Origin of the sequence: Kitasatospora sp. NPDC058162 (assembly GCF_042884005.1) — a bacterium.
Lineage (GTDB): Bacteria > Actinomycetota > Actinomycetes > Streptomycetales > Streptomycetaceae > Kitasatospora.
Map to the genome: position 1 here is coordinate 57,672 of NZ_JBHVUS010000007.1, position 113,728 is coordinate 171,399.

Here is a 113,728-nt window from a genome sequence, read left to right on the forward strand (position 1 = left end):
CCGCGCAGGGTGACTCCCCCGCGCGCACACTGGTGTACGTCCGGAGCAAGCAGGTGCGGGGGCTGAGCTGGTTCTGGCGCTACGAGTACGACGAGGCGGCCTCCACGGGGTCCACCAGGCCTACCGAGCTCTCCGGGCCCGCAGAGCCCACCGGGCCCTCGGACTGACCGGCCGCCCGTTCCCCTTCGCCCTCCCCGGGAGGTCGGCATGGCCAGGACGGTTCGGCGCCCCGTACGGCACGGCAGGAGCCGCGCGCAGGCGGCCGCGCACCACAACCGGCAGGTCGCCTGGGTGACGGGTGCCCTGCTGCTGGTGGTCTGCCTCTACAGCGTGACGATCGGCCCCGACGGCTGGCTCTGGTTCGGCTGGGCGGTGCTGCTGCTCGCCTGTGCGGGCCTGTTCGTGGTCCGTCCCTGAGCAGCGGCACCGCCCGTGTCACCGGCCGTGTCACCGGCTGTCGCCGTGACCGGTCCCCCGCACCGGTCAGTCATCCTCGGCGAGGATGAGGTAGAGCTTCTTGCGGGTCTCGGTCAGCACCGCCAGGCCCTTGGCGCGCTGCGCCTCGGTGCCCGTCCGCATGACCTGCTGGACCGCCTGGTCGACGGCGGCGAGCGCCTGGCCGACCTCCTGGACGGCCTCCCAGTCGACCTCCCGGCCGGCTTCGGCCCACGGCTCCGCGGGACCGGCCTCGGCCTCGGCGCGGCCCTTCTCGGTGAGCGAGACCAGCCGCTTGCCGCCGACCTCCTCCGCCGTGATCAGGCCCTCCTCCTCCAGCAGTTGGAGGTTCGGGTAGATCGAGCCGGGGCTGGGCCGCCAGGCCCCGTTGGTCCGTTCGGTGATCTCGGCGATCATCTCGTAGCCGTGCATCGGCCGCTCCTTGAGCAGGGCCAGCAGCGAGGCCCGGACGTCGCCGCGCCGGGCCCGGCCGCCGCGCCGCCCGTGCGGCCCGCCGCGCCGGCCGCCGTGGCCGCCGAAGCCGTGCCCGAACGGGCTGCCCGGCGACCGGCCGGGGCCGCCGCCGCCGAACGGCGGGCCGAAGCCGCCGAAGGCCGCCCGACCGTCGAACTCCTCCCCGGGCATCCCCCGGAACTCCGGACCCGGCCCGCGGCGGCGTCCACCGCCGCGCGGGCCCTCCGCGCGAAATCGCATTCCTGAGCGCATGGCGCCCACCTCCTTGAGGTTTCACCTCGTTTCCGAGACAGTCGAGTCACTGTCTCGATAGTTCGACGATATATCGGTGACTGTCGCTCGTCAACGGATCCCGATACGGTTCCGACACGGTTGCGACAGACCGCACGGGCCCGGGGCGAACGGATACGGTGACGGGCATGTCCGGTGAACGAGACCTTGCGACCCTGCTGCGCGGGATGCGCCCGCAGCTCAACCCGGGGCGGTACGTCTACTGCACGCTCCCCGCGAAGGTGCCCGCCGGGATGCGGCCGGTGGTGACGGTCGCCGAGCCCGAAGGGGTGACGGTGGTGGTCACCCAGGACGAGGCCGACGCGCTCGGACTGCGCTACGAGTACGTGGCCGCCTGGATCACCCTGCAGATCCACTCCGCGCTGGAGGCCGTCGGACTGACCGCGGCCGTCGCCGGGCGGCTCGCCGAACAGGGCATCAGCTGCAACGTGGTGGCCGGCTTCCACCACGACCACCTGTTCGTCGCCGCCGACGACGCCGACCGCGCCGTCCAGGCCCTGGAGCAGCTCTCGGCCGACTCCGCCGACTCCGCCGACTCCTCCGGCTCGGCCTGACCGCCCCGCCGGACGGGCCCGCCGGGTGGCCGCCGTCGAGCGGCCCTTCGACACTGGTGGGAGCCGCCCCGCCAGGGCCGGCCCCGACCGGAAGGAGACGGCCGCCATGGCCATCTGCGTCACCTGCGGCAACGACTACTGGCTCGCCTTCGAGATCAAGACGGTCACCGGCGACACCTACACCTTCGACAGCTTCGAGTGCGCGATGGAGAAGCTCGCCCCCCGCTGCGAACAGTGCAACGTGCGCATCGTCGGCCACGGCGTCGAGGTGGCCGGCATGTTCTTCTGCTGCGCCAACTGCGCCCGGGTCAACGGCGGCCTCGGCGAACAGATCCGCGACGCCGTCGGCGCCCACCCGGCGTAGGAGGACGTTCCCCATGCCTCGCCTGACCCGCACGGAGCAGGACTCGTTCGAGGTCGAGACCTACCGGCTCGACCTCACTGACGACGAGCAGACAGATCTCCACGCCGACCCCGGGGCCTACCTGCGCTCCTTCCTGGAGGCCGAGGGCCACACGGTCAACGCCGTCGTGTACGACCCCCTCATCGTGAGCGGGGCCGCCCGGCCCATGTATGTGATCCACGCCCTCAAACCGCAGTACGTCAGCTCCAGATGGGTGTTCATCCCCGTCGAGCTTTCGTGACCGAGGGCGGAGCCGCCTGTCGCACACCCGTCCGACCCACCAACGCACGAAGGCCCCCCGGCCCGCGCTTCTCGCGCGGCCCGGGGGGCCTTCGGCTGTTCAGGGGGCGGAAGAGTCGGCCTGTACGCCGGGTTCTGTCACCCGGGTTGCTTGCGCGGCCCGGGGAGACGGCCATCCATCTAGGGCTGCCGTTGCCGACAGCCTCGTGCGGTCTACCCGCGAGCTCGGGCGAGCAGCCCTCGAACACTCGCGCACGGTGCCCGAGGGCACCGATCTTGACCTTGCTCCAGGTGGGGTTTACCTAGCCGGCCGGGTCACCCCGGTCGCTGGTGGTCTCTTACACCACCGTTTCACCCTTACCCACGCGCCTGAGCGGTGGGCGGTCTGTTTTCTGTGGCACTGTCCCGCGGGTCACCCCGGGTGGGCGTTACCCACCACCCTGCTCTGTGGAGCCCGGACGTTCCTCGGCGGGTCAGGGACCCGTCGCGACCGCCCGGCCGGCTCTTCCGCCGTAGTGGTCATCGTAGCCGCTCGGGCGGAGCCTCCCGAACACCGGACCGGGCCTCCGGGACCTCGGCGCCCAGGCGGGCGGCCACCCGGGCGGCGGTGGCGGTGGCCCAGGTGCCGGTGGTGAGCACGCCGAGGACCAGGATCGCGCCGCCGAGGCCGACCAGGATCCACCAGCCGGCGTGGCTGGCCGGGGCGAAGCCGGTGGCCACCGGGCCCACCACGGCCGAGGTGACGACCGTACCGATCACCGCCACGCCCAGCGACTGGCCCACCTGGCGGCTGGTCGAGGCGACGGCGGCGGCCACCCCCGCTTGGGAGCGCGGCATCCCGGAGACGGCCGCGTTGGTGATCGGCGCGTTGACCAGGCCGAAGCCGAAGCCGAACAGCGCGTACGCGGCCAGCAGCAGCGCGGCCGGGGAGTCCGCGGTCAGCCGGGTGAGCAGCAGGCCGCTCGCGGCCAGGCCCAGCCCGGCCACCACCAGCGGCAGGCGCGGGCCCCGGCTGCCGACGATCCGTCCGGACAGCGGCGCGCAGACCAGCATCAGCCCGGCCATCGGCAGCGTCCACAGGCCCGCCTCGACCGGGCTGTAGTGCCGGACGTCCTGGAGGTAGAGGGTGTTGAGGAAGAGGAAGCCGCCGAGCGCCGAGAACGCGCAGACCGCGGTGACGGTGGCCCCGGCGAACGGCGCGCTGGCGAAGAACCGCGGGTCCACCAGCGGCTCGGCGACCCGCCGCTCCCAGAGCGGGAAGGCGATCAGCGCGGCCACCGCGGCCGCGGCGAGGGCCAGGATCAGCGGGGAGGTCCAGCCGTTGGCCGGGCCCTCGATGATCGCGGCGGTGCCGCAGCCGAGCAGGACGACCATCAGCGCCTGCCCGACCGGGTCCAGTCGGCGCGGTCGCGGCGAGCGCGACTCGGGGACGTAACGGACGGTCAGCAGTATGGCGAGCAGCGCCACCGGAACGTTGATCAGGAAGATCGACGGCCAGCCGGCGCCGTCCACCAGGAAGCCGCCGAGCAGCGGGCCCAGCGCCATCGAGATGCCGACCACACCGCCCCAGACCCCGATCGCCCGGGCCCGTTCCTTCGGGTCGGTGAAGGTGTTGGTGATGATCGACATCGCCACCGGGTTGAGCATCGAGCCGCCCACCGCCTGCAGCGCCCGGAAGGCCACCAGCCACTCCAGGCTCGGTGCCAGGCTGCAGAGCAGCGAACCCAGCGCGAAGCAGGCCAGCCCGATCTGGAACACCCGGCGGCGGCCGAAGCGGTCGGCCACCGAGCCGAACAGCATCAGCAGCGAGGCCAGCACCAGGGTGTAGGCGTCGATGATCCACTGGAGGCCGGAGGCCGGGGCGTCCAGGTCCTTCTGGATCGCCGGCAGCGCGATGTTCACCACGGTGTTGTCCAGGCCGACGATGAACAGGCTCAGGCAGCAGATCGCGAGGACCAGCAGCCGGCGGCGGCGCCCGGGGTCCGCGGCGGGGGACGGGGCGGTGGGGGGTGTGGCGGCGGGGGCGGGGGGCTGAGGATCGGGCACGGACCGATCCTCCCACCCCCGGAGCGGGGCGGGCGGTTCAGACCGCGGCGAAGCGGACCGTCCGGGTGGCCGGGTCGGCCGTGGTGAGGCGGACGTCGATCACCCGGCCCAGCGGGAGCGCGGGCCCGCCCCCGTTGCCGTCGGCGGCGTCGCAGCGGGCCCGGACGGCGGGCTCGCGCAGTTGGACGACGCCCGAGCCGGGCCGCTTGCCGTCCACCTCGATGACCACCGCGGGGAACTCCTCACCCTCCCGGCCCACCAGCAACTCGGCCTCCACCAGGTCCACGCAGGCCCGTTCGACCTCGGCCGCCCGCCGGTCCCCGCCCGCCATCAGCGCCGGCACGGTCGGCAGCGCCGCACGCGCCCAGTCCGGCACGTCCTCCCCCGCCGCCACCGCCGCGCACACCTCCTGCGCGAAGCGGTCGCCGAGCCGGCGCAGCGGCGCGGTGCAGTGCGCGTACGGGGCGGCCAGCGCGGCGTGCCCCGGCTCGGCGGGGGCGGGCAGGCCGCGGGACTCGTCGAAGGCGTGGTAGCCGGCGCCGCGCAGCAGCCCGGTGCAGGCGTTCAGGAAGGCGGCGTTCAGCGGCGCGTCCGGGTCCAGCGAGCGGATCAGCTCCGGGTAGGGGACGGCCTGCGGCCAGTCGACGTCCAGCGCGGCGGCGATCCGGCGCAGCCGTTCGTACGCGGCGGCGGGCGCAGCGGGCAGGGTGCGCAGCAGGCCGACGCCGGCGTCCAGCATCAGCTCGGCCGCGGCCATGCCGGTGAGCAGCGAGATCTGGGCGTTCCAGCCGTCGGCCGGGCTCAGCGCGCGGTAGCCGAGGACGTAGCCGTGCAGGGTCTCCTCGACCTCCTGCTCGGGCACCGGCAGGCTGATCCCGCCCCGGGCGCGCTCCTGCTCCTCGCGCAGCCGGCCGACGGTGGCGAGCAGGGCGAGCTGTTCGTCGGCGCCGCCGAGGTCCACGGCGCGCTGGACGGCGGCGTAGTCCAGGCGGCGGTGGGAGCGGACCAGGGCGCGGCGCAGGTCGGCCAGCACGACGGCGCCGTCGGCGTCCAGGTCCAACTGCCAGAGCAGGGCCGGGCGGGGCTCGCCGGGCAGCAGGCTGGCGGCGTCCTCGGAGATCCGGGCGGGGTGCAGCGGGACGCGGTGGTCCGGGAAGTAGAGGGTCTCGACCCGGCGCCGGGCCTCGGTGTCGACGGCGCCGCCGGGGCGGACGAAGGCGGCGACGTCGGCGATCGCGTAGTGCACCCGGTAGCCGCCGCCCGGACGGTGGGTGAGGTGCATGGCCTGGTCGAGGTCGCGGGAGCCTGGCGGGTCGACGGTGAACAGCGGCAGGTCGGTGGCGTCGTACTCCGGCAACCGGGGGTGCCCGGCCGCCTCCTCCGCCTCGGCGAGCACCGCCTCCGGCCACTCGGTGTGGATCTCCAGGCGGGTGCGGAGTTCGGTCAGCTCGGTGTTGATCCGGGCGGAGTCGACGGCCTTGACGCGCAGTTTTCGGCGAGGCATGCAGGCCAGCGTAGGGCGAACCGGGTGATTCCGGGCGCAGGCCCCCGGCGCGTCCGCCGAGGGCCTGTGCCGGGGGCCTCCGCCGGTCAGGCCTCAGCCCGTCGGGACGACGGGGCGGCGCCCGGGGTGGGGTGTAAGGGCTCGTACGGTGGGGGGAGGCGGAGCTTCACGGAGGGGGTGCGGGCGATGGACGGGGTCAAGGCGGCCGGGGTCGTGGTGTCGGCGGGGTTGGCGGTGACGGGGGCGCTGCACGCGGTGTGGGTGGTGACGCCGTGGCCGTTGCGGACTCCGGAGGAGTTCGCGGACACCGTGGTGGGGACGGGCGAGGGGGTGCCGCCGGCGGCGGCCTGTCTGGCGGTGGCGGGGCTGCTGGGGACGGCCTCGTACCTGGTGGCGGCGGAGGCCGGGGTGCTGCCGGCGCTGGGACCGCGGCAGTTGCGGCGGGCGGGAGTGCGGACGGTGGCCGGGGGGCTGTTGGCGCGCGGGCTCGGCGGGCCGGTGGTGTTCGGGCGGCTGAGCGAGCGCTCGGCGCGGTTCCGGCGGCTGAACGTGCGGTACTACTCGCCCCTGTGCGTGGCGTTGGGAGCCGGGGCGGCCGCAGTAGGGTGGCGGGGTTCGTCCGCCACAAACTGTTGAGGAGTCCGCTGTGCTGGTGCTGTTGCCGCCCTCGGAGGGCAAGGCCGCGTCCGGGGACGGCGAGCCGGTCGCGCTCGACGGGCTGTCGCTGCCGGGGCTGACGGCGGCGCGCGGCGCGGTGCTGGACGCACTGGTCGGCCTCTGCCGGGGCGACGAGGACACCGCCGCCGAGGTGCTCGGCCTCACCCCCGGGCTGCGCGGCGAGATCGGCAAGAACGCCGGCCTGCCCACCGCCGGGGCCCGTCCGGCGGCCGAGGTGTACACCGGGGTGCTGTTCGACAACCTGGGCCTGGCCACCCTGGACGCCGCCGCGTACGACCGCGCCGAGCGGGCGCTGCTGGTGTTCTCCGGCCTGTGGGGCGCGGTGCGGATCTCCGACCGGATCCCGTCCTACCGCTGCTCGATGGGCGTGAAGCTCCCCGGGCTGGGGGCGCTCGGCGCGTACTGGCGGAGCGCGACGGCCGCTGTGCTCCCGGAGGTGGCGGACGGGCTGGTGCTGGACCTGCGCAGCTCCGCGTACGCCGCGGCCTGGAAGCCGGCCGGCGAGGTGGCCTCCCGGACGGCGACCGTGCGGGTGCTGCAGGAGCGCGACGGCAAGCGCAGCGTGGTCAGCCACTTCAACAAGGCGACCAAGGGCCGGCTGGTCCGGGACCTGCTGGTCGCCGGGGCCGAGCCGAAGACGCCGTCCGAGCTGATGGACGCACTGCTGGAGCTGGGCCACCGGGTCGAGCTGGCGGCGGAGGGCACGGCGCGCAAGCCGTGGCAGCTGGACGTTGTGGTCACCGAGGTGCACTGAGGCCAGTGCACCCCGGTGGGGAGGGTCAGCGCAGGTGGGAGCTGTCGTTGAGCAGCCGCAGCGAGGCGTTGCCGTCCGCGTAGTACTGGACGGCGCAGATCGAGGCGGCGGACAGCTCCATCCGGTACATCGAGTCCGGCGGGGCGCCGAGCGCCAGCCGGACCAGGGTCTTGATCGGGCTGACGTGCGAGACCACCAGCACCGTCTTCCCCGCGTACCGGGCGAGGATCTTGTCCCGGGCGACGCCCGCCCGGTGGGTGAGGGTGGTGAAGCTCTCGGCGCTGCCGGTCGGCTTGGCCTTGGCCGAGCCCAGCCAGGCCGACAGGTCGTCCGGGTACCGCTCCTGCACCTCGGCGAAGGTCAGGCCCTCCCAGTCGCCGAAGTCGACCTCGCGCAGCCCGTCCTCGTACCGGACCTCCAGGCCGAGCCGGGCGGCGACGATCTCGGCGGTCTGCCGGGTGCGGCGCATCGGGGAGGCGACGACCGCCTGGATGCTGCCGCGCGCGGCCAGCGCCTCGGCGGCCCGCTCGGCCTGCCAGCGGCCCTTCTCGGACAGCTCGGGGTCGGTGCCGCCGCTGCCGGAGAAGCGCTTCTCCGGGGTGAGCGGGGTCTCGCCGTGGCGCAGCAGGACGAAGGTGGTCGGGGTGCCGAGGTCGGCGGGGGCGGCCCAGCCGGCCTTGGGGGCGGGGGGCTTCGGCAGCGGCTCCTCGACCGCGGCCGCGGCCGCGGCTACGGGCCTGGGCTCCCACTGGCGGCCGTCGCGGCCGGCGTCCATCGCCTCGTTGGCCAGCTTGTCGGCGTCCTTGTTCTTCTCGCGCGGGATCCAGGTGTAGCTGACCCGGCCGCGCGGGAAGACCGTGCGCGCCTCGGCGGCGAGCGGCTGCATGTCGGGGTGCTTGATCTTCCAGCGCCCGGACATCTGCTCGACGACCAGCTTGGAGTCCATCCGGACGTCCACGGAGGCGTCCGGGTCGAGCTCGCGGGCCGCCTTGAGCCCGGCGATCAGGCCCCTGTACTCGGCCACGTTGTTGGTGGCGTGGCCGATGAACTCGGCGGCCTCGGCGACGAGCTGCCCGGTGTCGGCGTCCCGGACCACCGCGCCGTAGCCGGCCGGCCCCGGGTTGCCCCGGGACCCGCCGTCCGCTTCGACGATGAAGCGCGCCGCCACCGGATCAGACGCCCGAGTCGGCGGTGCGGACCAGGATCCGCCCGCAGTTCTCGCAGCGGACCACCTTGTCGGCCGGCTCGGCCTTGATGGCGTTCACCTCGGTGATCGAGAACTCGGTGCGGCAGCCCTCGCAGCGGCGCTGGTAGAGCCGGGCCGCGCCGACGCCGCCCTGGGTCTCGCGCAGCTTGGCGTACACCTTCAGCAGGTCGGCCGGGATGACGGCGGCGACGGTCTCGCGGTCGCGCTTGACCTTGTCGGCCTCGCCGTCGATCTCGGCGAAGGCGGCGTCGCGGCGGCCCTCGGCCTCGGTGAGGACGACGGTGGAGTGCTCCAGGCGGGCAGACAGCTCCTCGACCCGGGTGTTGGCGCTCTCCTGGCGCTCCATGATCTCCAGCACGACCTCCTCGAGGTCGGCCTGGCGCTTGGCCAGCGAGCCGATCTCGTGCTGGAGGTTCTCCAGGTCCTTCGGCGAGGTGATCGCGCCGGAGTCCAGGCGCTGCTGGTTGCGGGCGGCCCGGGCGCGGACCTGCTCGACGTCCTGCTCGGCCTTGGTCAGCTCGCGGGCGGTGTCGCCCTTCTGGGCCTCGGCGGCGACGACGAGGTCCTTGAGCGCGGTGTGGTCGGCGGTGGCCTTGTCGATCTCGGCGTGCTCGGGCAGGCTCCGACGCCGGTGGGCCAGCTGGTCGAGCTTCGAGTCGAAGGCCTGGAGGTCGAGCAGGCGGATCTGGTCGGCGGGCGCGGCGTTCAAGGGGAAAGCTCCTGTGAATCGGGTCAGGCGGTGAAGGACATGGGGGCGTGCGCGGTCCACGGGTCGGTGACCCGGTCGGAGACCTTGGTCTCCACGGCCCAGCCGTGCTGGTCGGCGACGGCCCGCAGGGCGCGCTCGGCCAGGCCGAGCCAGGGCCACTCGGTGGCCCAGTGGGCGGCGTCGACCAGCGCGACCGGCGCGGCCTCGGTGGCCTCGGAGGCCGGGTGGTGGCGCAGGTCGGCGGTCACGTAGGCGTCCACGCCGGCCGCCCGTACGTCGGCGAAGAAGCTGTCGCCCGAGCCGCCGCACACCGCCACCCGGCTGATCAGCCGGTCCGGGTCGCCGGAGACGCGCACGCCGGTGGCGGTCGCGGGCAGGCCGGCGGCGACCTGCGCGGCGAAGGCCGACAGCGTCAGCGGGGGCTCCAGCTCGCCGATCCGGCCGGTGCCGCGACGGCCCAGCGGGTCGGTCCGGTCCGGCACCAGCGGGCCGGTGACCCGCAGGCCGACGGCCTCGGCCAGCGCGTCCGAGACACCGGGGTCGGCGTGGTCGGCGTTGGTGTGGGCGACGTGCAGCGCGATGCCGTTGGTGATCAGGCTGTGCACCACCCGGCCCTTGAAGGTGGTCGCGGCGACGCTGGTGGTGCCGCGCAGGTACAGGGGGTGGTGGGTGACCACCAGGTCGGCGCCCCACTCCACGGCCTCGTCGACGACCGCCTGGACGGGGTCGACGGCGAAGAGCACGCGGCGGACCTCGGTCTGAGGGTCCCCGCAGACCAGGCCGACGGCGTCCCAGGACTCCGCCCACTGCGGGGGGTAGACCTCTTCGAGCGCGGTGATGACGTCGGACAGTTTCGGCACCTGTCGAGACTACCGTGCGCGCGGGGCCGCCCGGGCCTCGGCCGTTCGGGGGACGGGGGCGGGCGTTGCCGTGGGCGGCGGCGGCAGGCGTTCGGACGTGGGTGCCGTCGGCGTACGGATGCGCGTCAACCTGCAGCTGGGGCGCGTGTCGGCGCCCACGCGCGGCGCACGCGCCCGCACGCCGTGCGCCCGTTACTCACAGCAGTGTTCTCGTACGAATTCGAAACCGCCCCCTGATCACCCTTACGAGTGAAGTGACCGGCTCTGCGTTGAGGGTTCGGTTTTCTCGAAACTAACTTCAGTCCTGCGAACGGGAGTTGCCCCGGCTGCCCCGACCGAACGGTCCTCGACCGAACGGACGGAGGCCCGATTGAGGACTCCCGTCCCGGAGCGGGACTCCCGCTCCTCCCGAGGAAACCGATCAGGCCGGGCCGTCGCGCCGCGGATGCCGAGCAGGGGCATCCGCGGCCCGGGCGGCCACGACGAAGGGGTGTGGCGACGGATGAGGGCGAACACATCCCTTCGTACGGCCGGGGGCCGGGGATCGGCGGGCCACGGACCGGATGCGGCCGGTGCGTGGCCGGAGGCGACGCGGACGGCCCTGACCGAGGCCGGGGGCCGGGGAGACGACGGCGACTGGGACGTCACCGTCGGGGGCTTCTGGTGCACGGCCAGGCCGTCCGCGTCCGCACCGTTACCGGCGCAGGGGTGGAAGCTCCACGTCAGCGCCGCCTCGATGGTCGGCGGGGAGGTGCTCGCGGCGGTGGCCCGGGTGCTCGCCGCGGACCCGTGCAGCTTCAAGTTCGCCGCCGCCGAGGAACGGCTGCGCGAACTCAACTCCCGCAACAGCGACCGCGGTTCAGCGGGCAAGTTCATCACCGTCTACCCGGCGGACGACGCGCAGTTCCAGCGGCTGGCGGCCGCACTGGACCGGGTGACGGCCGGGCTGCCCGGGCCGGTGGTGCTCTCCGACCGGCCGTACCGGCCCGGCAGCCGGGTGCACTACCGCTACGGCGTGTTCGCGGCCCGGGCGGAGCTCGGCAACGACGGGGAGTACCGCTCGGTGCTGCGCGGGCCCGGCGGGGAACGGGCCGAGGACGTGCGCGGGGGGTCGTACCGGGCGCCGGGGTGGGCGCGGGATCCGTTCGCCGCGCCCGCTGTGCCTGTCGTTCCCTCTGAGCCCGGCGCTCCCGTCGCCCCGGGGCGGCACAAGGGCGGGGTGCTGCTGGCCGGGCGGTACGCGGTGACCGCCGCCGTCCGGCACGGAGCCAAGGGCGGGGTGTTCCTCGGGCGCGAGGCGGCGAGCGGCGCTGAGGTCGTGGTCAAGCAGGCCCGCGCACACATCGAGGTCGACCGCGCCGGAACCGACGCCCGCGACGCGCTGCGCCACGAAGCCGCCCTGCTGGCCCGGCTGGACGGGCAGGGGCTGGTGCCGCGCGCCGTCGAACTGATCGAACAGGACGACTCCGTCTTCCTGGTGCAGGAACGAATCGCCGGGCAGCCGCTCGGCTCCTGGGTCGCCGCCCGGCTACGGCGCGACGGCAGCCCGGACGTCGACTGGGCCGAGGCCGGACCCGTGGTGCACGGGCTGCTCGACCTGGTCGAGCGGGTGCACGGCCAGGGGCTGGTGCTGCGCGACCTCTCCCCCGGCAACGTGATGGTCCGGCCGGACGGCAGCCTGCGGCTGATCGACCTCGAACTCGCCGCCGAGACCGGCCGCCGGGCCGGCAGCGCCGGCACCCCCGGCTACCGCGCCCCCGAACAAGGACGACTCGCCCTCGCGGGCTCCTGCACCGCCGACCCGGCCGTCGACCTGTACGCCCTCGGCGGGCTGCTCTTCCTGCTCGCCACCGGGCACGACCCGCTGCTGCCGGAGGACCTCCCGCGGGCCCGCCCGGTCGCCGAGCGCCTCGGCCGCTGGCTCGCCCTCGCGGCCCGCTCCGGGGCGACGGCGCGGCGGCTGGCACCGGTGGTGCTGGGGCTGCGGGCGGAGGAACCGGAGCTGCGCTGGAGCGTGGCGCGGGCCCGGGAGGCGCTGGGCGGCTCTGCCCGTCGGCCGGAGTCCGAGCCGGCCGTGGTGGTCGCTCCGCTGTGGCAGGCCGCTGTTGCGCCGGGCGCGGGCACCGGCCGGACCGAGGCGGGCACCGACGGCCCGCTCCTCGATCGGCTGCTGCACGACGGCCTGCGGCACCTTGCCGCCACCGCGACGCCGGAGCGGTCCGACCGGCTGTGGCCCGTGGTGCCCGCCGGGGAGCGGACGGATCCCTGCAATGTGCAGCACGGCGCCGCGGGCGTGCTCGCCGTACTGGCGCGGGCGGTTACGACGGAGGGGCTGCCGGCCGAGGTGCGGGCGGAGGCCGCGCGGACCGCCCGTACCGCCGCGGCCTGGATCGAGCGGCGGGTCGCCGTCGAACCGGTGGTGCTGCCCGGGCTGCACTTCGGACGGTCGGGGACGGCGTGGGCGCTGCTGGACGCCGCCCGTGCGCTGGGCGACCCGGCGGCGGCCGAGCGGGCCGCCGTACTCGCCCGGCGGATCGCCGTCGAGTGGCCCAACCCCGACGTGTGCCACGGCGCGGCGGGGGCCGGCCTCGCCCAACTCCGCTTCGCCGACGAGGTCTTCGACGAGGCTTGCGGCCAGGCTTGCGACGAGGTTTCCGACGAGGTTCTCCGCGAGAGCCACGGCTTCGCCGAGCGGGCCGACCGCTGCGCCCGCGCCCTGCTCGGCGCCGCCCGGCGGGAACCGTACGGGACGGTCTGGCCGGTGCCCGCCGACTTCGACTCGGCGCTCGCCGGGATCACCCACCTCGGCTTCGCGCACGGCGTGGCGGGCGTGGGCGCCTTCCTCCTCGCCGCCGCCGGGGCGACCGGCGACCGCGCCCTGCGGGAGGCCTGCACGGCGGCCGCCGTCGAGGCGGGGCGGACGCTCGGCGCGACCGCGCGGTGGAGCGGAGACGGCAGCGACAGCGGTGGCGCCAGCGGTGGCGATACCGCTCAGGCCTGCGCCTGGTGGCCGCAGAGCGCGGCCGACCCCGGGCACATCCGGCTCTCGCACTGGTGCAGCGGATCGTCCGGCGCGGGCAGTTTCCTGCTGCGACTGTGGCGGGCCACCGGCGACGCCGAGGCGCTGCGCCTCGGCCGGGCCGCCGGCCGGGCCGTACTGGCCGGGCGCTGGCACAGCGGCGTGAGCGCCTGCCACGGACTGGCCGGCGACGGCGAGTACCTGCTGGACCTCGCCGAGGCCACGGACGATCGCGAATTCCGCTCCGGGGCCCATGAGTTGGCACGGTTGATCGCGGCCCGGGCCGCCCTGCGCGACGGCCTGCTGGTCCTGCCCGACGAGACCGGGACGGGCTGCGCCGCCGCCTACGGCACCGGCACCGCAGGGCCGTTGGCCTTCCTGCTCCGGCTCCGCCACGGCGGCCCCAGGCTCTGGCTGGACCCGGCCGCCCCCTCCCGCCGCCAACTCCCGTGCGGAACCGACGGGGTGAGCGAGGCATGAACACGGCCACCCGCACCACCACCCGGGCGCTGCGCCGGCTGAGCTTCTCCTTCGCCGCCGACGGCAGCCACGCGGCCTGCCTGGCCGCGGCCGCCGACAGCGGCTGGTACGTGGAGAGTTGGCGGCTCCCGTCGGACGGCTCCCCGGCCGTGCCCGCCGCGCTGCCGCTGACCGGCAACCGGTCGGAGCAGCTGCGCTCGCAGCTGGTCGCGCTGCCCGACGGCTCGGTCCTGATCTGCCGGCACGACGGCGAACGGCACGACCTGGTCCGCCTCTCGTACGGCGAGAACGGCACCGTGGAACAGCAGTTGGCCACGCTCCGGATGCCCGGCCTGCGCCTGCTGCCGCTCCCGGTGCCGCCCGGCGCGGACCCGCGCACCCCGGTGGCGATCGCCCTGGGCACGGACACCCGTCCGGCGACCACCGCCTGGCTGGTCCGGGCGGACGGCAGCGAACCCGTCCAGGTCGCCGAGATCCCCGGCCTGCACGGCGGCGGCGCCTGGCTGGACCACGCGGGCACGCTGCTCGCGCTGGACCGGGTGGCCGACGGGCTGGTCCGCAGCGTGGTGCTGGACCTGCGCAGCGGCACCACCACCCCGCTGCTGGAGATCGGCGAGCACAGCAACGACCGGCTGGTGCTGTTCGACCCCGACAGCCGCTTCGCGATGGTGCGCAGCGACGCACCCGGCACCGACCGGCTCGGCTGGGGCGTGCTGGGCGGCGGGCAGCCGCTGCGGTTCCCCGAATGCCTGCACGTCACGGGCATGTTCCTGCGCCCGGTGGCGCTGCGGCAGGCCGCGGACGGCCCCCGGGTCGCGGTCCAGATCGACCACGGCGCCGGGTCGGCGCTCGCCCTGTGGCGACCCGCCGTCGGACGGCTGGACCCGCTGCCGGTGCCGCCCGGGCGGCTCGGCGCGGTCGGGCACTGGGACGCGGCGGGGCTGCGGATCCCGTACTCCTCGCCCGACCACCCCGCGGCGCTGGCCACACTCGACGTGGACGCCCTGCTGGCACACGGCCCGGCACCCGCCGAGACGGCCCCGATCCCGCTGCCGCTCCAACTCGCCCCCCTCGGCTCGGGCCTGCCCGGACCGTGGCGGGACACCGTACTGCCCTGGCAGCCCGGCGCACCGCGCCCCATCCGCACCCCACCGGCCGGCTGGCGCCTGGACGGCAGCACCCAGCCCGGCGACGGCAACCGCTGGCATCCCGCACAGAGCCTCGAACTCGCGGGCCCGGCAGGACCGTTGGAGGCCCTGGTGTACGGCGGTGACGCCTGGCTGAGCAGCCCGCACCTGGTGCTGGCCCTGCACGGCGGACCCGCGGACGCCTGGCGGCTGGAGTTCGACCCGGCGCTGCAGCGGATGGCCGCCGAAGGCCTGGCCGTGGTCGCGCCCAACCAGCGCGGCTCCACCGGCTACGGGGTGCCGCACGCGCTGGCCATCCGGGGCGCCTGGGGCGGGCCCGACCTCGACGACGTGCTGTACCTGCTGGACGGCATCGCCGGGCAACGCGCGGCGCTCGGCCTGGAACCGCCCGCCCTGTTCGGGGTCAGCTACGGCGCCTTCCTGGCACTGCTGGCGGCCGCGCACGCGCCGGCCGAGCAGGTCGCCCGCTGCGCGGTGGTCGCGCCGTTCCTGTCCGGCGCCCGACTGCTCGCCGAAGCGGCGCCCCCCGTACGGGCGTTGACCACCCGGCTGGGCGGCGGCGAGCCGATCCTGGACGCCCGCGGCCCGCGCGACGTGCTCCAGCTCGCGCACCGGCTGAGCGCGCCGCTGCTGGTCGTGCACGGCAACCGGGACGAGGTCGTCCCGGTCAGCCAATCCCGTTCGCTGCGGCACGAGTTGCTGCGGATCGGCCGGGTCGAGGGGGCGGACTTCCGGTACGTGGAGGCGGCCGGCTCCGGACACGAGGTGCTCGCCGAGGAGGGCGCCGCCGTGCTGCACGAACTGCTGGCCGCGTTCCTGCGGACCGGCCGGCCGGGCTGATCCCGCCCGGCCGCTCACAGACTCCCGGGCCCGTCGAGGCCCGGGGCACCAACCCCGGTGCGGCGGATGGAGGCCGCCCGGGGATCAACACCCGACGCCCGCAGGCAGATCGCGGCGGGCGCACCCCAAGGGGAGGACCCGATCATGGAGAACATGGTGGACTTCGAGACCGACCTCGTGGCGCTGCAGGACCTGCCGGAGACCGAGTCCGTCGAGCTGACCGGCCACGGCAGCGGCTGCCAGTACACCTGTCTCATCCTGACCTGCCTGATCTTCACCAACAGCTGATCCATCGGCTGAGGCATCGGCTGATCCATCGGCTGAGGCATCGGCTGAGGCATCGGCTGATCAGGAGTGACCCATGGGTGCCGCCCTCGCCTGTCCGGACAGGCGAGGGCGGCACCCGGCTTCTTGCACCCGTACTTCCAACTCAGCGACGGGAGAGCTGATTTGCCCCGCCGACCCACCGGATGGACCCTCGCGCTCGGCATCGCCCTGCCGGTCGAGGCCGCCACCACCCTCGCGCTGCCCGCCGTCCTCGCCGGGGCCGTCGACACCGTCCTCGCCCACCGGAGCGGGGCCGCCCTCGCCCTACCCGCCCTCCTACTCCTCACGGCCGCCGTCGCCAACGCCACCGCCGCGGCCGCCGCCCCGGCCTGCTCCGCCGAGGCCACCGCCGCCCTGCGCGGGCGCCTGCTCCACCACCTGTTCGCCCTCGGCCCCGGCGGCCGCCTGCACGGCGGCCCACCGCCCGGCGACCTCGCCGCCCGACTCCTCGGCTCGGCGGGCGACGCGGGCGGCCGGCTCCCCGCCGCCCTCGGCGCGGCCACCGCACTGCTCACCTCGATCGGCGCGATCCTCGGACTCGCCGTGTTGTCGCCATGGCTGGCCCTCGCGTTCTTCGCCGGCGTGGTGCCCGGCGTGGTGCTGATCCGGCTCTTCCTACGCCAGGCCGGACCGGTGTTCGCCCGCTACCAGGAGGTGCAGGCCGACCTCGCCGCCCGGCTCAGCGGCGCCCTCACCGGACTGCGCAGCATCCACGCGGCGCGCGCCGAACACCGCGAAGCCGCGCGGGTACTGGCCCCGCTCCCGGAACTCTCCGCGGCCGGACACGCGCTCTGGGCCGCCCAGCGGCGCACCGCCTGGCAGGCCACCCTGCTGATCGCCCTGGTCGAGGTCGCGGTGCTCACCACCGCCGGGGCCCTGCTCGCCGACGGCGCCCTCGCCCCCGGCGCGCTCGCCGCGGCGGCGGGCTGGGCGGCGCTCGGCGCGGGACTCTTCGAGCAGGTCGAGTCCCTGGTCGGGGTCGCCCACGCGCGTGCCGGTCAGGCCCGGGTCGACGAACTCCTGGCCCTCGCCCCGGCCCCGGCCGGCACGGCGGCCCTCCCGGCGGGCGGGCCCGGTGAGGTCACCCTGCGGGGCGTGATGGTGCGCGACGGCGAACGGGTGCTGCTCGGCCCGCTCGACCTCACCGTCCCCGGCGGCCGTACGGTCGCCCTGGTCGGACGCTCCGGCTCCGGCAAATCCCTGCTCGCCGCACTGCCCGGACGGCTGCGCGACCCCGATGAGGGGACCGTACTGATCGACGGCGTCCCGGTGAGCACCCTGTCCCCCGCCGACCTGCGGGACGCGGTCGGCTACGCCTTCGCCCGGCCCGACCTGGTCGGCCGCACCGTCCGCGACGCACTCGCCGGAGCGGGACCGGCCGAAGCCGCGGCCGCCTGCGCGGACGGCTTCCTGGCCCGGCTCCCCCGCGGCTGGGACACCCCGCTGGACGAGCTCCACCTCTCCGGCGGCGAACTCCAACGCCTCGGCCTCGCCCGGCTGCTGGCCCGCCCCACCCGCGTCGTCATCCTCGACGACGCCACCTCCGGCCTGGACCTCGCCACCGAGTACCAGGTCACCGAGGCCCTCGACCGCGCCACCCACGGCCGCACCCGACTGGTCATCGCCCACCGCACCACCGTCGCCGCCCGCGCCGACCTCGTCGCCTGGCTGGACGGGGGCCACCTCCGCGCCCTCGCCCCCCACACCCAACTCCTCACCCACCCCGACTACCGCGCCGCCCTCTCGACCACCACCCTCCAAGCAGCGACGGCATGACCCACCCCAAACCCCAGAAGTCGGCCCGGCTTGCTTCTCGCGCAGGACCGGGCCGTCACCGCCGACACAGGAAGGGTGCGAGCCCGACAACCTCGCACTCCACCAGAAGTCGGCCCGATCGACTTCTGGTGCAGGGGGCAGGCCGCCCGGGCACTTTGCCGAACGCTCTGCCCCTTCCCACAGCTGCGCGGGAAGTCGGCCCGGCCGACTTCCCGCGCAGGGAGTCCCCAGCAGGCCTCCACACCATGGGGGTGCCGCGCCGTGCCGAGACCGAGCGGGGCGCACCGCCGAGGAGCCCCGCTGAACCCTCCCGCTGCCCCGCGACCGCGGCCCGTCATCACGCGGCCGCACCGGAAGTCGGCCCGCTCGACTTCCTGCGCGCAACGCCTCCCGCGCCGATCGCGCAGGGCCGGGCCGTCACCGCCAGCACAGGAAAGGCACCCACCCGACAACCACGCACCACAACGGGCGCTGCACCAAAAGTCGGCCCGATCGACTTCTGGCGCAGGGGGGGCGGGCCACAGGGGCGCTCTGCCGAACGCTCTACCCCTTTGCCGCAACTGCGCGAGAAGTCGGCCCGACCGACTTCTCGCGCACACCGCTTAGCCGTACATGGGAAGCCGGCCCGGCCGACTTCCCATCCTCCCGGAAAGCCAACTGGATCGACTTCCATGCGACTCACTTCGAACCACGCCAGCACCAACGCCAGCGCCGACACGGAAAGTCGGCGGGGCCGACTTTCCGTGCAACCGCCGAACCGGGCGGGCCACCGTGCGAGGGGGCGGCGACGGGGACCGGGCGAGAGGGCGCCCGGGCGGGGGTTGGTGCGGCCGGTGCGGGGAGCGTTGGTGGGGGTGCTCGCGTGGTGCGGGGTGGAGGTGTCGGCACCCAAGGGTCGGCGGCGGGCGCTGGGTGCGGGGTTGTTGGCGCGGCTGGTGCGGGGAGCATGGGTAGCGCTGGTGGGGGTGCTCGCGTGGTGCGGGGTGGGGGTGTCGGCGCCCAGGGGCCATCGTGCGAGGGGTCAGGGGCTGGGTGCGGGGGCGCCGGGGGTGTTGGGGCGGGTCGGGGTGGGGTGGGGGCTGTGGGTGGGGGAGGTGCGGGGGACGCGGGCGGCGTTGGTGGGGTTGCTCGTGTGGTCGGGGGTGGAGGCCGTGCCGCCGTTGGTGTCCGGGTTGTTCGTGTCGGCCGCGGTCGATCAGGGGTTCCTGGCCGGGCGGCCGGGGGTCGGGGTGGCCTGGTTGGGTGGGTTCGGGGCGGCGATGGGGGTCCGGGCGTACGCGGCGCGGGCCGGGTTCCCGTACCTCGCGGGGGTGGTGGAGCCGTTGCGGGACGCCTTGGTCGAGCGGGTGGTCCGCGGTGCGCTGGCGCGGCCGGCGGCGGACCCGGCCGCGGTCGCCCGGTTGACCGAACAGGTCGAGTCCGCACGGCAGTTGACCGCGACGCTGCTCCGCACGCTGCGCGGGGTGGGGGTGACGCTGGTCGCCGCGCTGGTCGGGCTGGCGCTGCTGGCACCGGTGGTGCTGCCGCTGGTGCTGGTGCCGCTGCTGGCGGCCGGGCTGCTGTTCGTGCGGCTGCTGCGGCCGATGGCGGCCGGGCGGCAGGCCGTCGTGCTGGCCGAGGAGCGGCTCGCCGCCGAGGCCGGGCGCGCACTGCGCGGGCTGCGCGATGTGCAGGCGACGGGCTCCGGGGAGGCGGTGGCCCGGGCGCTGACCGGGGCCGCGTGGGAGAGCGCCGCAGCCTCCCGCGCGTTGGGCCGGGCGTCGGCCCTGCGGGCGCTGGTGGTGGCGCTCGGCGGGCGGCTGCCGGTCCTGGCCGTCCTGGCGGCGGCCCCGTGGCTGCTGGCGCGCAACGCGCTGACGGCGGGTGAGCTGCTCGGTGTCGCCACCTATCTGCTCCAGCAACTCGACCCGGCGGTACGGACGTTGGCGGGCACGGTCGGCGGCTGGCTGCTCAACCTCGCCGTGGTGCTGGACCGCCTGGCCGCGGCAGCCACCACAACCGTCACAACCGCCGACACCGGCGGCGCACCCCCCGGCGTTCCGCTCGGCGAGGTGCGGCTGACCGGGCTGCGCTACGCCCACGCCCCCGGTGCCACGCCCGTGCTGGACGGGGTGGACGCGGCGTTCCGCCCCGGGGAGCACGTGGCGGTGGTGGGGCCGAGCGGGGTGGGGAAGTCGACGTTGGCGGGGCTGCTCGCGGGCTTGGCGACACCGACCGCCGGGGCCGTGCTGGTGGGCGGCGGCACGCGCGGGGTGGTGCTGCTGCCGCAGGAGGCGTACGTGTTCCCGGGCTCGGTGTGGGAGAACCTGACCTGGCTGGCCCCGGGCGCGTCCGAGCCCGAGGTCGTGGAGGCCGTCGGCCGGCTGGGGGCGGACGGGGTGGTGGCGCGGCTGGGCGGGCTGGCCGGACCGCTGCGCGATCCGGGTGAACTGTCGGCCGGCGAGCGCCAGTTGCTGGCGCTGGTGCGGACGTACCTGGCGGCTTCGCCGGTGGTGGTGCTGGACGAGGCGACCTGCCACCTGGAGCCGGCCGCGGAGGAGCGGGTGGAGCGGGCGTTCGCCGAGCGGCCGGGGACGCTGGTGGTGGTCGCACACCGGATCAGTTCGGCGCTGCGGGCGGACCGGGTGCTGTTGCTGGACGGCGGTCGCGGGGTGCTGGCCCGGCACGGCGACCTCCAGGTGCTGTCGCCGTTCTACCGCGAACTCGTCGGTCACTGGTTGGGTTCGACGACGGCCCCCGGGGCCGCGGGCGGGGCGGGACTCGCCTCATGAGGTCGATAGGATCTCGTCCGTCCCGGCCGTTATGGTGGCCGGGGCACGGGCCGCGATCACCGGCTGTGGGCGCGTACCGAGCGCCCGATCGGGGACCCGACCGTGTGCCGCAGGCGCCGGACGGGCGCCGATGACCTGCACCCTCGCACGGAAGACGATTTCTCATGTCCGACACCCTCACCGACACCACCGGCCCCGCGGTCAACGGGTCCGACGCCGACGAGAAGACGGCCGAGGACACCTCGCACGGTCGCCACCGCGGCGGCTCGGCCGACAACGACACCCCCGGGGCGGACCCGCACGGTCGCCACCGCGCGGCCGGCGCCCGGGGCTGATCCGACCAGCACGCCGACACACCCCGCGAGGGCCCGCCGAGGACACTCCCCGGCGGGCCCTCGCACGTCACCCGGCGGACCCTCACACGTCACCCCCCGCTTCGGGGCGAGGCGTCAGGCGTCCAGCGAGACCACCGTCCGCAGCGCCTCGCCGCTGCGCATCTGGGCGATCGCCCGGTTCACGTCGGCCAGCCCGACCCGGTGGGTGATCATCCCGTCGAGGTCGATCCGCCCGGCCCGCCAGAGGTCCACGACGAGTCCGATCGTGCGGGCGACCGGCGCCCCGCCGTACAGCGAGGGCAGCAGCCGCTTCTCGTTGAAGAACAGCTCCCCCATGGTGAATTGGGCGAGGTCGTCCTGCGCGCCCGCGCCGATGACGACGACGGCGCCGCCGCGCCGGGCCGCGTCGTAGCCGGCCCGGACGGTGGCCGCGCGGCCGACCGCTTCGAAGACGTAGTCGAAGCCGCCGCCGGCCAACCCCTTGGCGAACGGCTTGAGTTCCTCGGGGGCGATGGCCTCGGTGGCCCCGAAGGCGAGGGCCCGTTCGCGGCGCGAGGCGACCGGGTCGACGACGGTGATCCGGGCGGCGCCGCAGACCCGGGCGCCCTGGACGGTGGCCACGCCGACGCCGCCCGCGCCGATCACCGCGACCGAGGAACCGGGCTCGACCCGCGCGGTGTTGACGGCGGCACCGATGCCGGTGGTCACGCCGCAGCCGATCAGGGCGGCGGCCTCGTACGGGAGGTCGGCGGGCACCTTGATCACCGCGTCGGCGGTGACCACCACCTCCTCGGCGAAGGCGCCGGTGCCGTAGAAGCCGGAGGCCTCGGTGCCGTCGTCGGCGAGCCGGAAGCCGGGGGCGCCGAGCCGCCGCAGGCTGGCGATGCACAGGTGGCCGCGGCCGTGCTCGCAGTGGGCGCAGCGTCCGCAGGGGGCCATCCAGCAGAGCACCACGCGGTCGCCGACGGCGATGCCGGTGACGCCTTCGCCGACCTCGACAACGTCCCCGGCGCCCTCGTGCCCGGGGACGAACGGCGCGGGCTGCGGCAGGACGCCGCTCATCGCGGAGAGGTCCGAGTGACACAGGCTGGCGGCGCGCATCCGGACCCGTACGGTGCCCGGGCCGAAGCCGAGCGCCGTGACGTCCTCGCGGACGTCGAGGGTGTCCTGGCCGGTCTTGTGCAGGACGGCTGCGCGCATGGGGCTGCTCCCGGGGTGCCGCGGGTCAAGGGTCGGGGCGATTCTGGCACGGCCGCCGGTCACCGACTAGAACGCGTTCCAGAACGGCGCGGGGGCGGCGGGCAGGCAGCGCGGTCACAAGACGAACAGCCCCTCTGCCGGCGCCCCCACCGCGCGCACGGACTGGCTGCTGGCCTCCGCCGCGGCCGGGGTGATCCACCTGGTCACCGTCGGCACCTTCGCCCTGGCGCTCTGGCTGCTGATCGCCGGAACCGTCGTGCAGCGCTGCATCGGCGCGGTGGTGCTGGTGATCGCCGTGGCGCTGCGGCCCCGGCTGGGCCGGGTGCCGAAGGGCGAGAACGTGCTCGACCGCGCCGGGGCGCCCGCCCTGTACGGGCTGGCGGACAAGGTGGCCGCCGAGGTCGGCGCCCGCCCGGTGGACGTCATCCGGATCACCGACGAGTTCAACGCCTCGTACGGGCTGGTCGGGCTGCGCCGCCGGTCGGTCCTGCGGATCGGGCTGCCGCTCTGGGAGGTGCTGGACGAGCGGCAGCGGATCGCGCTGCTCGGCCACGAGTTCGGCCACCACGTCAACGGGGACCACCGGCGCTCCTTCTGGCTGTACAGCGCGACCTCGGCACTCTGGGCCTGGTTCGACATGGCCCGCCCCGGCCACGACGGGCACGTCGCGGGCTGGGACGATGTCTCGCTGCTGGTGCGGCTCGGTACGGCCCTCGGCCGGCTGGTGCTCCGGGGCGTCGCCTGGGTGCTGTACCAGGGCCTGGTGCTGTTCGACCGGCTCACCTCCCGGGCCGGCCAGCAGGCCGAGTACCACTCGGACACCCTCGCCGTCCGGGTGGCCGGCGGCGAGGCGGCCCGGGGCATGCTCTCGGCGCTGCTGCTCTTCAGCTCGGTGGACACCGCGATCCACCGGATCCGGGCCGAGGAGCGCGGACGGCCCCGGGTCGGCCGCGCCCGGAACCGCCGGGCCGCGGACGCCCCCGCACCGTCCGCCCCGGAGCTGCTCTGGGAGCGGGTGCGCGAGCACGTCGCCGCCGTCCCCGCCGCCGAGCACGAGCGGCTGCTGCGGCTCAGCGCCCGCGACCGGTGCGCCGTGGACGGCTCGCACCCGCCGACCCACCTGCGGATCGCGCTGGCCGAGCGCGCCGGGGACGGGGGCGGGGGCGCGACCGTCACCGCCACCGCCGCCGAGACCGCGGCGATCGCCGCCGAGCTGGCCCCGTACCGTGCCCGGATCGCCGCCGACCTCCTGGCGGGCTGACGGCACCGGCTTACGGCACCGGCCGACGGCACCGGCTTACGGAACGAACCGACCTCCCGGCCGCCGCCCCGCTACCGTCGAGTAGGGTCCGAGCACGTCCGTCCGCCGCCCGAAACCCGAGGAGCACCGCATGTCCGACCTGCTGGAGGGCGCCCGCCCGGCGCCGGAGGTGCTGGCGGCGTTCGAGGCGGCCACCGGGTTCATGCCGGTGGACGAGGGCCTCGCGCTGTACGCGGCGGCGGTGGCGGCGGCCCGGCGGACCGGGCTGCCGGTGCTGGAGATCGGCACCTACTGCGGCCGCTCGGCGGTCCTGCTGGCCGCCGCGGCCCGGGAGGCCGGGACGGTCGCGCTGACCGTGGACCACCACCGCGGCTCGGAGGAGCAGCAGCCGGGCTGGGAGTACCACGACCCGACCCTGGTGGACCCGGAGGTCGGGCGGATGGACACCCTCCCCCGGTTCCGCCGCACCCTGCACGCCGCGGGGCTGGAGGAGCACGTGGTCGCGCTGGTCGGCCGGTCGCCGCAGATCGCCGCGGTGTGGGGGCGCCCGCTGGCGCTGGTCTTCATCGACGGCGGGCACACCGACGAGCACGCCACCGGCGACTACGAGGGCTGGGCGCCGCACCTGGCCCCGGACGGCCTGCTGGTCGTCCACGACGTGTTCCCGGACCCGGCGGACGGCGGCCAGGCGCCCTACCGGGTGTACCTGCGGGCGCTGGCCGAGGGCTTCGAGGAGGTCTCGGTGACCGGCTCGCTGCGCGTCCTGCGCCGGGCCGCCGCCTAGCGCCCGTCCGACCACCGCCCCCTGCGCCCACCGCTCCCGTCCGCCCCGCGGGATCACCCCCACAGCCGCGTCCCGATGCTCTAACGTCGTGCCGGGGCTGTCGGGCGGGGGTTCGAACGGTACGGTGTCCGCGCAGCACCAGGCAGCTGCGGCACGGGCGGCAGCACCAGGCAGAGCATCGGCGGACGGTGGGGGCTAGCGGCACATGACGGACCAGCACAACACCGCTCCGGCGGTCTGGGACCCGACCGCGCGCGGCGGCGCGGGCGGCTGGGTCCGCAATCCGCAGCGCCCGGACGCCGAATCCGCCCCCGCCGCACCACCCGCGCCCCCCGGCGCGGGCGCGGTCGGCGACCAGGGCCCGCCGCTGGGCGGCCGCCCGTACCTGTCCACCGCCCCGGGCTTCGGCCCGCCGCCGGACATGTCAGAGCCACCCCCAGCACCCCAGCCCGGCCCGGCACCCCAGCCGGACCCCGGGCCCGGGGCACCCACCGCCGCCCTCCCCCGGATCGGCCCGCAGCCCCCGGGCGCCCCGCCCGCGGCCACCCCGTTCCCCTCGCACGCCACCCCGCAGGACCGCGGCCCCCAGGGCGGGCCCCAGGGCGGGCCGCTCCCCGGCCCCGGGTACGTCTACCCGCCGCCGCCCCCGGTCGGCCCGTACCAGCAGGCGCCGGACCCGCAGGCCGGGTACGGGTACCCGCCGCCCCCGCACTCCCAGCCCCCGTACCCCCAGGGCCCGCACGGCGCCCAGCCCTACCCGGCCCAGCCCTACCCCGCCCAGCCGACCGCCGTCCCGCTCGGCGACAAGGACTACGAGGACGACGAGGACCGCCCGAACAACCGCAAGGCCCCGCTGCTGATCGGTTTCGCGGTGCTGCTGGTGCTGGCCGTCGGCGGCGGCCTGCTGTACGCGACCCAGGGCGGCGGCAAGAGCGACCAGGCCGCGCCCGCCCCGTCGACCGCCGGCGCGACCGGCTCCGGCAACCCGCAGCCCGCCCCGGCACCCACCGGCACCGATGCCGCCCCGAGCACCGCGGCCACGCCCGGCGACACCCCCTCCCCGACCGCGACCACCACCGGCCCGAACGCCAAGGCGCAGGCGCAGGGGCTGGACGGGCTGCTCACCGAGGGCGGGAACGCCCGGACCCAGATCGGCAACGCGGTCGCCAAGGTGAGCAGTTGCCCGTCGAAGGCCGACATCGAGAGCGCGGCGCAGGTCTTCGACAGCGGTGCCACCCAGCGCCAGGGGCTGCTGGGCAAGCTCGCCAAGCTGAGCGTCACGGACGTTCCGGGCGGCGCGGACGCGGTGAACTCGCTGAAGTCCGCCTGGCAGTTGTCCGCCGACATCGACAAGGCGTACGCGAGCTGGGCGCGCACCGTGGCCAAGCAGGGCTGCTCCGGCACCGCGCCGAGCACGCCGGACAAGAAGCACGCGGACGAGCTCAACCCCCAGGCGACCCAGGCGAAGTCCGACTTCCTGACCAAGTGGAAGCCGATCGCGGACGCCTACGGCCTCAACACGCCCACTTCGGACAGGATCTGAACCACTCGTGACCGGCCCGACCTCCCCCGCCCCCCGCCGTTCCGCCCTGCTGCGCGCCGCCACCGCGGTGGCCGTGGCCGTTCCGCTCTGCACGGCGGGCTGGCTGGGCTGGCGGGCCCTGGACGACTCCGGCCCGGCGGGCGCCGCGGCCTCCGCAACGCCCGCCGCCGCACCGCCCGCCGCCACGGCGTCCGGCGACCCGGGCCAGGCCACCCCGACGACCCCGCCCACCAGCACCGCACCGACCGGCACACCCACCGGCACGCCGACCGGCACACCCACCGACTCGCCCACCGGCACCCCGACGCCCACCGCCACGCCGGAGAGCCCGGCGCCCGGCCCCGGCGACCTCGCCGGCCGCACCGTCGTGCTCGACCCCGGCCACAACCCCGGCAACTTCTCCCACCCCACCGAGATCAACCGCCAGGTGGACGTCGGCAACGGCCGCAAGGAGTGCGACACCACCGGCACCGAGACCGACGCGGGCTACACCGAGGCCGACTACACCCTGGACGTCACCCGCCGGGCCCGCGCCCTGCTGACCGCCCGGGGCGCCAAGGTGGTGCTGGTGCAGGACGGCGACCGCCCGTGGGGCCCCTGCGTCGACGAGCGGGCCAGGGCGGGCGCCGACGCCCACGCGGACGTCGCGCTGTCGGTGCACGGCGACGGCGGCCCGGCGAGCGGCAGTGGCTTCCACGTGATCATGCCCGCCAAGGTGGTCGCCGGTAAGGCGGACAACTCGGCGATCATCGAGCCCTCGCACCGTCTGGGCCTGCTGCTGCGCGACCGCTTCCACGCCGCGACCGGCGAGCCGTACGCCGACTACATCGCGACCGACGGCCTGGACACCCGCTCCGACCTGGGCGGCCTCAACCTCTCCGCGGTTCCCAAGGTGTTCATCGAGTGCGGTAACATGCGCAACTCCGCGGACGCCCGGCGGATGACGGACCCTCAGTGGCGGCAGCAGGCCGCCCAGGGGATCGCCGACGCGCTGGCCGCCTACCTGACCACCCGCTGAGCTTGCCCGGCAAGGGAGTTGGGGCGGGCGGCCCCGATGGACGACACCCCACCGCGCCCGCACGGTTTGCAACGACTTCGACCCATTGCCGGTCCCGCCGTGCACCGGCGGGACGGTTGGCCCTAGGCTTCTGGTCCGTTCGGGAGTTTCGGCCGGTCGGACCGACCGCACGAATCACCGTCCACGACACGTCAACGAGGGGAACGTCAGTGAATCTGCGAGCGCTCACCAGGGGAGACGCCGCCGTCGCAGGCGCGGCCGTCCTGCTGTTCATCGCCTCCTTCCTGCCCTACTGGAGCGTGGACTGCAGCGGCCGGTACTGCGGGGCCACCTCGCAGAACGCGTGGAGCACCGAGCTGTTCCCCATCCTGCCGTCGATCTACCTGCTGGGGATCGCCGCCGCCGTCCTGATCCTGGTGCAGCGCTTCCAGGGCCCCGCCGCCGCCAACCGCCAGGTGCTCGGCCTGCGGCTGGACCAGTGGGGCATCGCGTTCGGCGTCGCCGCGCTCTGGACCTCGGTCTGGGCGCTGGGCGGCGGCCCGTCGGCCACCGCGCTCAGCCACGGCTTCGGCGCCTGGCTCGGCCTCATCTCGCTGATCGTGCTGGCCGGTGCGGCCGCGGCGGCACCGCTGGTGCCGGCGCTGCAGGCCCCGCTGGTCAACGACCGCCCGGCCGTCCCGTACCAGGGCGGCTACCCGATGCCGGGTCAGCCCGGCCACCCGGGTGCGCCCGGTCAGCCCGGCCCCGGCCAGTACGGCTACCCGGGCCAGGCCCACGACCCGGCCTTCGGCGCCCAGCCGGTCCCCGGCGGCTACGGCTACCCGGCCGCCGGCCAGCCGCAGCCGGGCCAGCCGGTGCAGCCGCAGGACGCGGGCGTCCCGGCTCCGCAGCCGACCCCGCAGCCGGCCCCGGCCGCCCAGCAGCCGGCCGCCCCGGCGGCGGACTTCCAGCCGTTCTGGTTCGCCGTCCCGGCCCCGCGCCAGCTGGCCCCGAAGGACAACCCGGTCGGCGCCCCGGTCGGCGAGGTCGTGCCGGGCACCTGGTACCTGGCCGTCGAGCAGCGCGGCGCGGCCCTGGTCGCCCAGCTGCCGGACGGCACCCAGGGCGTGCTGGCCGACACCGCGGGCATCCAGCGCGGCTGACGCCGTCCGACGGACGACCCGACGGGCACACGGAAGGGGCGGGACCGGATCACCGGTCCCGCCCCTTCGCCGTCCTCGGGGTGCGTCAGCAGCAGTCCTGGACCACCAGGCCGGCGGGCAGCTGGTCCCCGCCGAAGACCGCGACGGTCGCCGGGTCCCCGCCGAGCGCGGCGACCGCGAGCAGCAGCGCCCCGGCCGTCCAGGTGGTGCGCTCCTCGGGCCAGATCGCGTCGTCCTCGAAGACGTACCCGGTCCAGTACGAGCCGTCCTCGTGCCGCAGGTGCCGCTGGATCCAGCGCAGGATGTCCACCGCGCGGTCGGACTGGCCGATCGCCCAGAGCGCGAGCGCCAGTTCGGCGCTCTCGCCGCCGGTCACCCACGGGCGGTCGCTGACGCAGCGCACGCCGAGGCCGGGGACGACGAAGCGCTCCCAGTCCCGCTCGATCCGCGCCACCGCCGCGTCGCCGCGCAGGCCGGTGCCGAGCACCGGGTAGTACCAGTCCATCGAGAAGCGGTCCTTGTCGAGGAACCGCTCGGGGTGGTGGGCGATGGCGTGCCGCAGCCGGCCGGCCGCGAGCTCCCAGTCGGGCTGCGGCTCCTCCAGGTAGTCGGCGACGGCCAGGCCGCAGCGCAGCGCGTGCAGGATGCTGGACGAGCCGGTCAGCAGCGCCTCCTCGGTGGCGGCGCCGTCCTCGCCGACCCGCCAGGCGATCGGGCCGCCGGGCAGCCGCAGGCCGACGATGAAGTCCAGCGCCCGCCGGACCACCGGCCAGATCCACTCCAGGAAGGCGTCGTCGCCGGTGCTGAGGTGGTGGTGCCAGACCCCGACCGCGATGTACGCGCAGAAGTTGCTCTCCTTGGCCCGGTCGGTGACCGCGCCGTCGGTGTACGCGGCGTACCAGGAGCCGTCCGGGTTCTGCCGGGCGGCGAGCCAGCGGTAGGCGGCCTCGGCGGCGGCGTGCTCGCCGGCGGTGTCGAGGGCCATCGCGGCCTCGGTGTGGTCCCACGGGTCGAGGTGGTGGCCGGCGAACCAGGGGATGGCACCGTCGGGGCGCTGCTCGGCCAGGATGCTGCGCACGGTGTCGGCCGCCTGCTCGGCGTCCAGCACCCCGTCGAGCAGCAGCACCTCCGGGACGGCGGCGGTCATGCGCCCGCCCGCCGCGGCTTCGAGGCGTAGGCGACGAAGCTCTTGCCGATCAGCGGGTTGAGCGCCTTCTCGGCGGCCTTGGTGATCGAGCTGATCACCGGGGTGCCGACGATGTCCCAGACCAGCAGCTGGTGGTAGGCCTTGACCGGCAGCGCCTTGTCGTTGTCCACGCCGACCGCGCACTTGATCCACCAGTACGGCGAGTGCAGCGCGTGGGCGTGGTGGGTGCCGTACGGTTCCAGGCCGGCGTCCTTGAGCTTGCCGAGCAGTTCGTCGCCCCGGTAGATCCGGATGTGGCCGCCCTCGACCTCGTGGTACTCGTCGGACAGCGCCCAGCAGATCTTCTCCGGCAGCCAGCGCGGCACGGTGACGGCGAGCAGGCCGCCCGGCTTGAGGACCCGGAACATCTCGTTGAGCACGCCCTTGTCATCGGGTATGTGCTCCATCACCTCGGAGATGATGATCTTGTCGAAGTAGTCGTCCTCGAACGGCAGCGCCAGCGCGTTGCCCTCCATCGCGACCGCCGACGCGCCCTCGGGGGCCTCACCGGCCAGCTCCATCGCGGCGAACCACTTCTGGACCTCGGCGATCTCCTCGGCGTTCTGGTCGAGGGCGATCACGTTGGCGCCGCGGCGGTAGCACTCGAACGCGTGCCGGCCCCCGCCGCAACCCAGGTCGAGCACCCGGTCGCCGGGGGCGAGCGGGAAGCGCGAGAAATCGACGGTCAGCACTGCAGGGCTCCCATTCCTATTGCTACCAAGCACTCCTGACGTTCCGTCAGGCACCTCGCCTCGATCGCCCGGAGCAGGTCGCTCACGAGCGCGCCGCTCAGGGCACGTACCGCCAGCCCGGCCCGGAGCGGGCCCGGGCGCCGACGCCGGTGGCGATCGCCGCGCGGTACGCGTCGGCGGTCAGCTCGGCGGCCCGCTCCCAGGTGAACCGGGCCAGCACCCGCTCCCGGCCGGCCGCACCGAGCCCGGCGCGCAGCTCCGGGTCGTCCAGCAGCCGGCCGAGGGCGCCGGCCAGCGCGCCCGCGTCCCCCGGCGGCACGGCCAGGCAGGTCCCGCCGTCCGGACCGGCCACCTCGGGGATCGCCCCGCCGGTGGTGGCCACCAGCGGGGTGCCGGTGGCCATCGCCTCGGCGGCGGGCAGCGAGAAGCCCTCGTACAGCGACGGGACGCAGGCGACCTCGGCCGAGCGGTACAGGTCGACCAGCTCCCGGTCGCTCAGCCCGGTGCGGAACTCGATGTGCTCCGCGAGCCCGAAGCGGCGCACCGCCTCGGCCACCGGCCCGTCCTCCTTCTGCGGCTTGCCGACCACCACCAGGTGGGCGTCCCGCTCGGTGCGGACCTTGGCCAGCGCCTCGACCAGGAACACCAGGCCCTTGAGCGGCACGTCCGCGCTGGAGGTGGTGACGATCCGGCCCGGGACCCGCCCGATCTCCGCCGACGGCGACCAGAGCCGGGTGTCGGCACCGATCGGCACCACCGAGATGGCGCCGGGGGCGGCCCCCAGGTGCTCGGCGATCTCGCGCTGCGAGGTGCCGGAGACGGTGATCACGTGGTCCAGCCGGGCCGCGACCCGGCGCTGCATCCGGGTGAAGGCGTACCAGCGGCGCAGCGACAGCCGCTTGCCCCGGGTGGTGGCCGCGTCCAGCTCCAACTGCCGGTCCACGGTGATCGGGTGATGGATCGTGGTGACCAGCGGGAAGCCGTGCCGGGCCAGGCCCAGCAGGCCGTAGCCGAGGGTCTGGTTGTCGTGCACCACGTCGTAGCGGCCCTTGTGGCGGGCCAGGTACTGCCGGGCGCGCAGCGAGAAGGTGAGCGGCTCGGGGAAGCCGCCGGTGCGCATGGTGGCGAACTCCAGCACGTCCACCGGGCCGCGGAACTCGCCGCGGGCGGGGGTGCGGAAGGGGTCGTCGGCGCGGTAGAGGTCCAGGCTGGGCAGCTCGACCAGCCGCACCGAGCCGGGGCCGTCGACCTCGTCCAGCACGGGGAAGGGCTGGGCTCCGATCACGTCCACGTGGTGGCCGAGCCGGGCCAGCTCACGGGAGAGGTGCCGGACGTACACGCCCTGACCGCCGCAGAACGGGTCCCCGCGGTATGACAGCAGGGCAATCCGCAGCGGCTTCGCGGTCATCCTCGGCCCTCATCTCTGGCTGCTATCGGTGCGAGCGGCGCCCAAGGACGGCGCCGGTCGCTAAAGTAGATCAGGTTTCAGTGGCTGTGGAACTCGTCATCGACCGTGTGAACAATGAGAGACCTCGAAGATACCGGCCCGTAGCTTTCGCTCAGGAGCCAGGGCTGGTGATTCCCGCCACGCCGGGCCCGACCGAACGCGGGTCGACTTCGGTCGACCTTTCTGGAGCACGCCGCCACCCACGCGCCCCCGGGAGCACCCTTGCCGTCGCCGACCACCCCCGTGAGCCCCGCCCCGCCCGCCCAGGGCGAGCCGCCGCTGTCCGCGCGCCAGGCCGAGCGGCGGCGCCGGATCCTGCGCGCCGCCACCGCGCTGGCCGCCCGCGGCGGGTACGAGGCGGTGCAGATGCGGGAGGTCGCGGAGAGCGCGCAGGTCGCCCTCGGCACGCTGTACCGGTACTTCCCGTCCAAGGTCCACCTGCTGGTCGCGGTCATGCTGGAGCAGCTCCAGGGGCTCCAGGAGCACATCCGGCGGCACCCGCCGACCGACCCGGAGCCGGCCCTGCGGGTCGCCGACGCCCTCACCCGGGCGTTCCACGCGCTCCAGCGCGAGCCGCTGCTGGCCGAGGCGATGGTCCGGGCGCTCAGCTTCGCGGACCGCTCGGTCGGCACCGAGGTGGACCAGGTCAGCGCCGCCACCGGACAGCTCATCCTGGACGCCATCGGGCAGTCCGGCCCGCCCAGCGAGAGCCAGCGCGCGGCCGTCCGGGTGATCGAGCACACCTGGCACTCGGCCCTGGTCGCCTGGCTCTCCGGGCGCGCCTCGATCGCCGAGGTCCGGGCCGACCTGCACACCGCGGCGCGGCTGCTCACCCTGCCCTGACCGGCCCCCGGTACTGGAACCTGTTCCTGCTCCGCCCGCCCCGCTCCGCCCGCTCTGCGGCACACGGCCCGGCGGGCGGAGCGGGGCGGGCGGTTAGAGTCGACGGGCAGCACAACTCCATCCCGCTCCTCCCCCGGGGGAAGCCGGTGCGAATCCGGCGCTGACCCGCAACCGTGAGCCCGGCCGCGTCCCCGCGCGCCGGACGAGCCGGGGCACCCGGGGAGGGAACGAGCGGCGAGCCGGGCCCCGCGCGCCCGGCGACCGTCGAGGACTACGGAACGGCCCCGCCCGGGCCAACCACCGCTCACCGAAAGGCACACCCGCACCATGCTGACCGCCGCCCGCCTGGGCGCCGCCGCCCTGTCCGCCGCGCTGCTCACCGGCATCGCCGCCGGACCGGCCCTCGCCGACGTCCCCCCGCCCACCATCCCGGACGGCCTGTACGGCAAGAGCGACCCGACGTACGACGGCGTCTGGCGGCAGTCCCTCGCGCTCACCGCGCTGACGGCGGCCAAGATCACCCCCGCCGACTCCGCCGTCGGCTGGCTCACCGGGCAGCAGTGCGAGGACGGCGGCTGGCCCTCCTACCGGGCCCCCGGCGCGGCCTGCGACCCCAAGTTCGAGGACAGCAACGCCACCGCCGTCGCCCTCCAGGCCCTGATCGCCCTCGGCGGGCACCAGCCCGCCGTCGACAAGGGCGTGCAGTGGCTCAAGACCAACCAGAACGCGGACGGCAGCTGGGCCTACAACCCCGGCAACCCCGGCGACGCCAACTCCACCGGCCTCGTCGTCAACGCGCTGTTCGCCGCCCGGACCGACCCGGCCAGCATCGCCAAGCCCGGCACCGGGGGCGCCGCCGGGAAGAACGCCTTCGACGGCCTCGCCCGCTTCCAGCTCGGCTGCTCCGCCCCCGCCGACCAGCGCGGCGCCTTCGCCTACCAGCCGGACCAGGTCGCCGGCACCCTCACCCCCAACACCCTCGCCACCGCCCAGGCCGCCCTCGCCGCCGCCGGCGGCCACCTGCCGGTCGCCACCTCGGTGCGCGCCGACGCCGCCCCCAAGGCCCTCGCCTGCACCGACGGCTCCGCGCCCACGACCGTCCCGCACGCCGAAGCGGGCGAGGCCGTCAGCTCCTACCTCGCCGCCCAGCTCGCCTCCGGCGGCGAACACCTCACCCTCACCACCCCCGGCGCCGAGCCCAAGCCCGACTACACCGCCACCGCCTGGGCCGCCCTCGCGCTCACCCAGAGCGGCCACCCCGACCAGGCCACCGACGCCGTCGACTGGCTGGAGGGGCAGAGCGCCACCTGGACCAAGAACGGCACCGACGCCGCCGCCACCGCCACCCTCCTGCTGGTCGACCAGGCCGCCCACCGCGGCGACGCCGCCCTCACCGACCAGCTCACCGCCCTCGGCCCGGCCCCCAAGGCCGCCGCCGCCTCGCCGGCCACCACCGCGGCGAAGAAGAAGGGCGGCGACGGCTTCGGGCAGTTCTGGCTGATCGTCGTCGGCCTCCTCGTCGGCGTCGGCGGCGGGCTCCTGCTCAGCCTCCAGCGCAAGCGCAACCCCAACCTCTGATGCGCGCCCGCCCCGCTCCCGCCCGCCCCGCTCCCGGCCGTCGTGCGCGGCGGGCGTCCGCCGCCCTGCTCCTCCCGCTGCTCGGCGTGCTGGTGCTGCTGACCGCCGCCGCGCCCGCGCAGGCCGCCGGGTACCGGTACTGGTCGTTTTGGCGCGGGGCCGACGGCGGGGCGTGGACGTACCAGCAGCAGGGGCCCGCCGTCGCCGTGCCGCCCGACGGCGCGGTGGACGGCTGGCGGTTCGCCCTCAGCCCGGACGGCGGGCAGGACGCCGCGAAGCCGCGGACGGCGGCCGGGTTCGACGGGATCTGCGCCGCCACCCCCGCCCAGGACGGCCGCAAGCGGGTGGCCGTGGTGCTGGACTTCGGCACGGCCGAGGACGCCGGGGCGTCCGCCGCCCAGCCGCCGGAGCCGCGGACGGCCTGCGCGAGCGTCGCACCGCGCGCCACCTCGGCCGAGGTGCTGGCCGCCGTCGCCCCGCCGCTGCGCTACGACTCCAACGGCCTGCTGTGCGCCATCGCCGGCTACCCGAAGGCGGGTTGCGGTGACCAGGTGGACGCCGGCGCCGCCCAGCCGAACAGCGGCGCCGCGGCGTCCGACCACGGCAGCGGCCCGGACCTCGGCCTGGTCGCCGGTGGTGCGCTGGTCGCCGTCCTCGCCGGCGGCGCCGTCTGGCAGGCGCGCCGCCGCCGTCACTCCTAGGCACCCCCTACCCCTCCCCAGGACAGAACAGATCCGTGAGCAGCCCCGCCCGCCGCACCCGCCCGCCCGTCGGCCCACGCCAACTGCACCCCGGGGCCTGGTGGTTGTGGGCGCTCGGGCTGGGCGCGGCGGCGACCCGGACCACCAACCCGGTGGTCCTGCTGCTGATCGCCGCGACCGTCGGGTACGTGGTCGCGGCGCGGCGCGGCGACGCGCCCTGGTCGCGTTCGTACGGGGCGTTCCTGCGCCTCGGGCTGGTGGTGCTCGGCATCCGGCTGGTCTTCGCGGTGCTGCTCGGCTCGCCGGTCCCCGGCACCCACCTGCTGTTCACCCTGCCCGAAGTCCCGCTCCCCGCCTGGGCCCAGGGGGTGCGGATCGGCGGGCGGGTCACGCTGGAAGGGCTGCTCGCGACGCTGTACGACGGGCTGCGCCTGGCCACCCTGCTGGTCTGCGTCGGCGCCGCGAACTCGCTGGCCAGCCCGGCCCGGCTGCTGCGCGCCCTGCCGGGTGCGCTCTACGAGGCGGGCGTGGCCGTGGTGGTGGCGATGACCTTCGCGCCGAACCTGGTCGCCGACGTGCGCCGGCTGCGCGCCGCCCGTCGCCTGCGGGGCCGTACGGACAAGGGCGTCGCGGCCGTGCTGAGTGTCGGACTCCCCGTCCTGGAGGGCGCGTTGGAGCGGTCGATCGCACTGGCGGCGGCGATGGACACCCGCGGCTTCGGCCGCACCGCCGACGTCCCGCGCCGCCTGGCCCGGGCGACGGCCGCGCTCACCCTGGCCGGGCTGCTCGGGGTCTGCCTGGCCGCGTACGGACTGCTGACCGCCGGGGGCGGCGGCTGGGCACTGCCGGTGCTGCTGCTGGGCCTGGCCGCCGCCTTCGCCGGACTACTGCTCGGCAACCGACGGTCCGTCAGATCCCGCTACCGGCCTGACCCTTGGGCCGTTCCCGAGTGGCTGACCACGGGCTCCGGCGTCGCCGCGGCGGCCCTGGTCACGTACCTCGCGTCGCGGGATCCGGCCGCCTTCGCCCCCACCGTCGTCCCGCCGACCGTCCCCGAGCTGCCGCTGGCCGCCGTCCTGGCCGTACTCCTCGGCCTGGTACCGGCGTTCGCCGCCCCGACCCTGCCCCGGAGGGCATCGTGATCACCTTCGAGCAGGTCTCCGTCCGGTACGCGGACTCCGCCGCCCCGGCGCTGGCGGGAGTCGACCTCACCGTGCCCGAGGGCGAACTGTGCCTGCTGGTGGGCCCGTCGGGCTCCGGCAAGTCCACCCTGCTGGGGACGGTCAGCGGCCTGGTGCCGCACTTCACCGGCGGGGTGCTGCACGGCCGGGTGACCGTCGGCGGCCGGGACACCCGCAAGCACCGGCCGCGCGAACTCGCCGACCTGGTCGGCACGGTGGGCCAGGATCCGCTGGCGCACTTCGTCACCGACACCGTCGAGGACGAACTCGCCTACGGCATGGAGTCGTTGGGCCTGCCGGGCGACGTCATGCGGCGCCGGGTCGAGGAGACCCTCGACCTGCTCGGCCTCGCCGACCTGCGCGACCGCGCCCTGGGTTCGCTCTCCGGCGGCCAGCAGCAGCGCGTCGCGATCGGCTCGGTGCTCACCGTGCACCCGCGCGTGCTGGTCCTGGACGAGCCCACCTCGGCGCTCGACCCGGGCGCCGCCGAGGAGGTGCTGGCCGTGCTGCAGCGGCTGGTGCACGACCTGGGCACCACCGTGCTGATGGCCGAGCACCGGCTGGAGCGGGTGGTCCAGTACGCCGACCAGGTGCTGCTGCTGACCCCGGGCGCGGACCCGGTCCTGGGCGAACCGGCCGAGGTGATGGCGCACTCCCCCGTGCACCCGCCGGTGGTCGGCCTCGGCCGACTCGCCGGCTGGCGGCCGCTGCCGCTGTCCGTCCGGGACGCCCGGCGCAAGGCCGCCGCGCTGCGCGCCGACCTGGACGGGCGCGCGCCCGCCGCCGTCGCCGCTCCGGACGGTGCTCCGATCGCCGCCTGCGCCCGCCTGGCCGTACGGCGCGGCCCGGTCCAGGCCCTGCGCGGCGTCGACCTGGCGCTGCGCCCCGGCGAGATCGCCGCCCTGATGGGCCGCAACGGCGCCGGCAAGTCCACCCTGCTCGGCAGCCTGGTCGGCCTGCACGCCCCCGACTCCGGCACCGTCACCGTCGGCGGCCGCACCCCGCACCGCACCCGCCCCGCCGAACTGATCCGCCACGTCGGCCTCGTCCCCCAGGACCCGCGCGACCTGCTGTACGGCGAGAGCGTCGCCGCCGAGTGCGCCGCCGCCGACACCGACGCGGGCGCCCCCGCCGGCACCTGCCGCGCCCTGGTCGAACGCCTGCTGCCCGGCATCGCCGACACCGCCCACCCCCGCGACCTCTCCGAGGGCCAGCGGCTCACCCTCGCCCTCGCCGTCGTCCTCACTGCCCGGCCCCCGCTGCTGCTGCTCGACGAGCCGACCCGCGGCCTGGACTACGCCGCCAAGGCCCGGCTGGTGGAGATCCTGCGCGGGCTGGCCGCCGAGGGCCACGCCGTGCTGCTGGCGACGCATGACGTCGAACTGGCCGCCGAACTGGCGCACCGCACGCTGATCCTGGCCGAGGGCGAGATCGTCGCCGACGGGCCGACCGCAGAGGTGGTGGTCTCCTCCCCGGCCTTCGCCCCGCAGGTCGCCAAGGTGCTCGCGCCCGGGCCGTGGCTCACCGTCCAGCAGGTCGCGGAGGCGCTGAACATGGGAGAGGCGCTGAACACATGAACAGTGGACCCGTACCCCTCGGCCGTCGGTCCGTCGCAGCCCTGCTGCTCGTCTCCGCTGTCGGCGTGACGGCCTTCGGCTGGCCGCTGCTCGCCTCCACCAAGTCGGCCCTGGTCGGCCACTCGGCCGACGCGCCGTGGCTGTTCGCCCTGCTGCTGCCGCTGCTGCTGGCCGTCCTGATCGCCCAGATCTCCGAGGGCCGTTCGGCGGGCGGCGGGGCGCCGGGGCTGGACGCCAAGTCCGTCGCCCTGCTGGGGGTGCTGGCGGCGGCGGGCGCGGCCCTGCGTCCGCTGGGCGCGGGGACGGCGGGCCTGGAGCCGATGTTCTTCCTGATGGTGCTGTCGGGGCGGGTGCTCGGCCCCGGCTTCGGAATCGTCCTGGGCTCCCTGTCGATGTTCGCCTCCGCGCTGCTGACCGGCGGGGTCGGGCCGTGGCTGCCGTTCCAGATGCTCGCGATGGGCTGGGTCTGCCTCGGCGCGGGCCTGCTGCCGGGGTCCGCCACGCTGCGCGGCCGGCGCGAACTCCTGCTGCTGGCCGGGTACGGAGCGCTCTCCGCGGTCCTCTACGGCACGATCATGAACCTCCAGGGCTGGCCGTACATCGGCGGCCTGGCCGGTTCGATCTCCTTCCACCCCGGCGACCCGCTCTCCGCCAACCTGGTCCGCTTCGCCGCCTACTGCCTCACCACCTCCCTGGGCTGGGACCTGCCGCGCGCCGCCCTCACCGTGGTGCTGTGCCTCACCCTCGGCACGCACCTGCTGCGCGCCCTGCGCCGCACCACCCGGCGCGCGGCCTTCGACGCACCGGTCGGCTTCCGGCCGCCGCCGACCGGACGCCGGGAGGGCGAGGCCGGCCCCTAGAGTGGGCGTTCGAACCGCACGCCAGAACGGGAGATCCCCAGTGTCCGACGAGCCCCTCGACATCGACGAAGACGATGAGGACGAGGACGATCCCTGGATCGTCGCAACCTGCCCCGTCGGGCCCGAACTGGCCGCACAGATCGCCGGGATGATGGAACTCGACTGGACGGACGGCGACGCCGGCGAGAAGGCGATGACGGCCGCCGGCTGGCGCTCGACCGGCGACTACCTGGGCGAGCTCAACGAGAAGGCCTACACGCCCGCGGGCCACTTCGTGTACGGCGACGAGTGCCTGTTCATGCCGTTCGCGTACGAGTACTACGTCCACCCCGACGGGCCGATGGGCGAGGACTTCTGGGGCGAGCTCCCCGGCTGGCAGAGCCTCGTCGACCCGCCGGTCGGCACCTTCGACGCCCGCATCGACTCCGTCGTCGACCAGTTCACCGCTCTCCTCGGGCCGCCCGACCACGACGTGACCCACGAACGCCGCCCGGCCCTCGACCACCGCTGGCGCTACCGGATCTGGCGCCGGGGCGACAACCTCCTGGTGGTGGCGCCGGGACTGGACGGCTTCTCGTACTCCCAGTTCGAGCACGCCTTCGTCCAGATCCGTCCCCTCCCGGCGGGCGCACCGCTGCCGCCGTCCACCGAGCTGCCCGGCCTCTTCCGCTGGTAGCCGCCCGTCCTCCGGTCCTCGTGCACCCCGGCTGCTCGGCCGGGGTGCACGAGGAGGCGCACCGTCAGATGAGCCCCTTGGTCGGGTCGCCGGCGGGGAACGCGTCCAGGACGGCGACGTCGGCGGGCTCCGCGAGCGCGTCCGCCAGGGCGGGGCCGAGGGCGGCCAGCGGGGCACCGGTGCTGTGGGCGTCGAGGGCGGCCTGGTCGGCCCACTTCTCGACGACGGTGATCCGGTCGGGGCCCGCGTGGACGGCGTAGAGCTGGCAGCCGTCCTCGGCGTGGATGGCCGGGGTGTGCTGCTCGAAGGCGGCCAGCACTTCGTCGCGACGGCCGGGCTTGGTTCTGATCGTGGCGATGACGACGGGCATGTGGATCTCCAATGGTGGTGAGACGGGCAGGTGCGCGACGGCCGCGGTCGGCCGGCCGTCGGACCTCACCAGTCCAGGGCGGACCGGGCGAGGGCGGCGAGGCCGAGGGCAGCCGGGAGTTCGACGAGGAAGGCCATCGCGAGGGCGGTGTACCAGGCGCCGCCGCCCTCGGCGGTCATCACGTCGAACCAGGCGTCGAGGAGGAGCAGGGTGGCGGCCGCGGCGGCGGCCAGGGCGGTCAGGCGTGAGCGCCGGACGAGCAGCCTGGCGGTGGCGATCAGGCCGGCGACCTGGAGGACGTCCATGCCGATCCACACCGTGGACCAGTTCCTGACCTCGGCCTGCCCGCGGGTGACCGACCCGAGGACCAGGATCCAGGCGAAGAGCAGGACCGCGACGACGACCAGCCCCCCGCCCAGGAGTGTGCGGGAGCGCTCCGCTGTCGGGTCCGCTGTTCCCAGGCGGTCGAGCGCCGCACGCACCGGCCGACCGTCCCCCGTTGACGTTCTCATGTTCGAGAATCTACCCACCCCCTCCCGGCACCCGGCGGGCGGTACCCGCAGGCCGGGCCCGTCGCCCGGTGCCGACGGGCCCGGTTTCACCTCGCGCCCGAACGGGTGAAATCCCCGGATTCGTCGCCCGCGATGGTGCGTGCGCCCCCGTCGTACACGACACGCCCTGTCGAGCCACCTGCCGACCACCGACAGGTCAACGTAACTTTGACGGATCGTCATCTCACCAGGCCGCCCGGCTGGATCCGTCTCCGTCGAACGGTGGTTGCCATGCGACGCCCCTCCCTGCTCCCCCCGCGGATGCGACGCCCCTCTCCGCTACCCCCGCGAACGCGACTCCTCCGGATGCGACTCCCGCGGACGCGACTCCTGGGGACGCGACTCCTCCGACTCGGGCTCGGCGGCTGCCTCCTGGCCGCCGTCACCACCGGCAGCGCCGCAGCCGCCCCGGACGAACGCGCACAGGACGGCCCCGGCGGGCAGGAGCAGCGCATCGAGAGCCTGCTCGCCCAGCTCACCACCGACGAGAAGGTCACCCTGCTGCGCGGCCAGGACGCCCCGGCCGGCGTGAGCTCCGTCGGCTACGTCGCGGGCGTGCCCCGGCTCGGCATCCCGCCGCTGCTGCTGTCCGACGGCCCGTCCGGCGTCCGGGACGGCCGGCCGGCGACCGCGCTGCCCGCGCCCGTCGCCCTGGCCGCCGCCTTCGACCCGGCGCTGGCCGCGCGGTACGGCGACGTGCTGGGCCGGGAGGCCCGGGCGCGCGGCTACCAGGTGCTGTACGCGCCGATGGTGAACATCGTGCGGATCCCCCAGGGCGGCCGGGACTTCGAGACGCTGGGCGAGGACCCGCACCTCGCCGGGCAGCTCGCCGCCGCCGAGGTGCGCGGCATCCAGGCCCAGCACGTCGCGGCGCAGGTCAAGCACTTCGCGGCCAACAACCAGGAGGACAACCGCCAGTCGTACAGCTCGGAGGTGGACGAGCGCACGCTGGCCGAGATCGAGCTGCCCGCCTTCCGCGCGGCCGTCCGGAACGGTCGGGCCTGGTCGGCGATGTGCGGCTACAACCCGGTCAACGGGATCTGGGCGTGCGAGCACTTCCCGCTGCTGCGCGACGTGCTGAAGGGCCGCTGGGGCTTCGACGGGGTGGTCGGCTCCGACTACCCGGCCACCCACTCCGCCGTCAACGCCGCGGCGGGCGGGCTGGACCAGGAGTTCGGCGGTTCGACCTACTTCGCCGACCTTCCCGCCGCCGTGGCGGACGGCCGGCTCGCCCCGGCCGTGCTCGACGACCAGGTCCGCCGGGTGCTGCGGCTGATGGCGCGCACGGGGGCGCTCGACGGAGCCCAGGCGCCCCCGGCCGACCCGGCCGCCGGCGCGCGCGACGCCCGGACCGCAGCCGCCGCCGGAACGGTTCTGCTGCGCAACGAACGGGCCGCGCTGCCGCTGGACGCCGCCCGGCTGAAGTCCGTCGCGGTGATCGGCCCCTGGGCGGACCGCGCCTACACCGGCGGCGGCGGATCCTCCCACGTCACCCCCTACGCCGAGCACACGGTGACGCCCCGCCAGGGCATCGCGGCCCGGGTCGGCCCGAACACCGAGGTGCGCTACCACCCCGGCGACGACGCCGACGCGGCCGCCGCCCTGGCCACGGGGGCGGACGCCGCGGTGGTGGTGGTCGGCGACGAGGAGACCGAGGGCGCCGACCGCGGCTCGCTGCACCTCAGCGACGCGGACGACGCGCTGATCCGGGCCGTCGCCCGGGCCAACCCGCGCACGGTGGTGGTGCTGGACACCGGCGGGCCGGTCACCATGCCCTGGCTGGACACGGTGCCCGCCGTGGTCGAGGCCTGGTACCCGGGCGAGCAGAGCGGCGCCGCCCTCGCCGACGTGCTGTTCGGCGACGTCGACCCGGCCGGGCGGCTGCCCGTCACCTTCCCGACCTCCGCCGATGCCACCCCGATCCGGGACGCCGCCCAGTACCCGGGCACGGACGGCGCGTACCACTACACCGAGCGCCTCGGCACCGGCTACCGCTGGTACGACGCCAGCGGCACCGCCCCGCTGTTCCCCTTCGGCCACGGCCTCTCGTACACCAGCTTCGACTACGGCGGCCTCACCGTGACCGGCCCCGACCCGGCCGGCCGGGTCCGGGTCGGCTTCGACCTGCGCAACCGCGGCTCCCGGACCGGCACCGAGGTGCCCCAGCTGTACCTGGCCTTCCCGTCCGCGGCCGGCGAACCGCCGCAGCAGCTCAAGGCCTTCGACAAGGTCACCCTGGCGCCCGGCGCTTCGACCCACGTGGAACTGCGGCTGGACCGCTCCGCCTTCGCCGTCTGGGACGAGGGCGTCCACGGCTGGGGCGTCCCCGGCGGGCCGTACGGCCTCACCGTCGGCTCCTCCTCCCGCGCACCCCGGCTCCGGGGCACGGTGGACGTGCCCGGTTCCCCCGCCGTCTCCACCTGGTCCGGGCGGATCACCGGCTCCGACGGCTCCTGCCTGGACGCCGGGGCCACCGCCGACGACCCCAACGCGGCCGTGCAGTCCGCGAGTTGCGCGGGCACGACGGCCCAGGACGCCACCGTCGGCTCGGACGGCGGCATCGGCCTCCTGGACGGCTGCCTCACCCCGGCCGGCTCCGCCGACGGCTCCCCCGTCCGCCTGCGGGACTGCACCCGGGCCCCCGACCAGGAGTGGCGCCTGCGCCCGGACTCCTCGCTGCTGCACCCGGCCTCCGGCCGCTGCCTCACCGCCGCCGACGGCCGCCCGCTGCTGCGGGACTGCTCGGGCGCCGCCGAGCAGCGCTGGGCCACCCCCCGCCCGAGCGGCCCGCTGACCGGCATCGCCGGGCAGTGCGTGGACGTCGCCGGGGCGTCCACCGCCGACGGCACCGCCGTCCAGCTCTACCACTGCAACTCCACCGGCGCCCAGGACTGGTCCGTCCGGCAGGACGGCTCACTGCGGGCCTACGGCAAGTGCCTGGACGCCACCGACGGCCGGACCACCGCCGGCACCCCCGTCCAGCTCTACGACTGCAACGGCTCCGGCGCCCAACGCTGGCAGCCGCGCGAGGACGGCACCCTCCTCAACCCCGCCTCCGGACGCTGCCTGGACACCCGGGGCGGCGGCAGCGCCGACAGCACCGGACTCCAGCTCTGGGACTGCCTGGGCACCGCCAACCAGTCCTGGAAGCTTCCCAGTTAGAACCCCGGCCGTGACGTGGCAGTCGACGGCGGGAGCGGTACCCACTCCGCCCCGCCACCGGAATCCGCTCCACCGCTGATTCCCCCTCCACCATTCGAAAGGGCGGAACGCACCCGTACGCTGTCCCGCAACGCCAGCGATACGAGCACACACGGACGTTCGGGGGAGCCGGGGAAGCCAGTGGAACTTCGTCAGTTGCGCGTCTTCGAGGCCGTGGTCGCCCACCGCACCGTCACCGCGGCGGCCGTGGCGCTCGGCCTCGCCCCCTCCTCGGTCGCCGAGCAGATCCGCACCCTCGAACGCGGCCTGGACACCGAGCTGTTCGACCGGGCCCCGCGCGACCTGGCCCTCACCGCGGCCGGCGAGCGGCTGCTGCCCTGGGCCCGCCGACTGCTCGACCAGGCCGATCAGGCCCGCCGCGAGGTGACCGCCGACCGCGCCCGGCTCCGGCTCGGCGCGCTGGCGACCATAGCGGCGACCCACGTTCCGGCCCTACTGGCCCGGCTCTCCGAACACCGCCCCGGCCTCGACGTCTCCCTGCACACCGACACCGCCCGGGACGGCCTGCTCGGCGGCGTCGCGGCCGGGGCCCTGGAGGCCGCGCTCATCCTGGACACCGCCGGCCCGCTCGGCGAACTCGGCTTCTACCTGCCGCCCGCCCCGCTCGACCACCTCGACCTCCAGGACGTCCCGCTCGCCCTGGTCGCCGCCCCCGGCCACCCGCTCAGCGGCGCCACCACCCTCACCCGCGAGGACCTGCGCGGCCAACGGCTCCTGGTGAACGCCCCCGCCTGCTCCTTCCGGCTCGCCGGCGAGCGGCTGCTCGGCCACGACCTCGAACGCGTCCGCACCGGCGGCATCGCCGTCACCCGCGCCTGCGCCGAACAGGGCCTCGGCATCGCCCTGCTCCCCGAGTCCGCCGTCCGGGAGCCGCTCGCCTCCGGCACCCTCGTCCGCCTCCCCCTCGCCCCACCACCCCTCCACCTCCGCCTGGTCTGGCGCGCCGACCGCGAGCCCACCCCCGCCCTGCGCGAGGCCCTGCACGCCGCCTCGGCCTGAACTCCCCTGCCGGACGAGGCGAACGGGCAGACCAACGGCGCGCCCCGGAACCCCGGGACGCGCCGTCCGCCTGCCCGACGTCCGTCAGGCCTTCGGGCCCGCCGACTGCACGACCTCGAAGGACCACAGCGTGGACCCGGAGGCGGCCGGACGCTTCGGCGCCTCGCCGCCCTCGCCGCCCTCGCCGCCGCCACGGTGGGCGGCCTGCATCGGGCCCTCCATCCAGGCCTTGAAGTCCTCCTCGCTGCGCCAGCGGGTGTAGACCAGGTACTGGTCGGTCCCCTCGACCGGGCGCAGCAGCTCGAACCACTCGAAGCCGTCGGAGTTCTCCACCGCGCCGACCCGCGAGGCGAACCGCTGCTCCAGCACCTCGCGCTGCTCGGCGGGCACCGTCAGGACATTGATCTTGACGACGGACATGCCGCTCCTCACTGATCCGCCGGGGCCGCGCGTTCGGCGCGGCCGCCGGCTCGGTTGCTGCCTACGACCAGCAGTCTCCTACACCTCACACGGCGGAGGTCGGGCGATGCGGGTCGGGCGCCGCGGCTCAGGCGATCCAGGTCGGCAGGAGGCGCTCGGCGTCGCGCGGGGCGAGGGCGCAGGCGCCGTCGGGGGTGCGGGCGTCGGGGTTGTAGGCGTGGGACGGGGAGGGGGAGGCGACGAGGGCGGTGAAGCCCTCGGCGGTGGTGATGCGGCGGGGGGCGTCGGCGGGGAGGACGAGGGTGTCGCCGGCGGCGACCGCCAGGGTCTCGCCGGCCAGGTCGACCTGTGCGGAGCCGGCGAGGAGGGTCCAGATCTGCTCGGTGTCCATGGCGTGCAGCGGGCCCTGCCGGTCGGCGGGCATCTCGACCCGCCACTGGGCGAGGGCGGTCGCGCCCTGGGTGGGCGAGGCGAGGGTGGTCATGACGGCGTTCGGGGTCTCGGTGCGGCGGGCGTCGGCGGAGCGGATCACGGGCATGGTGAAGGAATCCCCTAAGATGGACAATGGAGTTGTCTATATGGTCAATGAGGTTGTCTATCGTGTCAAGCGAACCCACCCCGCCCGGCTTCGAGCTGCCGCTGCGCATGCTGCTCGCCTTCCGCACGATCATCGACGAGCTGCACGAACGCATCGCCCGTGAAGGACACCCGGACCTGCGCCCGATGCACGGCTTCGTGTTCCAGGCGATCGGCCCGCAGGGCACCACCGCCGTCGAACTCGGCCGCCGGCTCGGCGTCTCCAAGCAGGCCGCGGGCAAGACCATCGAAAGCCTGGAGCAGCTCGGCTACGTCGAGCGCGGCAGCGACCCGGCCGACGCCCGGCGCAAGGTGGTCCGGCTCACCGGGCGGGGTGTGGACTGCCTGGTCCGCTCGGCGCGGATCTTCGACGAGCTGCGCGCGGAGTGGTCCGCCACCCTCGGCGAGGAGCAGCTCCGCCAGGTCGAGGACGGCCTGCGGCTGCTCGCCCCCGGGGACCCGTTCCGGCTCGACACCCCTCGCTGGTTCGGCGCCCCGTGAGCTGAGCGACAATCGGGGTCCGTACGAACCGCCGGGGGGATCGGATGAGTCGGATGAGGACGCGCACGGCGCTCGCCGCGACCACCGTGCTGCTGCTCGCCGCCTGCTCCTCGACGGCCTGCTCCTCGACGGCCGGTTCGTCACCGGCCGGCTCCGGGCGGATGTCCCCGGGCACCCGCAGCTTCGGCACCGCCACCTACGGAGTGCCCACCGGCAACGCCCCGCACCGCCTCTCCGACGGCGCCGTCATCCTGCTCACCGGCGCCGCCGAGGCCGACCGCACCGGACGCGTCCACGAGGGCCGGATCGAGCCGGACGAGTTCGTCGACCCCCGCAAGGACGGCGACCCGGCGCTCACCGCCGCCGTCAACTGGCTTGCGCAGCAGGCGGCTTGTGCCAAGTCCTGAACCCGGGGCCTAGAACGACCGCCCCTCCCCCCGGTACGGCGGCTGCGGGCCGGTCGGCGGGTCCGGCCGGTCGCGCCGGTCGGCGCAGAGCGTGGAGCTGAGCCGGGTGAGCAGTGCGGCGAGGTCCTCGTACTGCTGCTCGTCCCAGTCCCCCAGCAGTTCGGCGAGCTGGGTGCGCCGGGCCGCGACCAGCCGCAGCGCCGCCTCCTCCCCCGGCTCGGTGAGCCGCAGCGGCAGGCCGCCGGTGCGGGCGGCGAGGCCGCGGCCCTCCACCTCCCGGACGGCCTCCTCGACGACCGAGACGGGGACGACCCGCCGCTCGGCCAGCTCGGCGGGTTCCACCGAGCCGTGGTGGTGCATCTGCAGCAGCAGCCAGCTGGAGGCGGGCAGCAGGTCGAGTCCGGCGGTGGCGGTGATCCGGCGGAAGAGGTCGCGCCGGGCCTCCCGGGTGCTCAGTACGGACAGGGCGCGGGCGATCTCGTCCAGGGAGGACCGTTCGACCGGGTTGATCCCGATGGACTCGCTGAGGTCGGGCGCGGTCACCGTGGAGCGCAGCTTCTGCTCCCGTAGGAACAGCGACAGCACGAAGGCGACCACCGTGACGGGCACCGCGTACAGGAACACCCGGGTGATCGACTCGGCGTAGGCGTGGTGGACCCCGGCCTGGAGGGCGGCCGGCAGCCGGGTGATCAGGCGGGGGTCGGCGGTGATCGCCTCGACCCGGAAGCCCGGTGGCAGCGGCTGCCCGGCCAGGGCGTCGGCGAGCCGGGAGCGCAGTCCGCTGGCGAAGACCGTCCCGAAGATGGAGACGCCGAAGGAGGCGCCGATGGAGCGGAAGAAGGTGGCGCCGGCGGTGGCCACGCCGAGGTCCTGGTAGCCGACGGAGTTCTGCACGATCAGCACCAGCACCTGCATCACCAGGCCCAGCCCGAGGCCGAAGACCAGGAAGTAGAGGCTCATCTCAGCGGTGCCGCTGTGCTCGTCGAGCCGGGAGAGCAGCAGCAGCCCGACCGTGGTGACGGCCGTCCCGGCGATCGGGAAGGCCCGGTAGTGGCCGGTGCGGGCGACGATCTGGCCGGAGCCGATCGAGGTGAGCAGCATGCCGAGCACCATGGGCAGCATGTGGATGCCGGACATGGTGGGCGAGACCTGCTGGACCACCTGGAGGAAGGTCGGCAGGTAGGTGAGGGCGCCGAACATCGCGAAGCCGACCACGAAGGAGATCACCGCGACCAGGCTGAAGGTCTGCGACCGGAACAGCCGCAGCGGCAGGACGGGTTCGGCGGCGCTCCGCTCCACCTGGACGAAGACGAGCAGCAGTGCCAGTCCGAGCACGCCCAGGCCGACGACCTGCCAGGAGCTCCAGGCCCAGGTGGTGCCGCCGAGCGAGGTCATCAGCACCAGGCAGGTGGCGACGGCGGCGATCAGCGCGGTGCCCGGGTAGTCGATCCGGTGCTCGCGCCGGACCTCCACGCCGTGCAGCACCGCGGCGATCACCACCAGGGCGACCACGCCGATCGGCAGGTTGACGTAGAAGACCCAGCGCCAGCTGAGGTGGTCGACGAACAGGCCGCCGAGCAGCGGTCCGAGGACGCTGGTGACGCCGAAGACGGCGCCGAAGAGGCCCTGGTACTTGCCGCGGTCCCGGGGGGCGACGAGGTCGCCGACGATCGCCTGGGAGAGCACCATCAGGCCGCCGCCACCGAGGCCCTGGAGAGCACGGAAGGCGATCAACTCGCCCATGTTCTGGGCGACTCCGCAGAGCACCGAGCCGATCAGGAAGATCACGATGGAGGCCTGGAAGAACCGCTTCCGGCCGTACATGTCGCCGAGCTTGCCCCAGAGCGGGGTGGCGGCGGTGGACGCCAGCAGGTACGCGGTGACCACCCAGGAGAGGTGGTCCAGGCCGCCGAGGTCGCTGACGATGGTGGGCAGCGCGGTGGAGACGATGGTCTGGTCGAGGGCGGCCAGCAGCATCGCCAGCAGCAGGGCCCCGATCGGCACCCAGAGGTTGGGGACGGTGGCCCCGGGCGGGCCGGACCGGGGCGCCGGGCCCCGCTCGGACGCGACACGGGGGTCCGTCATGGCGTCACCACAGGCGGCATGGCCTCTCCGTAGGGTCGCGGGGCCGGACGACCGGCCGCCCGGGTGGATGATCACTCCCCGTTCCCCATGCTGGCAGATATGCCCCGGTTTGCGCCGTCCGGTTGAGCCGAACGTAAGCACCGGGCCCGCCACTCGCGTTCCGGTGGTTTCCCCGGGGGCCAACCACCACCAACCGGCACAACACCCCCGCCGGGGGCCGGACGCCCCTGTCCACCCTCCGGTACGTCCTGCATAATCAGGCCCGATCGCGAGACCCGAGAACCGAGGAGGACCGGCCGATGCCGGACCAGCACTGCCCGACGTGCGGCACCGCACGCTCCACCGGGTGCAGCTGCCTCCCCGACCGGAGCCTCGACGAGACCACCGTCCTCCCGCACCTGGAGGGCCCGCCGCTGGTCCGCCCGTACGTGCCGCAGGCGCCCGAACAGGTCGCCGACGAGCCGCAGCTGACGGCCGACCCGTTCGCGACCACCGTGCTGCCCCCGGTCGGACCGATGCACCCGGTGCATCCGACGCACCAGGCCCACCAGGCGCAGCAGGCCCAGCAGGCACAGCCGCCGGTCACGCCCCCGCTCGGGCCGGACGCCGACGCCTACGCGACGACCGTCCTGCCGCCCGTCCCGGGGCCCGCCCCGGACGCGTACGGCAACGGCGCCACCACCGTCCTGCCCCCGGTCCCGCCCGGCCCGGTCGGCCCTGGCGGCTCGGGCGGGCCTGCCGGCCCGGCCGGCTCCGGGGAGGAGCTCGGCTACTTCCCGTTCGACAACCGGGCCCCCGAGCCCGATGCCCTCCCCGCCGGCGGACGGGCCGCCCGGCGGCAGGCCGAGCAGTCGGAGCGCAGCCCCTTCGCCGGGCGCAAGGGACTGATCGCGGGCGTCGGCGCCGGACTGCTGGCGCTCACCGTCGGCCTCGCGTACGCCGTGACGCCCTCCTCCGCGCCGAGCCACCAGGCCGAGCCGGTGCCCACCGCCTCGCTCGCCCCCGTCCCGGTGGACCCGCCGACCATGGCCGCCCCTCCCACCACCACCTCGGCGCCGCCCAGCGACACGCCGACCCCCACCGCCACCCGCACCGCCAGACCCAGCCCGACCAGGACCCCCACCCCGACGCCCACGCCGACCCCGACACCCACCCCCACGCCGACGCCCACCCCGACTCCGACGCCCACCCCCACGCCGACGCCCACCCCGACCCCTCGGCTGCTCCAGATCGGGATGAGCGGGCCCGACGTCACCGCCATGCAGCAGCTGCTGGTCAATGCCGAGTGCGGATTCGTCGACAAGTCGCTCGTGACCGGCACCTTCGACTACTGGACCCGGACGACGCTGCAGGACTACCAGCGCCAGAACCGGATCAAGGGCGAGAACGGCGTCTACGGTCCCAAGACCCAGGCCACCCTCGCCGCCGACCCCGGCTGCTGAGCGGGGCCGGGCGGCGGGCGACCGCCGCCATCCGGTGAGCGCCGTCAACCAGTGAGCGCCGTCAGCCGGTGATCGCCCCGAAGATGCTGACCCCGGCCAGCACCACCATGATCGCCGCCGCCACCCGGATGATCAGCTTCATCGGCACGTGCTTGAGCAGCTTCTGACCACCCACGATGGCGATCCCGCCGACCGCGCACAGCGCCAGCCAGGAGCCGAGGCCGACGGCGATCGGATCGGCGTACTTGGCGGCCAGGTTGGCGGTCATGATCTGGGTCAGGTCACCGAACTCGGCGACCGCGACGACCACGAAGCTGGTCCCGGCCACCTTCCAGAAGCGGTTCGAGGACGGTTCCTTGGCGGCGTGCTCGTCCTCGTCCTCGCCGCCGTGGAACAGCAGCATCGCGGCGCCGACCAGGAACAGCAGGCCGGTGATGCCCTCCACCCAGCGGTGCGGCAGCAGCGAGAGCAGGTGCCCGGCGACCAGCGCCAGCACCACCTGGACCAGCATCGCCGCGGCGACGCCCGCGAAGACGTAGCTCGCCCGGTACTTGGTGCCGAGCACCAGGCTGGCCAGCGCGGTCTTGTCCGGCAGCTCGGCCAGGAAGATGATGCCGAACGTCAACGCGGCAACGGTCAAACTCATCGGAGGAAACCCCTCGGTCGGCTGTCCGGCCTCCGCAAGTCCGTCAGGGGACTCTTCGGCCCGACAGCACTGGAAATGGTCACAGCACTGCGGCCGAAGGTCTCGCCGGCAGCCGCCAATCGAGCGGTGCCCCGGGCGCCGGGCCCCTGGGGGCCAGTATGTCGACGGTCCGGTGGAGGGCTACTCCCCTTCAACGCGCTCCAGCCTACCCGACGTCGCCGACGGGCCCGGTCGTCACCAGCCCCCGCCCGACCAGCTCCAGCACCACCACGACCGCCACCGACTCCACCGCCAGCAGCCCGACCAGCACGAACAGCTGCACCGCCCCCGCCTGCACCGGCGAGGCGCCGCCCAGCAGCATCCCGACGAAGGCCCCGGGCAGGGTGACCAGGCCGACCGTGCGGGTCTGGTCCAGCGCCGGGACCAGCGAGGTCGCGGCCGCCGTACGGCAGATCTCCAGCCGGGCGTCCCGCTCCTCGAAGCCGAGCGCCAGCGCCGCCTCCACCTCGCCGCGCCGCTGCCGCAGCTCGTCCAGGGCGCGCCGCCCGGCGAGCGAGGTGGCGGTGAGCCCGCCGCCGATCAGGATGCCCGCGACCGGGATCACCGACAGGCCCTTGAGCGGCAGCAGCCCGACGGCCAGCAGCAGGGCGAGCACCGGCAGCACCCCGGCGCCGATCGGGGCCGCCGCCCAGACCCAGCCGGGGCCGGGGGTCATCCGCCGGCCGGCGGTGCGCACCGCGACCGTGAACATCAGCAGCACGAACAGCGCCGACCACCACAGCGAGGCGACCACCCAGCTGATCACCGCGGCCACGGCGGCCAGCTGGACGACCGCCCGCAGCCCGGCCCGCGCCACCGCCCGTCCGTGGCCGAGCAGGCCCCGGCCGGCCACCGCCACGGCGGCCAGCAGCAGCACCGCCGTGACCGCCCCGAGCACCGGGGTGACCGGCAGCAGCTGCCCGCCGCCGGAAGCCGCCAGCGCCACCGGTGCCGGTAGCGGTGCCGACAGCAGTACCGGTGCCAACAGCGGTACCGGCGCCGACAGCGGCATCAGATCCAGCTGGTGAACCACATCCGGTCCTGCCAGGACGACATCGGGATCACCTCCGCCGTGTACAGCGGGTAGAAGAAGGCGAAACAGCCGACGATCGCGAGCACGATCAGCCCGGCCGCGATCGCCCCGTACCGGCGGCGCTCGGGGCTGCAGCCCACCGGGCCGAGGATCGCGCCGAGCATCTGGGCGACGGCCAGGCACAGGAACGGCACCAGCACGACCATGTAGAAGGAGAAGATCGTCCGCTCCTGGTACTGGAACCAGGGCAGGTAGATCCCGGCCACCGCGCACAGCACGGCGCCCGAGCGCCAGTCCCGGCGGAAGAACCAGCGCCACAGCAGGTAGACCAGCGCGAAGCAGGCCGCCCACCACAGGAACGGGGTGCCCAGGCCCAGGATCTGCGCCGAGCAGCCGCCGGAGGAGGTGCAGCCGCGCGTGCCGGTCGGCACCTGCTCCCAGTACATCGAGACCGGGCGGCCGTCGACCAGCCAGGCGAAGGGGTTGGACTGGTACGTGTGCGGGGTGCTCAGGCCGGTGTTGAACTCGTACATCTGCGAGTGGTAGTGCCACAGGCTGCGCAGCGGCGCCGGGACCCAGCTCATCGACACCTGCGGCAGCGGGATGCCGAAGGCGTGGTCCGGGGAGAGCCCGGCGCGGCCGTCGGCCCAGTGCCGGTCGTAGCCGCCCCCGCCGCCGGCGCCACTGGCCAGCCAGCCGCTCCAGGCCCCGACGTACACCACCAGGGCGGAGCCGACCATGGCGAGGAGGGCGGGTACGGCGTCCCGGCGCAGCATGGACCGCCAGGGGTGGCGGGCACCGGCACCACGGCGGCCGGACTGGTCCCAGAGCACGGTCAGGACGCCGAAGGCGGCGAGGATCGGGGCGCCGTTCCACTTGACGGCGCAGGCGGCGCCGATCAGCACCCCGGCGGCGATCCGCCAGGGGCGCCACCCGAGCCGCACGTCGTCGCCGTCGGTGACCCCGGCCAGCCGGGCGCGGACGTGGTCGCGGTCGATCAGCAGGGCGCCGAAGGAGGCGAGCACGAAGAACATCTGGATGCCGTCGAGCAGGCCGACCCGGCTCATCACCAGCTGGAGGCCGTCGACGGCCATCAGCAGCGCGGCGGTGCAGCCGACCAGGGTGGAGCCGAACAGCCGGCGGCCGATCCGGGCCAGCATCAGCACGCTGAGGGTGCCGAGCAGAGCGGTCATGAACCGCCAGCCGAAGGGGTGCAGCCCGAACAGCTGCTCGCCGATCGTCATCACCCATTTGCCGAGTGGCGGGTGGGCGATGAACTCCGGCGAGGAGCTGAGCGGGATGGACTGCGGGACGGCCAGGATGTCGGCGTTGGCGTGGTCGGGCCAGGTGCCCTCGTAGCCCTGCTGGAGCAGTGACCAGGCGTCCTTGGGGTAGTACGTCTCGTCGAAGACGAAGGCGTTGGGGTACCCGAGGTTCCAGAACCGCAGCAGCCCGGCGAAGAGCGCGACGCCGATCGGGCCGAGCCAACCGGAGCGGTCGGCCGCCCAGCGCAGCAGTCCGCGCGGGGCCGGTGCCCGGTCCGGTTCGGCGGTGGCCGGGGCCGCCGGGGGGTGCGTGAGCGCCGCTTGCGTCATAGCCTCGCCGATTCGCCTGTCTGCGGGGCCCGCGGTGCTGCGCCGGGCCCGGGTCTGCTGCCCCGGCCGGGGCCTGGGCGGTCAACAGCCACTGACACTATGTGGCGGTGCCCGCGAAGCCAAGCGCGACGGGCGCCGACCAGGTGACCCGGTCGGCGCCCGTACAAGAGGCCGATTCAAGCGGCCGATTCACGCGGCCGCACCGTGCAGTTGATCCACTCGGCCGTCCGCCGTCACGCGGCGGTCTGCAGCTCCCGGACCAGGGCCGGGGTGCGGACCACGGCCGGGGCCGCGTTGTCCTGCTCGGCCGTGAGGTACGGGCGCAGCCGCAGCGCCATGACGACGATCAGCACCGTCGAGCCCGCCATGGCCGCGAGGTAGAGCGGCCAGGTGCCGGAGCCGACCAGCAGCACGCCGACGGCCGGGCCGACCGCGATCGCGATCTGCTTCACCAGGGCGTACCCGGCGTTGTAGGTGCCGAGCAGCCGGGCCGGGGCGAGGTCCGCGACCATCGGGCCCATGGTGGGCGCGAGCAGCGACTCGCCGACGCCGAACAGGGCGTAGATCGAGACGATGGCGACCGTGGCGGCCATGGTCTCCGTCCGGATCAGACCGGCCACCAGGGCCATCGCCCAGGCGCCCAGCCAGACCACGCCGGCCGCGGCCATCGCGGCGGTACGGCGGTGCCGCGCGGTGATCCGCACCATGAACATCTGCAGCACCACGATGGTCACCGCGTTGGCGCCGATCGCGAGGCCCAGGGTGGACGGCGCGGTGCCGACGGTGTCGGTGGCGAAGGCCGCGACGCCGGACTCGAACTGGCCGTAGCAGGTGAAGAAGATCAGCCCGGCGAGGATGCTGAGCCGCACCATCGCCTTATCGGCGAGCAGGGCGCGCAGGCCGGTCGGGCCGGTCGCCGCGCCCTGGACGACGCTCAGCTGGGCCTTCGGTATCCGAGCGGTGCCGGTGACCAGGGCCAGGCCGAGGAAAGTGACCGCCTCGATGGTGAACAGCCGGGTGAGGCTGGCCGGGTCGGCCACGTTCACGATCTGCCCGCCGACCAGCGCGCCGATACCCATGCCCAGGTTGACCAGGGTGAACTGCAGCGCGAAGGCGTGCGAGCGGGTCGCCGCCGTGGAGCAGCGGACGATCATCGTGGCGAGCGCCGGCTGGCAGGTGGTGACACCCGCGCCGAACAGGAACGAGGAGACCAGCAGCTCCGGGGTGCCGGTGGCGTGGCCGAAGGCGAACGCGCCGGTGGCGGCCAGGGCCGCACCCGCCAGCAGGACCGGACGGGGGCCGTACCGGTCGATGCCGCGCCCGGTGAACGGGAGGACCGCGAGCGCCGCCAGCGCGAAGACGGTGAACACCATCCCGGCCGCCAGCGAACCCAGCCCGCGCACCTGGTCCACGTACACGAACATGTACGGCATCGTGAACCCGCTGCCGAACGCGCTGAGCGCGTTGCCGATCTGGACGCGGCGCAGCGGGCCGCCCGCCCCACGTCGCTGCTGCCTCTGCTGCTTCACCGTGCCGGTCACCGTGCACATCCCTTCCTGTTTCCACTGGAACTCTTAAGCCCAGAAGATTTCAGACCTAAACTCTGTCGAGATAAAGTCTTAGCACCGGAAGACTGCGGAGTCAAAGGCTTAAGGAGTGCACGCCCGTGCGACACTGGTCCGCATGACTACGGACAAGCCGCCGCCGGCTGCCGACAAGCCCCCGCGGGCCACCCCCCTGGAGCTCGGAATCGCCGAGCAAGTGGCCCTCTACCAGCGGGAGTTCCCCACCGTCGACCCCCAGGTCGAGACGATCGTGCAGACCCTCAACCGGGTCTCCCGGCGGATGGGCGTCGCGTACGACCGGCAGCTGACTGTGCTCGGGATCACCTCCGCCGAGTGGGAGGTGCTCAAGGCGCTGGTGGTGAGCGGCAGCCCGTACCGGCTGGGCCCGGGCGAACTGGCGAAGCGGCTGGGGCTCACCCCGGCCGCGATGACCCACCGGATCGACCGGATGGTGGCCGAGGACCTGGTCACCCGGGAGCGGGACGAGTCCAACCGGGTGCGGGTGATCATCGAGCTGACCGAGAACGGCCGCGACAAGTGGCTGGAGTCGATGCGGATGGCGGCGGTGTTCGAGGAGGAGCTGCTGCAGGACATCGCGGGCGAGGAGCGCACCGCGCTCTCCGGCCTGCTGGCCCGGATGCTGCGGCGGATCGAGGAGAGCCAGCCGGGCGCGCCCGGGCGCACGGCCGACCTGGCCTGAGCGGGCCGCCGGAAATGACGGAGTCCGGCTCGCCGGGGGATGCTCCCCCGGCGGGCCGGACTCCGTGTTCGTTCAAGGTGCCGCTTCAGGTGCCGCGAGGTCCGTCAGGCCCTCGGACGGCGGCGGTCAGCCGCTCAGCAGGGGCCGTTGTCGGTCCAGACGCCCCACTGGCCGCTCTGGCTCGGGTCGTCGCCCTTGGTCCACCACTTATTGGTGTAGTAGTGGCCCTTCCAGGAGACCTTGGTGCCGCCGGCCGCGTAGGTGGCGTTCGGGTCCCAGCTCGGGGCGGCCGAGCAGGTGGCCGGCGAGGTCGGGGTGCCGGTCGGGGTCCCGGTGGGCGTACCGGTCGGGGTGCCGGTGGGGGTGCCGGTCGGGGTCTGGGTCGGCGTCGGGGTGCCGGTCGGCGGGGCCGGGCAGCCGGCCGCGGAGCCGTTGGTGGCGTTCACCATCGTGTCGAACAGGCTGGTGTTGGTACCCAGGTCGTACAGCGAGAAGGCGAAGGAGCCGCCGAGCCCGTTGCAGTGCGCGTAGTCGAGCTTGGCCTGGATGGACTTGGCGTTCTCACCGCTCCAGAAGGTGGTGCCGTCGTAGAAGTACGCGGCCTTGGCGTCGTCGTCCCAGAAGGTCTTGGACGGGTTGTCGACGAAGCCGCCGAGCTCCTTGTACATCTGGATGCCGGGGACGTTGCCGGACATCGCGGCGCCGGCGGCGGGGGCGGTGGCGGGCTGGAAGAGGCCGTTCTTGCCGTTGTTCTGGACGCCGGTCCAGCCGCGGTAGTAGAACGGCACACCCATGTTGATCTTGTTGGCCGGGAAGCCGCCGGGGATGCCGTACTGGGCGTCGCCGACCGTCCACGCCTTGATGGCGTTGTCGATCGAGTACTTGCCGTTGCCCGGCTTGGCCGGGGTCGACGGGTCGTTCGGGCCGGAGTAGATCGGGGCCTGGTGGTTGGTCGGACCCTGGGGGTCCCAGCCGCCGTGCATGTCGTAGGTCATGACGTCGAGGAAGGTCAGGTACTGACCGATCTTGTCGGTCTCGACGTTCATGATCTTGTCCTGGCCGGCGCCGACCGCCGCCGAGAGGGCGTAGGTCTTGCCGTCGGCCTTGCCCTGGGCGTCCAGCTGGTTGCGGAACTCCTGCAGCAGCAGGGTGAAGTTCTGCTTGTCGGCCGGGCTGGAGATGTTGCCGGTGTGGCCGCCGCCGCCCGGGTACTCCCAGTCGATGTCGATGCCGTCGAAGACGCCGGCGCCGGTGCCCGGGCCGCCGTAGCCGGCGTCGGACGGGAGGTTGCCCTTGATGAACATGTCGAGGCAGGACGAGACCAGGTGCTTGCGCGAGGCGTCCGTGGCGGCCGCCGACGAGAAGTACTTGGAGTAGGTCCAACCGCCGATCGACAGCAGGACCTTGAGGTTGGGGTTCTTCGCCTTCAGCTTCTTCAGCTGGTTGAAGTTGCCCGCGATCGGCTGGTTCCAGACGTCGCCGACGCCGTCCACCGAGATGTCCGCGCCGAAGCTCTTCTGGTAGTCGGCGAACGCGTCGGCCGCGCCGTCACCGGCGTTGGGGTTGTTGTCGTTGGTGTCGGCGGCCTTGGTCGCCTCGAAACAGCCCAGGTCGGTCGGGGAGATGTTGGCGAAGTCGTAGATCAGGTAGTCCAGCTTCCCGGCCACGCCGGTGTCCTGGATCGTCTTCGGGTAGTACGCGTTGGCGTAGACCGACCACTGGTCGAAGTAGGCGACCTTGATGCCGCCGCTGGTGGCGGCCGCGCCGGTGGAGTTGGTGGTGGCGGCGTTGGCCGCGCCGCCTCCGGACAGCGCGAGGCCCGCGCCGAGCAGCAGGGAGGCGGTGGTGCCGGCCGCGACGGCGGCCAGGCTCTTCGGGCGGCGCCGGCGGGGCCCGTCCGGAGCCGGGGTCCCGGCCCTTTCAATGCGTGAGCGCAGCATGGGTGCGTGACTCCTGGGTGTGGGGGTTCCGTCGCCCGGTGGGGTCGCGCGTCCGGGGTGGGGCCGGACGACCGGGACATGACAGATCAGGGGTGGGAATCGAGCGGATAGGCCATGACGGACACCGGGATGCGCCGAACCGGCGCCACCGGCACGAGGCCTGTGACGCCGGTTCAGGGGCTCCCTGCACCTGGGGAATAAAAATGGACTAGACCAACTCGCCCGTCAAGGGGTCCTGTTGGCCTTGAGACCCGCTTAAGGTTCCGCACCCGCCCCGCAGCGGACTCGCACCGGCCCCGCAGCAGACCCGGTCAGTAGCGGACGGCGTTCGCCACCTCGGCCTTGACCGTGCCGCTGAGCTCCCGGTTGGCCTGCGCGGTGGCCTGGGCACTCTGGCCCGCGGCCACGTCCTGGACGGTCACCGCGGTCGCGTCCAGCAGCGTGCCGCTCCCGTCGGTGAAGTTCACCTGGACCACGTACCGGTACGACTGCTGCCCGTGGTTGGTGACGGTCAGCTGCGCCTGCGCCTTGCCGTCCGAGCCGGTCGTCACCTCGCCGACCGAGACGTCCCCCTTGGCGTCCAGCCCGCCCTTGATCCCGGCGACCGCCGAGGAGGCCTCCGAGACCGCCGCCGAGGCCTCCGCCTGCGCCGAGCCCAGCAGCCCGCCCACCCCGCCGGCCGCCGAGGCCAGCGCCGACGCGGCCGACGCGGCGGCGCTCGCCGCCTTCTGCACCTCCCCGGCCGCCGCGGAGGCCTCACCGCGCGCGCTCTTGCCGGAGGAGCAGCCCGCGAGCACCGCCGAGCCCAGCACGGCAGCCGCCAACACCCCTGCGGCCAGCCTTCGATGACGCTTCGTCAGGACGGCCGGGCGCTGCGCGGTGCGGCGCGGCCCGGAGGTGGCTCGGGTGAGCGGCTGGCGGTCCATGAGGTCCTCGTTCCTTCCGGCGCCGGGCTGCCCGGCACACCTCCCCGCCCACCCTCCGCGCCGCCCGCCGACCCCGCCAGCAGGGGTGCTGCCTCCGGGTGAGGCCGCGGGCCCGACCTGATCCACAGGACACGCCTCAGGACAGCCCGGAGCCCTCCTGCTCGTCCGCCTCCACCGCCGCCCGCTCCTCGCGCAGCCGCACCAGGTGACGGCGCCGCGCCACCACCCCGTACGCACTCGCCGCGCTCGCCACGAAGGCCAGCGCACCGACCCACGGCCGGTCCAAGACGTGCCCGGTCGCGTGGTCCAGCGAGTACCGCCCCGGGCCCGCCAGGCCCATCGCCAGGGCGGTCGCGCCGAGGAACGCCGGGTACTCGTAGCCGCCGCTGGTCATGAAGAAGCCCGCCGGGGCGTGCACCGCCACGGCCCCGGCCATCGTCCCGGCCACCACCGCGCCGGCCGCCGGGGTGGCCAGCCCGGCCACCAGCAGCGCGCCGCCGCCGGCCTCGCCGACGCCCGCCGCGATGGCGCTCTCCCTGGCCGGGTGGAAGCCCATATGGTCCATCGCCTGGGTGGTGCCCTCCAGGCCGCCGCCACCGAACCAGCCGAACAGCTTCTGGGTACCGTGCGCGATCAGCACCCCGCCGACCGCGCTGCGCAGGGCCAACAGGCCCAGGTCCCTACGGTTCAGGCACATGTCGCATCCTCGTTTCCGGCAAGGAGTGGTCCTACCTACCTCCATGGCACCCGAGAGCGACCGCGCGCTCGACCCGGGGCCGCCATCCGGGCGAATCCGCGTCCGACCAGGAATGCTTGGCCCATGTTCGTCTTCAACCTGGGCAGCGCCTTCATCACCTTCTTCGCCGTGGTCGGCCCGCCGAAGACCCTGCTGACCTTCGCCAGACTGGCCGGCACCAGGAGCACCAAGGAGCTCCGGCGGCTGGCCGCGTGGAGCACGGTCGTCTCGGCGCTGATCGGCCTGGTCCTGGGCTTCGGCGCGGACGAGCTGACCACGCTCTTCCACATCAGCGACCAGTCATTGCAGCTCGCGGGCGGGGCGATCTTCTTCGTCTACGCCGTGGCCCTGGTCTTCGGCCTCCACCTCGGCGCGGACGGCGACGACGACGAGCATCTGGCCAACCCGCTGGCCGACGGCATCCGCGAACTGCTGCTGCCGTACATCGCCAGCCCGCTCGCGATCACCGCCGTCCTGGTCGCCTCCCTCAACCAGGACAACTGGGGCTGGAAGGCGGCCGTCGCCGGGGCGTACGTGGGTGTCGCGGTGCTCAACTACCTCTGCGTGGCCGTGCTCGCGCCGCTGATGAAGCGCACCCACAGCACCTCGCTGGAGGTGGCGTCCCGGCTGCTCGGGCTGCTGCTCGCGGCGGTCGGCGTCGAGCTCTTCCTGGAGGGCCTGGCCGGGCTCGGGGTGCACCTGCCCGCAGGGCACTGAACCGGCAGGCGCCGAGCGGGCGGGCGCCGAGCCGACGGGGCGCCGAGCCGACGGGGCACCGAGCGGGCGGCCGTCAGGCGAACGGCTCAGCCAGCCGCCAAGAGGGTCAGCACCTCGCCGATCCGCCCGCGCACCAGCGGGTCGGCGACCAGCCCGTCCGGGCCGACCGTGCCGCGCTCCAGCGGGATCCGGACGCAGGCCTCCGCCAGCACGGCCGCGCCGGTGTAGCCGAGGACGGTGCCCAGGGTGGCCTCGGCGCCCTGGCCGCGGCCCGGTCCGGCGCAGTTGATCCAGGCCGCGGGCTTGTCGGAGATCTCGATCCCGCCGACCGTCCAGTCCAGCAGGTTCTTGAAGGAGCCCGGCAGCGTCCCGGCGTACTCGGGGGTGCAGACCAGCAGCGCGTCGGCCGCCCCGATCGCCGCCCGCAGCGCGGCCACCGGCTCCGGCAGCGGGTCGGTGTCGTGGTCCGGGTTGAAGTGCGGCAGCCCGGCCAGGCCCGTGTAGTACGTGGTCCGGACGCCGGGCAGGGCGTCGGCCACCGCGGCGGCGGTACGCAGCACGGCCTCGTTGGCGGAGCCGGCCCGCAGGCTCCCGGGCAGCAGCAGGATGTGGCGCTCGTTCGACATGCCGAGGAACCTACTCCTTGACGTGCGCGTCAAGGCCAACCGGCCGCTGCCACCGAAGCCCGCCGTCAGTTCGGCAGCAGCGGCCGCCAGGGCACCGGGCTGGAGAGGATCATCGAGCTGGCCGGCGGCCCGTACCCGCCGAGCCGGTCGCAGAGCTCCTCGAACCCGGCCATCGTGGCGACCGCGACCAGCAGCACGCAGCAGGCCCCGCCGGTGACCCGGTGCAGCTGCAGCACCTCCGGCCAGGTCGCCACCTCGGGGTCGCGCAGCACGCAGCGCGGGCCGTAGCACTGGACCTGGACCAGCGCGGTGATCGGCAGCCCGGCCCGGGTCGGGTCGACGTGGGCGTGGTAGCCGCTGATCACCCCGTCCGCCTCCAGGCGGCGGACCCGTTCGGCCACCGCGGGTGCGGACAGGCTCACCCGGCGGGAGAGTTCGTTGTACGAGAGCCTGGCGTCGGCCTGGAGTTCGGCCAGCAGGCGGCGGTCGACGGCGTCCATGACGGCTCCCGAGAAGCGGTTGTGATCAGCGGTTTTTCATTTGTAAAGCAGATCGGCCGAACGCCTCGCGAACGACAACCCGAAGCCCGGTTGCGGTGCTCGTCGGCCATTCAAGCGGGGGACCACGGCACCGCACAATGGGCTCCCCGGTGGAACCAGGACGTCCGTCCGCTCCGCCGGACCCGGGCGACGGTGCCCGGACGGAGCTGGAGGGATCGGGATGGGGCACGACACGGTGGAGACACCCAACCTGTCGTTCGGTAGGGGCGGCGAGCCGGGTCGGGGCACCCCGTACGCGCAGTACGTGCGCCTGGAGGAGCTGCACAGCCTCCAGCACCCGCGCAGCAAGGAGCCGGCCGAGCTGTCGTTCATCGTCACCACCCAGGTGATGGAGCTGCTCTTCGACCTGCTGCGGCACGAGTGGACGATCGCCCGGCAGGCGCTGCGCGAGGACGACCCGACCGCCGCGCGGGCCGCGCTGCGCCGCGGCACCCACGTCCAGGACGTGCTGGTGGAGTCCTGGGACCTGCTGGCCACCATGACGCCGCAGGAGTTCAACTCCTTCCGCGCCCTGTTCGGCGAGGCCTCCGGCTTCCAGTCCTCGGCCTTCCTGCACCTGGAGTTCATGCTCGGCAACAAGAACGCCGCGCTGCTGAACATGTACGCCGAGATGCCGGAGACCCAGGCCGAGCTGGCCGAGGCGCTGCGCTCCCCCGGCCTGTACGACGAGGTGCTCGGGCTGCTGGCCCGCCGCGGCCTGGCGGTGCACGCGGAGCCCTCGGAGCAGCGCTACCGGCCCTCCGAGGAGGTCGCCGCGGCCTGGCACCGGGTCTACACCGAGCCGGAGTTCGCCGACCTCCAGCCGCTCGCCGAGGCGCTGCTGGACGTGGCCGAGCGGGTCACCCGCTGGCGCCAGCGGCACCTGACCTCGGTCAAGCGGACCATGGGCGCCAAGCCCGGCTCGGGCGGTTCCAGCGGACTGACCTGGCTGCGCAAGGCGGCCGAGCAGGACGTGTTCCCGGAGCTGTGGACGATCCGGGACGAGCTGTGACCGAGCCGGTGCTGGAGTCGGCGGTGGAGTCGGCGCTGGAGTCGGCAGTGGAGTCGGCGGTGGAGGAGAGAACGGGCATGATCACGCGCGAGGAGTGCGCGGCGCTGGACGCCGCCGACCCGCTGGCGGCGTTCCGCGAGGAGTTCACCCTGCCGGACGGGGTGATCTACCTGGACGGCAACTCGCTCGGCGCGCTGCCGGTCCGCACGCCGGAGCGGGTGGCCCGGGTGGTCGAGCAGGAGTGGGGCCGGGAGCTGATCCGCAGCTGGAACGACGCCGGCTGGTTCGAGCAGCCGTACCGGCTGGGCCGGCGGCTCGCGCCGCTGATCGGGGCCGACCCGACGGAGGTGGTCGTCTGCGACACCACCTCGGTGAACCTGTTCAAGGTGCTCGCGGCCGCGCTGCGACTGCGCCCGGGGCGGCGCACGGTGCTCGGCGACGTCGAGGCCTTCCCGACCGACCTGTACATCGCCGAGGGCGTGACCGGCCTGGTCGAGGGCGGGCGCAGCGTGCTGCTCCGCCCCGAGGAGCTGGACCGGCACCTGGACGGCGACGTCGCCGCGGTGGTCCTGTCGCACGTCGACTACCGCACCGGCGAGCTGCTGGACATGCCCGGGATCACCGCCCGGGTGCAGGCCGCGGGCGCCCTGATGATCTGGGACGTCTGCCACTCGGTGGGCGCGCTGCCGATCGAACTCGGCGCCGCCAACGCGGACTTCGCGGTCGGCTGCACCTACAAGTACCTGAACTCCGGGCCCGGCTCGCCGGCCTTCCTGTACGTCGCCGAGCGGCACCTTGCGGCCGGTCCGCAGCAGCCGCTGAGCGGCTGGTTCGGGCACGCCCGCCCATTCGCCTTCGAGTCCGGGTACGACCCCAAGCCGGGCATCGGGCGCTTCCTGACCAGCTCGCCCTCGCTGCTCGGCCAGGCCTCGCTGGAGGTGTCCCTGGACATCTGGGAGCGGGCCGACCTGGCCGCCGTCCGGGCCAAGAGCCTGGCGCTGACCGATCTGTTCGTCTCGCTGGTCGAGGGCCTGGACGGGGTCGAGGTGGTCACCCCGCGCGAGCACGCCCGGCGGGGCAGCCAGGTCGCGCTGCGGCACGCGGACGGGTACCCGGTGGTGCAGGCGCTGATCGCGCGCGGGGTGATCGGGGACTTCCGCGCACCGGACCTGATGCGCTTCGGCTTCACGCCGCTCTACCTCTCGTACACCGAGGTGTGGGACGCGGCGCAGCAGCTGGCCGAGGTACTGGCGAGCGGCGAATGGCGGGAGGAGCAGTTCTCCCGTCGGGGCGAGGTGACCTGATCACCTGGGCGGGGTGACCTGGCGGGATGCCGGGAGGCCTGCCGCGGATTGCCTGGGCCAGCCGCCGTCCGGTACGTCATGGGGCAGTGAGACCGCGGGCCTGGTGACACCGCGGGCCGGGTGACCACCGTGGCGCGCGTGACGTGACGCAGGTCATGCCGGGCGGGAGTTCGACCGCCATCGCCCCAGGGAAAGCTCGTCCTTGACGATCCGTCACACCCTGGGGAGGTTGGCGTGAACTTCGAACTCGGCCCGCTCAAGCCCGATCCCGGCATGCTGCTCCTGGGCCTGGCCCAGCTCTTCCTGCTGATGTTCACCCTCGGCGTCCTCCTGCTCCCGCGCATCGAGCGGGTGCGGGCGCAGCGCTGGGACGCGACCGAGGGCCGCACCGAACGGGCGGAGGCCGTCCGTGCCGAGGCCGAGGCGGTCCGGGACGCGGCACTGTACGAGATCATCGAGGCCCGGCACGAGGCGGCCCGGATCCGCCAGGAGTACACCGAGCGGGGCTCGGCGGCGATCGCGGCGGCCCGCGCAGAGGGTGTCCGCGACCGCGAACTGCTGCTCACCGGCAGCCGCGCCCGGATCACCGCCGACCGGACGGCGGCCGCGGGCCTGCTGCGGCAGGACGTCGGCGACCTGGCCGTCCTGCTGGCCGGGCGGGTGGTCGGCGAGCCGGTGCACGCCGTCGCCGCCGAACGCCGCACGGTGGAGCGCTTCTTCGCCGCACCGCTCGACTAACGCACCGTCAGTTCCGTTACCAGGTCGCGGTAGACGTCGAAGGCGGGCTTGCGCGCGTAGTCGTCGCGCAGCAGGCCGAAGTGGTGGAACGGACCCGGACCGGCACTGTCGGCGTCCCGGAGGGAGAAGAACGAGTAGCTCCGGATGCCGAGTTCACCGGCCAGCCCGGCCACCGTCCGGACCACCTGCTCCACCACCTCGGCCTGCCGCCCCTCGCTCCGCCCCGGGCCGGTCGGCCAACCGTTCTCGCAGATCCGCAGCGGGACGGCCGGCCCGATCCCGGCCCGGGGCAGCGCGTCGTTCCGGAAGCCGGTGAGCACGCCCCGCACCGCGTCCACCAGCAGGCCCTGCGGGACGGGGCGGAAGACGTCCGGGAAGAAGTCCAGGCCGACGTAGTCCAGGGCGCGGTGGAAGCGCTCGTCGGCGAGCCGGCCGAGCTCCGGCCAGAAGGTGTCGGCCGGATCGAAGGACGGCACCGCGTTGAAGCCGACCGCGAGGTGGTGGTAACCGCGGGCCAGCGCCTCCTCCTTGGCCGCGATCACCCCCTCGACCAGCGCCCGGCCGACGTTCGGGATGCTGCCGTCCAGGACGGGCAGGTCCAGGTTGGGCTCCTCGCAGATCTGCAGGACGGCGAGCCGGTGGCCCTCCTCCCGGACGGTCCGGCGGACGAAGTCCGCCCAGCCCGCCGATTCGCCGCTGCGGACGCCGAACTGCAGCACCAGGTCGAGCCGGCGCCCGTCCGTCGCGTACTGCTCCGGCCGCTCCGGGGTGCGGTGCGCGCCGTCCGCGTACGAGCGGTAGGCGCGGACCAGGAACTCGGGTGCGTCGCCCTGGAGTTCGCGCAGGGCCGCGGTGATCTGCGCGGGGTCGTCGGGGCGGACGGGTTCGATCACGCCGCGCTCGTCGCCGAGCAGCCCGCCGGGATAGATGCCGAAGGTGAAGGTCATGGCGACACCGTAGCCGACAATTTTGATGTCACTGTAAGTTTTAAGTGACACCATGGTTCGGGGCTAGGATGCCGCCATGGGACTTCGCGAACTCAAGAAGCAGCAGACCCGGGAGCTCCTCGCCGACACCGCCATGGGCCTGTTCGCCGAGCGCGGCTTCGACCGGGTCACCGTGGTCGAGGTCGCCCGGGCCGCCGGGGTCTCGCCCAACACGGTGTTCAACTACTTCCCGACCAAGGAGGACCTGTTCTTCGACCGGCAGGACGAAGTCGTCGCCCACCTCGCCCAGGTGGTCCGCCGACGGCCCGCCGGCAGCTCCGCCGTGGACGCCGTCCGGACCGACCTGCTGGCGGGCATCGCCGACGGGGAGCCGACGGTCGGACTCGACCCGCGGATGGCCGCGTTCTGGCGGATCATCGCGGACAGCCCGGCACTGCGGGCCCGGCTGCTGGAACTCGGGGAACGCTCCGAGGCGGCCCTGGCCGCCGCCCTGGCCGAGGAGTCGGGAACCGGACCGACGGACCCGCTCCCCCTGGTGGTGGCCGGGGCCCTCGCCGGGGCCCACCGGGCGGTGCTCAGCGAGATCCGGCGGGCGATGGTCGCCGGGGAACCGGCCGAAGCGGTGCGGGAGCGCGCCGGGGCGGCGGTGGACCGGGCCTTCGGCCTGCTCGCCTCGGGGCTCGCCGGGTACCCGTCGGGGCGCTGAACCGGACCGTTGCCCGACACGGCGGAGGCCGCCCGGTCGGATCGACCGGGCGGCCTCCGCGTCATCGCGGCCGTATTGCGACCGTCAGCCGTGGCGACCGCGGCGGCGAGCGGCCCGCACGGCCAGACCGCCCAGGCCGAGCAGGCCGACACCGGCCAGCCCGAAGACCACCGGCGCGTTGCCCGCACCGGTCGAGGGCAGCTCACCGCCGCCACCGGGGTGGTGACCGGTCGGCTGCTTGGACGGGTGGTGGCTGGTCGGGGCGGGGCGGGCGCTCGACGTGGACGCGTCGGCCGACGGCGAGGTGACGTGCGCGCTCGGGGAGGTGACGTGCGCGCTCGGAGAGGTCGGGGACGGCGAGGTCGGGGACGGCGAGGTCGGGGACGGGGACGTGGGGCTGGGCGAGGTCGGGGACGGCGACGTGGGCGACGGGCTCGGCGTCACCGTGCAGTCCGGCAGGTCCCCGTCGAACGGGTAGCTGTGGATCTCGTAGCCGCCCGTACCGGTGTGGATCAGGTTGCCCGCGAGGTACACCCGGCCGTTGATGCCCGGCTGGGCGAGGGTCGTGGTGCTGCCCGGGTTGCCCGCCATGACCGAGCCCTGGAACTGGGCGCTGCCGAGGACCTGCGCCGAGGTCGCGGTCGGGAAGTTGTACATCAGCTTGGAGCGCATGTCGGTGGTCTGGTCGCCCGCCAGGCCGGTGCCGGTGTAGGTGTTGATGACCGGGCTGTCCCCGAGCATGTTCACCACGACGGTGGCCCCGGCGGGAATGTTGTTGAAGACCAGGCCGATCTGGCCGCCGCTCGGTGAGGCCAGGTTCTGGCTGACGTTGAAGACCTGCTTCATGCTGACGCCGTCGCCGGTGAAGGTGGCCTGACTGGAGGAGACGTCGACGGTGCCGGTCGCGGTGGCCCGCCCGACGCAGTCGGAGACCTGCTCGATCCGGGTCAGCACGTCCTGGTAGGGCGCGGCGGCGTTCGGGTCCTGGATCGACTGGCCGGTGGGATCGATGCTGACGGTGCCGGTGACACTTCCCGCGTGGCGAAGGTTGCCGAAGGCGGGGCCGTGGGAGTCGCTGCCGCCGATCAGGATCGAGTTGCCGGTCGTGACGTCGACGTTGCCACCGCCGGTGACGAAGTCACTGCCGTTGGGCGGCACGACGCGCGAGCCGACGCCCACCACGCCCATGTTGTAGACGCCGCCGCCGTTCTTGTCGACGGTCAGGTTCCCCAGCGTGACGATCTTGCCCTCGGCCTCGGCCGCGCGGCCGTTGACGGTGTAGTCGCCGCCGGTGAAGACGTTGATCGTGGCGTCCCGTCCGGTGAAGTCGCCGTTGTTCGGCGGCGGCCAGGTGGCGGGGCAGTCGGGACCGGAGCAGGCGCCCAGCGGCGGGGCGAGCGGGGCGGCCGAACCGACCGTCAGCACGGCGGCCATCGGCACGGCGGCGACGGCGGTCGCCACGGCGATCCGGACGGCCCGGCGACGGCCGGTGGCGGGTGTTCTTCTCACGGCGGTCGCTCGGTGATCCGGCGAACCGGTGGCCTGACCCATCGACAATTCCTCCGCACAGAGAAAAGGGCAGGCCCGGACGACCTGCCAGGTTCCGTAGTATCTCCTGACGATCCCATAGATCAGGGGCATTCAATCCTAAAACGGACTATTCACGCCTTGCGGACTCTCAGATCGGATCCGAGCACCGATCGCACGGCGCACCGCTCCGCCCGGCCCGCCCGCACGGCTGGGACCGGGGCGCCCGCCCCGCCCGCTCCCCCAGGGTCCGGCTCCCCACCCGACGACCGGGCGGACTAGGTTGGGGGGCATGACCACCGAGGCCCAGGAGCAGGACGCGCCGCTCGTCGCCGTCGCGTCCGCCGACGCCGTACTGCGGCACCCCGAGGCGGGCGAGCACCTGCTCACCGAGATCGAGCGGGCGCGCGCCGCACGCTTCCGGCAGGAGTCCGGGCGGACCGACTTCGTCGCCGGGCACGTCCTGGTCCGGCTCTGCGCCGCCCGGCTGCTCGGCGTCCCCGCGGCCGGGCTGGTCCTCGCCCAGGAGTGCCCGGACTGCGGCCTCGCCGACCACGGCAAGCCCTACCTGCCCGACCACCCCGGGGTGGAGGTCAGCCTGTCCCACACCCGGGGCGTGGTCGCGGCCGGAGCGGGCCGGCGGCCGGTCGGCGTGGACGTCGAACTGGCCGCCCGGGGCGGCTCGCTGCGCGCGGTCGCCCGCCGGGTGCTCGCCCCGGCCGAGCTGGCCCTGGTCGAGGCGGCCCCGGAACCGGACCGGGCGTTCCTGCGGCAGTGGGTGCGCAAGGAGTCGCTGATCAAGATCGGACGGGCCACCCTGGACACCCTCGGGCAGGTCGACCTCTCCGCCCTGCCGCTGGACGTCCCGCCCGGGGCCCCGCTGCGCAGCCGCTTCGAGGACCTCCACCTGCTCGACTGGACCGACCCCGGGCACGGCGCCGCCGTCGCGGCCGTCAGCACCGCCCCGCCGCGGATCGTGGAGCTGCTCCCGGCGGGCTGAGCCGGGGCGGGGCTGAGCCCTGGCAGGGTTGAGCCGGGACACCCGAGCGCGGGGCCGGTGGATAAGCGGTGTTAGCGTGCCTGGTCGTGGGCACGCCGAGCGCGCACGCCCGCCGACCCCCCAGCTGCCCACCGGATCCAAAGGGTGCCCCGCCATGGCCAAGTTCCTGCTGAGCCTGCACGTCCTCGCGTCGGTCCTGTTCATAGGCCCGGTCGCGGTGGCCGTCAGCATGTTCCCGCGCCGGGCGAAGGCCGCCCTGGCCGGCGGGCCGGACCAGGCCTCGGACGCGGGCGTGCTGCGCGTCCTGCACCGGATCACCCAGGTCTACGCGCTGCTCGGCGTCGCGGTGCCGGTGCTGGGCATCGGCCTGGCCCAGGTGATGGACGTGATCAGCCAGTCCTGGCTGATCGTCTCGATGGTCCTCACCGCGGTCGCCGCGCTCTCGCTGCTGCTCTTCGTGCTGCCCGGCCAGCAGGCCGCCGTGGACGCGCTCGCCCTCGACCCGGAGGACGAGCAGCGCGCCAAGGCCGTCAGCGGCCTGCGGCTGCTGCCGATGACCGCCGGGGTGTTCAACCTGCTGTGGGCCGTGGTCGTGGTGCTGATGGTGATCCGCCCGGGCTCGACCACCGGCGCCTGACCCCTCGGCGCCCTCCCGCACACCGGGCCGGTTCGAGTACCGTCCTTGCCCATGACGATCATGGCGGGCATGGGCAGCCCCACCGGGACCGGCGTCGGCCCGCTGATCCGCGCCTGGCGGGAGCGCCGGCAACTCAGCCAGCTGCAACTGGCGCTGCGGGCGGACTCCTCGGCCCGGCACCTCAGCTTCGTCGAGAACGGCCGCGCCCGGCCGGGCCGGGACCTGCTGCTGCGGCTGGCCGAACAGCTGGACGTCCCGGTGCGCGAGCGCAACTCCCTGCTGCTGGCGGCGGGTTACGCCCCGCACTACCCCGAGACACCACTGGACGACCCGTCCATGGACGCGCTGCGCGGCGGCCTAGAACGGCTGCTCGCCGCCCACGACCCGTACCCGGCGGTGGTCGTCGACGCGACGTTCCAGGTGCTGGCGGCCAACCGCTCGCTCACCCTGCTGCTGGACGGCCTCGCCCCGCAGCTGGTCCAACCGCCGTTCAACGCCATCCGGGTCGCCCTGCACCCGGACGGGCTGGCACGCCACGTCGTCAACCTCCGGCAGTGGCGGCGGCACCTGCTGGCGCGGCTGGAACACCGGCTGGAACAGGGGATCCGCACGGAACCGCTGCGGCAGCTGTACGAGGAGGTCCGCGGCTACCCCGAGCCGGAGGAGGACCCGGAGGCCGCCGAGGAGGGCCACCCCTTCGCCCTGCCGCTGCGGGTCCGGTACGACGGGCGGGTGCTCTCCTTCCTGTCCACCATCGCCACCTTCAACACGCCGCTGGACGTGACCATCTCCGAACTGGCCATGGAGACCTTCCTGCCCGCCGACCGGGAGACCGCCCGCTACCTCCAGTCCGTGCTGGACCCGGCGGAGGGCGAGGAGGCTTAGGGCCTGCGCCGCAGGGCCGCGAGCTGGACGACCGCGAACAGCACCACCACGGCGGCCTGCAGCGGGATCCAGACCGTGGCCGCGGTGGTGGACTCCGTCCGGACGGCCAGCGTGAGCAGGCTGAGCACCGCCCAGGCGAGGTTGAGGCCGGCCACCGTCAGCACGGCGGGGCGGGGCGGGCGTCGACGGGCGGCCAGCGCGGCGAGTACGAGGGCGTAGCCGGTGAGGAAGAGTCCGAGGCCGGACAGAAGGGCCTGCCGGGCGCCGAGCAGTTCGCCGAGCGGTCCGGAGAAGGCCAGGTAGAGCAGGCCGTTGCCGCCGGTGACCACGGCGTCCAGGGCGAGGACGCCCCGCGCCGCCCGCGGCGAGGCGGCCGGTCCGGGAGCGGCGGGCGCGGGCGCGGGGGTGTTCGCAGGGCTGTTCGTCGGGGTGTTCGCGGGCATGACGGACCGCCTTCCGAGCGGGAGTGGAGTTCCGGGGCCCCAGGGCCTGACCGGGTGCCTCCACCCTGCCGGGGCGGGCCGCGCGCGTCGATTACCTCGCGGGTAAGGGCGGTCGGCGGAAGGGCTCGGCGCTCGACGGTCACCGGCGGCCCGCTCACCGGCGGCGCGGTGGCCGGTGGAGCGGCACGCCGGCCCGCTTCACCGCGCGGGCGGTGATCGTGGTCTCGGCGCGGGTGACCCCGAGCGGGCCCAGGGTGTCGGTGAGGAAGCGGTAGAGGCCGCCGTGGTCCGGACAGAACAGCGTGGCCAGCAGGTTGGTCGGGCCGCTGGTGGCGAAGACGCCGTGCACCTGCGGGTGGCGGGCCAACTCGGTGCCGACCTCGGCGAGTCGGCCGGGCGGGACGTCCAGCCACAGGTTGGCGTCCACGGCCATGCCGAGCAGCCGGGGGTCCACGGTGGCGTGGGTGCGCAGCAGGCCGAGCCCGTCCAGCCGGTGCAGCCGCCGCCGTACGGTCGACTCGGGCGCGCCGACCGCCCCGGCCAGCACCGCGTGGGACTGCCGGGCGTCCTCCCCGAGCCGCTCCAGCAGGGCGTGGTCGAGCGCGTCCAGCGACGGAGGCACGGCGGGGCGCGGGGCGAGCGGCCGGGCGAGCGCGGCGGCCTCCTGGTCGGTCAGCCAGCCGGACCGCCACTGCCCGGCGTCCGCGAAGGCGTGCAGCACCGCGTGGGTGGTGGTCTCGGCGACGGCACCGGTCGCGGGCAGCTGCCCGTACAGCAGGCGGTCGCGGCCGCCGGCGTCGCTCAGCATCACGGCGCCGACCTCGTGGCCGCCGAGCATCACGTCGACGAAGGGGACGTCGGGGCGGTCGGCGAGCGCCTGCGCGATGGCGTCCACCCGGCCGCGCAGCACCCGGACCCGCAGCAGCAGCGCGCCCACGGCGGCGTCCTCGACATCGGGCATCCGGACCACCCGGAGCACCCCGGCCTGGTGCATCCGGCTCAGTCGGCGGGTGACCGTCCGGGCGGAGACCCCCAGCACCTCGGCGATCCGGCCGGGCTCGGCCCGTCCGTCCACCTGGAGGGCGCAGACCAGACGGCGGTCCAGGGCGTCCAGCACGGTGTCCGGATCGGTCGTCTCGAGGTCCATGGCTGTCCGATCTCCGTCGTTTGCTGCTGATTGAGCGTCCTGTTCGGCAGCAATGACGGTACTCCTTGTCCTGTCCGGCCGGAACGCGCCGGACCGGGCACGGAACCGGGCACCGAACCGGAGACGGAACCGACGACGCGACCGAGGAGCAGGGCATGGACGAGCAGGTCAAGGAACTGTGGACGCTGGCGGAGGCCGTGGAGGCGGCGGTGCGCGAGGTCGGCGCCGAGCTGGTGGCGGCCCGGCCGACCGAGCCGACCCCGGGGCGGACGGTCGAGGAGGCGATGGCGCGCTTCGCGGAGCTGGACGGCCCGGCCGCCGCCGGGCTGCGCGAGCGGCTGACCGCGCTGCGCCCGCAGGCCGGGTGGGTGCCGGAGGAACTGGACGGCTCGGTGCCCGCCGAGGGCGAGTGGTGGGTGTGCGACGCGACCGACGGCGCGGTGCAGTACCTGCTCGGGCAGCCGCACTGGGCGGTGACGGCCACCCTGGTCCGCGACGGCGCGGCGGTGCTGGCCGTGGTGCACGCCCCGGAGTTGTTCGGCGCGGGCCGGACCTACCGGGCGGTGCTGGGCGGCGGGGCGCAGCTGGACGGTCGGCCGATCGCGCCGCTGGAGCGGGAGTTGGCGGCCACCGTCGCCGCCACCAGCCAGCCGCCGATGGTGGCCGCCGACCCGGTGGCGCTGCGCCGGGCCGGCGAGTCGCTGTCCGCGATGGCCGGCGCGGTGCTCGCGGTGCGCAACCTCGGCCCGACCGCGCTGCAGGTGGCCCAGGTCGGCTCCGGGCACCTGGCGCTGTTCTGGCAGTACGGGCAGGACGCGGGCAACCTGCTGCCCGGCGCCCTGGTGGCGAGCGAGGCAGGCGCGACGGTGACGGACGCCGCCGGGGCGGCCTGGACGGCCGGCTCGGACGGCTTCCTCACCGCCGCACCCGGGCTGCACGCGGACGCGGTGGCGGTGCTGCGCGTCGTCGGGTGAGGCCTCAGGCAAGGCGTCGGGTGAGACCTCAAGTGAGGCCTCAGGTGAGACCGAACAGTGCGGCCGCGTTGTCGTGGCAGACCGCCCGCAGCCACTCCTCCCCCAGCCCCAGTCCGGCCAGCGCCTCCAGCTGGTGGACGTACCGGTACGGGATGTTGGGGAAGTCACTGCCCAGCAGGACCCGCTCCCCGAGCCCGCGCAGGCGCGGCAGTTCGTCGCGCGGGAAGGGCACGTCGGCCTCGACGAAGTCGGTGAACGCCATGGTGGTGTCCAGCCGGACGGCCGGGTGGCGCTCGGCCAGGTCGAGGAAGTCGCGGTACTCGGACATGCCGAGGTGGGCGACCACCAGGACCAGGCCCGGGTGCCGGTCCAGCACCGCGCCGATCGGACCGGGGCCGGTGAACTTGCCCGGCACCGGGCCGGATCCGCAGTGGGTGACCACCGGGGTGCCGGTCTCGGCGAGCAGCCCCCAGACCTCGTCCAACCGGGCGTCCGTCGGGTCGTAGCCGCCGACCTGGAGGTGCGCCTTGAACACCCGGGCGCCGTCCCCGATCGCCCGGGCCACGTAGCCGGCCGCCCCCGGCTCGGGGAAGAGGGTCGCCGTGTGCAGGCAGTCCGGGGTGCGGGCGGCGAACTCCGCGGCCCAGGCGTTCAGCCAGCCGGCCATGCCCGGCTTGTGCGGGTACAGCATGGAGGTGAACGCCCGGACGCCGAAGTCCCGCAGCCGGCGCACGCGTTGCTCCTCGGCCTCGCGGTAGGTGATCGGCCAGGGCCGGTTCACCAGCGGGCCGGCCGCGTCGAAGTACGCCCACACCTTGTCCAGGACGTTCTTCGGCATGAAGTGGGTGTGCACGTCGATGAGTCCGGGCAGGCCCAGCCCCTGCCAGAACTCCCGTACGCCTGCCGCCTCCTGGTCGCTCACACGGTCACCGGGCGGGCGCGGTCGATGATCTCCGCGGTGTCGACGCCGGGCGGCAGGGTGCCGAAGGCGGCGCCGTGGTCGCCGCCGAGCCGGCTCGCACAGAAGGCGTCGGCCACCGCCGGGCTGCCGTAGCGGACCAGCAGCGAGCCCTGGAAGGCCAGCGCCATCGACTCGACCAGCCGCCGGGTGCGGTACTCCAGGTCGCCCGAGTCACTGAACTGCTTGCGCAGTTCGGCGACGGCCGCGTCCAGTCGGCGGTCCGCCCCGGCGGCCGCGTCGAGTTCGCCGAGGAAGGCCTCGACCGTCTCCGGGCGCTTGGCCATGGCACGCAGGGCGTCCAGGGCGGCGACGTTGCCGGAGCCCTCCCAGATCGACACCAGCGGCGCCTCGCGGTAGAGCCGGGGCATCCCGGACTCCTCCACGTAGCCGTTGCCGCCCAGGCACTCCAGCGCCTCGGCGGAGTGCGCCGGACCGCGCTTGCACACCCAGTACTTGGCCACCGCCAGGCCCAACCGCCGTACCAGCGCCTCGGTTTCGTCCCCGGCGAGGGTGCGGTCGGTGGCGTCGGCCAGCCGCATCGCGACGGCGGTGGCGGCCTCGGACTCCACCACCAGGTCGGCGAGCACGTTGCGCATCAGCGGCTGGTCGACCAGCGCCTTGCCGAACGCCCGCCGGTGCAGGGCGTGGTGGACCGCCCGGGTGGCGCCGTAGCGCATGCCTGAGGCGGCGCCGACGGTGCAGTCCAGACGGGTCATGTTGACCATCTCGATGATGGTCTGCACGCCCCGGCCCTCCTCGCCGACCAGCCGGCCGACCGCGCCGTCGTACTCCAGCTCGGCGGAGGCGTTGGACTTGTTGCCGAGCTTGTCCTTGAGCCGCATCAGGTGCAGCCGGTTGCGGCTGCCGTCCGGGAGGACGCGCGGCAGCACGAAGCAGCTCAGCCCGCCGGGGGCCTGGGCGAGGGTCAGGAAGAGGTCGGACATCGGCGCCGAGGTGAACCACTTGTGCCCGGTGAGCCGGTAGCTGCCGTCCGGCTGCGGGAGCGCCGTGGTGGTGTTGGTGCGGACGTCCGAGCCGCCCTGCTTCTCGGTCATCGACATGCCCGCGATCAGCCCGCGCTTGGTGCGCGGCTCGCGCAGCCCGTAGTCGTACTCGGTCGCGGCCAGCAGCGGCTCCAACTCGGCGGCCAGGGCGGGACTCTGGCGCAGGGCCGGGACGGCGGCGTAGGTCATCGAGATCGGGCAGGTGTGGCCGGCCTCGACCTGGCCCCAGACGAAGAACTTTGCGGCGCGGGCGGAGTGGGCGCCGGGCCGGTCGTCCCGCCAGGGCGCGGCGTGCAGGCCGTACGAGACGGCGGTGCGCATCAGCTCGTGCCAGTACGGGTGGAACTCGACCTCGTCGATCCGGTGGCCGAAGCGGTCGTGGGTGCGCAGCACGGGCGGGTTCTCGTTGGCCAGCCGGCCCCACTCGGCGGCCTGCTCGGAGCCCGCCAGGCGGCCGAGCTCGCGCAGCTCGGGCTCGGCCCAGCCGGCGCCGGCCCGGTGCAGGGCGGCGAGCAGGGTCGGATCGGCGGCGGTGTCGTGTCCGTACGGCAGGGGCACCTGGTTGGTGACCTCATGCGTCGCTGTCATCGCGTCCTCCCAGGGCACGCAGGGTGAAGGAGACCAGGGCGGGGACCACCTCGGCGGTGGCCCGCTGTGAAGTGGTGGCCCGCTGTGAATCGGAGGGCCGGGGCTCGGCGGGCTGAGACTCGGCGGGCTGGGGCTCGGCTGCGAGCGGGCCGGCCAGGGCCTCGCCGACCGCGCCGACCAGGGCGGCGGCGGTCAGCACCGGGTCCTGCTCGGGGAGTTCGCCGGCCGCCACGGCGGCGGCGATCTCGGTGGCGATCACGTCCCGGAACGCCCGCCGGAACACCAGCCGCTCGGCGTCCACCACCGCGTCGGCGGGCTCCACCAGCAGCGCGTACGCCAGCCGGGGGGCGCGCAGGGCGCGGGCGGCGAAGGTCTCGACCACGGCGGCGATCCGCCGCCGCGGGGTGTCCCGGAGCGCCACGGCGGCGTTGACCGCAGCCATCTCGCGGGTGACCACCCGGCGGAACAACTGCACCGACAGCTCGGCCTTGTTGGCGAAGTGCTGGTAGAGGCTGCCGGTGGCGATCCCGGCGCGGTCCGCCACGGCGGCCATGGTGCAGCCGCCGTAGCCGCGCTCGGCGAGCAGCCCGACCGCCGACTGCAGCACCGCCTCGCGCTGGGCGTCCAGGCGGGCTTGGACGGCGGGGGTGCGTCGGTAGGCCATGGAAGCATTGAAGCACCGATTCACTGCTTCGGGGAGGGGGCGGGCGAGCGGAGGACGAGCAGAACAACGGGAACGGCAGGAGGCCGCCCCGAGTGGGGCGGCCTCCTGGTACTGCTCTCGGGACTACGCGGTGCTACAGCGGGCGGCGCTCCTGCTCCAGCCGCTGGCCCTCGACGTCCAGCGGACCGAACGGCGCACCCGGCTGCGGCGACTTGGCGAGCGAGCGGGCGGCGGACTGGTCACCCAGACCGGCCCACTCCAGCACCTTGGCGGTGGCCTCCGCCGACTGGTCGGCCGGCAGCTTGCCGATGTTGGAGCCGTGGTTGCCGCCGGGCACGACGTAGACGTAGCTGTCGTCACTGCCCCAGCCCAGCTGGAACGGCTTGGCGCCCCACGGGTCGTTGCCGCCGTAGACGAACATGATCCGCTCGGCCTCGCGCTTCACCCAGCGGTCGATGTCGGGCATCGCGTACGGGTTGAAGACGGTCGGGATCTCCTTCGGCACGTAGGCGCGGGCCGAGTAGAGCTCCTTGTAGTCGTAGTGCAGCTGGTCCTGGAGGTAGGAGACGTCGAAGTACGGCGCGCCCAGCTCGGTCGCGGCCTGGTAGTAATACGCGGTGTACTGCGCCAGCGACTGGTCGCTGTTGCTGGTGACGCCTTCCTTCTCGTCGAACCAGGCGTACAGCTCATCGTCGGTCGCGGTCGCGGCCACCGGGACCTTCGCGCAGTCCGCCTCCATGCTGTACTGCCAGAACGCCCAGACCACGTCGAGCACGCCGCCCTCGTAGGCGCGGTCCGGGGTGCCGAGGGTGGTGAAGGTGGAACCCGCCTTCTTGTTGTCGGCGACGAAGCGGGGCTCCAGGCGGTCACGGCGCACCAGCAGCTCGCGCTGGGCGGCGTTCAGCTTGGCGCGGCACTCCGAGGTGCCGACGTTGCGGAAGAACTCGGTGTACGCCGCGTAGTCGTTGACGTCGGTGTTGTTCGGCGCGACGTAGGCGATGGTGCCGGCCATGTCGTCCGGGTAGAAGCGGCGGTAGAAGGTGGACGACATGCCACCCTTGCTGGCGCCGGTGGAGAGCCACTCCTGCTGGTAGATCCGCTTGAGCGCGGTCACCAGCTTGTGCGAGTCGGCGGCCTGCTGGCGGATGCCCGCCTTGGACCAGTCGGTCGGCTCGGGGCGGGAGGGGGTGAAGTACCGGTACTCGATGGAGATCTGGTTGCCGTCCACCAGCCGGGTCGGCTCGGTGCGGGACGGGCTGGTGCCCAGGGTGTAGCCGTTGGTGTAGAACACGGTCGGCCGGTCGTAGCCGCGGTGCAGCACGCTGAACCGCTGCTGGAAGGTGCCCAGCCAGGGGCGGAAGTGGTCGATCGGCTGGGTGTAGGTGGCCAGGAAGTAGCGGTGGCCGGTGGTGGTGGGCTTCTCCTCGGTGATCGTCACGCCGGGGATCGCCGCCAGGCGGTCCTTGATGTCGGCGGTCGGGTCGTCGGCGGGGCTCCGGCCGTGCGCCGCCCCGGACGCCCCGGACGCCTCGGCGCCCGCCCCGGCGTCGGCCGAGGCCGGCGCGGCCAGGCCGCCGATCGCGAACATCGGTATCAGCAGGACGGATACCAACAGCCTCTTCAGCTTGGTGGTCATCAACTCTCCATCTGGTCAACGGACATGACAGCTACCTCGTGGGAACTACTCTGCGGTGCGGGTGGTGCGGCGGCCGCCCGGTGGACGGCCGAATGGGCCACCCGCCTGATCGCGGGTGGCCCATCGGGGAAAGGTGCTGGTCAGGTGGTCTCGCCTCGGTTCCGTCGACTGCCTGGGGTGGCTGCTCGGATCACTGCCCGGGTGGCCCGTCCGGGTGGCCCGCCCGCCGAGGGGGTGCGGTGCGGGCGGGCCGGGGGCCCGGGCGCGGGCGGCTTACGGGCGGTTCACGGGCGGGCCAGGGTGCAGCCCGAGAGGGTGAGGTCGAGGGTGTTCCCGGCGGAGAAACAGGCCGGAATGATGTAGGTCTCCTGGGCGTAGCCGATGCCCTGGTGGATCGTCACCGCGCCGGACTGGTCGACCTCGCACGGGTTGTTGACCGTGCAGGACTCGCCGTTCTCGTTGGTCGTGTTGTTGACGGCGACGACCTGGCCGGTGTTGGCGTCGACCACCGGCGAGCCGGAGGTGCCGCCGATCACCTTGCAGCCCGAGGTGTAGCGGACCGAGTCGTTCCACGTCCAGCTCCCCTCCTTGAGCTGGTAGGCGAAGCCGTCGACCGAGCAGGAGTAGATCTGCTTCCAGTAGCCGGAGACCACCCGGATGTCGGTGCCCTGTACGGGGTGGTCGGCGGAGACCGTCAGCGGGGAGATCCCGGTCTGCGCCTGGATCGTGTCATAGCTGGAGTCGAGCTGGTAGATCGTCACGTCGGTGCCGGTCATCGCGCTGTAGACCACCTTGGTGGCGTTCAGCGTGCCGACCTCGTTGGCGGAGCCGTCGAGCAGGGTGAAGGTGCGGCTGGACGGCTGATCGACGATCACCTGGCCCGGGCCCGGCATCCCGGTCTCCAGACAGTGGCCGTTGGTGAGCACCAGCCCGGGGTCGCTGCCGACCGAGCCGGGCATCCGGACCAGCGAACCGGAGCAGTCGCTCAGGGCCACGGTGCCGCTGAAGTCGACGGCATCGAGGGCCTTGGCGGCCCTGGTGGCCTGGCCGGCCTGGGTGGCCTTGGCGGCGTGCGCGCTCGTGGTCCGGCTGATGGCCTGCGTGGGGGCGGCCTGAGCCGGGGCGACTCCGGTCAGCACGGTGGCTCCGGCGACCAGGACCGAGGCGAGCAAGCCTATGAGTGGCTTCTTCATGAGAGACCTCGCGGTGTGGGGGTCCCCCAAAATTGGCGTGAACATGACGCCATGTCAAGGGGTCCACCACACCGACCGACCCATCGGAACACTAGGGCAAGCGACCCGGCGCCGTCAGGGCTTCAGGCCGACCGGCACGCTCAACTCCCTTGCCAGTGACGCCGACCGAGGCTGATCAGGCGCAGCTGCAGCCGGGCGGTGGCGGCGATCCGCTGCTCGCGGGCGGGATCCGACTCCTGGGCCTCCAGGAAGGCGGAGGCCGTCGACACCATGTGGTCGACGTACAGCTCGGCGAGCATCCGCAGGTCCTGTGCGCTCCAGTCCTTCGAGACCGGCTGGAGCGCCAGGGCGGAGCCGACCTCGGCGGCGAAGCGGCCCAGTTCGGCGTCGATCGCCTCGCGCACCTGCCGGACCCCGCCGTGCCGCTCGCGCGACAGGAAGCGCACGTGCGGCTGGTGCTCGCGGACGTGCCGCTGGATCACGTCCACCGCACGGTCGATCAGCTCCTCGGCGCCGCCGGCCTCGGCGAGCACCGAGCGGATCATGACGTGCAGGCTCGCCAGCGACTCCTCGACCAGGGCGACGCCGAGCGCGGCGAGGTCGGGGAAGTGCCGGTAGAAGGCAGCCGGGGACAGTCCGGCCTCCCGGGTGACCTCGCGGACGCCCAGGCTCGCCAGGTTCTGATCGGCCAGCAGGTGCAGCCCGGCGTCCAGCAAGGCCCGGCGACTCTGCTGCTTCTGGGCCTGTCTGGCCCCCACGGTGTGATTCACGCCATTCAGTAAACAGTCGTTTGCCGAACTTGGCCAGCCGGGCGTACAGTGGGGCTCGAAGTCAGTGAACACTTGTCAACCGAAATCGGCGCAGCAGCCGAGCCCGGCACCGCAGCTGAAGGAGCCAGCCGTGATCCTGTTCTCCGCACTGGTCGCCATGGGAGTCCTGATCGGCACCGCCGCCCATCTCCCCCTCCCGGTGTTCCTCGCCGCCTCCGCCGCCATCACCGCCTGGCTGCTCGCCTTCGGCGCCCGCGAGGGCATCGCCCGCCTGCGGCACCGCTGACCCCCTCGCACCGTCCACTCCCACTGAGAGGACCACCACCGCCATGAGCACCATCACCGGCCGCGCCGCTACCGGCCGTACCGCTACCGACCGGGCCACCGACGAGCGTCAGGGCACTGCCGAGGCCGACAACCTGGCCGTCGCCTCCTTCCTGCTCGGCCTCCCGGGCCTGCTGCTGTTCAACATCGTCCTGGGCCCGATCGCCGTCACCCTCGCCACGCTGGCCCTGGTCCGCGGCACCAGCCGCCGCGGCCGCGCCTTCCTCGGCCTGGCCCTCGGCATCGCCTCGCTGGCGATCCTCGCCGTCACCACCGCCACCTCCCACGGTGTGCTCATCGACCTCGGCTCCTGATCAGGCCTCAACTCCCTTCCGGATCCACCGGCTCCGCGGCCCGCGCGCCGATCAACTGTTCAGGCCAACGCTGTCCAAGATCCCCGCCCGCCACGTAGGGTGGCCGCATCGGCCGGGTGACCACAGGGGGCAGGAGTGAGTACCGAGATCCGCAGCGGCGCACAGCCGAGGCCCATCGAGGCGGGTGGGGGCGGGCGACTGCTCGCGGTGAGCGATCTGCACATCTCCTACCAGGAGAACCGCGACCTGGTGGAGAAGCTCCAGCCCACCCACCCCGACGACTGGCTGCTCGTCGCCGGTGACGTCGCCGAACTCACCACCAGCATCGAGTGGGCGCTCGGCCTGCTCGCCGACCGCTTCGCCCGCGTGGTGTGGGCGCCCGGCAACCACGAGCTGTGGACCCACCCCGAGGACCCGGTCCAGCTCCGCGGCGTGGCCCGCTACAACCACCTGGTGGAACTGTGCCGCGCCCTCGGCGTCGTCACCCCCGAGGACCCGTACCCGCTCTGGCACGGCGCCGGCGGCCCCGTCCGGATCGCTCCCCTCTTCCTCCTGTACGACTACACCTTCCGCGCCCCGGGGACGACCACCAAGGAGGAGTCCCTGGCGGCCGCCTACGAGAGCGGCATCGTCTGCGCGGACGAGCGGATGCTCCACCCGGACCCGTTCCCGGACCGCGACTCCTGGTGCCGCGAGCGCGTCCGGCTGACCGAGGAGCGGCTCGCGGCCTGTGACCCGGACGTCCCGCTCGTCCTGGTCAACCACTACCCGCTGGTCCGCCACCCCACTGAGGTCCTCTGGTACCCCGAGTTCGCCCAGTGGTGCGGCACCGAGCTGACCGCCGACTGGCACCGCCGCTTCAACACCGCGGCGATGATCTACGGGCACCTGCACATCCCGCGCAAGACCGCCTACGACGGCGTCCCGTTCCAGGAGGTCTCGCTCGGCTACCCGCGCGAGTGGCGCAAGCGCGGGCTGCCGGACCCGCTGCTGCGGGAGGTGTTCCCGCAGGTCACGGTGGGCTGACCCACATGCCTCCGGTCGCGGGGAGGCCCTCGCCGACGAGGGCCTCCTACTCGGCCGCGATCGCCCGCAGCACGTCCAGCCGCGCCGCCCGACCCGCCGGGCGGAGTCCGGCCACCGCGCCCGCCACCAGCCCGGCCGCCAGGACCACGGCCAGTTGCCCGCCCGGTATCGCGAACGACCCCGTCCCCGCGCTATCCGAGGCCTTCACCAGCGCCCAGCCGAGGAAGACCCCGAGCCCCAGGCCGCCGACCGTCCCGAAGGCCGCCACCAGCACCGACTCCCAGCGGACCATCCCGCGCAGCTGCGCCCTGGTCTGGCCGACCGCCCGCAGCAGCCCCAACTCCCTGGTCCGCTCGTGCACCGCCAGCGTCAGGGTGTTGGCGATCCCGAGCAGGGCTATCAGCACCGCCAGCGCCAGCAGCGCGTAGACCACCGAGAGCATCATGTCGACGCCGGAGGCCGCGCTCTTCGCGTACTCGGCCCGGTCCTGGACCTGCGGACTGCCGAAGGGCACCAGCGCCTTGACCACCGCCGCCTTCCCGGCGGCCGGCGGGACGCCGTCGCGCAGTCCGACCGCGACCATGGTGTCGGCGTCCTGGCCCCGGTGCGGGGCCCAGGCCTGTCTGGTCATCAGGTAGTCGCCGGCCAGCCCGCCGCCCTCGTACAGGGCGCGGATGGTGAACGGCCCGCTCGCTCCGTCGGTGAAGCCCACGGTGACGGACTGGCCGAGCCGCCAGCCGTGCTGCTGCGCCTCGCTGCGGGAGACGGCGAGCCCGTCCGTACCGAGCGCGTCGAGCGAACCGTCCACCCGGCCGAGGTCGACGATGCCGGACAGCCGGGCCGGGTCGGTGACGTCCAGGGTGCGGCCGTGCCCGTCGATCCGGGCGACCCCGCGGCCGAGCCCGACCGTCTGCCGCACTTCGGGCAGCCCGGCCAGGGCGTCCGCGACCTTGGGGCTGATCCCGCTGCCGCCCGCCCCGAAGGTGGCGGTGGTGACGGCGAGGTCGCCCGCGAAGGACTTGTTCACCGTGTCGTCCAGCGTGGCCCTGATGGACGCGCCGAAGACGGTGAACAGCGTGACCACCGCGACGCCGATCATCAGCGCGCTCGCCGTGGCCGCCGTCCGGCGCGGGTTACGGGCCGCGTTGCGCCGGGCCAGCAGGCCGGAGACCCCGCGCAGCCTGGGCAGCGGTGCGCCCAGCGTCCGGACCGCGAGGGCCGCGGCGACCGGGCCGAGCACCACCGTGCCGGCCAGCACCGCCAGCGCCCCCGCCGCCGTCAGCAGGACCGACGGACCGTCGGTGGCACCGAGGACGGCGACCGGCACCCCGCCGGCCAGCAGCAGTCCGCCGAGCGCCGCCCGGACGACGCCCGCCCGGCCCTGGGCCGCCCGGTCGACTCCCGTCTCCCGCAGGGCGGCCAGCGGAGCCGTCCGACCGGCCCGGACCGCCGGCAGCAGCGCCGAGCCGACCGCGACCAGGGTGCCGACCAGCAGCGGCAGCACCACGGCGGCCGCGCTGATCACCATGCCACCGGTCGGCAGGGCGAAGCCGAGCGTCGAGAACAGCGCCTTGAGGCCGGCCGCGACCCCGATCCCGCCGAGCAGCCCGCCGAGCGAGGCCAGCAGGCCGACCGCGGACGCCTCCGCGAGCGTCGCCCCGAGCACCTGGCCGCGCGCCGCACCGAGCGCCCGCAGCAGCGCGTTCTCCCTGGTCCGCTGGGCGACCACGATGGCGAAGGTGTTGTGGATGGTGAACGTCGCCACCAGCAGGGCGATCCCCGCGAAGACCAGCAGCAGCGTGGTGAACAGGCTCAGGAACCGCCCGGACACCTGCTGGGTGCTCTCCTGGGTGGCCGCGGCACCGGTGACCGCCTGGACGCCGACGGGCAGGCGCGGGCCGATCCGGTCGACCAGCTCCCGTTGCGAGATCCCGCCCGCCGCCCGGACCTGGATCGAACTGGCCTGCCCCGACCCCTTGGGCGTGAGGTGCTGCTCGGCGTCGGCGAAGGTCATCGCGGTGAAGGTGCTCGGCCCCATGCCGTCCGCGCTCGCCCCGAAGGTGGCGATGCCGACGACGGTGACGGGCACCGGGTCGGGGGTGCGCAGCACGGTGGTCGAGCCGAGGTGCAGCCCGCCCGCCTTCGCCGCGCCCCGGTTGACCACGACCTCGCCCGGCGCGGCCGGTGCCCGGCCCTCGGCCAGCCGGTACGGGTTGAGCCGGCCGTCGGTGAGCCAGTTGCCCGCCAGGGTGGGCGGGCCCTGGCCACCGACCGGTTTGCCGTCGCCGCCGATGAGTTGGCCCGCGCCCTGGACGGACGGCTCGGCGGCCGCCACGCCGGGGACCGTGCGCAGCAGGTCGGCGAGCGCGGCGTCGACCGGGGCCCGCACCCCGCCGGCCGTCCCCGGGGAGTCCAGGACGTCGGCGCTGCGGACCACCACGTCGGTGCCCGCGTTGGCATCGGCGAACAGGGTGTCGAAGTTGGCCCGCAGGGTGTCGCCGAGCACCATCGTGCCGGTCAGGAAGGCGACGCCGAGCAGGATGGACAGCAGGGTGCCGGCCAGCCGGCGCCTGTGGGCGCGCAGCGAGCGCAGGCTGAGCCTGAGGGTGGTGTCGGCCGCGGTCATGTCCGCCCCCGTTCGAAGGCCTTCATCCGGTCGAGCACCCGATCGGCGCTCGGTCGCGCCATCCGGTCCACCAGCCGCCCGTCGGCGAGGAACAGCGCCTCGTCGGCGTGGCCGGCCGCCGTCGGGTCGTGGGTGACCATGACGACGGCCTGCCCCATCTCGTCCACCGCGCGGCGCAGCAGGCCGAGCACCTCGCCGCCGGTGCGGGAGTCCAGGTTGCCGGTCGGCTCGTCGGCGAAGACCACCTGCGGCCGGCCGGCCAGCGCCCGGGCCACCGCGACCCGCTGCTGCTGGCCGCCGGAGAGCTCGCTCGGGCGGTGCCGCAGCCGGTCGCCGAGGCCGACGACCCCGATCAGCGTGTCCAGCCAGGCCTGGTCGGGGGCGGCCCCGGCGAGGTCCAGCGGGAGGGTGATGTTCTCCCGGACGGTGAGCGTCGGCACCAGGTTGAAGGCCTGGAACACGAAGCCGATCCGCTCCCGGCGCAGCTGGGTGAGCCGTCGGTCGCCGAGCGGGCCGAGTTCGGTGTCGCCGATCCAGGCGCTGCCGGCGGTCAGGGTGTCCAGTCCGGCCGCGCAGTGCATCAGGGTGGACTTGCCCGAACCGGACGGCCCCATGATCGCGGTGAACCGCCCGGCCGGGAACTCCACCGTCACGTGGTCCAGCGCCCGGACCTCGGTGCCGCCGACGCCGTAGATCTTCACGGCGTCGGCGACCCGGGCGGCGGTGCCGCGCACGACGTCGAGGGTGGTCACGTGGCGCCACCGCCCCGGGGGACGTCCCGCGTCGGCTCGGTGAGCACCGCCCGCTTGGCGCGGTACTCCTCGGCGTCGATGTCGCCCTCGGCGTAGCGGCGGCCCAGGACGGCGAGCGGGTGCTCCGCGCCGCCCGGGGCACCGGCCCCGAACCCGCAGGCGCCGCGCCGCCGCCAGACCGTCCGGCGCAGCAGTGCGATCACCAGGACCACCACGGCGATCCAGACCAGGGGCACCAGCAGGATCCAGGCGCCCGGCCCGTGCCAATCTGCCAGCTGCTCTGCCAGCTGCGTGTACATCGCGGTTCATCTCCTCGCGGTCGGCTCCACGGCCCCGGGTCTTCCCGAGGTGCCTTGAGCGTCCCGCCGAGGGGTCTCATCACGCGTCCTACCAGCAGCGGCAGTTGAGGTACTCCCGGGAGAGTACGGACGCCCCGCGACACGCCGGGCCGGAAGTAGCCGCAGGGAGCCCGCCCGCGAGGAAGCCTGTACGCCCGCCCCGACCGCCGTGCCGTGCCTCAGCCCAGCCAGCCCGGCCGCACCAGCCCCGACTCGTAGGCCAGCACCACCAGTTGCGCCCGGTCCCGCGCCCCCAGCTTCACCATCGCCCGGCTGACGTGCGTCTTCGCCGTCAGCGGGCTGACCACCAGCCGCCGGGCGATCTCCTCGTTGGACAGCCCCATCCCGACCAGCGCCAGCACCTCGCGCTCCCGCTCGGTCAGCATCGAGACGTCCGAGAGCCCCTCCGGGACCGTCTCGGGCCCCTTGGAGCGGGCCGCGAACTCGCCGATCAGCCGCCTGGTCACGCCCGGCGAGAGCAGCGCGTCCCCGGCCACCGCGACCCGGATCGCCCGCAGCAGGTCGGCCGGTTCGGTGTCCTTGACCAGAAAGCCCGACGCCCCCGAGCGCAGCGCCTCGAAGACGTACTCGTCCAGCTCGAAGGTGGTCAGCACGACCACCCGTACGGAGGACAGCGCCGGATCGCCGGCGATCCTCCTGGTGGCCTCCAACCCGTCCATCCGGGGCATCCGGACGTCCATCAGCACGACGTCGGGCACCAGTTCGCGGGCGAGCCGCAGCGCCGCCTCGCCGTCGTCCGCCTCGCCGACCACGGTGAGGTCGTCCTGGAGGTCCAGCAGGGCCCGGAATCCCGCCCGGACCAGCAGTTGGTCATCCGCCAGCAGTACCCGAATCAATCGCTCTCCGCCTTCGGTGTCGGCAGCTCCGCCCGGACCCGGAAGCCGCCGCCGGGAAGCGGCCCCGCCGTGATGGTGCCACCGAACGCGGAGGCGCGTTCCCGCATCCCGACCAGCCCGCTGCCGGACCCGCCGGCGTCCGAGACCACCGCGGGCCCCGGGTCCTCGACCCGGACCACCAGGACGGACGCGTCCCGCCAGTCCAGCACCACGACCGCCTCCCGGGCCACCGAGTGCCGGATGACGTTGGTCAGCGCCTCCTGGACGATCCGGAAGGCGGTGAGGTCGACGGTGGCGGACAGCGGGCGGCGCCCGCCGTCCTCGTGCACCTCGACCGTCAGGCCCACCCGGTCGGCCTGCTCGGTGAGTTCGTCCAGCCGCCCCAGCCCGGGGGCCGGCCCGCGCGGCGCCGCGTCGGGCCCGCGCAGCGTGGCGAGCACCTGGCGGACCTCGCCGAGCGCCTCCTTGCTGGTCGACTTGATGGTGACCAGCGCCGTACGGGCCTCCTCCGGCCGCCGGTCGAGCAGCGCCAGCGCGACCCCGGCCTGGATGCTGATCAGCGACAGGCTGTGCGCCAGGATGTCGTGCAACTCCCGCGCCATCTTGAGCCGTTCCTCATTGGCGCGGCGCTGCTCCAGCTGCTGCCGGTAGGCCCGGTGGGCGGCGATCCGCTCGCGCCGGAAGCGGATCAGCTCGGCGACCGCCAGCATCAGCAGCAGCCAGGCCAGCAGGCCGAGTTCCACCTGCCAGACGAATCGGGGCTTGGCGGCGCGCAGCCAGCCGTCCGGCAGGACGAAGGACACCAGGACGTGCACCAGGTACACCCCGGCGACCCCCGTCCAGGCCGCCCGGCGGTGTCCGCAGCCGATCGCGAAGCTGCAGGCGATCACCCAGCTCACGAACACCGGGCCGTACGGGTACCCGGCGGCCAGGTACCCGGCGGTGACCAGCGACGTCCCCGCCACCGCGGCGACCGGGCGGCGCCCGAACACCGCCAGCAGCGCCGGGCCGAGCAGCAACAGCAGGTACCCGACGGCGTCCAGCGGGGCCCGGCCGGCCTGGTGGCGGGCGGCGAAACCCGACCCGACCACCTGGACCACGGCGGACGCCACCGCCAGCCGCACCGGCAGCCCGGAGCGGGCCCCCCGCGCCCACGGCGGGCGCCACGGTTCGGGCGGCGCCTCCGGGGAGGGCGGCCCCTGCTCCGGCGGTCGGGACGTGGGCGGCATCATGCCCGGAAGGCTAGACCCGCGCCCCGCCCCCGCGCGTCCTCCACCAGTGGCGTTCGGGCGTACTCCCGCTGGAGTACGCCCGAAGCGGTCAGCTACGTGCGCCTACCCCTCCGCCCGAGCCTGCGATTACCACCTACTCCTCCGCCCGAGCCCCCGCCTGCGCCTTCTCCTCCGCCTCCGCGAAGGTCGCCGACGCCTCCGGCCGCGCCAGCGTCACCGCCAGCTCGCCGTCGTCGACGTCCGCGACCAGCGTGTCCCCCTCCCGGACCGTCCCGTCCAGCAGCAGGTTGGAGATCCGGTTGTCCAGCTCCGACTGGATCGTCCGGCGCAGCGGCCGGGCCCCGAACTCCGGCTGGTAACCGCGGTTGACCAGGTACTCCTTGGCCGCCTCGGTGACCTCCAGCCGCACGTCCTGGGCCCGCAGCCGCCGCCGGCTGCGCTCCAGCAGCAGGTCGACCACCGACAGCAGGTCCTTCCGGGTGAGCGCGTGGAAGACGATCACCTCGTCGATCCGGTTGAGGAACTCCGGCCGGAACTGCTGTCGCAGGTCCCGCATCAGGTCGTCCCTGATCTCGTCGACGTTCCCGGAGTGGTCCAGGATCCGTTGCGAGCCGAGGTTGCTGGTCATGATCACCACGGTGTTGCGGAAGTCGACCGTACGCCCCTGGGAGTCGGTCAGCCGCCCGTCGTCCAACACCTGGAGCAGCAGGTTGAAGACGTCCGGGTGCGCCTTCTCCACCTCGTCGAAGAGCAGCACGCTGTACGGCTTGCGCCGGACCGCCTCGGTCAGCTGCCCCGCCTCCTCGTAGCCGACGTAGCCGGGCGGGGAGCCGACCAGCCGGGAGACGGTGTGCTTCTCCTGGAACTCGCTCATGTCGAAGCGGATCATCCGGTCCGGGTCGCCGAACAGCAGCGCCGCCAGGGCCTTGGCCAGCTCGGTCTTGCCGACGCCGGTCGGGCCGAGGAAGAGGAACGAGCCGGTCGGACGGTCCGGGTCGCCCATCCCGGCGCGACCGCGGCGCACCGCCTGGGCGACGGCGGTGACCGCCTCGTCCTGGCCGATCACCTTCTCGTGCAGGTGGTCCTCCAGCTTGAGCAGCCGCTCCTTCTCGGTCGCGTTCAGCTCCGCGACCGGGATGCCGGTGCGGGAGGACAGCACCTGCGCGATGTCGTCGGCGGTCACGTCGACGACCTCCTCGCGGGACTCGGCGATCGCCGCCAGCTCGTCCTCGGTCCGCCGCAGCTCGGACTTGAGGTTGGCGGCCCGCACGAACTCCTCGTCCGCGACGGCCTCGTCCAACTCCCGCTTCAACTTGGTGATCCGGTCCTGCACCGAGGTCGCCGCGCTGGAGCCGCTGAGGCTGCGCAGCCGCACCCGGGCACCGGCCTGGTCGAGCAGGTCGATCGCCTTGTCGGGCAGGAAGCGGTCGCTGACGTACCGGTCGGAGAGCGTCGCCGCCGCGTCCAGCGCCTCGTCGCTGAACCGCACCTGGTGGTGCGCCTCGTACGCGTCGCGCAGCCCCTGGAGGATCTCGACCGTCTCCTCGACGCTCGGCTCCGGCACCAGCACCGGCTGGAAGCGGCGCTCCAGCGCGGCGTCCTTCTCCACGTGCTTGCGGTACTCGTCCAGGGTGGTCGCGCCGACCACGCTCAACTCGCCGCGTGCCAGCGCCGGTTTGAGGATGTTGCCGGCGTCCATCGACCCTTCGCCGCCACCGCCCGCGCCGACCACGGTGTGCAGCTCGTCCAGGAACAGGATGACGCTCTTCTCGGCGGCGGTGACCTCGTCGATCACGCTCTTCAGGCGCTCCTCGAACTCGCCCCGGTACTTGGAGCCGGCCACCAGCGCGGTCAGGTCCAGGGTGACCACCCGCTTGTCCCGCAGGCTCTGCGGCACGTCCCCGGAGACGATCCGCTGGGCCAGGCCCTCGACGATCGCGGTCTTGCCGACGCCCGGCTCGCCGATCAGCACCGGGTTGTTCTTGGTCCGCCGGGAGAGGATCTCCACGGTCTGCTCGATCTCCTCGGCCCGCCCCACCACCGGGTCCAGCCGGCCCGCGCGCGCCGCCTCGGTGAGGTCCTGCCCGTACTCGTCCAGGGTCGGCGTCCCGCTCGGGTGCACGCCCGTACTGCTGCGCTCGCCGCCGGTGCCGCGCCCGTCCAGCACCGACTTCAACGCCTCCTGCGAGGGCGCCGCGTTGCGCAGCGCCGTCCCCGCACCGGACCGCTCCTGCTCCAGCAGCGCGCCGAGGATGTGCTCAGGGCCGATGTACGAGGCACCGACCGCCTGCGAGCGGGCGTGCGCGGCGAGCAGCGCGCGCTTGGCCGAGGGGGTCAGCGCGGGCTGTCCGTCCAGCGACTCGGGGTTGCCCGCCGGCAACGCGTACTCCAGGTCACCGGAGAGCCGGTCCGGGTCGATGCCCGCGCGCTCCAGCATCCGCCGCGAGGGCTCCACCCGGGTGGCCGCCCAGGCGAGGTGCGCGGTGTCCAGGTCGCTGCTGCCGTCCTCGGCCGCGCGCTGCGCGGCGAGCCCCAGCAGCTCCTGGGAGGACTCGCTGAGCAACCGCCCGATCGGCACCCGCTGCACCGCGGGCGGGGAGGCCAGCGGACTCATCCCGAAGAACCGGCTGAGCAGGTCGGAGAACGGGTCGTTCGATCCGAACGGGGGCATGGTCACGGCGGTTCACCTCTCCCAAGCGGTTTGCAGCCACACAAACACAGGGCGCGTCCGCCCGCCCGTCGAGCAGCCCCGGCCCGGGGCACCGGCCGGTCGGCCAACCCGCCGTCGAGCCAACCCGCCGTCGAGCCGACCCGCCGTCGAGCACGTCAGCCGGTGAGGCGGTCCAGCAGCACCCCGCCGCTGTACGTCACCGCCATCGCCAGCAGCCCGCCCGCCACGTTGCGCGCCACCGCCCGCCCCGGCCCCGCCCCGCCGAGCCGGGCGCTCGTCCAGCCCGAGACCGTCAGCGCCAGCACCACCGCGGCCGCCGTCACCCCCAGCCGCCACGACTCCGGCGGCAGCATCACCGCCAGCAGCGGTACCAGCGCGCCCAGCGTGAACGCGGCCGCGCTGGCCAGCGCCGCCTCCCAGGGGTTGGTCAACGCCTCGGGGTCGATGCCGAGTTCGGTCTGCGCGTGGGCCGCCAGCGCGTCCCGGGCGGTCAGCGCCGTGGCCACCTCCCGGGCCAGGCCGTCGGTCAGCCCGCTGTCCCGGTAGTAGTCGGTCAGTTCGTCGAGCTCCCCCTCCGGGTCCTCGGCCAGCTCACGCCGTTCCTTCGCCAACGCGGCCCGCTCGGTGTCCCGTTGGGTGCTGACCGAGACGTACTCGCCGGCCGCCATCGACATCGCCCCCGCCAGCAGCCCGGCCACCCCCGCCGCGAGCAGCGCGGTGCGGGACCCGGCCGCGCCCGCCACGCCGGTGACGATCCCGGCCGTCGAGACCACGCCGTCGTTGGCGCCGAGCACCGCCGCCCGCAGCCAGTTCAACCGCGCCGACAGCTCCGCCCGGGTCTCCCCCGCCTGCTCCGCCATCCGCGCCCACCGCTCTCAGGGGTCCGTACGGTCCCCCCGATCCTCGCCCGCCGCCTCCGGCCCCGCCACCGGCCACTCGCCACCCGCCACCGGACGTCGGCCGCCACCGGACATCGGACGTCGGCCGTCAGCGCGTACGGCTCACCCGATCGGCGCAGCACCCTGAGCAGGTCAGGACCACCCGCCAGGGTCCGGCCGGCCCAACACCGGTGCCAGCGCCCGCCGCAGGTCCTCCGGCCCCCCGTAGAGCACCCCGGTCATCCCCAGCGCCACCGCCGCGTCCACGTTCTCCCGCCGGTCGTCGACGAACAGGCACCGCTCCGGCCTCGCCCCGGCCCGCTCGGCGGCGATCTCGTAGATCCGCCGGTCCGGCTTGGCGCTGCCCACCCGGGAACTGTTCACCACCTCGTCCGCCAGGTCCGTCAGCCCCAACCGCGCCAGGTCCTCGTCCAGCCACACCGTCGCATTGGTCACCAGCACCACCCGGCAGTGCTCCCGCACCCGCCGCAGCAGCTCCACCACGACCTCGTCCGCCCAGAACGGCGAGTTCGCGAACGCCTCCGCCAACCCCCGGGCCGCGTCCTCCGGCACCCGGCCGGCCAGCCCGCGCGCGATCGACTCCACCCACTCCGCCCGGCCGATCCGCCCCAGCAACAGCGGCAGGTCGTTCTCCGGCGCGAACCCGACCGCCGCCGTACTCCCCTCCCCCACCCCCGCCGCCCGCTCCAACGCCGCCACCCCGGCCCCGTCGAAGAACCGGATCACGCCGTCCACATCGCACAGCACCGCATCAAACGCCCTGTTCGTCACCCACTTCTCCTACCACGCAGGATCACCGCCCCCGCCACCCGGGTCCCGCATCCCGTCAGCGCCCGGTCGAGCCCGAACGGGACCACCCGCGCGGGACCAGCGCCGGAACACGGGCCCGGTAGCCCTCGTACTCCGCCCCGAACAGGCCGGCCATCATGCCGTCCTCGGCCCGCACCCTCAGCAGCAGCCAGGGAACGACGACGATCAGATAGGCGATCCACACCCCGAACCCGCACGCCAGCATCCCCCCGCCGATCAGCCCCAGCAGACCGGTGTAGATGGGGTGCCGCACCAGCCCGTACGGACCGTCGGTCCGCAGCTCGTGCCGCTCCTGAACGGCGGGCACACTCGCCCACATCGTGCCCAGCACCCACCGCGCCCACAACAGCAGCCCGGTCGACGCCACCACCAACACCCCACCCGCCGCGGCCAGTTCCGGCTGCCAGTAGCGCAACTGCCGCCAGAACCCCTGGGTCCGGTCCACCAGCCCCAGCACCACGTACACCCCGACCGCCAACAGCACCCGCCGCAGCAACGACCGGCGCAACCCGCCCAGCCACCCCCGGAACCCGGACCTCCCCACCACAGCGAAGTAGACGACACCCGCGACCCAGGCCACGCAGAAGATCGCCACGCACGTCCCGGTCAACACACCCATTGCCGACTGCAGAGCTCCCATCCCCCAAGGCTCCGCCGCCGCCCCGCCACCCCACCACCACCCCCGGGTGGACCCCCCACCCTCCACCCGCAGGTGGAGCCGCCCCGCCCCGAAACGCTGATGCCCCGTTGCGCGACGTCATCCCGTGGGCCGCAGGACCGACGCAGCAGGAGGCGGCGCGCGGCGCGCGGCGCGCCGGGAAAACTTCCTGGATCGGGGGGGCGTGCGGACCGGGAACAGCTGCTCATGGGCGGGTGGCGACCGAATTTGCCGAATATCCGACGCGACTAATCCCAGGTGGCCTCTGGGTCGGCCTGGCGGACGATCTCCGCCCGGGTGGGCGGTGATGTGCCCGGAGCTTCGAAGGGAAGTCCGATATGTCCGCGATTGCTGCTGTATGCCCCCCGCTTGGTCTCAAATTCTGAGACAAAGCGGGGGTTTGGCTGTTGATGGACATGGCTTCTGGTCGACCCCGAAAGCCATCGACGGGCATTGCGGAGCCCGTTACGGTTCTGATCATTGGCCCGTGCCGGAACGAATGCGCGGCACGCCGGAAAATCAGCGTCGTACTTCGTGGGAATTCGATGTCCGCTATTCGCGGCACAAGGCTCCCGTTTTCGCGGGTGTGGTGGGTGTCGAAACGCACGGAGCCATGGGAGGAAAGCAGTGACAAGTCGGGAATTCGTCGAAACGCTCACGGAGCTCTTTCAGCGGTCGGTGGAGCGCCATCCGGACCGGCCGGCCGTCAGCGATGACGCACGCACTCTGACCTATGCGCAGCTGGACCAGGAGTCCGATGCCGTCAGCGCGTTGCTCAGGAGCCGCGGGGTGGGCGCGGAGGACCGGGTCGGCCTGTACATGAGCCGGTCCGCGGACCTCTTCGTCTCGGTGCTCGGCGTCCTCAAGTCGGGTGCGGCGTACGTGGCCGTGGACTCGCGCTACCCGGACGGCCGCCGTGACCTCATGCTGACCAGCAGTGGCGCCAAGGTCGTCCTCACCGAGTCCGGCTGGGAGGAGCGGCTCGGCGCGATCCCGGCGGACGTGGTCTGCGTGGCCGACCGCGCCGGGTTCGCCGGGGCCGTGGACCGGGGCGTCGTGGCGCCCGGCAGCGCGGCCAGCGTGCTGTTCACCTCCGGCTCCACCGGCGAGCCGAAGGCGATCGTCCTGGAGCACCGCAACATCGTCTCCTTCGCCTGCAATCCGGGCATGGCCGCGCTGACGCCCGAGGACCGCACGGGCCAGGTCTCCAGCGTCTCCTTCGACGCCTTCCACTTCGAGATCTGGAGCACCTTCGCCCACGGCGCCCAGGCGGTCGTGCTGCCGCCGGTGCCGGACCTGCTCGCCGCGGACTTCCAGCGGCAGATGAAGAAGTACGGCATCACCGCGATGCTCGTGCCGACCATGGTGATCAACCACGTGGTCCGCGAGGACCGGGACGCCTTCGCCTCGCTGCGCCTGCTGCAGGCGGGCGGCGACGTGCTGCTGCCGTCGGCCTGCCGCGCTCTGCTGGACGGGCGGTTCAAGGGCAGCCTGTACAACCTCTACGGCCCCGCCGAGATCACCACCGCCTGCACCGCGCACCGGGTGACCGCCGAGGACGCCCAGTCCGACGTGATCCCGATCGGCCGCCCGCTGGACGGGGTGGAGCTGCGGGTGCTGTCCCCGGAGCTGGAGCCGGTGACCGCCGGCGAGACCGGCGAACTGTTCGTCAGCGGCCCCGGTGTGGCCCGTGGCTACCAGGACCGCCCGGACCTCACCGACGAGCGGTTCCTGGACCTGCCGGGCGAGAACGGCACCGGGCGCTTCTACCGCACCGGCGACCTGGTGCGGGAGCGCGAGGACGGCGTGCTGGTGTTCGTCGGCCGCGCCGACAACCAGGTGAAGATCCGCGGCTACCGGGTCGAGCCGGGTGAGGTCGAGCGGGGCCTGCGCCGCTACCCCGAGGTGCAGGAGGCCGTGGTCCTCCCGGCCGGCGAGGGCAACGACCGGCGGCTGGTCGCCTTCGTGGTGCTCGACGACGGCCTCGGCGTCAAGGAGCTGCGCGAGCGCGCCGAGCGGGACCTGCCGGACTTCATGGTGCCCAGCCAGTTCATCACCCAGGACCGCGTCCCGGCGACCGCGCACGGCAAGCGCGACCTGGACGCGCTGCGCGCGGTGCTCGCCAAGCACCAGGCGCGCGAGGAGGCGTACGCCGGTCCGCAGACCGAGACCGAGCAGTACCTCGTCGGGCTCTGGGAGAGCCTGCTCGGCACCGAACGCGTCAGCCGGGACGAGGACTTCTTCGGTCTGGGCGGCCACTCGCTGCTCGCCTTCCGGATGAACCACCGGATCAACCGGGAACTCGGCGTCTCGCTCGGGTACCCCGTCCTGCTCGACAACACCGTCCTGAAGAACCTCGCCGCGGCCATCGACGCGACCCGGGAAGGAGCCACGGCATGAGCGTGCGGACCGAGAACAAGCCGCAGACCGCCGGCATCGACCTGACCGACGTCGACCTGTTCGTGCGCGGCGACCACACGGCCGCCTTCGCCACCCTGCGGGCCGAGCAGCCGATCTACTGGAACGAGGGTGCCGACGGCAGCCGGTTCTGGGCCCTGACCACCTACGACGACGTGCTGTGGGCCTACCGCGACCACGAGACCTTCAGCTCCGGGCGCGGCGCGATCGTCGGCGGCTCCCTGCACAGCGAGGACGACACCTCGGCCGGCCGGATGCTGGTCACCACGGACCTGCCGCGGCACCGGATGCTCAAGCAGGTCATCCACCCGTCGATGTCCGCCACGATCGCCAAGCGCGTCGCGGCGCAGGTCGCCGAGCTGGTCGGACGGGCACTGGAGCGGACCCGGGCGGACGGCGGCTGCGACTTCTCCACCGACATCGCGCCCGAACTCCCGGCCGGCGCCCTGATGGTGATCATGGGCGTCGACCACGAGCAGGCCCAGCACCTCATCGGGCTGACCCGGCGGATGGTCGGCTACCGGGACGAGATCTTCGTGGACACCGGCGGCGACGCCCGGCTGCGGCTGGCCTGGCTGCAGGCCGAGGTGTTCGAGTTCTTCGCCGACATCGTCGCCGAGCGCCGCCGCAACCCCGGCGACGACCTGGTCAGCGCGCTGCTGACCTCGGAGGTCAACGGACGCCGGCTGACCGAGGAGGAGATCTTCTTCAACTGCATGAACGTCGCGGTCGGCGGCAACGAGACGTCCTCGTACACCGCGTGCACCGGCCTGCTCGCGCTGATGGACCACCCCGAGCAGTACCGGCGGCTGCGCGAGACGCCGGAGCTGACCGGGACCGCCGTCGAGGAGATGCTGCGCTGGAGCTCGACCAACGCCTATGTGCAGCGCGTCGCCAAGCGCGATGTCGTGCGCGGTGGGGTCGAGATCAAGGCGGGTGAGTCCGTCACGCTGTGGAACTACTCGGCGAACCGGGACGAGACCAAGTTCCAGGACCCGCACCTCTTCGACATCACCCGCACGCCCAACCGCCACCTGACCTACGGCTCGGGCCTGCACCGCTGCATCGGCGCCCCGATCGCCCAGGCCGAACTCTCGCTGCTCTTCGATCGGATGACGGAATCCGGCCTCACCTTCCGGCTCGCCGGCGAGGTGCGCCGACTGCGCTCGAACTTCCTGCTCGGCATCACCCGGCTCCCCGTGGAAGTCGTCTCATGAGCGCGCCCGTCGTGAACACCGCCGTCCTGAACACCTCTGCCCCCTACGCCCTCGGTGAGCGCATCGAGCAGGTGGTGGCCCACCACGCCCGGCTCAGGCCGGACGCCGTCGCCCTCCAGCAGGGCGACCGGACCGTCGGCTACGCCGAACTCACCGAGCGGGCCGAGCTGGTGGCAGCCGCGCTGCGCCACCTCGGCGTCGGACCGGACGGCCACGTCGCGGTGCGCATACCGCGCTCCCCGGAGCTGGTGACCGCCCTGCTCGGCGTGCTCCGGGCCGGCGCCGCCTACGTGGCGGTCGACCCGCAGTGGCCGCAGGGCCGGGTCGAGGACACCGTGCGCGGCACCGGCACGGCGCTGTTCATCACCGACCGGCCGGGCGGGCCGGTCGTCGGACAGGTGCCGGCCGTCACCCTCGACTCCCTGCTGAGCCTGGGGCGCACCGTCCCGGTCCCCGAGCCGCTCACCGACGGCACCCGGGCGGCCAGCGTCTTCTACACCTCCGGCTCCACCGGAGCGCCCAAGGGCGTGCTGTCCCCGCACCGGGGAACGGTCCGCACCCTCGTCGACTGCCCGACCATCCCGCTCGACCGGGACACGGTCTTCCTCCAGGCGGCCCCGCTGCCCTGGGACGGACTCTCCCTGGAGCTGTGGGCGCCGCTGCTCAACGGCGGCCGCTGCGTGCTGCTCGACCGGACGGTCCCGGCCCTGGACGCCGAGGCGCTGGACCGGGCCGTGCGGCAGGGCGTCAACAGCCTCTGGCTCACCAGCTCGCTGTTCAACGTGATGGCCGAGGAGCGCCTCGAACTCTTCGGCGGGCTACGCCTGTTGCTCGTCGGCGGGGAGCGGGTGTCGGTGGCCCACGCCCGCCGGGTGCTGACCGGGTTCCCCGGGCTGCACATGGTCAACGGGTACGGCCCGGCGGAGGGCACCATCTTCGCCACCAACCACGTGATCCGCCCGGCCGACGTGGCGGACGGCAGCACGGAGATCCCGATCGGCCGGCCGATCCCCCGCACCACGGTGGTCCTGCTCGACGCCGAGGGACGGCCCGCCGCACCCGGCGAGACCGGGGAGATCGCGGTGGGCGGCGACGGAGTGGCCCTCGGGTACGCGGGCAACCCCGAGGAGACCGCGCGCCGGTTCTACACCGAGGACGGCACGCGCTACTACCGCACCGGCGACCTCGCGGTGCTCGACACCGAAGGGCTGCTGCGCTACCGAGGGCGGGCCGACCACCAGTTCAAGATCCGGGGCGTCCGGATCGAGGCCGGCGAGGTCGAGGCCGTCCTGGAGGACCACCCCGCGGTCACCGGCTGCTGCGTGCTGCCGCTGGAGACCGCGCCCGGCCGCGTCCAGCTTGCCGCGCTCTACACGACGGCCGACAAACTGGCCCTGGATGAACAGGAGTTGAAGCAGTACGCGGCGCGCAACCTGCTCGACGCGATGGTGCCGACGCTGCTGCGCCACACCGCCCAGCTGCCGCTGAACGTGAACGGGAAGGCGGACCGCAAGGCGGCCGAGGCGCTGCTACGCGAAGCGGCCGGTCCGGCGCCCCTCCAGGCCCAGGAAGCCGAGGGCGGTTCGCCGCTCCTCGACGACATCCGCGCGCTGCTCGGCCGCCCCGACCTCGCCGAGCGGGACGACCTCGTGCTCGCGGGCGCGAGCTCGCTCGACGTGATCCGCCTGGCAGCCCGGGCGGGCGCCCGGTTCGGTGCCCGGCTCACCGCCTCGGACGTCTACCGGCTCCGCACCCCGGAGGCCATCGCCGAGCACTGCGCGCAGGCGGCCGCCCCGGCGGAGGAACTGCCGCCGCCCGGCGGGCAGGGCGCCGCCGACGCGCCCCTGTCGCACGCCCAACAGCGGTTCTGGCTGGCGGAGATGACCTCCCCGGGCAGCGCCGACAACATGATCGTGCTCGCCTACGCGCTGACCGGCCCGCTGCGGCCCGAGCTGCTGGAAGCGGCGCTCGGCGACGTGGTCGAGGTCCACCCGGCGCTGCGCACCGTCTATCCCTGGCTGGACGACGCGCCCGTGCAGCGGGTGCTCGCACCCCGGGACGCGGCCGTCGCCCTGGAGCGCGTCGAGGCCCCCGAAGGAGCCGTGAACGCACAGGAGTTCACGGAGAAGGCCACCGCCGACTGGTGGACGTCGCCGTTCTCGCTGGAGGACGAGGTGCCGCTGCGGGTGAGGCTGTGCCGGATCGCGGACGACCGGCACCTGCTCTGCCTCCACGTGCACCACATCGCCTTCGACGGCTGGTCGGAGTCGGTGTTCATGGACGAGCTGGCACGGGCCTACGGCGCGCGGTTGGCCGAGGTGCCGCACCAGGCTGAACCGGCCCTGACGTACGGGGAGTTCAGCACCTGGGAGGCGACCCGGCTGGCCGACTGGGCAGCCCGCGACCTGTCCTTCTGGGAGGAGCGGCTGGCCGGTGCGCCGGGGCCCTTCCTGCCCGTGCCCGCCCGTACGTCCAGCGGTCCGGTACCCCGGCTCGAACGGGTCCTCAAGGTCGACGCGTCGACCGTGCGGGGACTCGAACGGGCAGCCGCCCGGCACGGCGGCCCGACCCTCGCGGCCCTGCTCGCCGGCGCGGCCCGGGCGATGGCCCGCACCTTCGACACCGACGACCTCACCCTCGGCTCGGTGACCGCGGGCCGCTTCGACCCGGCGCTGGAGCCGGTGGTCGGTTACTTCGTCAACCCGTTCGCCGTTCCGCTGACCGGGGTCCGCGACGCCGACACCGCGGGCCTCCTGGACCAGGCGGCCACCCGCGTGGTGACGCACCTGCGGCACACCCACACGCCCTTCGACGAGCTGGTGCGCGCCTTCGCACCGCCCCGGGACCGGCACCCCTGGTTCCAGGCCTGGGTCGTCCTCCAGGGGCAGCCCCCGCACCGCGCCCTCGGGGGCGGGGTCGCCGTCGAGGCCGTGCGGGTGCGCCCGCCGAGCACCGACATCGAGCTGATGCTGGAGGCCTTCCCGTCCCCGGACGGCTCCTGGGACCTCGTCCTCCTGTGGCGCGCCGACGGCATCACGGCGTCCCGGGCCGAGGCCCTCCTGGCCGAGCTGCACACCGCGCTCGGCGAAACCGCAGACCGCACCTGAGGGGGATCCACCATGCAGACGCAGCCCTTGGCGCCGCCGCAGGCGTCGACCGAGCCGGCCTCCGCGCACCTGCGCGCCGTCCGCACGTACTACGAGCTCGTCGACTCCGGACAGGTGCAGGACCTCGTCGAACTCTTCGCGGACGACGCCGAGTACCACCGGCCGGGCTACGAACCCCTGGTCGGCAGAGCGCAGTTGACCGACTTCTACCGGACGCGGCGGGTGATCCGGGAGGGCCGGCACACCGTCACCACCACCGTGGAGTCCGGTGACAGCGTCGCCGTGCACGGCGAGTTCAACGGAGTGCTCCACGACGACCGGGAGACCAGCCTGCGCTTCGCGGACTTCTTCCGGCTGGACGCGGACGGCCGGTTCAGCCGGCGCGACACGTTCTTCTTCGCCCCGCTCGTCTGAGCCGGGGGCACGACCGCTGATCGAAAGGCCCGTGGCCTCATGAGCTCCTCCGCCGTGCGGCGTTGGCTGCGCCGCTTCCATCCGGCACCGCACGCCCCGACCAGGCTCGTCTGCCTGCCCCATGCGGGCGGCTCCGCGAGCTTCTACTTCCCCTTCTCGCAGGCGCTCTCCACGAGTGCCGAGGTGCTGACCGTCCAGTACCCCGGCCGCCAGGAGCGGTACCACGAAGCCGGCCTGACCGATCTGCACGCCATGGCCGACCGCATCGCCGAGGCCCTGGAGGCCGAGACGGACGGCCGTCCGCTCGCCCTCTTCGGGCACAGCATGGGCGCCATGCTCGCCTACGAGGTCGCGTGCCGCGTCGAGGACCGCGGCGGCGCGGTGGAGGTGCTGTTCGCCTCCGGTCGGCGGGCCCCGTCCTGTCCGCACGGCTTGGAGAGCGTGCACACCCTGACCGACGAGGGCCTGGTGGCCGAGCTGGGCGCGATGGGCGGCACCGACACCGAACTGCTCACCACCCCCGGCATGCTGCGGATGGTGCTGCCCGCGATCCGCAGCGACTACGAGGCGGTGGAGACCTACCGCCCCCGGCAGCGCCCGCCACTTCGCTGCCCGGTCCAGGTGCTGACGGGCGACAGCGACCCCCGGGTCGACCTCGACCAGGCCGCTGCCTGGGCCCGGCACACCGTCGGCCCCTTCGACCTCCGGGTCCTCTCCGGCGGCCACTTCTACCTCACCGCACACCAGGCCGCAGTCGTCGACCTGGTGCGGCAGCGGCTGGCCGAACCGACCGCACTCGCGGCCGGCCGACTTCCGTACTCCAACGTTGGGTGACTAGCCATGCAGTTGATCTTCCGCGGGGTGCCCGTCCGATGACCGAGACGCGCACCACCGCCTACCGCCTCCTGTGGAAGGAATCCCGCCCCGTTCGGCCGCTCTCGGCCGCCGCGCTGGGCGTCCTCACCGTCAGCGTGGTCGCCACCCTGGCCGGCCCGCTCCTCGTCCAGTACTTCATCGACCGGATGACCGCGGGCAGCGGCACCGCGGTGCTGGCCGGCGTGGCCGTCTGGTACCTGCTCGTCGCCCTCGTCGGCGGCGCGGCCCGGGTCTGGGCCAGCTACCTGTCCGTGCAGTGCAGCTGGCGGATCGCCGACGGCCTGCGGATGCGGCTGCTGCGGCACATGGCGGTCGAACGCCCGGTGCTCGACGTGGAGAGCCGCGCCTCCGGAGAGGTGCTGGAGCAGGTCGAGGGCAACGCCGACATCGTCGGCCGGGCGATCGCCGAGTCCGGCTTCCGCATGGTCAGCAACATCGCGGTGGGCCTCGGCACCATCGTGATGATGTCGACCGTCCTGCCCGCCGCAGGCCTCGCCATCTCGGTGCTCGTCGTCGGCGTCTGCTTCGTCCTGTCCCGGCTCGCCCGCCGTTCGGTCCGGCGCTGGGAGACGGCCCGCCGCCAGCAGGCCTCGCTCTTCGGCTTCGTCGGCGACTCGCTGGCGGCGCGGGACGACCTGCTGGTGCTCGGCGAGTCCGGCTGGGCCGCCCGGCGCACCCGGACCGGACTGGACGCGCTGCTGCGCACCGAGGGCCGTGCCTACATCAGCGGGCGGGTGTTCTGGCCGGTGACCCAGCTGTGCACCGCGGTCGCCTTCGGCCTCGGATTCGGCTTCGGTCTGCACCAGGTGCAGCAGGGCAGCATGTCGGTCGGCACCCTGACCATGATCTACCTGTACGTCGGGCTGCTCCAGCAGCCGCTGGAGGAGATGTCCTCGCAGGCCGGCCAGATGCAGCAGATGACGGCCGTCCTGCAGATGTCCGCCCGGCTGCTGAAGGACGACGAGCCCGCCCGCGCGGCCGGACCGGAGCAGGCCACCCTGCCGGACGGCCCGCTGGAGGTCGCCTTCGAGAACGTGGGCTTCCGCTACGGCGAGGCCCCCGTGCTGCGGGACGTCACCTTCACCGTCGCGCCCGGCCGCAGCCTCGGCATCGTCGGGCCCACCGGCGCCGGCAAGAGCACCGTGGTGAACCTGCTGTGCGGCCTGGCCGAACCGGCCGAGGGCCGGGTGCTGATCGGCGGTGTGGACGTGCACCGCATCCCGCCGCGGGAGTTCGCCCGCCGGGTGACCGTACTGAGCCAGCGGGCCCACGTGTTCGCCGCCTCGGTGCGCGAGAACGTCACGCTCTTCGACGACTCCGTGGCCGCGGAGCGGGTCTGGGACGTGCTGGAGCGGCTCGGTGCCGCCGACTGGGTGCGCGAGCTCCCGGACGGCCTGGACACCCGCGTCGGCACCGGCGCCCGGGTCCTCTCGGAGGGCGAGAAGCAGGTCCTCGCGGGAGCCAGGGCGCTGATCCGCCCGTACAGCCTGCTCGTCGTCGACGAGGGCACCTCCCGCTTCGACCCGGAGACCGAACGCAGCTGGGCGGCGCTGCTCGACACCGTGATGCGCGACCGCACGGTCGTCATGGTCGAGCACCACCTGGGCACGCTCGCCGGCGTCGACGAACTGATGTCCATGGCGAGCGGACGTGTCGTGGACATCGTCCCCGCGCAGCCGGGAGGGACCCGATGACGAACACGACGCCGAACGAACACACCGGGCAGGAGCCGCGGATCGGCGGCATGCCGTTCCTGAGCCTCCTGGGCCGCTCGGCCCTGCGGCTGCGCTGGCTGTACGGCTCGGTGATGGCCTGCTGGACCCTGATCTACGGCATCCCGCTGGTGGTCGGGGCCCTGTTCGCCGACCTCATCGACCAGGCCGGCAAGCCCCCGGTCGACAGCGGCACCTGGTGGCTGCTCTGGGCCGCGGTCGCGCTGACGGCGGTGCGCGCGCTGGTGCTGTGGGTCGGCCTCCAGCTGACCTTCACCCTGATCTTCCGGACCAGCGCCTGGATGAAGGTGCAGGTACTCGGCAGACTGCTCGGCCGGCCGAGCGCGCACGCGGCGGTCGACGGCAACGGCGAGATCCTCAACCGGCTGCGCGACGACACCGACGAGATCGGCGGGCTCCTGGAGTGGACCACCGACCTGCTCTACCGCTCGGTGCTCCTGGTGATCGCCGTCGCCGTGCTCGTCCGCAATGACCTCGTCATGACGGCCCCGCTGCTGCTGCAGCTCGTCGGTCTGTGGGGGTCGGTCTTCCTCAAGCGCCGGGTCGCGGACCTCCAGGCCGAGACCCGCACCCGGCAGGGCCGGATCGGCGCGGAGATCACCGACACCCTCACCGGCATCCGCGACCTGCGGCTCGCCGGGGCGATCGAGGGCCGACTCGCCGCCCTGGAGCGGAAGTTCGCCGAGCGCCGGGCCGTCCAGCTGCGCCACCAGGTGTACCTGGACCTGCTCTCCGACCTGTTCCGCAACCTGGTGACGGTCGGCACCGCGGTGGTGCTGCTCACCGTCGCCGTCCGGGTCGCGGACGGCGGGTTCACCGTGGGCAAGCTGGTGCTGTTCCTGACCTACGCGAGCTGGCTCGGCCAGCAGATGTACTTCTTCGGGAAGATCCTGGCCCGCTACCAGGGCGGCAAGGTCGCCTACGGCCGGCTCGCCCAGCTCGCGGGCGACGAGAACGGCCCGGCCGCGTCCGTACCGGACGAGCCGCTGCGCGAGCTCACGGTGTCCGGGCTGACCAGCGTCGCGCCCGAGGGGGTCAGGGGAATCGAACCGGTCGACTTCCGGGTGCGGCCCGGCCAACTCGTGGCCGTCACCGGGGAGATCGGCTCCGGCAAGAGCACCGTCGTCCGGGCCCTGCTCGGGCTCCAGCCCGAGGTGCTCGGCAGCGTCCACTGGAACGGCACCGACGTCACCGGCAACACGGCCGCCCTGGCCGCCCCCCGGGTCGGGTACGCCCGCCAGCAGTCCAAGTTCGTGGGCGGCACGCTGCGCGAGAACCTGCTGCTCGGCGACGAGGACATCCCTGCCGAGCGGCTCGCCGCGGCCCTCGCCGCGGTCAACCTGCGGCCCGGTTCGGCGGAACTCCCGCTCGGCCTCGACACCGAACTCGACTCCGGTGAGGCCACCCAGATCTCCGGCGGCCAGCGCCAGCGCCTGGCGCTCGCCCGGATGCTCTGCCGGCCCGCCGAGGTGTACGTCGTCGACGACTGCGACTCCTCGCTGGACGGGCCGACCGCCCGGGAGATCTGGCGGACCCTGCCCGAGCAGTGGCCGGGCGCCTGGATCGTCGTCTCGCACAACCCGGAGCTGATCGCCGCCGCCGACACCGTGGTGACCGTCACCCGGGGCCGGGTGCCCGAGCCCGTCGCGGCCTCGTGAGGCGCACCGCGCCCGCGCCCGTCCCCGCCCCCGCACGACCACGCCGTCGTCCATCCACGCACACGACGCAAGAAGGAACACCGTGGCAATCATCGCGGCCCCACAAGATCTGACCGAGTCCGACGTCTTCGTCGACCTCGAGCCGCTGCTCGGCCGGCAGCTGTACCTGAAGTGCGAAGGACTCAACTTCGGCGGTTCGATCAAACTGCGGGCAGCCGCGTCGATGATCTCCGCAGCCGAGCGGGCCGGAACCCTCGGCCCCGACTCGGTGCTCATCGAGTCGTCCTCCGGCAACCTCGGGGTGGCCCTCAGCATCATCGCCGCCAACAAGGGCCTGCGCTTCACCTGCGTCACCGACCGGCGCTGCAACGAGATCACCGCCGCCACCATGCGGGCGCTCGGCACCGACCTGGTCGTCATCGACGAGCCCGATCCGGAGGGCGGCTACCTGGCGGCCCGCCTGGACTGGGTGCGCAGCCGGTGCGCAGCCGACGAGCGGTACGTGTGGCTCAACCAGTACACCAACGAGGCCAACTGGGGCGCGCACTACGGCGGCACCGCACCGATGATCCTCAAGCACCTCCCCGACCTGGAGGTGCTGTTCGTCGGGGTCGGCACCGCCGGTACGGCGATGGGCTGCGCCCGCTACTTCAAGGACATCGGCAGCCCCGCCAGGATCGTCGGCATCGACTCGATCGGCTCCGTCAGCTTCGGCAACCCCCCGGGCCCCCGGCTGATCCCCGGGCTCGGCGCCGGGGTCCGGCCCGCGCTGCTGGACCTCTCCTACTTCGACGACCTGGTCGAGGTCGCCGAGCTGGACTCGGTCCGGACCTGCCGGTCGCTCGCCTCCCGGGGCATGCTCTTCGGCGGCTCCACCGGCACCGTCGTCAGCGGCGCGATGCGGTGGCTGGAGCGCAACGACCCCGGCCGCGTGCTGCGTTCGGCCTGCATCTCGCCCGACATGGGCGACCGCTACCTCAGCACGCTCTACGACGACGCCTGGGTCCTCGAACACTTCGGGCCGCGCGCGCTGGAACCGCTGCCCGCCTTCTCCCGCTGACCTCCTCCCCTGACCCTGAAAGGCAGAACACCGTGTTTGAGTTCGACCTGGTCCCCGGCCCGACGGTGCACGAGATCGTCGAGGAGAACCGGAAGGAGGTCATCGACGTCGTCCGGCGCACCTACCTGGCCCACGAGGCCGGCGAGTCGGTCAACCCGGACAGCTACTTCCTGCGCTTCCCCGACAAGCCCGACTCCCGGATCATCGCCCTGCCCGCCTTCCTGGGCGCGGACGTCCAGCTGGCCGGCATCAAGTGGATCTCCAGCTTCCCGGCCAACACCTCGGCCGGCGTCCCCCGGGCCTCGGCCGTCCTGGTGCTCAACGACTACCGCACCGGCTACCCCGTCGCCCTCCTGGAGGCGGCCACCATCAGCTCCGCCCGTACGGCGGCGTCCGCGGCCGTGGCGGCCACCGCGCTGCGCCCGGGCGGCTACCGGGGCACCACCGTCGCCGTCGTCGGCGCGGGGGTCATCGCCCGCAACGTCTGCAGCTACCTCACCGCCGCCGGGTGCGCCCCCGACTCCTACCTGGTGCACGACCTGCACCAGGAGTCCGGGGACTCGCTGGTGGCCCACCTGCGCGACGGACTGGGCCAGTCCGCCGAGTTCTGCGCCGACCTGGAGACCGCGCTGCGGGCCGACACGGTCGTCTTCACCACGACCGCCGGGACGCCCTACGTGCACACCCCGTTCAGGCCGGGCCAGGTGGTGCTCAACCTCTCGCTGCGCGACCTCGCCCCCGAGGTGATCCTGGCGGCGGCCAACGTGTTCGACGACGTCGAGCACTGCATGAAGGCCGACACCTCGCCGCACCTCGCCGAACAGCTCACCGGCGGCCGGGAGTTCGTCACCGGCACGCTGGCCGGCGTGCTCAACGGCGACGTCGCCCCCGACCCCGGACTCCCGGTGGTCTTCTCGCCCTTCGGGCTCGGCGTGCTCGACCTGGCGGTCGGCTCCTACGTGCACGCCCGGGCCCGCGCCGCGGGCACCGCGATCGCCGTCCCCGACTTCTTCGCCGAGACCAGCCGCTGGTGACGGCCCGCGGGGCCCGTGCCCGTCACGGGTCCCGCCCGCGCCGGGCGGCGCGGTGATCCGAATGTCAGCGCCCAGCCGACACCGAGGCTGGGATTCCCCGAGGTGGACTCTCTTATGATCACGCACTGGTGGCTTACCGAAATGCCGCCCGTACCAGGGCTGTTGCGGGCTGCCGTGTACACGGGCCTGCTGGTCCTGTGCCTCGTCGACCACCCCTCGCCGCTGCACTCCGCGAAGATCGTCGCCGGCACCGAGCAGGTCTTCTACACGCCGGTCGGCGTGATGCGGCTGCTGGGTCTGCGCCGGGTGGACCCGCGGGTGCTCACCCTCGTCGCCCGGCTGACGGTCGGGTTCTGGATCGCGGCCGCGGCCGGGCTGCTGCAGCCGGTCAGCGGGATCCTCGCCTTCCTCGGCTTCGCCTTCCTGCACATGGTCAACGCGGGCGCGCTCGGCGCCAACCACTCGACGCACTCCGCGGTGTACACGATGTTCGCCCTGTGCTTCTCGGTCAGCTACGACTTCTCCGCCGACCGGCTGCTCGCGGACCACACCGGCTGGCCCCGACTGGTGTCGGAGCACTCGGTGTTCACCTCCGGCTTCGCCCCCCTGCTGCTGCTCTGCTTCCTCGCGTACACCATGCTGGCCGGCGGCGTCGCCAAGCTCCGGTACGGCGGGCCGCGCTGGCTCGGCGGCAAGGCCCTGCGGTTCTACCTGGAGCAGTCCGCGGTCGCCGCCCGCTGGCCGTGGCTCTCCCGCCAGGTGGTCGCGCGCCCCGGGGTGTGCCGGGTGTTCGCCGTCGCCGCCGTCGCGATCGAGCTCTCCGCGCCGCTGGCCGTCGTGGACTCCACCCTGCGGATGCCGGTGATCCTGTCCTGGACCTGCCTGCACATCGGGATCCTGCTGCTGATGATGCCCGCGTACTGGGTCCAGATGTGCTGCTACCTGCTGCTGCTCGACTGGCCCTGGATCGCCTCGCTGTTCACCGGCCACCGGCCCGACCGGGCCCCGGTCGCCGAGGGCGGCGGCGCCGTCGCGCTCGCGGTGTTCGGCAGCGCCTGCGTACTCCTCCTCGGGTACGTCCTGGTGCGCGAGTCCGAGCAGTGGCCGCTGACGAGCGTGCCGATGTACTCCAACGGGGCGCCGGCGGACGCCCCGCGACCGCCCGCCCGCGACGAACTGCACGCCCGGGCGGTGCGCGCCGCACGCGGCCGGCACGCCGCCTGGCAGCGGGCCTGGGTGATCGAGGAGGTCATGGAGGACATCTGGATCCGGCCCGCGGACGGCGGTGAGGGGCGCCCGCTGTTCCTCCTGCTGCACGAGCACAAGGTGGCCGGCTTCGTCCGCTGGTCGCAGTACACGAAGGTGGTCCGGGAGATCGCCGTCGAGGACGTCGCCGCGAAGCCCGCCGACCACCCGGAGGCCGGGGTCGAGGGCACCGAGTACCCCGCCACCCGCTTCCTGCGCGAGCTGGCCCCCGTGATCAGGAAGTCCCTGCCGGACTGGGAGCGGTACGACCGCCTCGAACTGGTCTGCCGCACCGACTCCGGCGGCGTCGTCATCGGCCGGGCCCAGCTGGCCGAGCAGCCCGCCCTGACCGGGGAGCTCCGGCGATGAGCGCCCCGGCCCCGACCCCGACCGTCACCGAAGGCAACCCCGCCGAACGAAATGAGGAAGCAGTGGGTGTGGACAGCGTGCACCACCCGGACGCGATCGGCCCGGCTCCCGCGGCCGAGTGGTACCCCCTGTCGTCGGGCCAGCTCGCCATGTGGCTGGTCGCCCAGGCGGGAGCCGCCTCCGACGCGGCGTACACCGTTCCGTCCGTCTACGAGCTGCGCGGCGAGCTGGACGCGTCGGCCCTGCGCGGGGCGTTCGAAGCGCTGCTCGCCCGCCACGAGTCGCTGCGCACCGCCTACGGCGTGGTGGACGGCGTGCCCGTCCAGCGTGCGGCGGCGGACGCCGTCCTCGACTGGCGGTGCGTGAGCGCGGCCGACGCCGCCGAAGCCGACGGCGCCGCCGAGGAGTTCGTCTCCCTCGGCTTCGACCTCGCGGCGGGGAAGCTGCTGCGCGTCCTGCTGGTCGAGCGCTCGCGCACCGAGCACCTCCTGGTCGTCTCGGCCCACCACATCGCGGTGGACGGCTGGTCGCTCAGCGTCCTGATCGACGAAGTCGCCGTCGCCTACCGGGCCTTGACGGCTGGCGCGGCGCCCGCACTGCCCGCGCTCGAACTGCAGTACAAGGACTACGCCGTCTGGCAGCAGGGGCTCCTGGAGTCGGGCGCGTTCGACGAGGCCCGGAGCTACTGGCAGGGCCGGTTCACCGACGGGCCCGAGCTCCTCGACCTGCCCGCCGACCGGCCCCTCCCGGCCGAGCGCACCTTCCGCGGCGGCGTCGTGCGCGGCATGATCCCGGCCGAATCGCTGGAGGCCCTCAAGGAGCTGTGCCGGACGGAGCAGGTCACCCTGTTCGCGGGTCTGAGCGCCCTGCTGCGGGTGCAGCTGCACCGCTACACCGGGCAGCGCGACTTCACCCTCGGCACCTCCTCGCTCGCCCGGCCCGTCCCCGAGCTGTACGACCAGATCGGCTACTACCTCAACAGCATCGCGCTGCGGAACACCGTCGAGCCGGGGATGAGCTTCCGCGCCCTGCTGGGCGCCGTGCAGGGAACGCTGCGCGAGGGCCTGCGGCACAGCGCCTACCCCTTCGACCGGGTGGTGCGCGACGCGGGCGCCGCGTCCGACGCGCACCGCAACACGCTCTTCAACGTGCTGGTCATGGTCGGCCAGGGCTGGGGCGGCCCGAGCGAGGAGATCGACGGGCTGCGGATCCGCCACCTCGACACCGGCAACGGCCACAGCAAGATGGACCTCACGTTCTTCTTCGAGGAGACGCCCGCCGGGCTGCAGGCCGCGGTCGAATACTCCACCGAACTCTTCGACGCCGACCGCGTCGAACGGCTGCTGGGCCACTTCCGCACCCTCCTCGACTCGGTGCTGCGCGAGCCGGACCGGGCCGCCGACACGCTGGTGCTGCTGCCCGCGGCCGAGCGCCGCCTGGTGGTGAGCGGCTTCAACGGGACCGCGACCCCCTACCCGCTCGACACCCCCGTGCCGCAGCTCGTCGAACAGCAGGTGCGGCGCACCCCCGACGCGGTGGCGACCGTCGACGAGCGGGAGACCCTCACCTTCGCCGAGCTGAACGCGCGGGCCAACGCGCTGGCCCGGACGCTGCGCGAGGAGCACGGCGTACGGCCGGGCAGCCTCGTCGCCGTCCTGATGGACCGGTCGGTGGACCTGACGGCCGCGGTCCTCGCCGTCCTCAAGGCCGGTGGCGCCTACCTGCCGGTCAGCACGAAGGACCCGGCCGACCGGGTCGCCGCCATCCTGGCGGACAGCGGCTGCCGCGTCGTCCTGGTGCGCGGCAGCGGTACCGCGGTGCCGGGCGACCTCGCGGTGCTCGACGTGACCGACCGGGCCGCCCTCGACCCGCGCACGGACGACCTGCCGCCGCTCGCCGGCCCCGACGACCCCGGCTACTGCATCTACACCTCCGGCTCGACCGGCATGCCCAAGGGCGTGCTCGTCGAACACCGCGGCCTGGTGAACCGGCTCCGCTGGATGACCGACGACCTGGGCCTGACCGCCGCCGACGTCATCCTGCAGAAGACCCCCTACGTCTTCGACGTCTCGGTGTGGGAGCTGCTGCTGCCCGCCGTCATCGGCGCCAAGCAGGTCATGCTGCGGCCCGGCGGCGAGTCCGACCCGGCGGCGATCCGCGCGGCGATCGGGCAGCACGGCGTCACCACCCTGCACTTCGTGCCGTCGATGCTGAGCCAGTACCTCGCGGCCGTCGACGGCGGCTTCGACGGCGTGCGCTCCTGCGTGTGCAGCGGCGAGGAGCTGGACCGCGACCTGGCCGACCGGTTCTTCGCGGCGGTCGGGGCCGGCGGGGCCCGGCTGATCAACTACTACGGCCCCACCGAGGCGACCGTCGACGTCACCGCGCTGCACGTGGCGGACCGGCCCGGCCCGGTCACCCTCGGCACGCCCGCGCCGAACAACCGGCTCTACGTCCTCGGCGACGGCGACGAGCCGTGCCCGGTCGGCGTGACCGGAGAGCTGTGCATCGCCGGCGTCCAGGTCGCCCGCGGCTACCTCAACCGCCCCGAGCTGACCGCCGAGCGGTTCACGGAGGACCCCTTCCACCCCGGCGAGCGGATGTACCGCACCGGCGACCTGGCGCGCTGGCTGCCGAACGGGGAGATCCTCTACCTCGGCCGCCGCGACGGCCAGGTCAAGGTCCGCGGCCTGCGCATCGAGCTCGGCGAGATCGAGCAGGCGCTGCGCGAACAGCCCGGTGTGGACCGGGCGGTCGTCCTGGCCCGGCGGGACCAGGCGGGCGGCGACTTCCTGTGCGCCTACGTGACGGGCCGCGCGGACCTCGCGCCGCAGGAGCTGCGCGACGGACTGGCCCGCCGCCTGCCCCCGTACATGGTCCCCTCGCACTACGTGCGCACCGACGCCATCCCGGTCACGCGCAACGGCAAGACCGACCGCAAGGCGCTGCTCGCGCTCACCGGCGCGCGCTCGGCGGGCGGCGAACAGGTGGCCCCCCGCACGGAGTTGGAGGAACAGCTCCTCGACCTCTGGCGTTCGCTGCTCCCGGCCGGCCCGATCGGTGTCACCGACGACTTCTTCGTCGTCGGCGGCCACTCGCTCAGCGCGCTCCAGCTGAGCTCGCGGATCGCCCGGGGCCACGGCGTCCCGATGTCCCTCGCCGAGGTCTTCGCCCACCGCACCGTCGCCGAACAGGCCCGGCTGATCGAGCAGTCGGCCACCGTCGACGCCCGTCCGGCCACCTCGGTCACCCCGCGCCCGCGCGCCGAGCGCCACCGGCTGTCCTTCGCGCAGGAGCGGATGTGGTTCCTGTACCGGCTCGACCCGGACAGCGCCGCGTACAACATCCGCGTCCTGGCGAAGCTCGACGGACCGCTGGACGCCGGGGCACTGCACGAGGCCGTCCGCAGCCTGGTGGCCCGGCACGAGATGCTGCGCACCACCTACACCGACGCCGGTGACCAGGTCTTCCAGGTGCCGCGCGACGACATCGGGGCGGCCTTCGAGGTCCGCGACCTGACCGCGTCCGGCGTCGAGGAGGCCCGCGAGCAGGCCCGGCGCGGCGTGCTCGGCGAGGACTCCCTGCCCTTCCGGCTGGAGGAGGAGGGGCCGCTGCGGGTCGTCCTGTTCCGCGTCGGCGAGCGGGAGCACCAGCTGCTCGTCACCCTGCACCACATCGCGGGCGACGGCTGGTCGCTCCGGCTGCTGATGCGCGAGCTGTCCGTCCTGTACGCCCACCACCTGGGCGAGCCCGGCGCCGCCCGCACCATCGAAGCCGTCCCGCTGCCCGCCCGGACCGTGGACTACATCGACTACGCCGAGGCGGTGCGCGACCCCGCGCACCAGGAGGCCGTCGAGCAGGACCTGCAGTACTGGACCGACCGGCTGACCGGCTGCCCGCCGCTCGAGCTGCCCACCGACACCCCGGAACCGGACACCGACCACACGGCCGGCGGACGGGCCTCGGTGACCGTCCCCGTGGACACCGCCCGGCGGCTGCGGGAGCTCGCCGACCGCACCTCGACCACGCCGTTCGAGATCACCATGTCGGCACTGAACCTGCTCCTCGGACGCCTGGCGGACCAGCAGGACCTCGCCGTCGGCTTCCCGGTCGTGGGCCGCGAACAACTCGAACTCGAAGGCGTCGTCGGGCTGTTCCTCAACACCCTCGCGCTGCGCACCGACCTGTCCGCCGCCACCACCTTCACCGACCTGCTCCGGCAGGTCAGCGCGGGCGTCCGGGACGCGTACGCCCACCAGACGGCGCCGTTCGAACTGGTCGTGGAGCGGCTCAACCCGGTCCGCAGGCTGGACCGCACCCCGGTCTTCGACGTGCTGCTCAACTACCTGGGCACCCTGCGCGAGGACATGGCGATCGACCGCGTCGCGGTCGAGTTCGACGACCACCTCTTCGAGCCCGAGGCCAAGTTCCCGCTCAGCTTCTACGTGAGCGACGTACCCGAGGGCATGCACATCGAACTGGTCCACCGCCCCGGCCTGTTCGGCGCCGAGCGGGCCCAGGCGATGCTCGGCCAGCTGGCCTCCGTCCTCGCCCAGGCGGCCGAGGGCCCCGACCGGCCGCTCGCCCGCTACTCGCTGGCCCTGCCGGGCGACGCCCACGCCGTCGATCTGGGCCGCGCCCTGGAACGGCCCGCCCAGCCGCCGATCACCGAACTGATCGAGGCCCGCGCGGCGGCCGCCCCCGAGCGCACCGCCATCCGCCAGGGCGAGGACACCCTCGCCTACCGCGACCTGGTGGCGCGGGCCGAGGCCGTCGCCCGCGAACTCGCCGCCCGCGACTGCGGCCCCGGCGACGTGATCGGCGTGACGGGCCCGCGCGGCATCGGGTTCGTGGTGAGCCTGCTCGGCGTCCTGCGCAGCGGCGCCACCGCCTTCCCGGTGGACCCGGCGCTGCCGCAGGGCCGCCGTCGGCACCTGCTGTCGATCGGCCGTCCGAAGCTCTTCGTCCACGCCGAGGAGGCCGGGGACACCGCGGGCCACGAGATCACCGCGGGCCTGGAGACGGTGCGGACCGACGCACGCACCGGCGAACTGCGCGAACCGGCCTCGGCGCCCGCCCGCCAGGCGGTGCTCGCACCGGTACCGGCGGACGGCGCCGCGTACCTGTTCTTCACCTCGGGCACCACCGGCACCCCGCGCGGCGTGCTCGGCCGGCACAGCGGCCTCAGCCACTTCCTGCGCTGGCAGAGCGGGACCTTCGGCATCGCCGCGGAGGACCGCTGCGCCCAGCTGACCAGCGCCTCCTTCGACGTGATGCTCCGGGACACCTTCCTCGCCCTGGTCAGCGGCGCCACCCTGGTGGTGCCGGAGCCGACGGACACGCTCGGCGGCAAGGCGGTCCTCGGCTGGCTGGAGCGGGAGCGGGTGACCGTGCTGCACGCGGCGCCCACCGTGCTGCAGTCGTGGCTGCTGGACGCCCCGTCCGGTGCCCGACTGCCGGACCTGCGCTGGACCTTCCTCGCCGGCGAGCCCCTGAAGGCCGCGCTGGTGGCGGAGTTCCGCGCGCTGTTCCCCGGCAGCGGCGAGATCGTGAACCTGTACGGGCCGACCGAGACCACCATGGCGAAGTTCGCCCACCCCGTCCCGTACGGGACGCTGCCCGCGGTCCTGCCGGTCGGCTCGCCGCTGCCGCAGACCCAGGGACTGGTCATGCGTGACGGCGTCCCGTGCGGCGTCGGCGAGCCCGGCGAGATCGTCATCCGCACGCCGTTCCGCACCTTCGGCTACCTCGACGACCCGGAGGCCAACGCGGCCGCGTTCTTCCGCAACCCGCACCGCGACGACGAGCAGGACCTGCTCTACCGGACCGGTGACATCGGACGGGTGCGCCCGGACGGCCTGCTGGAGATCATCGGCCGGCGCGACCACCAGCTCAAGATCAACGGGGTGCGGATCCACCCGGCCGAGATCGAGAACGCGCTGGGCGGACACCCGCGCGTCTCGGCCTGCCTGGTGACGGCCCACAAGGATCCCGACGACCCGCACCGGGAACCCCACCTGGTCGCGTACGTCGTACCCGACCGGGCGGACGCCGCCCTCCCCGAGCAGCTGCGCGGCCACCTGGCCGACCTGCTGCCGCGGGCCATGGTCCCGGCCGAGTTCATCACCCTGGACCGCATCCCGACCACCCCCAACGGCAAGACCGACCGGGCCGCGCTGCCCGCGCCGAGCTTCGCCCGGGACGTCCCGGCCGCGCCCGCCGAGGCGCCGCGGACCGACACCGAACGCGCCCTCCAGGAGGCCTGGAGCACCGTCCTGGACCGGCCGGTGGCCGGAGTCCACCAGGACTTCTTCGCCCTCGGCGGCACCTCGCTGAAGCTGCTCCGGCTCTTCTCGCTCCTGGAGGAGCGCTTCCCGGGCGCCTTCCGCGTCGCCCAGCTGTTCACCCACCCCACGATCGCCACCCAGGCGCGGCTGGTGGAGCCCGCGCCCCAGCACACCGAAGACGAGGTTTCCGAGCATGACTTCTGAGCAGACCACGGCGGTCACGGGTCGCGCCGGGGACCGCGCGCGCGACATCGCCGTCATCGGCATGGCCGTCCGGATGCCCGAGGCCGACGACGTCCAGCAGTTCCTGGCCAACCTGCGCGAGGGCCGCGACAGCGTCCGCGAGCTGTCGGCCGAGCGCCGCCGGCGCACCTCGATGTCACCCGACGCCGACTACCAGCTCAACGGCTACATCGAGGACATCGACTCCTTCGACCACGCCTTCTTCGGCATCTCCCGGGGCGAGGCCCAGAACATGGCCCCCGAGCACCGGCTGCTGCTCCAACTCGCCCACCAGGCCATGGAGAACGCCGGCTACGACCCGGCCGCCCTGAAGGGCCGCCGCGCCTGCGTCTACGTCGGCGACACCCGCCTGGAATACCAGCGGCTCGCCCGGACCGTCGAGCCGACCATGGTCATGGGCACCCACGCCTCGGCGACGGCCGGCCGGATCTCCCGCTTCTTCGGCCTGCGCGGATCGGCCGCCATGGTCGACTCGTCCTGCTCGTCCGCGCTGCTCGCGCTGCACCAGGCCGTGAACGAGCTGGTCCTCGGCGACGCCGAGCTGGCGCTGGTCGGCGGCATCAACCTCAACCTGTTCGGCGAGCCGAAGCACGCGGACGACGAACTCGACCTCGGCATCCGGTCGGCGGACGGCAAGACCCGGGCCTTCTCCGCCGACGCGGACGGCACCGGGGCCGGCGAGGCGGCCGCGATCGTGGTGCTCAAGCCGCTCGGCCAGGCGCTGCGCGACGGGGACCCGGTGCACGCCGTCATCAAGGGCACCGCCGCCAACAACGTCGCCGGACGGGCCAGCACGCTGACCGCCCCGGACAGCGCCGCCCAGGCCGAAGTCATCGAGCGGGCCTGGGAGAAGGCCGGGATCGACCCGCTGACCGTCTCCTACATCGAGGCCCACGGCACCGCCACCCGGCTCGGCGACCCCATCGAGATCGAGGCCATCGACCTGGCGTTCGGCCGGGTGACGGACCGCAAGCAGTTCTGCGAACTGTCCACCCTGAAGAGCAACATCGGGCACACCTGGAGCGCCTCCGGCCTCGCCGGCCTCGTCAAGGCGGTCCTCGCCCTGCGCCACCGGCAGCTGTTCGCCAGCCTCCACTCGCACACCCTCAGTCCGCTGATCGACTTCGCGGGCTCGGCGGTCCGCGTCACCCAGGAGCTCACCGCCTGGGAGCCGGAGGCCGGGATCCGCCGGGCCGGCGTCAGCTCCTTCGGTGTGATGGGCACCAACGTGCACGCCGTCCTGGAGGAG

General features: G+C 74.1%; 98 protein-coding genes, 1 other RNA gene and 1 riboswitch (2 of these 100 only partly in view). Of the genes, 55 read left to right on the forward strand and 44 right to left on the reverse strand.

Translation table 11 applies throughout. The features are described from left to right. Together ACFVXG_RS15960 and ACFVXG_RS15965 are read left to right on the forward strand one after the other, a co-directional pair. Positions 1-167, forward strand: partial view of a hypothetical protein gene (locus ACFVXG_RS15960; protein WP_387927937.1) — the 3' portion only. It extends 109 nt beyond the left edge of the window; the window shows 167 of its 276 coding nt (coding positions 110-276); the start codon falls outside the window, past its left edge; it ends in the stop codon at positions 165-167. A 40-nt stretch (positions 168-207) separates the two neighbouring features. Next, the gene (locus tag ACFVXG_RS15965) at positions 208-417 is read left to right on the forward strand and encodes a hypothetical protein (RefSeq protein WP_387927939.1); all 210 of its coding nucleotides are present in this window, start codon (positions 208-210) and stop codon (positions 415-417) included. Positions 418-483: 66 nt separating this feature from the next. Here the strand turns inward: ACFVXG_RS15965 and ACFVXG_RS15970 are convergent, their stop codons facing one another. Further along, a complete protein-coding gene (locus tag ACFVXG_RS15970; protein ID WP_387927940.1) occupies positions 484-1,161 on the reverse strand; it encodes a PadR family transcriptional regulator in 678 nt (225 codons plus the stop codon). A gap of 167 nt (positions 1,162-1,328) precedes the next feature. On the opposite strand from ACFVXG_RS15970, the gene ACFVXG_RS15975 reads away from it, so the two are divergent. The 3 genes from ACFVXG_RS15975 (at position 1,329) to ACFVXG_RS15985 (ending at position 2,398) form a co-directional block, all read left to right on the forward strand. Then, a complete protein-coding gene (locus ACFVXG_RS15975) occupies positions 1,329-1,754 on the forward strand; it encodes an ACT domain-containing protein (protein ID WP_387927942.1) in 426 nt (141 codons plus the stop codon). Between the two features lie 106 nt (positions 1,755-1,860). Then, complete coding sequence (locus ACFVXG_RS15980; RefSeq protein WP_030056921.1) at positions 1,861-2,118, forward strand: hypothetical protein; 258 nt, start codon at positions 1,861-1,863, stop codon at positions 2,116-2,118. 13 nt (positions 2,119-2,131) lie between these two features. After that, the gene (locus ACFVXG_RS15985; RefSeq protein WP_387927944.1) at positions 2,132-2,398 is read left to right on the forward strand and encodes a hypothetical protein; all 267 of its coding nucleotides are present in this window, start codon (positions 2,132-2,134) and stop codon (positions 2,396-2,398) included. A 107-nt stretch (positions 2,399-2,505) separates the two neighbouring features. Here the strand turns inward: ACFVXG_RS15985 and rnpB are convergent. The 3 genes from rnpB to ACFVXG_RS16000 all read right to left on the reverse strand — a co-directional run bounded on the left by rnpB (position 2,506) and on the right by ACFVXG_RS16000 (position 5,947). After that, positions 2,506-2,903, reverse strand: an RNA gene (gene rnpB, locus ACFVXG_RS15990) — RNase P RNA component class A. A 13-nt stretch (positions 2,904-2,916) separates the two neighbouring features. Continuing rightward, entirely contained in the window at positions 2,917-4,359 is a 1,443-nt protein-coding gene (locus ACFVXG_RS15995; protein ID WP_387928416.1) for an MFS transporter, read from the reverse strand. A 121-nt stretch (positions 4,360-4,480) separates the two neighbouring features. Beyond that, positions 4,481-5,947 carry an RNB domain-containing ribonuclease gene (locus ACFVXG_RS16000; RefSeq protein WP_387927945.1) on the reverse strand — a complete coding sequence of 489 codons (1,467 nt, stop codon included), beginning with the start codon at positions 5,945-5,947 and terminating at the stop codon, positions 4,481-4,483. Between the two features lie 186 nt (positions 5,948-6,133). On the opposite strand from ACFVXG_RS16000, the gene ACFVXG_RS16005 reads away from it, so the two are divergent. Both ACFVXG_RS16005 and yaaA read left to right on the forward strand, forming a co-directional pair. Beyond that, on the forward strand, positions 6,134-6,583 hold the full coding sequence (locus ACFVXG_RS16005) for a DUF3995 domain-containing protein (protein ID WP_387927947.1): 450 nt from the start codon (positions 6,134-6,136) through the stop codon (positions 6,581-6,583). Positions 6,584-6,593: 10 nt separating this feature from the next. Beyond that, positions 6,594-7,379, forward strand: coding sequence for a peroxide stress protein YaaA (gene yaaA / locus ACFVXG_RS16010; protein ID WP_387927948.1), 786 nt, complete (start codon positions 6,594-6,596; stop codon positions 7,377-7,379). Between the two features lie 25 nt (positions 7,380-7,404). Here the strand turns inward: yaaA and ACFVXG_RS16015 are convergent, their stop codons facing one another. From ACFVXG_RS16015 to ACFVXG_RS16025, 3 genes are read right to left on the reverse strand one after another with little or no spacing between them, the layout of a single operon-like run. Further along, positions 7,405-8,547, reverse strand: coding sequence for a bifunctional RNase H/acid phosphatase (locus ACFVXG_RS16015; protein ID WP_387927950.1), 1,143 nt, complete (start codon positions 8,545-8,547; stop codon positions 7,405-7,407). 4 nt (positions 8,548-8,551) lie between these two features. Then, the gene (locus ACFVXG_RS16020; protein ID WP_387927951.1) at positions 8,552-9,295 is read right to left on the reverse strand and encodes a zinc ribbon domain-containing protein; all 744 of its coding nucleotides are present in this window, start codon (positions 9,293-9,295) and stop codon (positions 8,552-8,554) included. Positions 9,296-9,318: 23 nt separating this feature from the next. Beyond that, positions 9,319-10,155: a Nif3-like dinuclear metal center hexameric protein gene (locus ACFVXG_RS16025; protein ID WP_387927952.1), complete on the reverse strand. Its 837-nt coding sequence runs from the start codon at positions 10,153-10,155 to the stop codon at positions 9,319-9,321. A gap of 502 nt (positions 10,156-10,657) precedes the next feature. Here ACFVXG_RS16025 and lanL point away from each other — a divergent pair. The 6 genes from lanL to ACFVXG_RS16055 all read left to right on the forward strand — a co-directional run bounded on the left by lanL (position 10,658) and on the right by ACFVXG_RS16055 (position 20,851). Next, a complete protein-coding gene (gene lanL, locus ACFVXG_RS16030) occupies positions 10,658-13,654 on the forward strand; it encodes a class IV lanthionine synthetase LanL (protein ID WP_387927954.1) in 2,997 nt (998 codons plus the stop codon). Further along, on the forward strand, positions 13,651-15,642 hold the full coding sequence (locus tag ACFVXG_RS16035) for an alpha/beta fold hydrolase (protein WP_387927956.1): 1,992 nt from the start codon (positions 13,651-13,653) through the stop codon (positions 15,640-15,642). The genes lanL and ACFVXG_RS16035 overlap by 4 nt, the downstream gene beginning before the upstream one ends. A 144-nt stretch (positions 15,643-15,786) precedes the next feature. Then, positions 15,787-15,930, forward strand: a complete 144-nt coding sequence (locus tag ACFVXG_RS16040; protein WP_387927958.1) for a VenA family class IV lanthipeptide — start codon at positions 15,787-15,789, stop codon at positions 15,928-15,930. Positions 15,931-16,092: 162 nt separating this feature from the next. After that, positions 16,093-17,745: an ATP-binding cassette domain-containing protein gene (locus ACFVXG_RS16045; RefSeq protein WP_387927959.1), complete on the forward strand. Its 1,653-nt coding sequence runs from the start codon at positions 16,093-16,095 to the stop codon at positions 17,743-17,745. Between the two features lie 1,118 nt (positions 17,746-18,863). Continuing rightward, entirely contained in the window at positions 18,864-20,516 is a 1,653-nt protein-coding gene (locus ACFVXG_RS16050; protein WP_387927961.1) for an ATP-binding cassette domain-containing protein, read from the forward strand. 164 nt (positions 20,517-20,680) lie between these two features. Continuing rightward, positions 20,681-20,851, forward strand: coding sequence for a hypothetical protein (locus ACFVXG_RS16055; protein ID WP_387927963.1), 171 nt, complete (start codon positions 20,681-20,683; stop codon positions 20,849-20,851). A 114-nt stretch (positions 20,852-20,965) separates the two neighbouring features. Here the strand turns inward: ACFVXG_RS16055 and ACFVXG_RS16060 are convergent, their stop codons facing one another. Next, complete coding sequence (locus ACFVXG_RS16060; RefSeq protein ID WP_387927965.1) at positions 20,966-22,051, reverse strand: alcohol dehydrogenase catalytic domain-containing protein; 1,086 nt, start codon at positions 22,049-22,051, stop codon at positions 20,966-20,968. Between the two features lie 190 nt (positions 22,052-22,241). On the opposite strand from ACFVXG_RS16060, the gene ACFVXG_RS16065 reads away from it, so the two are divergent. The 5 genes from ACFVXG_RS16065 to ACFVXG_RS16085 all read left to right on the forward strand — a co-directional run bounded on the left by ACFVXG_RS16065 (position 22,242) and on the right by ACFVXG_RS16085 (position 27,799). Next, positions 22,242-23,312 carry a M48 family metalloprotease gene (locus ACFVXG_RS16065; protein ID WP_387927967.1) on the forward strand — a complete coding sequence of 357 codons (1,071 nt, stop codon included), beginning with the start codon at positions 22,242-22,244 and terminating at the stop codon, positions 23,310-23,312. A gap of 130 nt (positions 23,313-23,442) precedes the next feature. Next, complete coding sequence (locus ACFVXG_RS16070) at positions 23,443-24,096, forward strand: class I SAM-dependent methyltransferase (protein WP_387927969.1); 654 nt, start codon at positions 23,443-23,445, stop codon at positions 24,094-24,096. Between the two features lie 205 nt (positions 24,097-24,301). Next, positions 24,302-25,639 (forward strand): hypothetical protein, encoded by a 1,338-nt coding sequence (locus tag ACFVXG_RS16075; RefSeq protein WP_387927971.1) that lies wholly within the window; start codon positions 24,302-24,304, stop codon positions 25,637-25,639. 7 nt (positions 25,640-25,646) lie between these two features. Beyond that, positions 25,647-26,657: an N-acetylmuramoyl-L-alanine amidase gene (locus ACFVXG_RS16080; protein WP_387927972.1), complete on the forward strand. Its 1,011-nt coding sequence runs from the start codon at positions 25,647-25,649 to the stop codon at positions 26,655-26,657. A gap of 209 nt (positions 26,658-26,866) precedes the next feature. Then, positions 26,867-27,799, forward strand: a complete 933-nt coding sequence (locus tag ACFVXG_RS16085; RefSeq protein ID WP_387927974.1) for a hypothetical protein — start codon at positions 26,867-26,869, stop codon at positions 27,797-27,799. An 85-nt stretch (positions 27,800-27,884) separates the two neighbouring features. Here the strand turns inward: ACFVXG_RS16085 and ACFVXG_RS16090 are convergent, their stop codons facing one another. From ACFVXG_RS16090 to ACFVXG_RS16100, 3 genes are all read right to left on the reverse strand, one after another. Next, positions 27,885-28,946 carry a prenyltransferase gene (locus ACFVXG_RS16090; protein WP_387927975.1) on the reverse strand — a complete coding sequence of 354 codons (1,062 nt, stop codon included), beginning with the start codon at positions 28,944-28,946 and terminating at the stop codon, positions 27,885-27,887. Next, positions 28,943-29,677 carry a class I SAM-dependent methyltransferase gene (locus ACFVXG_RS16095; protein ID WP_350504659.1) on the reverse strand — a complete coding sequence of 245 codons (735 nt, stop codon included), beginning with the start codon at positions 29,675-29,677 and terminating at the stop codon, positions 28,943-28,945. Before ACFVXG_RS16095 ends, ACFVXG_RS16090 begins: the two co-directional genes overlap by 4 nt. A 97-nt stretch (positions 29,678-29,774) precedes the next feature. Continuing rightward, positions 29,775-31,085, reverse strand: a complete 1,311-nt coding sequence (locus ACFVXG_RS16100) for a glycosyltransferase family 4 protein (RefSeq protein WP_387927977.1) — start codon at positions 31,083-31,085, stop codon at positions 29,775-29,777. A 261-nt stretch (positions 31,086-31,346) separates the two neighbouring features. Here ACFVXG_RS16100 and ACFVXG_RS16105 point away from each other — a divergent pair, with 261 nt between their 5' ends. From ACFVXG_RS16105 to ACFVXG_RS16135, 7 genes are all read left to right on the forward strand, one after another. Then, positions 31,347-31,967 carry a TetR family transcriptional regulator gene (locus tag ACFVXG_RS16105; RefSeq protein WP_387927978.1) on the forward strand — a complete coding sequence of 207 codons (621 nt, stop codon included), beginning with the start codon at positions 31,347-31,349 and terminating at the stop codon, positions 31,965-31,967. A gap of 137 nt (positions 31,968-32,104) precedes the next feature. Beyond that, positions 32,105-32,184: riboswitch (cobalamin riboswitch) on the forward strand. A 110-nt stretch (positions 32,185-32,294) separates the two neighbouring features. Then, positions 32,295-33,545, forward strand: coding sequence for a prenyltransferase/squalene oxidase repeat-containing protein (locus tag ACFVXG_RS16110; protein ID WP_387927980.1), 1,251 nt, complete (start codon positions 32,295-32,297; stop codon positions 33,543-33,545). Continuing rightward, positions 33,545-34,246: an SCO2322 family protein gene (locus ACFVXG_RS16115; RefSeq protein WP_387927981.1), complete on the forward strand. Its 702-nt coding sequence runs from the start codon at positions 33,545-33,547 to the stop codon at positions 34,244-34,246. The genes ACFVXG_RS16110 and ACFVXG_RS16115 overlap by 1 nt, the downstream gene beginning before the upstream one ends. 35 nt (positions 34,247-34,281) lie before the next feature. Next, the gene (locus tag ACFVXG_RS16120; protein WP_387927983.1) at positions 34,282-35,388 is read left to right on the forward strand and encodes an energy-coupling factor transporter transmembrane protein EcfT; all 1,107 of its coding nucleotides are present in this window, start codon (positions 34,282-34,284) and stop codon (positions 35,386-35,388) included. Continuing rightward, positions 35,385-37,004, forward strand: coding sequence for an ABC transporter ATP-binding protein (locus ACFVXG_RS16125; RefSeq protein ID WP_387927985.1), 1,620 nt, complete (start codon positions 35,385-35,387; stop codon positions 37,002-37,004). The genes ACFVXG_RS16120 and ACFVXG_RS16125 overlap by 4 nt, the downstream gene beginning before the upstream one ends. After that, the gene (locus tag ACFVXG_RS16130; protein ID WP_387927987.1) at positions 37,001-37,864 is read left to right on the forward strand and encodes an ECF transporter S component; all 864 of its coding nucleotides are present in this window, start codon (positions 37,001-37,003) and stop codon (positions 37,862-37,864) included. The genes ACFVXG_RS16125 and ACFVXG_RS16130 overlap by 4 nt, the downstream gene beginning before the upstream one ends. Before the next feature lie 40 nt (positions 37,865-37,904). Continuing rightward, positions 37,905-38,540, forward strand: coding sequence for a hypothetical protein (locus tag ACFVXG_RS16135; RefSeq protein ID WP_387927989.1), 636 nt, complete (start codon positions 37,905-37,907; stop codon positions 38,538-38,540). 64 nt (positions 38,541-38,604) lie between these two features. Here ACFVXG_RS16135 and ACFVXG_RS16140 read toward each other — a convergent pair whose 3' ends face one another. Further along, complete coding sequence (locus ACFVXG_RS16140) at positions 38,605-38,910, reverse strand: putative quinol monooxygenase (RefSeq protein WP_387927990.1); 306 nt, start codon at positions 38,908-38,910, stop codon at positions 38,605-38,607. 65 nt (positions 38,911-38,975) lie between these two features. After that, a complete protein-coding gene (locus tag ACFVXG_RS16145) occupies positions 38,976-39,422 on the reverse strand; it encodes a hypothetical protein (RefSeq protein ID WP_387927992.1) in 447 nt (148 codons plus the stop codon). Positions 39,423-39,767: 345 nt separating this feature from the next. Here ACFVXG_RS16145 and ACFVXG_RS16150 point away from each other — a divergent pair, with 345 nt between their 5' ends. Next, positions 39,768-42,623 (forward strand): glycoside hydrolase family 3 C-terminal domain-containing protein, encoded by a 2,856-nt coding sequence (locus ACFVXG_RS16150; protein WP_387927994.1) that lies wholly within the window; start codon positions 39,768-39,770, stop codon positions 42,621-42,623. A 180-nt stretch (positions 42,624-42,803) separates the two neighbouring features. After that, the gene (locus tag ACFVXG_RS16155) at positions 42,804-43,682 is read left to right on the forward strand and encodes a LysR family transcriptional regulator (RefSeq protein WP_387927996.1); all 879 of its coding nucleotides are present in this window, start codon (positions 42,804-42,806) and stop codon (positions 43,680-43,682) included. Between the two features lie 84 nt (positions 43,683-43,766). Here the strand turns inward: ACFVXG_RS16155 and ACFVXG_RS16160 are convergent, their stop codons facing one another. Together ACFVXG_RS16160 and ACFVXG_RS16165 are read right to left on the reverse strand one after the other, a co-directional pair. Next, a complete protein-coding gene (locus ACFVXG_RS16160) occupies positions 43,767-44,102 on the reverse strand; it encodes an antibiotic biosynthesis monooxygenase family protein (protein WP_387927997.1) in 336 nt (111 codons plus the stop codon). Positions 44,103-44,229: 127 nt separating this feature from the next. Continuing rightward, on the reverse strand, positions 44,230-44,640 hold the full coding sequence (locus ACFVXG_RS16165; RefSeq protein ID WP_387927999.1) for a cupin domain-containing protein: 411 nt from the start codon (positions 44,638-44,640) through the stop codon (positions 44,230-44,232). Between the two features lie 47 nt (positions 44,641-44,687). On the opposite strand from ACFVXG_RS16165, the gene ACFVXG_RS16170 reads away from it, so the two are divergent. Further along, on the forward strand, positions 44,688-45,179 hold the full coding sequence (locus tag ACFVXG_RS16170) for a MarR family winged helix-turn-helix transcriptional regulator (RefSeq protein ID WP_387928001.1): 492 nt from the start codon (positions 44,688-44,690) through the stop codon (positions 45,177-45,179). A 53-nt stretch (positions 45,180-45,232) separates the two neighbouring features. Then, positions 45,233-45,586, forward strand: a complete 354-nt coding sequence (locus ACFVXG_RS16175) for a hypothetical protein (RefSeq protein ID WP_387928003.1) — start codon at positions 45,233-45,235, stop codon at positions 45,584-45,586. Between the two features lie 9 nt (positions 45,587-45,595). Here ACFVXG_RS16175 and ACFVXG_RS16180 read toward each other — a convergent pair whose 3' ends face one another. Continuing rightward, a complete protein-coding gene (locus tag ACFVXG_RS16180; RefSeq protein WP_387928005.1) occupies positions 45,596-47,671 on the reverse strand; it encodes a DHA2 family efflux MFS transporter permease subunit in 2,076 nt (691 codons plus the stop codon). 299 nt (positions 47,672-47,970) lie between these two features. Between ACFVXG_RS16180 and ACFVXG_RS16185 the strand changes: the two genes are divergently transcribed. Then, positions 47,971-49,113 carry a peptidoglycan-binding protein gene (locus ACFVXG_RS16185; RefSeq protein WP_387928007.1) on the forward strand — a complete coding sequence of 381 codons (1,143 nt, stop codon included), beginning with the start codon at positions 47,971-47,973 and terminating at the stop codon, positions 49,111-49,113. 61 nt (positions 49,114-49,174) lie between these two features. Here ACFVXG_RS16185 and ACFVXG_RS16190 read toward each other — a convergent pair whose 3' ends face one another. From ACFVXG_RS16190 to ACFVXG_RS16205, 4 genes are all read right to left on the reverse strand, one after another. After that, a complete protein-coding gene (locus ACFVXG_RS16190) occupies positions 49,175-49,759 on the reverse strand; it encodes a TMEM165/GDT1 family protein (RefSeq protein WP_350504675.1) in 585 nt (194 codons plus the stop codon). A gap of 205 nt (positions 49,760-49,964) precedes the next feature. Next, a complete protein-coding gene (locus tag ACFVXG_RS16195; protein WP_387928009.1) occupies positions 49,965-50,831 on the reverse strand; it encodes an ABC transporter permease in 867 nt (288 codons plus the stop codon). Continuing rightward, complete coding sequence (locus ACFVXG_RS16200; RefSeq protein WP_387928011.1) at positions 50,810-52,426, reverse strand: dolichyl-phosphate-mannose--protein mannosyltransferase; 1,617 nt, start codon at positions 52,424-52,426, stop codon at positions 50,810-50,812. The genes ACFVXG_RS16195 and ACFVXG_RS16200 overlap by 22 nt, the downstream gene beginning before the upstream one ends. Before the next feature lie 233 nt (positions 52,427-52,659). Beyond that, complete coding sequence (locus tag ACFVXG_RS16205; RefSeq protein WP_387928013.1) at positions 52,660-53,967, reverse strand: MFS transporter; 1,308 nt, start codon at positions 53,965-53,967, stop codon at positions 52,660-52,662. Positions 53,968-54,109: 142 nt separating this feature from the next. Here ACFVXG_RS16205 and ACFVXG_RS16210 point away from each other — a divergent pair, with 142 nt between their 5' ends. Then, positions 54,110-54,691, forward strand: a complete 582-nt coding sequence (locus tag ACFVXG_RS16210; RefSeq protein ID WP_387928015.1) for a MarR family winged helix-turn-helix transcriptional regulator — start codon at positions 54,110-54,112, stop codon at positions 54,689-54,691. A 134-nt stretch (positions 54,692-54,825) separates the two neighbouring features. On the opposite strand, the gene ACFVXG_RS16215 is transcribed toward ACFVXG_RS16210, so the two are convergent. The 3 genes from ACFVXG_RS16215 to ACFVXG_RS16225 all read right to left on the reverse strand — a co-directional run bounded on the left by ACFVXG_RS16215 (position 54,826) and on the right by ACFVXG_RS16225 (position 58,254). Continuing rightward, on the reverse strand, positions 54,826-56,631 hold the full coding sequence (locus tag ACFVXG_RS16215; RefSeq protein ID WP_387928016.1) for a glycosyl hydrolase family 18 protein: 1,806 nt from the start codon (positions 56,629-56,631) through the stop codon (positions 54,826-54,828). A 311-nt stretch (positions 56,632-56,942) separates the two neighbouring features. Then, a complete protein-coding gene (locus ACFVXG_RS16220) occupies positions 56,943-57,557 on the reverse strand; it encodes an FxLYD domain-containing protein (RefSeq protein WP_387928018.1) in 615 nt (204 codons plus the stop codon). 136 nt (positions 57,558-57,693) lie between these two features. Beyond that, entirely contained in the window at positions 57,694-58,254 is a 561-nt protein-coding gene (locus ACFVXG_RS16225) for a DoxX family protein (protein WP_387928020.1), read from the reverse strand. Between the two features lie 123 nt (positions 58,255-58,377). Here ACFVXG_RS16225 and ACFVXG_RS16230 point away from each other — a divergent pair, with 123 nt between their 5' ends. Further along, positions 58,378-59,010: a MarC family protein gene (locus tag ACFVXG_RS16230; protein ID WP_387928022.1), complete on the forward strand. Its 633-nt coding sequence runs from the start codon at positions 58,378-58,380 to the stop codon at positions 59,008-59,010. A gap of 86 nt (positions 59,011-59,096) precedes the next feature. On the opposite strand, the gene ACFVXG_RS16235 is transcribed toward ACFVXG_RS16230, so the two are convergent. Next, the gene (locus ACFVXG_RS16235; protein ID WP_387928024.1) at positions 59,097-59,636 is read right to left on the reverse strand and encodes an NADPH-dependent FMN reductase; all 540 of its coding nucleotides are present in this window, start codon (positions 59,634-59,636) and stop codon (positions 59,097-59,099) included. Positions 59,637-59,701: 65 nt separating this feature from the next. Next, positions 59,702-60,136: an Lrp/AsnC family transcriptional regulator gene (locus tag ACFVXG_RS16240; RefSeq protein WP_350504685.1), complete on the reverse strand. Its 435-nt coding sequence runs from the start codon at positions 60,134-60,136 to the stop codon at positions 59,702-59,704. 220 nt (positions 60,137-60,356) lie between these two features. On the opposite strand from ACFVXG_RS16240, the gene ACFVXG_RS16245 reads away from it, so the two are divergent. The 3 genes from ACFVXG_RS16245 to ACFVXG_RS16255 all read left to right on the forward strand — a co-directional run bounded on the left by ACFVXG_RS16245 (position 60,357) and on the right by ACFVXG_RS16255 (position 63,229). Further along, on the forward strand, positions 60,357-61,187 hold the full coding sequence (locus ACFVXG_RS16245) for a tryptophan 2,3-dioxygenase (protein WP_387928026.1): 831 nt from the start codon (positions 60,357-60,359) through the stop codon (positions 61,185-61,187). A 77-nt stretch (positions 61,188-61,264) separates the two neighbouring features. Further along, positions 61,265-62,491, forward strand: a complete 1,227-nt coding sequence (gene kynU / locus ACFVXG_RS16250; protein ID WP_387928418.1) for a kynureninase — start codon at positions 61,265-61,267, stop codon at positions 62,489-62,491. 234 nt (positions 62,492-62,725) lie between these two features. Continuing rightward, the gene (locus ACFVXG_RS16255; protein WP_387928028.1) at positions 62,726-63,229 is read left to right on the forward strand and encodes a hypothetical protein; all 504 of its coding nucleotides are present in this window, start codon (positions 62,726-62,728) and stop codon (positions 63,227-63,229) included. Here the strand turns inward: ACFVXG_RS16255 and ACFVXG_RS16260 are convergent. After that, positions 63,226-64,176 carry a hypothetical protein gene (locus ACFVXG_RS16260; RefSeq protein WP_387928030.1) on the reverse strand — a complete coding sequence of 317 codons (951 nt, stop codon included), beginning with the start codon at positions 64,174-64,176 and terminating at the stop codon, positions 63,226-63,228. The two genes, ACFVXG_RS16255 and ACFVXG_RS16260, sit on opposite strands and share 4 nt — an antisense overlap. A gap of 76 nt (positions 64,177-64,252) precedes the next feature. Here ACFVXG_RS16260 and ACFVXG_RS16265 point away from each other — a divergent pair, with 76 nt between their 5' ends. Next, on the forward strand, positions 64,253-64,882 hold the full coding sequence (locus ACFVXG_RS16265) for a TetR family transcriptional regulator (RefSeq protein ID WP_387928032.1): 630 nt from the start codon (positions 64,253-64,255) through the stop codon (positions 64,880-64,882). A gap of 84 nt (positions 64,883-64,966) precedes the next feature. On the opposite strand, the gene ACFVXG_RS16270 is transcribed toward ACFVXG_RS16265, so the two are convergent. Continuing rightward, the gene (locus ACFVXG_RS16270; protein ID WP_387928034.1) at positions 64,967-66,391 is read right to left on the reverse strand and encodes a choice-of-anchor A family protein; all 1,425 of its coding nucleotides are present in this window, start codon (positions 66,389-66,391) and stop codon (positions 64,967-64,969) included. Positions 66,392-66,701: 310 nt separating this feature from the next. Here ACFVXG_RS16270 and ACFVXG_RS16275 point away from each other — a divergent pair, with 310 nt between their 5' ends. From ACFVXG_RS16275 to ACFVXG_RS16285, 3 genes are all read left to right on the forward strand, one after another. Then, complete coding sequence (locus tag ACFVXG_RS16275; protein WP_387928036.1) at positions 66,702-67,409, forward strand: 4'-phosphopantetheinyl transferase family protein; 708 nt, start codon at positions 66,702-66,704, stop codon at positions 67,407-67,409. A 154-nt stretch (positions 67,410-67,563) separates the two neighbouring features. After that, positions 67,564-68,046 carry a DUF2269 family protein gene (locus ACFVXG_RS16280; protein WP_387928038.1) on the forward strand — a complete coding sequence of 161 codons (483 nt, stop codon included), beginning with the start codon at positions 67,564-67,566 and terminating at the stop codon, positions 68,044-68,046. A gap of 51 nt (positions 68,047-68,097) precedes the next feature. Continuing rightward, the gene (locus ACFVXG_RS16285; RefSeq protein ID WP_387928040.1) at positions 68,098-68,931 is read left to right on the forward strand and encodes a helix-turn-helix domain-containing protein; all 834 of its coding nucleotides are present in this window, start codon (positions 68,098-68,100) and stop codon (positions 68,929-68,931) included. Here ACFVXG_RS16285 and ACFVXG_RS16290 read toward each other — a convergent pair. Continuing rightward, on the reverse strand, positions 68,928-69,374 hold the full coding sequence (locus ACFVXG_RS16290; protein WP_387928042.1) for a hypothetical protein: 447 nt from the start codon (positions 69,372-69,374) through the stop codon (positions 68,928-68,930). The two genes, ACFVXG_RS16285 and ACFVXG_RS16290, sit on opposite strands and share 4 nt — an antisense overlap. Positions 69,375-69,528: 154 nt before the next feature. Further along, positions 69,529-70,521 (reverse strand): Lrp/AsnC family transcriptional regulator, encoded by a 993-nt coding sequence (locus tag ACFVXG_RS16295; protein ID WP_387928044.1) that lies wholly within the window; start codon positions 70,519-70,521, stop codon positions 69,529-69,531. A gap of 155 nt (positions 70,522-70,676) precedes the next feature. On the opposite strand from ACFVXG_RS16295, the gene ACFVXG_RS16300 reads away from it, so the two are divergent. Then, the gene (locus ACFVXG_RS16300) at positions 70,677-71,495 is read left to right on the forward strand and encodes an inositol monophosphatase family protein (RefSeq protein WP_387928046.1); all 819 of its coding nucleotides are present in this window, start codon (positions 70,677-70,679) and stop codon (positions 71,493-71,495) included. Between the two features lie 40 nt (positions 71,496-71,535). Here the strand turns inward: ACFVXG_RS16300 and ACFVXG_RS16305 are convergent, their stop codons facing one another. From ACFVXG_RS16305 to ACFVXG_RS16330, 6 genes are all read right to left on the reverse strand, one after another. Then, positions 71,536-72,417: an amidohydrolase family protein gene (locus tag ACFVXG_RS16305; RefSeq protein ID WP_387928048.1), complete on the reverse strand. Its 882-nt coding sequence runs from the start codon at positions 72,415-72,417 to the stop codon at positions 71,536-71,538. Next, entirely contained in the window at positions 72,414-74,048 is a 1,635-nt protein-coding gene (locus ACFVXG_RS16310; protein ID WP_387928050.1) for an acyl-CoA dehydrogenase family protein, read from the reverse strand. Before ACFVXG_RS16310 ends, ACFVXG_RS16305 begins: the two co-directional genes overlap by 4 nt. Beyond that, positions 74,032-74,712 (reverse strand): TetR/AcrR family transcriptional regulator, encoded by a 681-nt coding sequence (locus ACFVXG_RS16315; RefSeq protein WP_387928052.1) that lies wholly within the window; start codon positions 74,710-74,712, stop codon positions 74,032-74,034. The genes ACFVXG_RS16310 and ACFVXG_RS16315 overlap by 17 nt, the downstream gene beginning before the upstream one ends. Before the next feature lie 133 nt (positions 74,713-74,845). Continuing rightward, the gene (locus ACFVXG_RS16320) at positions 74,846-76,348 is read right to left on the reverse strand and encodes a S28 family serine protease (RefSeq protein ID WP_387928054.1); all 1,503 of its coding nucleotides are present in this window, start codon (positions 76,346-76,348) and stop codon (positions 74,846-74,848) included. A gap of 284 nt (positions 76,349-76,632) precedes the next feature. Then, positions 76,633-77,541 (reverse strand): serine protease, encoded by a 909-nt coding sequence (locus tag ACFVXG_RS16325; protein WP_387928056.1) that lies wholly within the window; start codon positions 77,539-77,541, stop codon positions 76,633-76,635. Between the two features lie 140 nt (positions 77,542-77,681). Continuing rightward, complete coding sequence (locus ACFVXG_RS16330) at positions 77,682-78,311, reverse strand: TetR family transcriptional regulator (protein ID WP_387928058.1); 630 nt, start codon at positions 78,309-78,311, stop codon at positions 77,682-77,684. A 130-nt stretch (positions 78,312-78,441) separates the two neighbouring features. Between ACFVXG_RS16330 and ACFVXG_RS16335 the strand changes: the two genes are divergently transcribed. The 3 genes from ACFVXG_RS16335 (at position 78,442) to ACFVXG_RS16345 (ending at position 79,975) form a co-directional block, all read left to right on the forward strand. After that, positions 78,442-78,597 carry a hypothetical protein gene (locus tag ACFVXG_RS16335; protein WP_270151505.1) on the forward strand — a complete coding sequence of 52 codons (156 nt, stop codon included), beginning with the start codon at positions 78,442-78,444 and terminating at the stop codon, positions 78,595-78,597. Positions 78,598-78,640: 43 nt separating this feature from the next. Continuing rightward, positions 78,641-78,949, forward strand: coding sequence for a DUF4190 domain-containing protein (locus tag ACFVXG_RS16340; protein ID WP_387928060.1), 309 nt, complete (start codon positions 78,641-78,643; stop codon positions 78,947-78,949). A gap of 135 nt (positions 78,950-79,084) precedes the next feature. Continuing rightward, on the forward strand, positions 79,085-79,975 hold the full coding sequence (locus ACFVXG_RS16345) for a metallophosphoesterase family protein (RefSeq protein WP_387928062.1): 891 nt from the start codon (positions 79,085-79,087) through the stop codon (positions 79,973-79,975). A gap of 46 nt (positions 79,976-80,021) precedes the next feature. Here the strand turns inward: ACFVXG_RS16345 and ACFVXG_RS16350 are convergent, their stop codons facing one another. From ACFVXG_RS16350 to ACFVXG_RS16390, 9 genes are all read right to left on the reverse strand, one after another. Beyond that, positions 80,022-82,601, reverse strand: coding sequence for an FtsX-like permease family protein (locus ACFVXG_RS16350; protein WP_387928064.1), 2,580 nt, complete (start codon positions 82,599-82,601; stop codon positions 80,022-80,024). Further along, positions 82,598-83,353 (reverse strand): ABC transporter ATP-binding protein, encoded by a 756-nt coding sequence (locus ACFVXG_RS16355; RefSeq protein WP_387928066.1) that lies wholly within the window; start codon positions 83,351-83,353, stop codon positions 82,598-82,600. Before ACFVXG_RS16355 ends, ACFVXG_RS16350 begins: the two co-directional genes overlap by 4 nt. Next, entirely contained in the window at positions 83,350-83,652 is a 303-nt protein-coding gene (locus ACFVXG_RS16360; protein ID WP_387928068.1) for an SHOCT domain-containing protein, read from the reverse strand. Before ACFVXG_RS16360 ends, ACFVXG_RS16355 begins: the two co-directional genes overlap by 4 nt. A gap of 218 nt (positions 83,653-83,870) precedes the next feature. After that, complete coding sequence (locus ACFVXG_RS16365; RefSeq protein WP_387928070.1) at positions 83,871-84,548, reverse strand: response regulator; 678 nt, start codon at positions 84,546-84,548, stop codon at positions 83,871-83,873. Beyond that, positions 84,545-85,780, reverse strand: a complete 1,236-nt coding sequence (locus tag ACFVXG_RS16370) for a sensor histidine kinase (protein ID WP_387928071.1) — start codon at positions 85,778-85,780, stop codon at positions 84,545-84,547. Before ACFVXG_RS16370 ends, ACFVXG_RS16365 begins: the two co-directional genes overlap by 4 nt. Positions 85,781-85,913: 133 nt before the next feature. Further along, positions 85,914-88,451, reverse strand: a complete 2,538-nt coding sequence (locus ACFVXG_RS16375) for an ATP-dependent Clp protease ATP-binding subunit (protein WP_387928420.1) — start codon at positions 88,449-88,451, stop codon at positions 85,914-85,916. Positions 88,452-88,606: 155 nt separating this feature from the next. Continuing rightward, positions 88,607-89,311 carry a VIT family protein gene (locus ACFVXG_RS16380; protein ID WP_387928073.1) on the reverse strand — a complete coding sequence of 235 codons (705 nt, stop codon included), beginning with the start codon at positions 89,309-89,311 and terminating at the stop codon, positions 88,607-88,609. 171 nt (positions 89,312-89,482) lie between these two features. Then, positions 89,483-90,121: an HAD family hydrolase gene (locus ACFVXG_RS16385; protein WP_387928074.1), complete on the reverse strand. Its 639-nt coding sequence runs from the start codon at positions 90,119-90,121 to the stop codon at positions 89,483-89,485. Positions 90,122-90,176: 55 nt separating this feature from the next. Continuing rightward, positions 90,177-90,779, reverse strand: a complete 603-nt coding sequence (locus tag ACFVXG_RS16390; RefSeq protein WP_387928076.1) for a methyltransferase family protein — start codon at positions 90,777-90,779, stop codon at positions 90,177-90,179. 717 nt (positions 90,780-91,496) lie between these two features. On the opposite strand from ACFVXG_RS16390, the gene ACFVXG_RS16395 reads away from it, so the two are divergent. The 12 genes from ACFVXG_RS16395 to ACFVXG_RS16450 form a co-directional block, all read left to right on the forward strand. Beyond that, a complete protein-coding gene (locus ACFVXG_RS16395; protein WP_387928077.1) occupies positions 91,497-93,218 on the forward strand; it encodes a non-ribosomal peptide synthetase in 1,722 nt (573 codons plus the stop codon). Continuing rightward, positions 93,215-94,453, forward strand: coding sequence for a cytochrome P450 (locus ACFVXG_RS16400; RefSeq protein ID WP_387928078.1), 1,239 nt, complete (start codon positions 93,215-93,217; stop codon positions 94,451-94,453). Before ACFVXG_RS16395 ends, ACFVXG_RS16400 begins: the two co-directional genes overlap by 4 nt. Further along, positions 94,450-97,560: an amino acid adenylation domain-containing protein gene (locus tag ACFVXG_RS16405; protein WP_387928080.1), complete on the forward strand. Its 3,111-nt coding sequence runs from the start codon at positions 94,450-94,452 to the stop codon at positions 97,558-97,560. Before ACFVXG_RS16400 ends, ACFVXG_RS16405 begins: the two co-directional genes overlap by 4 nt. A gap of 12 nt (positions 97,561-97,572) precedes the next feature. Then, positions 97,573-97,974 (forward strand): nuclear transport factor 2 family protein, encoded by a 402-nt coding sequence (locus ACFVXG_RS16410; RefSeq protein ID WP_387928082.1) that lies wholly within the window; start codon positions 97,573-97,575, stop codon positions 97,972-97,974. A 39-nt stretch (positions 97,975-98,013) separates the two neighbouring features. Then, positions 98,014-98,808 carry a thioesterase II family protein gene (locus ACFVXG_RS16415; protein ID WP_387928084.1) on the forward strand — a complete coding sequence of 265 codons (795 nt, stop codon included), beginning with the start codon at positions 98,014-98,016 and terminating at the stop codon, positions 98,806-98,808. Between the two features lie 38 nt (positions 98,809-98,846). After that, positions 98,847-100,544 carry an ABC transporter ATP-binding protein gene (locus ACFVXG_RS16420; protein WP_387928086.1) on the forward strand — a complete coding sequence of 566 codons (1,698 nt, stop codon included), beginning with the start codon at positions 98,847-98,849 and terminating at the stop codon, positions 100,542-100,544. Then, positions 100,541-102,241 (forward strand): ATP-binding cassette domain-containing protein, encoded by a 1,701-nt coding sequence (locus ACFVXG_RS16425; protein ID WP_387928088.1) that lies wholly within the window; start codon positions 100,541-100,543, stop codon positions 102,239-102,241. The genes ACFVXG_RS16420 and ACFVXG_RS16425 overlap by 4 nt, the downstream gene beginning before the upstream one ends. 82 nt (positions 102,242-102,323) lie before the next feature. After that, positions 102,324-103,301, forward strand: coding sequence for a 2,3-diaminopropionate biosynthesis protein SbnA (gene sbnA / locus ACFVXG_RS16430; protein ID WP_387928089.1), 978 nt, complete (start codon positions 102,324-102,326; stop codon positions 103,299-103,301). 32 nt (positions 103,302-103,333) lie between these two features. Further along, entirely contained in the window at positions 103,334-104,335 is a 1,002-nt protein-coding gene (sbnB, locus tag ACFVXG_RS16435) for a 2,3-diaminopropionate biosynthesis protein SbnB (protein WP_387928091.1), read from the forward strand. A 141-nt stretch (positions 104,336-104,476) separates the two neighbouring features. Further along, positions 104,477-105,949: a hypothetical protein gene (locus tag ACFVXG_RS16440; RefSeq protein ID WP_387928093.1), complete on the forward strand. Its 1,473-nt coding sequence runs from the start codon at positions 104,477-104,479 to the stop codon at positions 105,947-105,949. After that, positions 105,946-112,440 carry an amino acid adenylation domain-containing protein gene (locus ACFVXG_RS16445; protein ID WP_387928095.1) on the forward strand — a complete coding sequence of 2,165 codons (6,495 nt, stop codon included), beginning with the start codon at positions 105,946-105,948 and terminating at the stop codon, positions 112,438-112,440. The genes ACFVXG_RS16440 and ACFVXG_RS16445 overlap by 4 nt, the downstream gene beginning before the upstream one ends. After that, positions 112,430-113,728 carry the 5' portion of an amino acid adenylation domain-containing protein gene (locus tag ACFVXG_RS16450; protein ID WP_387928096.1) on the forward strand. 5,826 nt of this gene lie beyond the right edge of the window, so 1,299 of the gene's 7,125 nt are visible here — the first part of the coding sequence; its start codon is at positions 112,430-112,432; its stop codon lies off the right edge, out of view. Before ACFVXG_RS16445 ends, ACFVXG_RS16450 begins: the two co-directional genes overlap by 11 nt.

Coding starts and splice junctions, on each gene's coding strand:
- ACFVXG_RS16060 (WP_387927965.1), bottom strand. CDS start 22,051: ATGCGCGCAGCCGTCCTGCACAAGACCGGCCAGGACACCCTCGACGTC.
- ACFVXG_RS16180 (WP_387928005.1), bottom strand. CDS start 47,671: ATGACGGACCCCCGTGTCGCGTCCGAGCGGGGCCCGGCGCCCCGGTCC.
- ACFVXG_RS16090 (WP_387927975.1), bottom strand. CDS start 28,946: ATGACCGCCGCCGTCCCGGAGGTGCTGCTGCTCGACGGGGTGCTGGAC.
- lanL (WP_387927954.1), top strand. CDS start 10,658: ATGAGGGCGAACACATCCCTTCGTACGGCCGGGGGCCGGGGATCGGCG.
- ACFVXG_RS16170 (WP_387928001.1), top strand. CDS start 44,688: ATGAGGTTGTCTATCGTGTCAAGCGAACCCACCCCGCCCGGCTTCGAG.
- ACFVXG_RS16300 (WP_387928046.1), top strand. CDS start 70,677: ATGGACGAGCAGGTCAAGGAACTGTGGACGCTGGCGGAGGCCGTGGAG.
- ACFVXG_RS16035 (WP_387927956.1), top strand. CDS start 13,651: ATGAACACGGCCACCCGCACCACCACCCGGGCGCTGCGCCGGCTGAGC.
- ACFVXG_RS16055 (WP_387927963.1), top strand. CDS start 20,681: ATGTCCGACACCCTCACCGACACCACCGGCCCCGCGGTCAACGGGTCC.
- ACFVXG_RS16100 (WP_387927977.1), bottom strand. CDS start 31,085: ATGACCGCGAAGCCGCTGCGGATTGCCCTGCTGTCATACCGCGGGGAC.
- ACFVXG_RS16410 (WP_387928082.1), top strand. CDS start 97,573: ATGCAGACGCAGCCCTTGGCGCCGCCGCAGGCGTCGACCGAGCCGGCC.
- ACFVXG_RS16415 (WP_387928084.1), top strand. CDS start 98,014: ATGAGCTCCTCCGCCGTGCGGCGTTGGCTGCGCCGCTTCCATCCGGCA.
- ACFVXG_RS16165 (WP_387927999.1), bottom strand. CDS start 44,640: ATGCCCGTGATCCGCTCCGCCGACGCCCGCCGCACCGAGACCCCGAAC.
- ACFVXG_RS15965 (WP_387927939.1), top strand. CDS start 208: ATGGCCAGGACGGTTCGGCGCCCCGTACGGCACGGCAGGAGCCGCGCG.
- ACFVXG_RS16215 (WP_387928016.1), bottom strand. CDS start 56,631: ATGCTGCGCTCACGCATTGAAAGGGCCGGGACCCCGGCTCCGGACGGG.
- ACFVXG_RS16140 (WP_387927990.1), bottom strand. CDS start 38,910: ATGCCCGTCGTCATCGCCACGATCAGAACCAAGCCCGGCCGTCGCGAC.
- ACFVXG_RS16200 (WP_387928011.1), bottom strand. CDS start 52,426: ATGACGCAAGCGGCGCTCACGCACCCCCCGGCGGCCCCGGCCACCGCC.
- ACFVXG_RS15975 (WP_387927942.1), top strand. CDS start 1,329: ATGTCCGGTGAACGAGACCTTGCGACCCTGCTGCGCGGGATGCGCCCG.
- ACFVXG_RS16375 (WP_387928420.1), bottom strand. CDS start 88,451: ATGCCCCCGTTCGGATCGAACGACCCGTTCTCCGACCTGCTCAGCCGG.
- ACFVXG_RS16405 (WP_387928080.1), top strand. CDS start 94,450: ATGAGCGCGCCCGTCGTGAACACCGCCGTCCTGAACACCTCTGCCCCC.
- ACFVXG_RS16425 (WP_387928088.1), top strand. CDS start 100,541: ATGACGAACACGACGCCGAACGAACACACCGGGCAGGAGCCGCGGATC.
- ACFVXG_RS16075 (WP_387927971.1), top strand. CDS start 24,302: ATGACGGACCAGCACAACACCGCTCCGGCGGTCTGGGACCCGACCGCG.
- ACFVXG_RS16290 (WP_387928042.1), bottom strand. CDS start 69,374: ATGCCCGCGAACACCCCGACGAACAGCCCTGCGAACACCCCCGCGCCC.
- ACFVXG_RS16400 (WP_387928078.1), top strand. CDS start 93,215: ATGAGCGTGCGGACCGAGAACAAGCCGCAGACCGCCGGCATCGACCTG.
- ACFVXG_RS16265 (WP_387928032.1), top strand. CDS start 64,253: ATGGGACTTCGCGAACTCAAGAAGCAGCAGACCCGGGAGCTCCTCGCC.
- ACFVXG_RS16285 (WP_387928040.1), top strand. CDS start 68,098: ATGACGATCATGGCGGGCATGGGCAGCCCCACCGGGACCGGCGTCGGC.
- ACFVXG_RS15970 (WP_387927940.1), bottom strand. CDS start 1,161: ATGCGCTCAGGAATGCGATTTCGCGCGGAGGGCCCGCGCGGCGGTGGA.
- ACFVXG_RS15985 (WP_387927944.1), top strand. CDS start 2,132: ATGCCTCGCCTGACCCGCACGGAGCAGGACTCGTTCGAGGTCGAGACC.
- ACFVXG_RS16005 (WP_387927947.1), top strand. CDS start 6,134: ATGGACGGGGTCAAGGCGGCCGGGGTCGTGGTGTCGGCGGGGTTGGCG.
- ACFVXG_RS16370 (WP_387928071.1), bottom strand. CDS start 85,780: ATGATGCCGCCCACGTCCCGACCGCCGGAGCAGGGGCCGCCCTCCCCG.
- ACFVXG_RS16280 (WP_387928038.1), top strand. CDS start 67,564: ATGGCCAAGTTCCTGCTGAGCCTGCACGTCCTCGCGTCGGTCCTGTTC.
- ACFVXG_RS16175 (WP_387928003.1), top strand. CDS start 45,233: ATGAGGACGCGCACGGCGCTCGCCGCGACCACCGTGCTGCTGCTCGCC.
- ACFVXG_RS16040 (WP_387927958.1), top strand. CDS start 15,787: ATGGAGAACATGGTGGACTTCGAGACCGACCTCGTGGCGCTGCAGGAC.
- ACFVXG_RS16225 (WP_387928020.1), bottom strand. CDS start 58,254: ATGTGCCTGAACCGTAGGGACCTGGGCCTGTTGGCCCTGCGCAGCGCG.
- ACFVXG_RS16390 (WP_387928076.1), bottom strand. CDS start 90,779: ATGGGTGTGTTGACCGGGACGTGCGTGGCGATCTTCTGCGTGGCCTGG.
- ACFVXG_RS16220 (WP_387928018.1), bottom strand. CDS start 57,557: ATGGACCGCCAGCCGCTCACCCGAGCCACCTCCGGGCCGCGCCGCACC.
- ACFVXG_RS16110 (WP_387927980.1), top strand. CDS start 32,295: ATGCTGACCGCCGCCCGCCTGGGCGCCGCCGCCCTGTCCGCCGCGCTG.
- ACFVXG_RS16315 (WP_387928052.1), bottom strand. CDS start 74,712: ATGGCCTACCGACGCACCCCCGCCGTCCAAGCCCGCCTGGACGCCCAG.
- ACFVXG_RS16320 (WP_387928054.1), bottom strand. CDS start 76,348: ATGACCACCAAGCTGAAGAGGCTGTTGGTATCCGTCCTGCTGATACCG.
- ACFVXG_RS16070 (WP_387927969.1), top strand. CDS start 23,443: ATGTCCGACCTGCTGGAGGGCGCCCGCCCGGCGCCGGAGGTGCTGGCG.
- ACFVXG_RS16115 (WP_387927981.1), top strand. CDS start 33,545: ATGCGCGCCCGCCCCGCTCCCGCCCGCCCCGCTCCCGGCCGTCGTGCG.
- ACFVXG_RS16130 (WP_387927987.1), top strand. CDS start 37,001: ATGAACAGTGGACCCGTACCCCTCGGCCGTCGGTCCGTCGCAGCCCTG.
- ACFVXG_RS16145 (WP_387927992.1), bottom strand. CDS start 39,422: ATGAGAACGTCAACGGGGGACGGTCGGCCGGTGCGTGCGGCGCTCGAC.
- ACFVXG_RS16445 (WP_387928095.1), top strand. CDS start 105,946: ATGAGCGCCCCGGCCCCGACCCCGACCGTCACCGAAGGCAACCCCGCC.
- ACFVXG_RS16360 (WP_387928068.1), bottom strand. CDS start 83,652: ATGTACACGCAGCTGGCAGAGCAGCTGGCAGATTGGCACGGGCCGGGC.
- ACFVXG_RS16150 (WP_387927994.1), top strand. CDS start 39,768: ATGCGACTCCCGCGGACGCGACTCCTGGGGACGCGACTCCTCCGACTC.
- ACFVXG_RS16340 (WP_387928060.1), top strand. CDS start 78,641: ATGAGCACCATCACCGGCCGCGCCGCTACCGGCCGTACCGCTACCGAC.
- ACFVXG_RS16160 (WP_387927997.1), bottom strand. CDS start 44,102: ATGTCCGTCGTCAAGATCAATGTCCTGACGGTGCCCGCCGAGCAGCGC.
- ACFVXG_RS16230 (WP_387928022.1), top strand. CDS start 58,378: ATGTTCGTCTTCAACCTGGGCAGCGCCTTCATCACCTTCTTCGCCGTG.
- ACFVXG_RS16310 (WP_387928050.1), bottom strand. CDS start 74,048: ATGACAGCGACGCATGAGGTCACCAACCAGGTGCCCCTGCCGTACGGA.
- ACFVXG_RS15980 (WP_030056921.1), top strand. CDS start 1,861: ATGGCCATCTGCGTCACCTGCGGCAACGACTACTGGCTCGCCTTCGAG.
- ACFVXG_RS16350 (WP_387928064.1), bottom strand. CDS start 82,601: ATGACCGCGGCCGACACCACCCTCAGGCTCAGCCTGCGCTCGCTGCGC.
- ACFVXG_RS16260 (WP_387928030.1), bottom strand. CDS start 64,176: ATGACCTTCACCTTCGGCATCTATCCCGGCGGGCTGCTCGGCGACGAG.
- kynU (WP_387928418.1), top strand. CDS start 61,265: ATGATCACGCGCGAGGAGTGCGCGGCGCTGGACGCCGCCGACCCGCTG.
- ACFVXG_RS16440 (WP_387928093.1), top strand. CDS start 104,477: ATGCCGCCCGTACCAGGGCTGTTGCGGGCTGCCGTGTACACGGGCCTG.
- ACFVXG_RS16380 (WP_387928073.1), bottom strand. CDS start 89,311: ATGGCGGAGCAGGCGGGGGAGACCCGGGCGGAGCTGTCGGCGCGGTTG.
- ACFVXG_RS16275 (WP_387928036.1), top strand. CDS start 66,702: ATGACCACCGAGGCCCAGGAGCAGGACGCGCCGCTCGTCGCCGTCGCG.
- ACFVXG_RS16210 (WP_387928015.1), top strand. CDS start 54,110: ATGACTACGGACAAGCCGCCGCCGGCTGCCGACAAGCCCCCGCGGGCC.
- ACFVXG_RS16190 (WP_350504675.1), bottom strand. CDS start 49,759: ATGAGTTTGACCGTTGCCGCGTTGACGTTCGGCATCATCTTCCTGGCC.
- ACFVXG_RS16185 (WP_387928007.1), top strand. CDS start 47,971: ATGCCGGACCAGCACTGCCCGACGTGCGGCACCGCACGCTCCACCGGG.
- ACFVXG_RS16235 (WP_387928024.1), bottom strand. CDS start 59,636: ATGTCGAACGAGCGCCACATCCTGCTGCTGCCCGGGAGCCTGCGGGCC.
- ACFVXG_RS16325 (WP_387928056.1), bottom strand. CDS start 77,541: ATGAAGAAGCCACTCATAGGCTTGCTCGCCTCGGTCCTGGTCGCCGGA.
- ACFVXG_RS16240 (WP_350504685.1), bottom strand. CDS start 60,136: ATGGACGCCGTCGACCGCCGCCTGCTGGCCGAACTCCAGGCCGACGCC.
- ACFVXG_RS16245 (WP_387928026.1), top strand. CDS start 60,357: ATGGGGCACGACACGGTGGAGACACCCAACCTGTCGTTCGGTAGGGGC.
- ACFVXG_RS16000 (WP_387927945.1), bottom strand. CDS start 5,947: ATGCCTCGCCGAAAACTGCGCGTCAAGGCCGTCGACTCCGCCCGGATC.
- ACFVXG_RS16295 (WP_387928044.1), bottom strand. CDS start 70,521: ATGGACCTCGAGACGACCGATCCGGACACCGTGCTGGACGCCCTGGAC.
- ACFVXG_RS16420 (WP_387928086.1), top strand. CDS start 98,847: ATGACCGAGACGCGCACCACCGCCTACCGCCTCCTGTGGAAGGAATCC.